This window comes from Holophaga foetida DSM 6591, assembly GCF_000242615.2.
In the GTDB taxonomy this organism is placed as follows: domain Bacteria; phylum Acidobacteriota; class Holophagae; order Holophagales; family Holophagaceae; genus Holophaga; species Holophaga foetida.
Genome location: NZ_KI912268.1, coordinates 2,962,808 through 3,072,870, shown reverse-complemented (window position 1 = coordinate 3,072,870; position 110,063 = coordinate 2,962,808). Strand labels below are relative to the sequence as shown.

Annotated in this window: 108 protein-coding genes, 2 tRNA genes and 1 pseudogene (1 of these 111 cut by a window edge); 46 read left to right on the top strand and 65 right to left on the bottom strand. The window is 63.6% G+C overall.

The window, feature by feature from the left end:
- From dxs to pilB, 6 genes are all read right to left on the bottom strand, one after another.
- On the bottom strand, positions 1 to 1,112 hold the 5' portion of the coding sequence (gene dxs / locus HOLFODRAFT_RS0213830; RefSeq protein ID WP_043486886.1) for a 1-deoxy-D-xylulose-5-phosphate synthase. It extends 781 nt beyond the left edge of the window; only the first 1,112 of its 1,893 coding nucleotides appear in the window; its start codon is at positions 1,110 to 1,112; its stop codon lies off the left edge, out of view.
- A gap of 11 nt (positions 1,113 to 1,123) precedes the next feature.
- A complete protein-coding gene (locus HOLFODRAFT_RS0213825; RefSeq protein ID WP_005036318.1) occupies positions 1,124 to 2,029 on the bottom strand; it encodes a polyprenyl synthetase family protein in 906 nt (301 codons plus the stop codon).
- Positions 2,026 to 2,265: an exodeoxyribonuclease VII small subunit gene (xseB, locus tag HOLFODRAFT_RS0213820; protein WP_005036315.1), complete on the bottom strand. Its 240-nt coding sequence runs from the start codon at positions 2,263 to 2,265 to the stop codon at positions 2,026 to 2,028. The genes HOLFODRAFT_RS0213825 and xseB overlap by 4 nt, the downstream gene beginning before the upstream one ends.
- 82 nt (positions 2,266 to 2,347) lie before the next feature.
- On the bottom strand, positions 2,348 to 3,547 hold the full coding sequence (locus HOLFODRAFT_RS0213815; protein WP_005036312.1) for a type II secretion system F family protein: 1,200 nt from the start codon (positions 3,545 to 3,547) through the stop codon (positions 2,348 to 2,350).
- Between the two features lie 66 nt (positions 3,548 to 3,613).
- Positions 3,614 to 4,792, bottom strand: coding sequence for a type IV pilus twitching motility protein PilT (locus HOLFODRAFT_RS0213810; RefSeq protein WP_005036310.1), 1,179 nt, complete (start codon positions 4,790 to 4,792; stop codon positions 3,614 to 3,616).
- Between the two features lie 15 nt (positions 4,793 to 4,807).
- A complete protein-coding gene (pilB, locus tag HOLFODRAFT_RS0213805) occupies positions 4,808 to 6,637 on the bottom strand; it encodes a type IV-A pilus assembly ATPase PilB (protein ID WP_005036308.1) in 1,830 nt (609 codons plus the stop codon).
- Between the two features lie 138 nt (positions 6,638 to 6,775).
- On the opposite strand from pilB, the gene HOLFODRAFT_RS0213800 reads away from it, so the two are divergent.
- Positions 6,776 to 8,740, top strand: coding sequence for a hypothetical protein (locus HOLFODRAFT_RS0213800; RefSeq protein ID WP_211237968.1), 1,965 nt, complete (start codon positions 6,776 to 6,778; stop codon positions 8,738 to 8,740).
- Between the two features lie 9 nt (positions 8,741 to 8,749).
- The gene (locus HOLFODRAFT_RS23370) at positions 8,750 to 9,892 is read left to right on the top strand and encodes a GGDEF domain-containing protein (protein WP_005036304.1); all 1,143 of its coding nucleotides are present in this window, start codon (positions 8,750 to 8,752) and stop codon (positions 9,890 to 9,892) included.
- A gap of 33 nt (positions 9,893 to 9,925) precedes the next feature.
- On the opposite strand, the gene HOLFODRAFT_RS23365 is transcribed toward HOLFODRAFT_RS23370, so the two are convergent.
- Complete coding sequence (locus HOLFODRAFT_RS23365) at positions 9,926 to 10,915, bottom strand: hypothetical protein (RefSeq protein WP_005036302.1); 990 nt, start codon at positions 10,913 to 10,915, stop codon at positions 9,926 to 9,928.
- The gene (gene tmk / locus HOLFODRAFT_RS0213785) at positions 10,915 to 11,571 is read right to left on the bottom strand and encodes a dTMP kinase (RefSeq protein WP_043485826.1); all 657 of its coding nucleotides are present in this window, start codon (positions 11,569 to 11,571) and stop codon (positions 10,915 to 10,917) included. The genes HOLFODRAFT_RS23365 and tmk overlap by 1 nt, the downstream gene beginning before the upstream one ends.
- A 126-nt stretch (positions 11,572 to 11,697) precedes the next feature.
- Here tmk and HOLFODRAFT_RS0213780 point away from each other — a divergent pair, with 126 nt between their 5' ends.
- Positions 11,698 to 12,738, top strand: coding sequence for a zinc ribbon domain-containing protein (locus tag HOLFODRAFT_RS0213780; protein WP_005036298.1), 1,041 nt, complete (start codon positions 11,698 to 11,700; stop codon positions 12,736 to 12,738).
- A 3-nt stretch (positions 12,739 to 12,741) separates the two neighbouring features.
- Positions 12,742 to 13,200, top strand: coding sequence for a hypothetical protein (locus tag HOLFODRAFT_RS0213775; protein WP_005036296.1), 459 nt, complete (start codon positions 12,742 to 12,744; stop codon positions 13,198 to 13,200).
- A gap of 55 nt (positions 13,201 to 13,255) precedes the next feature.
- On the opposite strand, the gene rfaE1 is transcribed toward HOLFODRAFT_RS0213775, so the two are convergent.
- Positions 13,256 to 14,260 carry a D-glycero-beta-D-manno-heptose-7-phosphate kinase gene (gene rfaE1, locus HOLFODRAFT_RS0213770; protein ID WP_005036294.1) on the bottom strand — a complete coding sequence of 335 codons (1,005 nt, stop codon included), beginning with the start codon at positions 14,258 to 14,260 and terminating at the stop codon, positions 13,256 to 13,258.
- Positions 14,260 to 14,445, bottom strand: coding sequence for a Trm112 family protein (locus tag HOLFODRAFT_RS0213765; protein WP_005036292.1), 186 nt, complete (start codon positions 14,443 to 14,445; stop codon positions 14,260 to 14,262). Before HOLFODRAFT_RS0213765 ends, rfaE1 begins: the two co-directional genes overlap by 1 nt.
- 58 nt (positions 14,446 to 14,503) lie before the next feature.
- Here HOLFODRAFT_RS0213765 and HOLFODRAFT_RS0213760 point away from each other — a divergent pair, with 58 nt between their 5' ends.
- The 4 genes from HOLFODRAFT_RS0213760 (at position 14,504) to topA (ending at position 18,676) form a co-directional block, all read left to right on the top strand.
- A complete protein-coding gene (locus HOLFODRAFT_RS0213760; protein ID WP_005036291.1) occupies positions 14,504 to 14,860 on the top strand; it encodes a 6-carboxytetrahydropterin synthase in 357 nt (118 codons plus the stop codon).
- The gene (lepB, locus tag HOLFODRAFT_RS0213755; RefSeq protein ID WP_005036285.1) at positions 14,857 to 15,294 is read left to right on the top strand and encodes a signal peptidase I; all 438 of its coding nucleotides are present in this window, start codon (positions 14,857 to 14,859) and stop codon (positions 15,292 to 15,294) included. Before HOLFODRAFT_RS0213760 ends, lepB begins: the two co-directional genes overlap by 4 nt.
- A 75-nt stretch (positions 15,295 to 15,369) precedes the next feature.
- Complete coding sequence (locus tag HOLFODRAFT_RS21385; protein ID WP_005036283.1) at positions 15,370 to 16,203, top strand: DNA-processing protein DprA; 834 nt, start codon at positions 15,370 to 15,372, stop codon at positions 16,201 to 16,203.
- A 46-nt stretch (positions 16,204 to 16,249) separates the two neighbouring features.
- On the top strand, positions 16,250 to 18,676 hold the full coding sequence (gene topA / locus HOLFODRAFT_RS21380) for a type I DNA topoisomerase (protein ID WP_005036280.1): 2,427 nt from the start codon (positions 16,250 to 16,252) through the stop codon (positions 18,674 to 18,676).
- Positions 18,677 to 18,734: 58 nt separating this feature from the next.
- Here the strand turns inward: topA and HOLFODRAFT_RS21375 are convergent, their stop codons facing one another.
- Genes HOLFODRAFT_RS21375 through HOLFODRAFT_RS0213730 form a run of 3 tightly spaced genes read right to left on the bottom strand, consistent with a single transcriptional unit; the run spans position 18,735 to position 20,643 of the window.
- Positions 18,735 to 19,136, bottom strand: a complete 402-nt coding sequence (locus tag HOLFODRAFT_RS21375) for a hypothetical protein (RefSeq protein ID WP_005036279.1) — start codon at positions 19,134 to 19,136, stop codon at positions 18,735 to 18,737.
- Between the two features lie 47 nt (positions 19,137 to 19,183).
- Positions 19,184 to 19,879 (bottom strand): hypothetical protein, encoded by a 696-nt coding sequence (locus HOLFODRAFT_RS0213735; RefSeq protein ID WP_005036277.1) that lies wholly within the window; start codon positions 19,877 to 19,879, stop codon positions 19,184 to 19,186.
- A complete protein-coding gene (locus HOLFODRAFT_RS0213730; protein WP_211237967.1) occupies positions 19,855 to 20,643 on the bottom strand; it encodes a TatD family hydrolase in 789 nt (262 codons plus the stop codon). Before HOLFODRAFT_RS0213730 ends, HOLFODRAFT_RS0213735 begins: the two co-directional genes overlap by 25 nt.
- A 43-nt stretch (positions 20,644 to 20,686) precedes the next feature.
- On the opposite strand from HOLFODRAFT_RS0213730, the gene HOLFODRAFT_RS0213725 reads away from it, so the two are divergent.
- The 4 genes from HOLFODRAFT_RS0213725 to HOLFODRAFT_RS0213710 all read left to right on the top strand — a co-directional run bounded on the left by HOLFODRAFT_RS0213725 (position 20,687) and on the right by HOLFODRAFT_RS0213710 (position 23,146).
- Positions 20,687 to 22,066 carry a sigma-54-dependent transcriptional regulator gene (locus HOLFODRAFT_RS0213725; protein ID WP_005036272.1) on the top strand — a complete coding sequence of 460 codons (1,380 nt, stop codon included), beginning with the start codon at positions 20,687 to 20,689 and terminating at the stop codon, positions 22,064 to 22,066.
- The gene (locus tag HOLFODRAFT_RS23360; RefSeq protein WP_005036270.1) at positions 22,066 to 22,533 is read left to right on the top strand and encodes a MerR family transcriptional regulator; all 468 of its coding nucleotides are present in this window, start codon (positions 22,066 to 22,068) and stop codon (positions 22,531 to 22,533) included. The genes HOLFODRAFT_RS0213725 and HOLFODRAFT_RS23360 overlap by 1 nt, the downstream gene beginning before the upstream one ends.
- A gap of 13 nt (positions 22,534 to 22,546) precedes the next feature.
- Positions 22,547 to 22,623 (top strand) — tRNA-Pro (locus HOLFODRAFT_RS0213715).
- A 115-nt stretch (positions 22,624 to 22,738) separates the two neighbouring features.
- Positions 22,739 to 23,146, top strand: coding sequence for a bacteriohemerythrin (locus HOLFODRAFT_RS0213710; protein ID WP_005036268.1), 408 nt, complete (start codon positions 22,739 to 22,741; stop codon positions 23,144 to 23,146).
- On the opposite strand, the gene HOLFODRAFT_RS21365 is transcribed toward HOLFODRAFT_RS0213710, so the two are convergent.
- The 3 genes from HOLFODRAFT_RS21365 to HOLFODRAFT_RS23355 all read right to left on the bottom strand — a co-directional run bounded on the left by HOLFODRAFT_RS21365 (position 23,137) and on the right by HOLFODRAFT_RS23355 (position 26,131).
- Entirely contained in the window at positions 23,137 to 25,122 is a 1,986-nt protein-coding gene (locus tag HOLFODRAFT_RS21365; RefSeq protein WP_005036265.1) for a CHASE2 domain-containing protein, read from the bottom strand. The genes HOLFODRAFT_RS0213710 and HOLFODRAFT_RS21365 overlap by 10 nt on opposite strands.
- Before the next feature lie 5 nt (positions 25,123 to 25,127).
- Positions 25,128 to 25,646, bottom strand: coding sequence for an OmpA family protein (locus HOLFODRAFT_RS0213700; protein ID WP_148300457.1), 519 nt, complete (start codon positions 25,644 to 25,646; stop codon positions 25,128 to 25,130).
- A 113-nt stretch (positions 25,647 to 25,759) separates the two neighbouring features.
- A complete protein-coding gene (locus HOLFODRAFT_RS23355; RefSeq protein ID WP_211237966.1) occupies positions 25,760 to 26,131 on the bottom strand; it encodes a FecR domain-containing protein in 372 nt (123 codons plus the stop codon).
- Between the two features lie 395 nt (positions 26,132 to 26,526).
- Here HOLFODRAFT_RS23355 and HOLFODRAFT_RS0213690 point away from each other — a divergent pair, with 395 nt between their 5' ends.
- On the top strand, positions 26,527 to 27,300 hold the full coding sequence (locus tag HOLFODRAFT_RS0213690) for a serine hydrolase (protein ID WP_052572565.1): 774 nt from the start codon (positions 26,527 to 26,529) through the stop codon (positions 27,298 to 27,300).
- A gap of 1 nt (position 27,301) precedes the next feature.
- Here the strand turns inward: HOLFODRAFT_RS0213690 and HOLFODRAFT_RS21355 are convergent, their stop codons facing one another.
- From HOLFODRAFT_RS21355 to HOLFODRAFT_RS0213675, 3 genes are all read right to left on the bottom strand, one after another.
- Positions 27,302 to 27,910 (bottom strand): hypothetical protein, encoded by a 609-nt coding sequence (locus tag HOLFODRAFT_RS21355; protein ID WP_005036255.1) that lies wholly within the window; start codon positions 27,908 to 27,910, stop codon positions 27,302 to 27,304.
- A 48-nt stretch (positions 27,911 to 27,958) separates the two neighbouring features.
- Complete coding sequence (surE, locus tag HOLFODRAFT_RS21350) at positions 27,959 to 28,732, bottom strand: 5'/3'-nucleotidase SurE (protein WP_005036253.1); 774 nt, start codon at positions 28,730 to 28,732, stop codon at positions 27,959 to 27,961.
- A gap of 189 nt (positions 28,733 to 28,921) precedes the next feature.
- On the bottom strand, positions 28,922 to 30,286 hold the full coding sequence (locus HOLFODRAFT_RS0213675; protein ID WP_005036251.1) for an LVIVD repeat-containing protein: 1,365 nt from the start codon (positions 30,284 to 30,286) through the stop codon (positions 28,922 to 28,924).
- Positions 30,287 to 30,679: 393 nt separating this feature from the next.
- Here HOLFODRAFT_RS0213675 and murA point away from each other — a divergent pair, with 393 nt between their 5' ends.
- The 3 genes from murA to HOLFODRAFT_RS0213660 all read left to right on the top strand — a co-directional run bounded on the left by murA (position 30,680) and on the right by HOLFODRAFT_RS0213660 (position 33,910).
- Positions 30,680 to 31,990, top strand: coding sequence for a UDP-N-acetylglucosamine 1-carboxyvinyltransferase (murA, locus tag HOLFODRAFT_RS0213670; protein ID WP_005036249.1), 1,311 nt, complete (start codon positions 30,680 to 30,682; stop codon positions 31,988 to 31,990).
- A gap of 67 nt (positions 31,991 to 32,057) precedes the next feature.
- Positions 32,058 to 33,008, top strand: coding sequence for a ribose-phosphate diphosphokinase (locus tag HOLFODRAFT_RS0213665; RefSeq protein ID WP_005036247.1), 951 nt, complete (start codon positions 32,058 to 32,060; stop codon positions 33,006 to 33,008).
- Positions 33,009 to 33,151: 143 nt separating this feature from the next.
- Entirely contained in the window at positions 33,152 to 33,910 is a 759-nt protein-coding gene (locus tag HOLFODRAFT_RS0213660) for a putative nucleotide-diphospho-sugar transferase (RefSeq protein WP_005036244.1), read from the top strand.
- 7 nt (positions 33,911 to 33,917) lie between these two features.
- On the opposite strand, the gene HOLFODRAFT_RS0213655 is transcribed toward HOLFODRAFT_RS0213660, so the two are convergent.
- The 5 genes from HOLFODRAFT_RS0213655 to HOLFODRAFT_RS0213635 form a co-directional block, all read right to left on the bottom strand.
- On the bottom strand, positions 33,918 to 34,334 hold the full coding sequence (locus HOLFODRAFT_RS0213655) for a hypothetical protein (protein ID WP_005036241.1): 417 nt from the start codon (positions 34,332 to 34,334) through the stop codon (positions 33,918 to 33,920).
- Positions 34,335 to 34,466: 132 nt separating this feature from the next.
- Positions 34,467 to 38,516 (bottom strand): translocation/assembly module TamB domain-containing protein, encoded by a 4,050-nt coding sequence (locus tag HOLFODRAFT_RS0213650; RefSeq protein WP_244432675.1) that lies wholly within the window; start codon positions 38,514 to 38,516, stop codon positions 34,467 to 34,469.
- Between the two features lie 18 nt (positions 38,517 to 38,534).
- On the bottom strand, positions 38,535 to 39,503 hold the full coding sequence (locus HOLFODRAFT_RS0213645; RefSeq protein WP_005036237.1) for a serine/threonine protein kinase: 969 nt from the start codon (positions 39,501 to 39,503) through the stop codon (positions 38,535 to 38,537).
- 66 nt (positions 39,504 to 39,569) lie between these two features.
- Positions 39,570 to 40,136: a thiamine phosphate synthase gene (locus HOLFODRAFT_RS0213640; protein WP_005036234.1), complete on the bottom strand. Its 567-nt coding sequence runs from the start codon at positions 40,134 to 40,136 to the stop codon at positions 39,570 to 39,572.
- Positions 40,136 to 41,692: a bifunctional metallophosphatase/5'-nucleotidase gene (locus tag HOLFODRAFT_RS0213635; RefSeq protein WP_005036232.1), complete on the bottom strand. Its 1,557-nt coding sequence runs from the start codon at positions 41,690 to 41,692 to the stop codon at positions 40,136 to 40,138. The genes HOLFODRAFT_RS0213640 and HOLFODRAFT_RS0213635 overlap by 1 nt, the downstream gene beginning before the upstream one ends.
- 102 nt (positions 41,693 to 41,794) lie before the next feature.
- Here HOLFODRAFT_RS0213635 and HOLFODRAFT_RS0213630 point away from each other — a divergent pair, with 102 nt between their 5' ends.
- The 6 genes from HOLFODRAFT_RS0213630 to HOLFODRAFT_RS0213605 all read left to right on the top strand — a co-directional run bounded on the left by HOLFODRAFT_RS0213630 (position 41,795) and on the right by HOLFODRAFT_RS0213605 (position 48,213).
- Complete coding sequence (locus HOLFODRAFT_RS0213630; RefSeq protein WP_005036230.1) at positions 41,795 to 42,253, top strand: DUF6941 family protein; 459 nt, start codon at positions 41,795 to 41,797, stop codon at positions 42,251 to 42,253.
- A gap of 64 nt (positions 42,254 to 42,317) precedes the next feature.
- A complete protein-coding gene (locus tag HOLFODRAFT_RS25565; protein WP_005036228.1) occupies positions 42,318 to 43,319 on the top strand; it encodes a ThiF family adenylyltransferase in 1,002 nt (333 codons plus the stop codon).
- A gap of 1 nt (position 43,320) precedes the next feature.
- On the top strand, positions 43,321 to 43,917 hold the full coding sequence (locus tag HOLFODRAFT_RS0213620) for a non-canonical purine NTP pyrophosphatase (RefSeq protein WP_005036226.1): 597 nt from the start codon (positions 43,321 to 43,323) through the stop codon (positions 43,915 to 43,917).
- Between the two features lie 322 nt (positions 43,918 to 44,239).
- Positions 44,240 to 45,190: a hypothetical protein gene (locus HOLFODRAFT_RS0213615; RefSeq protein WP_005036224.1), complete on the top strand. Its 951-nt coding sequence runs from the start codon at positions 44,240 to 44,242 to the stop codon at positions 45,188 to 45,190.
- Positions 45,191 to 45,243: 53 nt separating this feature from the next.
- Complete coding sequence (locus HOLFODRAFT_RS0213610; RefSeq protein WP_005036221.1) at positions 45,244 to 46,821, top strand: hypothetical protein; 1,578 nt, start codon at positions 45,244 to 45,246, stop codon at positions 46,819 to 46,821.
- A gap of 9 nt (positions 46,822 to 46,830) precedes the next feature.
- Entirely contained in the window at positions 46,831 to 48,213 is a 1,383-nt protein-coding gene (locus HOLFODRAFT_RS0213605) for a hypothetical protein (protein WP_005036219.1), read from the top strand.
- Between the two features lie 28 nt (positions 48,214 to 48,241).
- Here the strand turns inward: HOLFODRAFT_RS0213605 and HOLFODRAFT_RS23350 are convergent, their stop codons facing one another.
- The 5 genes from HOLFODRAFT_RS23350 to HOLFODRAFT_RS23345 all read right to left on the bottom strand — a co-directional run bounded on the left by HOLFODRAFT_RS23350 (position 48,242) and on the right by HOLFODRAFT_RS23345 (position 53,014).
- Complete coding sequence (locus HOLFODRAFT_RS23350) at positions 48,242 to 49,672, bottom strand: serine/threonine-protein kinase (RefSeq protein ID WP_005036217.1); 1,431 nt, start codon at positions 49,670 to 49,672, stop codon at positions 48,242 to 48,244.
- Positions 49,669 to 50,625, bottom strand: coding sequence for a GGDEF domain-containing protein (locus tag HOLFODRAFT_RS21340; protein ID WP_005036215.1), 957 nt, complete (start codon positions 50,623 to 50,625; stop codon positions 49,669 to 49,671). Before HOLFODRAFT_RS21340 ends, HOLFODRAFT_RS23350 begins: the two co-directional genes overlap by 4 nt.
- A 67-nt stretch (positions 50,626 to 50,692) precedes the next feature.
- Positions 50,693 to 51,676 (bottom strand): GGDEF domain-containing protein, encoded by a 984-nt coding sequence (locus tag HOLFODRAFT_RS21335; protein WP_005036213.1) that lies wholly within the window; start codon positions 51,674 to 51,676, stop codon positions 50,693 to 50,695.
- Entirely contained in the window at positions 51,676 to 52,464 is a 789-nt protein-coding gene (locus tag HOLFODRAFT_RS0213585) for a hypothetical protein (protein WP_026939319.1), read from the bottom strand. Before HOLFODRAFT_RS0213585 ends, HOLFODRAFT_RS21335 begins: the two co-directional genes overlap by 1 nt.
- Before the next feature lie 4 nt (positions 52,465 to 52,468).
- A complete protein-coding gene (locus HOLFODRAFT_RS23345; RefSeq protein ID WP_005036209.1) occupies positions 52,469 to 53,014 on the bottom strand; it encodes a hypothetical protein in 546 nt (181 codons plus the stop codon).
- A gap of 93 nt (positions 53,015 to 53,107) precedes the next feature.
- Between HOLFODRAFT_RS23345 and HOLFODRAFT_RS0213575 the strand changes: the two genes are divergently transcribed.
- The 3 genes from HOLFODRAFT_RS0213575 to yihA all read left to right on the top strand — a co-directional run bounded on the left by HOLFODRAFT_RS0213575 (position 53,108) and on the right by yihA (position 55,014).
- A tRNA-Gln gene (locus HOLFODRAFT_RS0213575) sits at positions 53,108 to 53,182 on the top strand.
- A gap of 104 nt (positions 53,183 to 53,286) precedes the next feature.
- Positions 53,287 to 54,414, top strand: coding sequence for an alanine racemase (alr, locus tag HOLFODRAFT_RS0213570; protein ID WP_005036207.1), 1,128 nt, complete (start codon positions 53,287 to 53,289; stop codon positions 54,412 to 54,414).
- A gap of 9 nt (positions 54,415 to 54,423) precedes the next feature.
- Positions 54,424 to 55,014 (top strand): ribosome biogenesis GTP-binding protein YihA/YsxC, encoded by a 591-nt coding sequence (gene yihA / locus HOLFODRAFT_RS21325; RefSeq protein ID WP_005036205.1) that lies wholly within the window; start codon positions 54,424 to 54,426, stop codon positions 55,012 to 55,014.
- Here yihA and HOLFODRAFT_RS0213560 read toward each other — a convergent pair.
- Together HOLFODRAFT_RS0213560 and HOLFODRAFT_RS0213555 are read right to left on the bottom strand one after the other, a co-directional pair.
- Positions 55,011 to 55,934, bottom strand: coding sequence for a DMT family transporter (locus tag HOLFODRAFT_RS0213560; RefSeq protein ID WP_005036204.1), 924 nt, complete (start codon positions 55,932 to 55,934; stop codon positions 55,011 to 55,013). The genes yihA and HOLFODRAFT_RS0213560 overlap by 4 nt on opposite strands.
- Positions 55,935 to 55,954: 20 nt before the next feature.
- The gene (locus HOLFODRAFT_RS0213555; RefSeq protein WP_005036202.1) at positions 55,955 to 56,929 is read right to left on the bottom strand and encodes a DUF1573 domain-containing protein; all 975 of its coding nucleotides are present in this window, start codon (positions 56,927 to 56,929) and stop codon (positions 55,955 to 55,957) included.
- A 65-nt stretch (positions 56,930 to 56,994) separates the two neighbouring features.
- On the opposite strand from HOLFODRAFT_RS0213555, the gene HOLFODRAFT_RS21320 reads away from it, so the two are divergent.
- The 7 genes from HOLFODRAFT_RS21320 (at position 56,995) to HOLFODRAFT_RS0213520 (ending at position 62,938) form a co-directional block, all read left to right on the top strand.
- Positions 56,995 to 58,455, top strand: a complete 1,461-nt coding sequence (locus HOLFODRAFT_RS21320) for a sigma-54-dependent transcriptional regulator (RefSeq protein ID WP_005036200.1) — start codon at positions 56,995 to 56,997, stop codon at positions 58,453 to 58,455.
- Between the two features lie 68 nt (positions 58,456 to 58,523).
- Entirely contained in the window at positions 58,524 to 59,006 is a 483-nt protein-coding gene (locus tag HOLFODRAFT_RS21315) for a type IV pilin protein (RefSeq protein WP_005036197.1), read from the top strand.
- Positions 59,003 to 59,524 carry a YceD family protein gene (locus tag HOLFODRAFT_RS23340; protein WP_005036194.1) on the top strand — a complete coding sequence of 174 codons (522 nt, stop codon included), beginning with the start codon at positions 59,003 to 59,005 and terminating at the stop codon, positions 59,522 to 59,524. The genes HOLFODRAFT_RS21315 and HOLFODRAFT_RS23340 overlap by 4 nt, the downstream gene beginning before the upstream one ends.
- A 27-nt stretch (positions 59,525 to 59,551) precedes the next feature.
- On the top strand, positions 59,552 to 59,737 hold the full coding sequence (rpmF, locus tag HOLFODRAFT_RS0213535; RefSeq protein WP_005036192.1) for a 50S ribosomal protein L32: 186 nt from the start codon (positions 59,552 to 59,554) through the stop codon (positions 59,735 to 59,737).
- Between the two features lie 25 nt (positions 59,738 to 59,762).
- Positions 59,763 to 60,797 (top strand): phosphate acyltransferase PlsX, encoded by a 1,035-nt coding sequence (plsX, locus tag HOLFODRAFT_RS0213530; protein WP_005036190.1) that lies wholly within the window; start codon positions 59,763 to 59,765, stop codon positions 60,795 to 60,797.
- 96 nt (positions 60,798 to 60,893) lie between these two features.
- Positions 60,894 to 61,598, top strand: coding sequence for a UMP kinase (pyrH, locus tag HOLFODRAFT_RS0213525; protein ID WP_005036188.1), 705 nt, complete (start codon positions 60,894 to 60,896; stop codon positions 61,596 to 61,598).
- Between the two features lie 2 nt (positions 61,599 to 61,600).
- Complete coding sequence (locus HOLFODRAFT_RS0213520) at positions 61,601 to 62,938, top strand: FAD-binding oxidoreductase (RefSeq protein WP_005036186.1); 1,338 nt, start codon at positions 61,601 to 61,603, stop codon at positions 62,936 to 62,938.
- A 66-nt stretch (positions 62,939 to 63,004) separates the two neighbouring features.
- Here the strand turns inward: HOLFODRAFT_RS0213520 and HOLFODRAFT_RS0213515 are convergent, their stop codons facing one another.
- A complete protein-coding gene (locus HOLFODRAFT_RS0213515) occupies positions 63,005 to 64,114 on the bottom strand; it encodes a PALP domain-containing protein (RefSeq protein ID WP_005036184.1) in 1,110 nt (369 codons plus the stop codon).
- Positions 64,115 to 64,167: 53 nt separating this feature from the next.
- On the bottom strand, positions 64,168 to 65,811 hold the full coding sequence (locus tag HOLFODRAFT_RS0213510; RefSeq protein WP_005036181.1) for a choice-of-anchor I family protein: 1,644 nt from the start codon (positions 65,809 to 65,811) through the stop codon (positions 64,168 to 64,170).
- A gap of 349 nt (positions 65,812 to 66,160) precedes the next feature.
- Between HOLFODRAFT_RS0213510 and HOLFODRAFT_RS23335 the strand changes: the two genes are divergently transcribed.
- From HOLFODRAFT_RS23335 to HOLFODRAFT_RS0213485, 5 genes are all read left to right on the top strand, one after another.
- Positions 66,161 to 66,808: a glycerophosphodiester phosphodiesterase gene (locus HOLFODRAFT_RS23335; protein ID WP_005036179.1), complete on the top strand. Its 648-nt coding sequence runs from the start codon at positions 66,161 to 66,163 to the stop codon at positions 66,806 to 66,808.
- Positions 66,809 to 66,947: 139 nt separating this feature from the next.
- Positions 66,948 to 68,012 (top strand): M20/M25/M40 family metallo-hydrolase, encoded by a 1,065-nt coding sequence (locus HOLFODRAFT_RS0213500; RefSeq protein ID WP_005036170.1) that lies wholly within the window; start codon positions 66,948 to 66,950, stop codon positions 68,010 to 68,012.
- A 126-nt stretch (positions 68,013 to 68,138) separates the two neighbouring features.
- Positions 68,139 to 69,599, top strand: a complete 1,461-nt coding sequence (locus tag HOLFODRAFT_RS0213495) for a homospermidine synthase (protein WP_005036168.1) — start codon at positions 68,139 to 68,141, stop codon at positions 69,597 to 69,599.
- A 130-nt stretch (positions 69,600 to 69,729) separates the two neighbouring features.
- The gene (locus HOLFODRAFT_RS0213490; RefSeq protein WP_005036165.1) at positions 69,730 to 70,875 is read left to right on the top strand and encodes a type III PLP-dependent enzyme; all 1,146 of its coding nucleotides are present in this window, start codon (positions 69,730 to 69,732) and stop codon (positions 70,873 to 70,875) included.
- A 248-nt stretch (positions 70,876 to 71,123) separates the two neighbouring features.
- Positions 71,124 to 73,037, top strand: a complete 1,914-nt coding sequence (locus HOLFODRAFT_RS0213485; protein ID WP_005036163.1) for an ankyrin repeat domain-containing protein — start codon at positions 71,124 to 71,126, stop codon at positions 73,035 to 73,037.
- Positions 73,038 to 73,417: 380 nt separating this feature from the next.
- Here HOLFODRAFT_RS0213485 and HOLFODRAFT_RS0213480 read toward each other — a convergent pair whose 3' ends face one another.
- Positions 73,418 to 74,032 carry an OmpW/AlkL family protein gene (locus tag HOLFODRAFT_RS0213480; protein ID WP_005036160.1) on the bottom strand — a complete coding sequence of 205 codons (615 nt, stop codon included), beginning with the start codon at positions 74,030 to 74,032 and terminating at the stop codon, positions 73,418 to 73,420.
- A gap of 170 nt (positions 74,033 to 74,202) precedes the next feature.
- Here HOLFODRAFT_RS0213480 and HOLFODRAFT_RS25825 point away from each other — a divergent pair.
- The 3 genes and pseudogenes from HOLFODRAFT_RS25825 to HOLFODRAFT_RS21300 all read left to right on the top strand — a co-directional run.
- Positions 74,203 to 74,334: pseudogene (locus HOLFODRAFT_RS25825) on the top strand (ornithine carbamoyltransferase); the annotation flags it as partial.
- Between the two features lie 83 nt (positions 74,335 to 74,417).
- Positions 74,418 to 75,689 (top strand): serine--tRNA ligase, encoded by a 1,272-nt coding sequence (serS, locus tag HOLFODRAFT_RS0213470; RefSeq protein WP_005036157.1) that lies wholly within the window; start codon positions 74,418 to 74,420, stop codon positions 75,687 to 75,689.
- Positions 75,664 to 76,356, top strand: a complete 693-nt coding sequence (locus HOLFODRAFT_RS21300; RefSeq protein WP_005036156.1) for an ATP-binding cassette domain-containing protein — start codon at positions 75,664 to 75,666, stop codon at positions 76,354 to 76,356. Before serS ends, HOLFODRAFT_RS21300 begins: the two co-directional genes overlap by 26 nt.
- Here the strand turns inward: HOLFODRAFT_RS21300 and HOLFODRAFT_RS0213460 are convergent.
- The 18 genes from HOLFODRAFT_RS0213460 to HOLFODRAFT_RS0213375 form a co-directional block, all read right to left on the bottom strand.
- Entirely contained in the window at positions 76,325 to 77,482 is a 1,158-nt protein-coding gene (locus tag HOLFODRAFT_RS0213460) for a PP2C family protein-serine/threonine phosphatase (RefSeq protein WP_005036155.1), read from the bottom strand. The two genes, HOLFODRAFT_RS21300 and HOLFODRAFT_RS0213460, sit on opposite strands and share 32 nt — an antisense overlap.
- A gap of 1 nt (position 77,483) precedes the next feature.
- The gene (locus tag HOLFODRAFT_RS0213455) at positions 77,484 to 77,822 is read right to left on the bottom strand and encodes an anti-sigma factor antagonist (RefSeq protein WP_005036154.1); all 339 of its coding nucleotides are present in this window, start codon (positions 77,820 to 77,822) and stop codon (positions 77,484 to 77,486) included.
- Complete coding sequence (locus tag HOLFODRAFT_RS0213450) at positions 77,816 to 78,991, bottom strand: TIGR04552 family protein (RefSeq protein WP_005036153.1); 1,176 nt, start codon at positions 78,989 to 78,991, stop codon at positions 77,816 to 77,818. Before HOLFODRAFT_RS0213450 ends, HOLFODRAFT_RS0213455 begins: the two co-directional genes overlap by 7 nt.
- 89 nt (positions 78,992 to 79,080) lie before the next feature.
- Positions 79,081 to 79,380 (bottom strand): ATP synthase F0 subunit C, encoded by a 300-nt coding sequence (locus HOLFODRAFT_RS0213445; protein ID WP_005036151.1) that lies wholly within the window; start codon positions 79,378 to 79,380, stop codon positions 79,081 to 79,083.
- Positions 79,381 to 79,446: 66 nt separating this feature from the next.
- A complete protein-coding gene (gene atpB / locus HOLFODRAFT_RS0213440) occupies positions 79,447 to 80,172 on the bottom strand; it encodes a F0F1 ATP synthase subunit A (RefSeq protein WP_005036149.1) in 726 nt (241 codons plus the stop codon).
- Positions 80,173 to 80,198: 26 nt separating this feature from the next.
- The gene (locus HOLFODRAFT_RS0213435) at positions 80,199 to 80,609 is read right to left on the bottom strand and encodes an ATP synthase subunit I (RefSeq protein ID WP_005036147.1); all 411 of its coding nucleotides are present in this window, start codon (positions 80,607 to 80,609) and stop codon (positions 80,199 to 80,201) included.
- Positions 80,575 to 80,862: an AtpZ/AtpI family protein gene (locus HOLFODRAFT_RS0213430; RefSeq protein ID WP_005036146.1), complete on the bottom strand. Its 288-nt coding sequence runs from the start codon at positions 80,860 to 80,862 to the stop codon at positions 80,575 to 80,577. The genes HOLFODRAFT_RS0213435 and HOLFODRAFT_RS0213430 overlap by 35 nt, the downstream gene beginning before the upstream one ends.
- 30 nt (positions 80,863 to 80,892) lie before the next feature.
- Positions 80,893 to 82,359: an NADH-quinone oxidoreductase subunit N gene (locus HOLFODRAFT_RS0213425; RefSeq protein WP_005036145.1), complete on the bottom strand. Its 1,467-nt coding sequence runs from the start codon at positions 82,357 to 82,359 to the stop codon at positions 80,893 to 80,895.
- On the bottom strand, positions 82,359 to 84,014 hold the full coding sequence (locus HOLFODRAFT_RS0213420) for a complex I subunit 4 family protein (RefSeq protein WP_005036143.1): 1,656 nt from the start codon (positions 84,012 to 84,014) through the stop codon (positions 82,359 to 82,361). Before HOLFODRAFT_RS0213420 ends, HOLFODRAFT_RS0213425 begins: the two co-directional genes overlap by 1 nt.
- 43 nt (positions 84,015 to 84,057) lie before the next feature.
- Positions 84,058 to 86,307 carry an NADH-quinone oxidoreductase subunit L gene (gene nuoL / locus HOLFODRAFT_RS0213415; RefSeq protein WP_005036141.1) on the bottom strand — a complete coding sequence of 750 codons (2,250 nt, stop codon included), beginning with the start codon at positions 86,305 to 86,307 and terminating at the stop codon, positions 84,058 to 84,060.
- Between the two features lie 9 nt (positions 86,308 to 86,316).
- Complete coding sequence (gene nuoK, locus HOLFODRAFT_RS0213410; protein ID WP_005036138.1) at positions 86,317 to 86,619, bottom strand: NADH-quinone oxidoreductase subunit NuoK; 303 nt, start codon at positions 86,617 to 86,619, stop codon at positions 86,317 to 86,319.
- Between the two features lie 2 nt (positions 86,620 to 86,621).
- Positions 86,622 to 87,188 (bottom strand): NADH-quinone oxidoreductase subunit J family protein, encoded by a 567-nt coding sequence (locus tag HOLFODRAFT_RS0213405; protein ID WP_005036136.1) that lies wholly within the window; start codon positions 87,186 to 87,188, stop codon positions 86,622 to 86,624.
- A 33-nt stretch (positions 87,189 to 87,221) separates the two neighbouring features.
- The gene (locus HOLFODRAFT_RS23330; RefSeq protein ID WP_005036134.1) at positions 87,222 to 87,725 is read right to left on the bottom strand and encodes a NuoI/complex I 23 kDa subunit family protein; all 504 of its coding nucleotides are present in this window, start codon (positions 87,723 to 87,725) and stop codon (positions 87,222 to 87,224) included.
- 8 nt (positions 87,726 to 87,733) lie between these two features.
- Positions 87,734 to 88,909: a complex I subunit 1/NuoH family protein gene (locus tag HOLFODRAFT_RS0213395; protein WP_005036132.1), complete on the bottom strand. Its 1,176-nt coding sequence runs from the start codon at positions 88,907 to 88,909 to the stop codon at positions 87,734 to 87,736.
- A gap of 13 nt (positions 88,910 to 88,922) precedes the next feature.
- Positions 88,923 to 90,005, bottom strand: a complete 1,083-nt coding sequence (locus HOLFODRAFT_RS0213390) for an NADH-quinone oxidoreductase subunit D (protein WP_043486843.1) — start codon at positions 90,003 to 90,005, stop codon at positions 88,923 to 88,925.
- A gap of 27 nt (positions 90,006 to 90,032) precedes the next feature.
- Positions 90,033 to 90,944 carry an NADH-quinone oxidoreductase subunit C gene (locus HOLFODRAFT_RS25115; protein ID WP_005036129.1) on the bottom strand — a complete coding sequence of 304 codons (912 nt, stop codon included), beginning with the start codon at positions 90,942 to 90,944 and terminating at the stop codon, positions 90,033 to 90,035.
- Positions 90,945 to 90,947: 3 nt separating this feature from the next.
- The gene (locus HOLFODRAFT_RS0213380) at positions 90,948 to 91,457 is read right to left on the bottom strand and encodes an NADH-quinone oxidoreductase subunit B (RefSeq protein ID WP_005036127.1); all 510 of its coding nucleotides are present in this window, start codon (positions 91,455 to 91,457) and stop codon (positions 90,948 to 90,950) included.
- Positions 91,448 to 91,744 carry an NADH-quinone oxidoreductase subunit A gene (locus tag HOLFODRAFT_RS0213375; RefSeq protein WP_244432673.1) on the bottom strand — a complete coding sequence of 99 codons (297 nt, stop codon included), beginning with the start codon at positions 91,742 to 91,744 and terminating at the stop codon, positions 91,448 to 91,450. Before HOLFODRAFT_RS0213375 ends, HOLFODRAFT_RS0213380 begins: the two co-directional genes overlap by 10 nt.
- A gap of 224 nt (positions 91,745 to 91,968) precedes the next feature.
- Here HOLFODRAFT_RS0213375 and HOLFODRAFT_RS0213370 point away from each other — a divergent pair, with 224 nt between their 5' ends.
- Positions 91,969 to 93,525: a GspE/PulE family protein gene (locus HOLFODRAFT_RS0213370; protein ID WP_005036124.1), complete on the top strand. Its 1,557-nt coding sequence runs from the start codon at positions 91,969 to 91,971 to the stop codon at positions 93,523 to 93,525.
- A 7-nt stretch (positions 93,526 to 93,532) separates the two neighbouring features.
- On the opposite strand, the gene HOLFODRAFT_RS0213365 is transcribed toward HOLFODRAFT_RS0213370, so the two are convergent.
- From HOLFODRAFT_RS0213365 to HOLFODRAFT_RS0213315, 11 genes are all read right to left on the bottom strand, one after another.
- The gene (locus tag HOLFODRAFT_RS0213365; RefSeq protein ID WP_026939315.1) at positions 93,533 to 94,729 is read right to left on the bottom strand and encodes a hypothetical protein; all 1,197 of its coding nucleotides are present in this window, start codon (positions 94,727 to 94,729) and stop codon (positions 93,533 to 93,535) included.
- A complete protein-coding gene (locus tag HOLFODRAFT_RS0213360; protein WP_005036119.1) occupies positions 94,726 to 95,556 on the bottom strand; it encodes a hypothetical protein in 831 nt (276 codons plus the stop codon). Before HOLFODRAFT_RS0213360 ends, HOLFODRAFT_RS0213365 begins: the two co-directional genes overlap by 4 nt.
- A gap of 78 nt (positions 95,557 to 95,634) precedes the next feature.
- Complete coding sequence (locus HOLFODRAFT_RS0213355; RefSeq protein ID WP_005036116.1) at positions 95,635 to 96,864, bottom strand: NAD(P)-dependent oxidoreductase; 1,230 nt, start codon at positions 96,862 to 96,864, stop codon at positions 95,635 to 95,637.
- 147 nt (positions 96,865 to 97,011) lie between these two features.
- Positions 97,012 to 97,773 (bottom strand): transporter, encoded by a 762-nt coding sequence (locus HOLFODRAFT_RS0213350; protein ID WP_005036113.1) that lies wholly within the window; start codon positions 97,771 to 97,773, stop codon positions 97,012 to 97,014.
- Between the two features lie 57 nt (positions 97,774 to 97,830).
- The gene (locus HOLFODRAFT_RS0213345; protein ID WP_005036111.1) at positions 97,831 to 98,646 is read right to left on the bottom strand and encodes a metal ABC transporter ATP-binding protein; all 816 of its coding nucleotides are present in this window, start codon (positions 98,644 to 98,646) and stop codon (positions 97,831 to 97,833) included.
- Positions 98,643 to 99,488, bottom strand: coding sequence for a metal ABC transporter permease (locus tag HOLFODRAFT_RS0213340; protein ID WP_005036110.1), 846 nt, complete (start codon positions 99,486 to 99,488; stop codon positions 98,643 to 98,645). The genes HOLFODRAFT_RS0213345 and HOLFODRAFT_RS0213340 overlap by 4 nt, the downstream gene beginning before the upstream one ends.
- A complete protein-coding gene (locus tag HOLFODRAFT_RS21285) occupies positions 99,485 to 100,399 on the bottom strand; it encodes a metal ABC transporter substrate-binding protein (RefSeq protein WP_005036105.1) in 915 nt (304 codons plus the stop codon). The genes HOLFODRAFT_RS0213340 and HOLFODRAFT_RS21285 overlap by 4 nt, the downstream gene beginning before the upstream one ends.
- A gap of 636 nt (positions 100,400 to 101,035) precedes the next feature.
- Positions 101,036 to 102,241, bottom strand: coding sequence for an NADH dehydrogenase (quinone) subunit D (gene nuoD, locus HOLFODRAFT_RS0213330; RefSeq protein ID WP_005036102.1), 1,206 nt, complete (start codon positions 102,239 to 102,241; stop codon positions 101,036 to 101,038).
- 7 nt (positions 102,242 to 102,248) lie between these two features.
- Positions 102,249 to 102,746, bottom strand: a complete 498-nt coding sequence (locus HOLFODRAFT_RS21280) for an NADH-quinone oxidoreductase subunit C (protein WP_005036101.1) — start codon at positions 102,744 to 102,746, stop codon at positions 102,249 to 102,251.
- Between the two features lie 8 nt (positions 102,747 to 102,754).
- Positions 102,755 to 103,360, bottom strand: a complete 606-nt coding sequence (locus HOLFODRAFT_RS21275; RefSeq protein ID WP_005036100.1) for an NADH-quinone oxidoreductase subunit B — start codon at positions 103,358 to 103,360, stop codon at positions 102,755 to 102,757.
- Position 103,361: 1 nt separating this feature from the next.
- Entirely contained in the window at positions 103,362 to 103,745 is a 384-nt protein-coding gene (locus HOLFODRAFT_RS0213315) for an NADH-quinone oxidoreductase subunit A (protein ID WP_005036097.1), read from the bottom strand.
- Positions 103,746 to 103,809: 64 nt separating this feature from the next.
- On the opposite strand from HOLFODRAFT_RS0213315, the gene HOLFODRAFT_RS0213310 reads away from it, so the two are divergent.
- The 5 genes from HOLFODRAFT_RS0213310 (at position 103,810) to katG (ending at position 109,284) form a co-directional block, all read left to right on the top strand.
- Positions 103,810 to 104,355, top strand: coding sequence for an SPOR domain-containing protein (locus tag HOLFODRAFT_RS0213310; protein ID WP_005036093.1), 546 nt, complete (start codon positions 103,810 to 103,812; stop codon positions 104,353 to 104,355).
- A gap of 104 nt (positions 104,356 to 104,459) precedes the next feature.
- A complete protein-coding gene (gene panD / locus HOLFODRAFT_RS0213305) occupies positions 104,460 to 104,855 on the top strand; it encodes an aspartate 1-decarboxylase (protein WP_005036091.1) in 396 nt (131 codons plus the stop codon).
- Positions 104,856 to 104,974: 119 nt separating this feature from the next.
- Positions 104,975 to 106,498, top strand: coding sequence for an Rne/Rng family ribonuclease (locus HOLFODRAFT_RS0213300; protein WP_005036090.1), 1,524 nt, complete (start codon positions 104,975 to 104,977; stop codon positions 106,496 to 106,498).
- A 33-nt stretch (positions 106,499 to 106,531) separates the two neighbouring features.
- A complete protein-coding gene (locus HOLFODRAFT_RS0213295) occupies positions 106,532 to 106,942 on the top strand; it encodes a transcriptional repressor (RefSeq protein ID WP_084053655.1) in 411 nt (136 codons plus the stop codon).
- A gap of 200 nt (positions 106,943 to 107,142) precedes the next feature.
- Positions 107,143 to 109,284 carry a catalase/peroxidase HPI gene (gene katG / locus HOLFODRAFT_RS0213290; protein ID WP_005036086.1) on the top strand — a complete coding sequence of 714 codons (2,142 nt, stop codon included), beginning with the start codon at positions 107,143 to 107,145 and terminating at the stop codon, positions 109,282 to 109,284.
- Positions 109,285 to 109,352: 68 nt separating this feature from the next.
- Here the strand turns inward: katG and HOLFODRAFT_RS24995 are convergent, their stop codons facing one another.
- Together HOLFODRAFT_RS24995 and HOLFODRAFT_RS0213280 are read right to left on the bottom strand one after the other, a co-directional pair.
- The gene (locus HOLFODRAFT_RS24995; protein WP_005036084.1) at positions 109,353 to 109,523 is read right to left on the bottom strand and encodes a hypothetical protein; all 171 of its coding nucleotides are present in this window, start codon (positions 109,521 to 109,523) and stop codon (positions 109,353 to 109,355) included.
- Between the two features lie 2 nt (positions 109,524 to 109,525).
- Positions 109,526 to 110,044 (bottom strand): ferritin-like domain-containing protein, encoded by a 519-nt coding sequence (locus HOLFODRAFT_RS0213280; protein ID WP_005036082.1) that lies wholly within the window; start codon positions 110,042 to 110,044, stop codon positions 109,526 to 109,528.
- Positions 110,045 to 110,063 lie beyond the last annotated feature (19 nt).

Below are 110,063 nucleotides of genomic sequence, written 5' to 3'. Positions count from 1 at the left end.
GCAATGCCAACATCAAAGCACCGGTCTGGGAGGGCATCCTGGAAGAGATTGAGTCCGGTGCCATCGAGCATGGCAGCGGTGATGGCCACGATCTTTTCATCCCGCTGGGCCAAGTCCACCAGCGTGGTTCCAAAAACCTTCGTGTAGGAGGGCGGGACCGCCTGTCCCGAAGAGGCCAGCATCTCGCCCGCCTCGGCATCGAAAGCCGTTACCCCGTGCCACTTGCCGGGGTCCCTTTGGGCGGGGTCGTAACCACAGCCCTTCTTGGTCTGGACGTGAAGCAGGACAGGGCCCTCTTCCATCCAGACCTTGGCCTCTTCAAATCCCTTGAGGAGAGCCCCCATATCGTGGCCGTTCACGGGTCCCACATAGCGGAAGCCCAGATCCTCGAAGAGAAGCCCCGGGATCGCGATGCGCTTGAAGGCCTCCTCGCTCCACTTGGCAGCCTGGGCCAGCCGTCGGCTAACCCCCTTGATGGGAATGACCTTGATGGCCCCTTCGATGCGATCCCGCCAGCGGCGGTAGTACTGACCCGAGATCATCTGGTTCAGGTAGCCCTGGAGGGAGCCCACGTTGGGATTGATGCTCATGTCGTTGTCGTTGAGGATGACCATGAACTTCCGGGTCTCCAGGTATCCCGCCTGGTTGAGGCCTTCGAAGGCCTGACCGGCGGTCATGGAACCGTCTCCGATCACGGCAATGCTCGTATAGTCCTGCTTCTGGAGATCCCGGGCCTTGGCCATGCCCAGGGCTGCCGAGATGCTAGTGCTGGAATGACCTGCCCCGAAGTGGTCGTACGGGCTTTCGTCGCGCTTCAGGAATCCCGAGAGACCACCATGCTTGCGGAGGCTGGGAAACAGCTTCATCCGTCCGGACAGGATCTTGTGGGGATAGGCCTGATGCCCCACATCCCATACCACCCGGTCATGGAGGAAGTCGAACTCGTGGAAGAGAGCCACAGTCAACTCCACGACCCCGAGGTTGGAACTGAAGTGGCCACCGGTTTCACTGACGGAATCGATGAGGAAGGCCCTCACCTCCTTCGCAAGGCGCTCCAGCTGGGATGGTGTGAACTGGCGGATCTGCTGGGGAGCCGCAAGTGATTCGAGCATGGGATAGTAGTTCAAGAGGTTCGCTCCGCCATGAAATGCGCCCAGGCGATGAGGGCCTCGGGGTGGGGCAAAGGCTTCAGGAGCGTAATGGCCTGTTCCGTGGCCTCGGTCAGGGCCAGACGCGCCCCGTCCATCCCCAGCAGCATCGGGTAGGTGATCTTTCCACGGCCCTGGTCCTTGTTCACCCGCTTGCCCATCTGTTCGTCCGTGGAGGTCTCGTCCAACAGATCGTCCTGGATCTGGAAGGCCAGCCCCATAGCAGCACCAGCAGCCCTGAGGGCTTTGCGGCTCCCGGGATCTGCTCCGGCGGCCACTGCGCCCATCTCCAGAGAGGCCCGCAACAGGGCCCCGGTCTTGAGGCGATGGATGAGCTGAAGATGGTCAAGGCCGTAGGACTCTCCGGAACGAGTCAGGATCTCTCCAGCCAGATCCAGGGACTGCCCCCCCACCATGCCGCGCCATCCGGCAGCCTCGGCCAGAATTGAGACCAGCTCCACACGGCAATCCGCGCTCAGGGAGGACGCGGAGGCCAGCACCTGGAAAGCCTCCGTCAGCAGACCATCCCCGGCCAGGATCGCCTGGCCCTCGCCGTAGACCTTGTGATTGGTTGGCTGGCCCCGGCGCAGGTCATCGTCATCCATGGCGGGCAGATCATCATGGACCAGGGAGTAGGTGTGGATGTATTCCAATGCCAGCCCGCAGACGAGAGCATCCTCAGCACTCCCACCAACGCATTCCGCAGCCAGCATGCACAACACGGGGCGCACACGCTTGCCACCAGCCCGGAGGCTGTAACACATCGCCTCAGCCAGCCCCGGGGCCTCTCCGGACTCAAAAGGCTTCAGGTAGGCCGCGTCAAAAAGGGGCAGCAGACGCTCCAGATCCGATCGGACCTGGTCAGAAGAATTCAGTTTCACGAAGGGTCTCCATCCAAGGGCTCTGCCCGGTACTCTCCCCCGAGGCTCTGCTTGAGCACAAGGACCTTGCGCTGGGCCTCCGCCAGCTGGGTCTGGAGCGTCCGACTGAGCAGGACGCCCTCCTCGTATCGGAGCAGGGCATCTTCCAGGCTCAATTGTCCTCCCTCCAGCTGGTGGACCAGCCCCTCAAGGCGGTCCAGCCCATCGTCAAAGGAGAGGGGGGCGTTCGTCGTCATGGATCAATTCTAGTGTGCTGCGAAGGCCATCCGAAAAAAAACTCCGGGCCAGAGCCCGGAGTCCAGCAAGGCTAGGACAGCCTCAGTCCTTGCCCATGACATTGGCCAGATTGAAGATGGGCATATACATGGCGATCACGATGAAGCCAATGATGCCGCCCAGGATCGCGATGATCAGGGGCTCCATCATGGAGGTGAGGGACGCCACCGCGTTGTCCACCTCGTCCTCGTAGAAGTCGGCCACCTTGGAAAGCATGGCGTCCAGGGCACCCGTGGCCTCGCCTACCCCCACCATCTGGACCACCATGGGGGGAAAGACCTTGGTCTCCGCCAGGGGTGTGGAGATGTTCCGCCCCTGCTCCACCGCCTCCTTGCACTTCAGGATGGCGTTCTGGATCACCAGATTGCCCGAGGTACGGGCCGTGATATCCATACCCTCCAGGATGGGCACACCCGAACTGGTGAGGGTGCCCAGGGTGCGACAGAAGCGGGCCACGGCCACCTTCCGGAGAAGATCGCCGATGATGGGGATCTTGAGCAGCAGCACGTCAATCTGGAGATGCCCCGCCTGGGTCTTGTAGTACTGACGGGTGCCCACGACCACCACGATGATGAAGATCAGGACAATGGGGAAGTAGTTGATCAGGACGTTGGAGATGGCAATACAGACAATGGTCGGGACCGGCAGGGAGCTGCCCATGCCTTCATACATCTGGGAAAAGACCGGAATGACCTTCAGCATGATGACGGCCACCACGGCGATGGCGATGAGGATCACCGTGACGGGGTAGGTCATGGCACCCTTCACCTTCCCGGTCAGCTTCACCGCCTTCTCGATGTAGCCACTGAGTCGCTGGAGGATGACATCCAGGATGCCGCCAGCCTCGCCAGCCCCCACCATGTTCACATAGAGGTCATTGAAGGCCTTGGGGTGCTTGGCCATGGCGGCCTGGAGGGTGGCGCCCTGCTCCACATCCTGGCGAATGGATTCGATGATGCGTTTGAAGCCCTGGTTCTGCTGCTGGGAGCCCAGGATCTCCAGGCACTGGACCAGGGGCAGGCCCGCATCGATCATCACGCTGAACTGTCGGGTGAAGATGGCGAGGTCCTTGGACTTCACCTTCCCGAGGCTCTTGGTCTTCGCGGCCTGGGGCTTGATGGACAGGACCTGGACACCATTGCGCTTGAGGGTGGCGGTGGCGGAATCCCGACCATCAGCCACAATGACCCCTTCCTGCAGCTCTCCGAGCCGGTTCTTTCCTTTCCACACAAACGCTGGCATGGGCACCTCTTCCAAATTGATGAGACTAGGCTAAGGATAGGAGCCTATTTACCACTTGTGAAGCGATCAGGTGTATTTAATGTTGGGATTGCGTCCGCCCAGCACGCTGGAGGAGGGCGCCTTGGGACCGGAAGCGGCCTGCCCGGAAGTCGTTCCGACTCCACGATTGATCAGTTCCCGCAGTTCATCCGGGTTGCTGGAGTAGGTCATGGCCACATCCTGGGTGATATCTCCCCTGAGCACCAGATCGGAAAGACTCTGATTGTAGGTCTGCATCCCGTACTTCAACTGACCGGTCTGCATGGTGCTGTAGATCTGATGGATCTTGTCCTCGCGGATCAGATTCCGGATGGCGGGATTGGGGATCATCACCTCGATGGCCAAGGCTCTGCCCTTGCCGCTGGACTTGGGAATGAGGGACTGGCAGACGACCCCCTCCAGCACCAGGGACAGCTGGGCCCGGACCTGGGGCTGCTGGTGAGCTGGGAATACATCGATGATGCGGTTGATGGTCTGCACGCAGGAACTGGTGTGAAGGGTGCCGAAGGTCAAGTGGCCGGTCTCAGCAATGGTAAGCGCGGATTCAATGGTTTCCAGATCTCGGAGTTCTCCCACCAGCACCACATCGGGGTCCTGGCGCAGGGCCGAGCGAAGCGCCTTCTTGAAGCTGTGGGTATCCGCGTGGATTTCCCGCTGGTTCACCAAGCAGCGTTTGTGATTGTGGACGTATTCGACCGGGTCTTCGATGGTGAGGATGTGGAGGGGCTCTGTCTCATTGATGCGGTCCACCATGGCCGCCAGGGTAGTGGACTTGCCGGAGCCTGTGACCCCCGTGACCAGCACCAGCCCCCGGGGTTTATCGCAGAGGCTCTGGACGACGGCGGGAAGCCCCAATTGGTCAAAGGAACGGATGTTCTCGGGAATCGAGCGGAAGCACCCGGCGGTGGCCCCGCGCTGGTTGAAGACATTGGCCCGGAAGCGGGAGATGCCCTGGAGACCGAAAGAGAAGTCCACCTCCAGGTCCTCCTCCAGGCGATGCTTCTGCTGATCGGTCATTACGCCGTAGCAAAGCCACCGGGTCTGGGCAGCATCCAGGGGCGGCAGCTTGAGGGGCACCATCCGGCCATCGATCCGAATCTGGGGTGCCGAATCGGTCGTGATGTGAAGATCTGTGCCCCCGTACTCCACCATCGTACGCAGCAACTGCTGAAGCGGAACAACATAACTGGCACCATTGTCTGACATGGGGACCCCCTCCCTCTATAGAACGGTTTCTCGGACGATTTCCTCGATATTTGTCACACCATCGATCACTTTTCGACAACCCGAACGTCGCAGGGTGATCATGCCCTCCTTGACGGCCTGTTCCCGCAACTCCATGGCAGAGGCACCGGTCAGGACCATGTCCCTCAGCGTCTCGGACATTTCCAGAACCTCGTAGAGGCCCACGCGGCCCTTGAGTCCCTTCTTGTTGCATACCTCGCAGCCCATGCCCTTGTACAGGGTGACCCCCTTGGCCACCTCTTCTTCGGTGAAGCCGATCTTCAGGAGGGCTTCCGGGGGGGGTTGGTGGGGATCGGGAGCCTTGCAGTTGGAACAGAGACGCCGCACCAAGCGCTGGGCACAGATGATGTTGACCGAGGTGGCCACCAGGAAGGGTTCCACGCCCATGTTCATGAGGCGGCTGATGGTGCTCGGCGCATCGTTCGTGTGAAGCGTGGAGAGCACCAAGTGCCCCGTCAGGGATGCCTTGATGGCGATCTCAGCGGTCTCGAAGTCCCGGATCTCACCCACCAGGATGATATTGGGATCCTGCCGAAGGAAGGAGCGCAGGGCGGCAGCGAAGTTTAGCCCGATCTGCTCCTTCATCTGCACCTGATTGATGCCGGCAAAGTTGAATTCCACCGGGTCCTCGGCGGTCATGATGTTCACGTCCACCTGATTCAGCTTGGCGATGGAGGAGTAGAGGGTATTGGTCTTGCCGGACCCCGTGGGCCCCGTAACCAGAACCATGCCGTAGGGTTTGGAGATCTGGCGGTCCCATTGCACCAGACTCTCCGGCTCGAAACCCAGCTTGGTGAGATCCAGCATCAGCTTGTCGCTGTCAAGGAGGCGGAGAACGATCTTCTCCCCAAAGAGGCAGGGGAGGATGGACACACGGTAGTCGATGACCTTGTTCTGCCCAGAGAGGTTCACCCTCAGCTTGATGCGCCCATCCTGGGGCAGGCGCTTCTCGGCGATATTGAGCTTGGCCAGGATCTTGATGCGGGAGGTGACGGGATCCTTGAGCTTGAGATTGGGCCGCATGACCTCCTGGAGGAGACCATCGATGCGATACCGGATCCGATAGCTCTTTTCGTAAGGCTCCAGGTGGATATCCGAGGCTCCCTTCCGGATGGCGTCGATGAGCACCATGTTCACGAGGCGCACCACCGGGGCGTCCTCGCTGCCCTTCATGAGGGCAGATGCATTGATGTTTTCCTCCTCATCATCAAGGGTCGCGTATTCCGTGTCGACGTCGGAGAGCTCATCCTCCATGGCCTTGAGATCCAGGGCGGCATCCATGGCCCCATCGTCGATATGCGGTCCCTTCGAAGCCTGGCGCCCGTCCCTGGGGGCCGCAGCCCGCGCCGCCCCCTCCTCCCGCAACTTCAGGGCGCTGGACCCGCCATAATACTGCTCGATGGCCCTGACGAGTCCCATCTCCGAAGAGACTACCGGATCGATGTTGTAGCCCGTGTGGAAGCGCACATCGTCCATGGCGAAGATGTCCGTTGGATCGGACATGGCCAGGGTCAGCACATTCCCGCTTCGCTGAAGGGGGAGCACCTTGTGCTTGAAGGCCAAGTCCGCCGGAACCAGGGCGATCACCGAGGCCTCGATGGGAGGCCACTGTTCCAGGTCCGCCGCCGGGACGCCGTACTGCATTCCCAGGAAACTGACGATGTCCTGATCGGAACAGTACCCTTGGCGGACTACGATGCTGCCGAGCTTTCCGCCCTCCCGGCGCTGAATCCGGATCGCCTCCTCCAGCTGGGAGTCGGTGATGAGTTGTGCTTTCACAAGCATTTCGCCGAGCTTGCTGGCCAATGACGCCTCCGGAACCTGGGAATGTCGGCATTCTATCACCCAGAAACAGGTTATCGCCGCATTTGGTGTGGCGGTCCTGAAAGTGGATCACCGGGCGGACAGGCTAGCACAAATCCATGGACCAGCTATCCTTTGGGCATGTCCCCGTCAAGGCCCCCCCATCAGCGTATGGATCAGGTCCGGGAGCTCATTCGCGAGAAGGGGCTCTCGCGCCTCGATCTCGAACTTCTGGACGAGATGATCCGCCTTGGCGGCGGGGACCTGATGCCGCTTCTGGACCCCGCCCAGGCGGAAGGGGCGACCCCGCTGGACTCCCAGCCCCTCATGCAGCTGCGGCGGGCCTTCGGCCTCTTTCTGTCCTTCCTGAATCAGTTCTCCGACAAGCGCCTTGGCGAGGCAAGGCCCGCCATGGGCTTGGTCCTCCAGCACAGCCTCGGACACCTGGGCCAACTGGCCCAGACCGCCCACCACGCCCTGCTGAGCCACCACCAGGAGCCGGAATGGGTGGTCCAACTGCTGGACCTCATCGCCAGCCTGCGCACCATGTCCTCTTCCATCGGCTCCAGCGGGGAAGCCTGCAGCTCCGAACTATGGGTTGCCTTCCTCCACGAAAGCCGTGACCTCTTCCGGAACATCTTCCAGGTCCTGGAAGCGGACACCGGTGGCTCAACCCTGGCGACTCGCATCAACCAGCAGGTCAAGAGCCTGAACCGTGCCCTGACGACCAGATCCGGCCGCCCCCTGGAATCCCTCCGGAAGCTGGAGGCACTCCTGGAGAGCGCCCTGCCCGAGAACACCCGACGATTGGCAGAGCCCCTCCTCCTGGTCCAGTACGTCATCACCAGCCTGCGGATCACCCTGTTCCGCCCCCTGGATCGCGGCATCCATTGGCCAGCGGTGGAGCAGGTCCGGGGAAGCCTCCAGTGGCTCTGGAACCACCTGGGATGGTCCCTGCCCCGGATTGAGGAGGCCATTCTGGCCCAGAAGCTCCCGGAGGAAGTCCGCTCCCTGCTGAAACAACTGCGCCAGGACCACCCCCCCGCCTTCAAGATCGTAGCCCGCGCCCTGGCCAGTCATCTGGCCCTGCTGGCCCTGGTAGAGCAGATGGAGCCTGCCGCCAATGCTTCCACCCAGGACCGCTACGCGCTGGTGCCAACCTTCTACATCATCGAGACCGAACTGGGCCGCCTGGCGGATCGGGTCTACCACCCCCGAGTCGCAGAGCACCTTCCCAAAGGGAGCGAAGAGGCCCTGCTCCTGGGGGCCTTCCTGCGCCAGGCTGTCCTCTCCCTGCTCCAGGATCAGGCCACGATCCGTGGGATGCTCCAGCCTCCCCTGGTCAACAACGATGCGGACCAGTTGGCCAGCACCCTGGACAACCTCAAGGCTCTTCTCCTGAGCCACCAGCGCGTCCTGATGGCGGATCTGGTGGGCCTCTTCTCCCCGGAGTTGCGCAAGCGGCTATTTCCAGCTTCCCCTTCCCTGGCGGAAGAGGGCGACAGGCTCCGCCAGAGGCTCTTCCGCCTCTGGGAGCACCTGGATCCCACCTACCAGCAGATCCAGGTCCACCTGGAGCTGCGGGATATGCCCCGGCTCGCCCTTTCCCTGGCCCAGGCACAGAACCGGGTCATGGCCTTCCGTCGCAGCCCCGAATTCCTCCTGATCCGCAGCCAGGACCGGCAGGAGTTCGAAGGACTCGCCTCCCAGCTCATGCGCTCCCTGGATGCTCCAGATGAGATCACCCAGGCCCTGGGGGACGCTGTGGAGTTGGTGGGGGAAATCCTGAGGTTCCTGGATGTCTTCCTGCTCCGGATAAATGGACGAATCCCCTTGATCCGCCTGGATCTGACCCACGCCCAGGAGGCCCTCAGGGTCTGCAACCAACTCCTGGAAGGGGTGAGTCCTGGCCCGGATCGCTTCCGAGCCACCCACCAACTCATCCAGATAGGCAAGTCCATGGGGGTCAGGGACCCCCAGACCGTTCAGCTGCTCAAGCGCTGGGTGCGCGCCGAACGTGGGGGACGGGACGTGATGCCTTCCCTGGAAGCCTTCTCCTCCCACCTGAAGCACCTGTCCACACGCCTTGAAGCCGCCATGAACTGAGGTTTCGACATGGCCACCATCCACCTCCAGGAGATACAGACGAGCCCCCGCACGGCGGCCCTGCGAGCCGCCCTGGCCTCATGGGGGATGAAGGTCATCGAGGGCCCGGGAGAAGGCACCCTCATACTGGTAGGGGATCGCCCGGATCCAAAACAGATACCCATCCAAGGAACCGATATCCTGTGGTGGGTCCTCGAAGGGACCCCGGAAGAGGTCAGCGACGTGCTGTCCCGGCGCCCTGGATGGGTCATCCGCCAGGAAAGTCCGATGGAATCCGTCAAGGAGGCCCTGGAGCACCTAAGGAATCGGGATCTGGGCAGCGAGGGGTGGCTTCGCCAGATGATCCACATGGCCACCCTGGAGGAACTGCTTCGTCCCATCCTCGCGCGGGCCATCAAGCTCTCCAGCGCAAAGGCCGGGGCCATCTGGGTCAGGAGTGAAGACGCCTTCTACCAGCGGGTGGGCGAAGGTTATCCCGAAGCCCCCATCTCCATGGAGGAAGGGGCGGCCCTTGTCCAGGAAAGCCGGGCCTGGCTCCTCTGCCCTGGGGAACAAGTCGCCCTCATCCGCCTGCGGGAACCCCACGGAGATCCCCTGCATTTCCTGGGATTCATCAAGGACGTCGAGGAACTCCTGATTACGGCTTGGCAGCTTGAGAACAGCCGCTCCCTCTCCTTCCGCGACGATCTGACCGTGGCCCACAACCGGCGTTGCCTGGAGGCGGAACTCCCCCAGGCGATCCGCAACGCCGCCTCTCACAGGGAGCCCATTTCTCTGCTCTTCCTGGATGTGGACAACCTCAAGGCCCTCAACAGCCGATTCGGCCACCCCGCAGGCAGCCGGGTCCTCACCACGGTCGCCAAGGAGGCCCAGCGGATGATCCGCGCCCAGGACCGCCTCTACCGTTACGGTGGTGACGAGTTCTGCATCCTCATGCCTGGGACCCAGGCCCTCGGCGCTGCCAAATTGGGGGAACGCCTCATCCAGAAGCTCACGGAGCCTTCCGCCGATGGCATTCCCATCAGCGTGAGCATCGGCATCGCCTCCTACCCCGCCCACGCAGATGGTGCCGACCACTTGCTGGAACGGGCTGACCGGGCGCTCTTCAAGGCCAAGGATGAAGGCAAGGGCCGAGTCGTCATAGCCAGCTGATGCGATTCCGGGGGACCGCCCGGTCGCCTGTGGTTACTTGAAGGTCGCTGCCACGGACCTCAGCAGTGGCTCAGGGGCAGGATTCCGGATCAGATTCCGCATAGCATCGAACACCGATGCCTGGGGAGCCCGAAGCTCCAATGCCCCCTGAGCGAGGGACTCGATCGAGGCACGCCATGGATCCAGCCGCAGAGGCTTGCCTTCCCGTCGCCGTTCCACATCCAGCAGCACCAGGAGTAGGAGTTCCAGCCCCTGCCCAAGCTGCTCCCCCTGAGCCAGGGAAGCGTCCTTGTCCGGCAACAATGAGGCCGCAACCTCGGCGAAGGGCCTCCCGGCAAGAAGGGCCATCCAGGCTTCCACCTGAACCCGAGCCCGCTGGAAAGCCGCCGGTTCCAGGTACCGCAAAGTCCCGCCCGAGAGGGCCAGCCAGGGGGCCAACTCCGAGGCAGCCCACCCGGCCTTCAGAGCGACCTCCCCCAGATCCGAAGCAGCCAAGGGATGGAAGGGAATGCGCTCGCAGCGGGAGCGGATGGTCTGGAGCACAGCCTCTGGACGATGAGTCACCAGGAGGAAGCGGGTCCCCGCAGGAGGCTCCTCCAGGGTCTTGAGCAGAATATTGGCGCTGAAGCTGTTCAGGCGGTGGGCATCCTCGATGAGGATCCAGCGATGGCATCCGGGCGCAGGGGCCTGATGGGCCCAGCGGATGACACCCCCCTCCACAAGATCATCGTCCCGGATAGCTCCGATACGGATGAGGCCAGCCTTGCCCTCAGGGGCGATTCGCAGGAGGTTGGGCAGTTCCACCGGCAGGGGATCCGTTTCGAAGAGCCGACACCCTTCACAAACCCCGCAGGCACATCGGCGGAGACAGAGCTCCCGCTGGGGGAGCTCCAGGGCAACCCTGCGCTTCCCAATCCCGTCGGGGCCGGCAAAGAGCAGAGAACTGGAGAGGCGCCCTGTTTCAAGACGCTCCAGAAGCCGCTGGCGGACGGGCAGGTGCCCCTTCAGCCCTGGATGAAACATCACTCCACCGGGTGCCCCGAACTCCGGAGCAGGGGGCTCAGGTGGGCCCAAATGGCCTCATGCACCTCCTCCGGCGTACGGTCGGCGGGAACCAGGGTGACCCGCTGGGGGTCGCGCTGGGCGATGGCCAGGAAACGCTTCCTGACCCGGGTATGGAAGTCCAGCGTTTCGTTGTCGAAACGAGTCTCCTTGAATGCATTGCCCGCGGCCGCATTCCTGGCCCGAACCCGCTCCAGCGAGAGGGCCGGGTCCATGTCCAGGATAAGCGTCAGATGGGGACGGAGACGACCAAGCACCACCTCGCCCAGCTTGTCCATGGTGGCCTCGGATATCCCCTGGGCCCCCTGGTAGGCGCGGGTGGAGTCATCGAAGCGGTCCACCAGGATGAGGCGCCCGGACTCCAGAGCTGGACGGATGACGCTGGCGATATGCTGGGCCCGATCGGCATAGAAGAGGAGGAGCTCAGACTCTGGACACCATTTCTCTCCGGAAAGGTGGGGCGCCAGCAGCAGAGAGCGCAGCTCCTGCCCTAGAGGGGTTCCTCCGGGCTCCTTTGAGACGAGGGCAGGAACCCCCAGGCGAACCAGACGCTGCAGGAGCATTTGGATCTGAGTGGACTTCCCGGCGCCCTCCACGCCCTCAATGGTAACGAACAATCCTGCCAAACGGCCTCCAGCGCCAATGGGTCCTTATGAGCATACCCTGAGGCAGCCTCCGCGGGCATCCTGCTGCATATTCCTGCAAATGGGCCTATGCTTTGAGAAATTACTCCGGAGTGAGCCGTGCTCGAGTCCCTTCGATGCCCCAGCTGTTCTACCCACTACGGCCTCGGGCCCCAGCGGGTCAGGATCGGAATCCGCCGCGCCAAGTGCTTCCGTTGCGGCCATTTCTTCGACATCCAGGCGACCGTGGAGCGCCTCCTGCCCCCGCCCGAGGCACCGGCCCCAGAGTCCCTGTTCGACGAATTGCCGGGCTTTGCCGCAGGCGACCTGGCTGGCATCGAATTCCAGGAGGACATCTTCCAGGAGGAGCCTGCACCCAAGGTCGAGGACGTGGAGGCCCCCGCCTCCCTGACCCTGGGAGACCTGGATGTGACCGAAGGATCCATGGACACCACCCTGGTGGATTTCACGCCCCCGGCCCCCACGGATTCACGTTACGCCTCTGCCAAGGACGCCATCAGCCGCCTCCTCGGGGATGCCCCCCCCCCGAGCTCCGCTTCCCACCCCTTCCCCACCAGCCGCAGCTCCAACCCCATGGACGTGGAGGCCACGCTGGAAGCCCTTGAGAACACCCTGGGAGGAGTTCAGCCATCCGAGCTTGAGAGGAAGGCGCCTGAGGCAGACCTGGGCAGCACTGTGCGGATGAATCTCCAGGATCTCAAGGCCGCCCTCTCGGAGGAAGTCGACCCCGCTGCCCAGACCCTCTCCATGCCTCTCCCCCAGTTCCCAGCCCCCCTCAAGGCCACGCCAGCATCCGCACCCGTTCTCCCCCCCCCCCAACCGGCCCCTCTCACCGTACCCACCGCCCAGGATCCGAATCTGCTCAAGTTGAAGATCGGAGAGGACCTTTACGAGAATCTGTCCGTGGATCAGATCTCCACCTGGATCGAGCAGGGGCGTGTCCTGGAAAGCCACCAGGTCGCCCGGCAATTCAGCGAAAACTGGATCGAAGCCATCAAGGTCCCCACTCTCCGCCCCGTTTTCGACCGCATCAAGCGCCTGCGAAGCGTCCTGCCCGATGAAACGCCCGGTGCCGCCCCTGCCCCCGCGCCCGAACCAGCCAAGAAGAGCCTCTTCGGCGGCCTTTTTGGACGGAACTAGCCCATGTCCGCGCTTCTGCTCTCCGCCCTGCTGCTCCTGGCGCCATCCCAGGCCGATCCCGCACCCAAGGCGGTCGAGGCCGCTCCCAAGGCCCTGAGCTTCGCAAGTCAACGCCTCGACTTCAAGTGGGACCAGCTCATCCCCATGAACCTGGAGGTGGACGGCCTCAAGCTCAACTCCATCTTCTTCAATCGCAAGGATTTCCGACTTTTCAAGACCGTCGAACTGAGCGCCAGAGCCCAGATCGACGTGACGAACACCGCCTCCAAGGGACGCCGCCCGGGCTTCGCCGTGGCGGTCTTTGACAAGGAGGATCGTCTTCTGGGGGTGGCCAGCGGTGGCCCCCTGTTCGGGCGCTTGGCCGCCGGTGACACCAACACCTACGACCTGGACTTCTCCCGCGTCCTGGAGCGGCTCCCCAACGGGGCGTACTTCGTGTTGAGCGTGGAACTCTCGGACTGAGGCGGAACACAGTGAAAAAGCACTCACGCGGCAGCGCGTGGGTGCTTTTTCATGCCTATACCGCTTCCTGCTCCCGGTAACGCTCCAGGATCTCGCCGGGGCTTGCGGTGGCAGTACCGACCTTGCCAACCACCACTCCGGCGGCGGCGTTGGCCAGCATGGCGGCATCCTTCCAGTCCGCATCGGCAGCCACGGCGGCACTGAAGGTGGCGATGACCGTATCGCCCGCCCCGCTCACATCGTAGACCTCCCTGGCCTCGGTGGAAATGATCCATGGCTCCCGGTGCCCTGTCTCCGGGGCAATGAGAGCCATGCCCTTCTCGGAGCGGGTAATGAGCAGCCCCTTGAGCCCCAGATCCTCCGCCAGGAGCCGACCGGCCTTGTACAGATCCGCCTCATTGCGGATCGGGATGCCGCTCAGCTCCAGGAGTTCCCTGGTGTTGGGGGTCATGAGGGTAGCCCCGTGATAGAAATCGCGATGGCTGGGCTTGGGGTCCACAATCCACGGGATGTTCCGTTTGAGGCAGCCCTCCCGGACCCGCTCCATGACGACCTCGCCCACCACCCCCTTGGCATAGTCGGAGACGATCAGGGCCTCGGCCTCGTCCATGGCCCGGTCCAGGGCGGCGCAAAGTCCCTCAACAGCTGCATCCTCCAGCTCCCCTGGCTCCTCCCGGTCGATACGCAGCATCTGCTGCTGGAGGCCGATGACCCGGGTCTTGATGATGGTGGGTCGGTTGGGTTCGAAGACCAGTCCATCGGCCCCCACATCCAGCTTGGCCAGCAGTCCCAGGAGGCGGTTGCCAGCGGCGTCGTTCTGGAGCGTGCCCATGAGGAGGGGTTCGGCCCCCAGGGCCTTGAGGTTGGCGGCCACATTGGCAGCACCCCCGAGAACCGCTCGCTCACGCTGGACCCGGACAATGGGAACCGGGGCCTCCGGCGAGATGCGGGTGACCTCCCCGAAGAGGTACTCGTCCAGCATCAGATCCCCGATGACCGCAACCTTGCGGCCCTGGATCCGGCTTAGGAGGGTTTCCGCCTGGCTTCGATCGAGTCTCATCAGTCTTCCTTGCGCTTGGCGTGGTCCGGCAGCATGACCGGAATGCCGTCTTCGATGGGGTAGGTCAGCCCACACTTCCGGCAGAGGAGGCCCGAAGCGGTCTCTTCCAGGGTTCCGTGGCAGGCCTGCCCAGCCTCTTCGGCAGGGCAGCAGAGCAGTTCCAGCAGGCGCGGATCCAGGACCACAAAGTCTCCAGAGCAAGAAGCAAGGGATAGTTTAGCGGAGCAGTGGCATCATCGGGGCATGGCTAACTCTGCCCCCTCTTCCCGGACCTTCCAGGCGGCCGTTGAGCGGCCGCTTTCCGTCGTGTTTCCATCGACGGATGGGCGCTGGGAGGGCCACGATTACCGGGTGGAGGTCATCGCCGAAGCGCAAGGCCTCGATGGCTTCGATGTCGTAGTGGACTTCCGGGACCTCGAAGCCGCCCTGGATGCTCTCCTGGCCCCCCTGGATGGCCGCTGCCTGACGGGTCTCCCCTCCCCGAGGGCCCTGGCGGAGCATCTGCTGGCGGAACTCTCTCCCAAGGTGCCTTCCCCGGCCCACCTCGCAGAGGTGGCCCTGACCGATGGCCGTGGCCGGAGGCTCGCCCTCCGCCCATGAAGCAGCTTCCCCTATTCCTCGCCGCCATGGCCCTGGCCCTGGCTCCCCTGGCTTTCGTCCATCCCGTGCGGATCCAGGGCGTGAGCATGCAACCCACCCTGCGGGATGGCGAAATACGCTTCGCCCTACGCTCCTGGTGCGCACCCGGCCCCAGGATCGGTGAGATCTGGGTCGTCCGATCCCCTGAGGGCGGTGCCGTGAAGCGGATCCTGGCCCTGCCGGGGCAGCGTCTTGCCCTCCGCGATGGGAAGTTTTGCAGAGACGGGCTCTCTATCGAGGAATCCTACGTCCTGCACCCGGAATCGGGAAGCGCTGGCCCGTGGGAAGCCGGAAGTGGCTACCTGGTGCTGGGGGACAACCGCCCGGCGAGCCGCGATGGTCGCGCCTGGGGCGCCCTCCCAAGGACGGATCTGGAAAGTGTTATAATTTATTAACCAATAGTACCCACACTTCCAATCTTGTAAACCCCACCGGGTCGGAGCATGGTGAGACATTCCTCATCTCCGACCATGAACAACGCTTTATGGGCCCTTGCCTTCTCGCTGCTCGCCTGGCCGGAACGCCGGAAGGCAGAGCTGTGGGAGGAGCTCCAGTACGGCACCCACCCCGTCCTCGCCCCCAGGGAAGCCCTGGACCTGGAGCGCCTGGAGCGGGAGCTCCCCAGGCACCGGGAGGAGGCCCACACGCGTGGCGCCCGCCTCTGCCTACCGGGGGACGAGGACTTGGCGCGATTCCTGGACCCACTGCCCTACCCCGTGGCCCTCTGGGTGCGGGGCACCCTGCCGCCTCCGGGTCCGGCCCTGGCCCTGGTGGGAAGCCGCCAAGCCAGCCATGAGGGCAGAGCGCGGGCCTGGCGATGGGGGCGGGAACTGACTCGCCGGGGAGTCCGGGTCCTCTCGGGCCTCGCACGCGGCATCGATGGCGCCGCCCACGGGGGCGCCCTGGAGGCGGGTCCCACCTGGGGCATCCTGGGCTCGGGCCTGGACCATCCCTACCCCCCGGAGCACGGAGGCCTCATGGAGCGTATGGTGCGCGCCGGTGGAGGCGTCATCACCCCTTTCCCGCCCTCGGCTCCACCCCGGAAGTGGCACTTTCCCAGGCGCAACCTCATCCTGGCGGCCTGGGTCCATGGCGTGGTGGTGGTCGAGGCCGGTCTACGCTCCGGCTCCCTCCTCACGGGTCGCCTGGCACTGGACCTGGGCAAGGAATTGTGGGTCTGCCCAGGAGCCCCTGAAAATTCCTTGATGGAGGGACCCAATCACCTCCTGAGAGAAGGCGCAGCGCGGGTCTGCCGCTCGGTCCAGGACCTTCTGGAGGACCTGAATCTGCCTTTGGGGACTTGACAAGCCTCCCATCCATGACCCCATCATCCCAATCCTGGAGTCTCCCTTGACCAAGCTCGTCATTGTCGAAAGCCCGTCCAAAGCAAAAACCATCACCAAGTACCTCGGCAAGGGGTACAAAGTGATGGCTTCCGTAGGCCATATCCGAGACCTGCCGAAGAAGCTGGGTGTGGATGTCGACAATGGATTCCAGGAGGAATACGAGCTCTCCCCCGCCAAGCTCAAGGTGGTGACCGAGCTCAAGGCCGCCGCCAAGACCGCTGACGAACTGATCCTCGCCACTGACCCTGACCGCGAGGGAGAGGCCATCTCCTGGCACCTCCACGAGGCCATCAAGCCCCCCAAGGGGATGCTCGTCAAGCGCGTCCTCTTCCACGAGATCACCCCGGCGGGCATCCAGAAGGCCATGGAGAACCCCACGGTCATCAACAAGGATCTGGTGGACGCCCAGCGGGCCCGCCGGGTGCTGGACCGCCTCGTGGGCTACAAGGTGAGCCAGGTCCTCTGGGACAAGGTGAAGCGCGGACTCAGCGCTGGCCGGGTCCAGAGCGTGGCCGTGCGCCTCATCGTGGACCGGGAGCGGGAGATCCTGGCCTTCAACCCCATCGAGTATTGGGCCATCAAGGGCAAGTTCGGCGCCAAGCTCCCGCCCCAGTTCTGGATGCGCCTCACCCGGATCAACGGCCAGGCCCTCCAGCTCGGCAACAAGGAGACCAGGCGCCGCATCGAGAACGAGCAGCAGGCCCACACCCTGCGGGACCACATCCTCAAGGCCTCCTGGAAGGTCACGGGGCTGGAGACCAAGGAGAAGAAGCGGAACCCCGGCGCCCCCTACACCACCGCCAAGCTCCAGCAGGACGCTGCCCAGAAGCTGCGCATGAGCGTCACCCGCACCATGCAGACGGCCCAGCGCCTTTACGAGGGCATCGATTTCGGCGAAGGCCCCATCGGCCTCATCACCTACATGAGAACCGACTCCCCCCGCCTGGCCCCCGAAGCCGTGGAAGCGGTGCGGGAATTCATCGGGAAGCAGTACGGCCAGGACTACCTGCCCGCCAAGCCCAGGGTCTACAAGGGCAAGAGCAGCGCCCAGGAGGCCCACGAGGCCATCCGCCCCACCGACATCAGCCGCACCCCCGAGAGCCTGAAGGGAAGGCTGGACGGCGATCAGTTGCGCCTCTACTCCCTCATCTGGCGCCGCACCGTTGCCTGCCAGATGGAAGTCGCCCGCTTTGACGAAACGGTGGTGGAAGCGGCCTCGGCCCTCGGCACCGGCGAGGAAGCCGCCTTCGAGGCCAAGGGTGAGATCGAGCGCTTCCCCGGCTGGCTGGTGGTCTACCGCAGCAGCCAAGAAGAGCAGAAGGCCGAGGCCATGGACGCCCCGGACGGCGAGGAGGAGGAAGTGGTCGGACTCCCCGCCCTGAAGCTCGGCGAAAGCCTGAAGCTGGAGAAGCTGGAGACGGACCAGCAGTTCACCAAGCCCCCGGCGCGTTTCTCGGAAGCCACCCTGGTGAAGGAACTGGAGGAGGACGGTATCGGCCGCCCCTCCACTTACGCCAGCATCATCGCCACCATCGTGGACCGGGACTACGTCCGCAAGGTCGAAGGCCGCTTCAAGCCCACGGAACTGGGCCTGGTGGTCACCGATCTGCTGGTGCAGGGCTTCCACGAGCTCATGGACCCCAGCTACACCTCAGGGCTGGAGAACCAGCTTGACCGGGTCGAGGCTGGCGAGCTGAGCTTCCTCAAGGCCATGAAGGCCTTCTACGGCCCCTTCGAGAATCTCCTGAAGAACGCTGGCTCTGAGATGGCCAACCTCAAGGCCGGCATCCCCACGGACCGCACCTGCAAGAAGTGCAGCGCCCCGATGCTCAAGCGCATCGGCAAGAACGGCCTTTTCCTGGGCTGCTCCAAGTATCCCGAGTGCGACCACACCGAGGAAGTCGAGCAGATGGAGGAGCCAGCCGACGCGCCGGAATGCCCCCTCTGCGGCGCCACGCCCATGACCCTGCGCAAGGGCCAGTGGGGCCCCTTCTGGGCCTGCCCCAACTATCCCGGCTGCAAGGGCATCGTCAAGGCCGACCCCAAGGGGCTCCCGGTTCCGGCGGATGTGCCCACGGGCGAGAAATGCCCCACCTGCGGCAAGGAATACGTCAAGCGTCACGGCCGCTACGGCGAGTTCGTCTGCTGCGTGGACTACCCCAAGTGCAAGACCGTCAAGAAGGACATCCTGGCGGTACCCTGCCCCAAGTGCGGTGGGGACCTCAGCCCCCGCAAATCACGCTTCGGCAAGGTCTTCTACGGCTGCACCAAGTATCCCAAGTGCGACTTCACCGCCTGGGACAAGCCCGTGCCCATCTCCTGCCCCAACTGCAAGAACAGCTACATGACGGAAAAGACCAAGAAGCCCCGGGGCAAAGATCCCATCACCTTCCTGCTCTGCCCCGAGTGCAAGCACGAAGAACCGATGTAAGACACCAGCGCCGGTCCCAAAGACCGGCGCTGGTTGCATCATCAGGTCGTGAGGAGGGCTACTGCTTGACCAGCCATGCCATGGCCGCCTCGGGATCCGTGAAGGCCTGCACCGTCACCCCGGCCTGGGCGAACTCTGCCTGGAAGCGCTTCATGTTCATCTGAGCCACGGCCTTTTCAGGGACGACCAGCGCCCAGAACTTCCATCCGGCTTTGATCGCCCTCGGCGTCCAACTATCGTGGGCCCAGGCCAAGTCCTCCGGAGGCAGAGGACCATTGTTCCGGTCATCCGAGAGCCACTTGCAGGCACCGTGCTTCTGAAGCAGCTCGATCCCCTTTTCATTGGCCTCCCGCAAGGGAGCTCCTGAGGTGTACTTGTGAATCTGGTGGTGCACTACCTTGGTGTCAGGGTAGTACCAGAGCGAGATGTTGGCGTTTTCCAACGCAGTGATTCTGGTCATGGGAACCTCGAGGATGTGCCTGAATATTCCCCCCTCTCAGCCAACTGTCAACGCTGAACTGCCTCCGTCGGGAAAGGTTTCAGAGCGGTCCCGGGGGGGCCAGCGGGCCGCGGGGAGGCCAGACTCAGCAACTGGGGGAGCAGAGCTACCCAGGGAAGGGTCCAGACCACCCGCTCCTGACGGCCCATGATGGTATCGCCCCCTGTCCATGCCTCAAGATGGTCGGGGTGGAAGTGAAGATCCAGGTTGCCTCCAGCCGGAAGGGGCACGTAGGCCACCTGGGCCCGAGCTGGGTTCAGTATGGTGAGGATCCGCTCCCCGTCGTCCAGGACCCAGAGCAGCCCGGGGAGCAGCGGGCGGAAGTCCTCTCCAGGCGCCAGGGGCATGGTTCCGATCCCGCCATCCAGCTTGGAGTGCAGCGGAAAGCGGAATACTCCCTGTGAAAGATCCAGTGGGGTGCCGGCATCCCGCCAAGCCCTGGCAGGGCGTCCCGGTAGCCCGGTCCGGAGGGTCACGAGCCCCCGGGCATCCAGGATCCGAATGGAACCATCCCCACGGAGTTCCACCCGAAGGGGCAGATCCCCGGTCGGCAGGCTTGCGGAGGACAAGCGAGGCAGCTCAGGGGAGACCACGCCCAACTGCCATGGAGGTTCCTGAAGATGCTCCCAGGGAAGGGTCTTCTGGACCTCTGGCATCTGGGCAACAAGGATGGTGGGAATCAGGAGGAAGGAGCCCAGCCGCACAAGGCCTCCAGGTTCTGGGTGGTCTGTTCCACCAGGGATTCAAAGGAGAGGCCCCGCAGGGAGGCCAGATGCCTCGCCACATGGACGACATAGGCGGGCTCGTTGGTCCTGCCCCGATGGGGAACCGGCGCAAGATAGGGGGAGTCCGTCTCCACCAGTATGCGGTCCAGGGGAGCCCAGGCTGCGATCTCAGCGATATCCGCCGCCTTCTTGAAGGTGATGATGCCGGAAAAGCTCAGATAGAAGCCCATGTCCAGGGCAGCCTGGGCGAAGGTCCGATCCTCGCTGAAGCAGTGGATCACACCCGGCACCACAGGTGTGCCTTCCTCCCGAAGGATCCGCAGGGTCTCCAGGCCCGCCGCCCGGGTGTGGATCATGAGGGGTTTCCCCAGGCGTCTGGCCAGGCCTATCTGAGCTCGGAAAACGCGCTCCTGCACGTCCCGGGGGCTGAGATCGTAATGCCAATCCAGGCCTGTCTCGCCCACGAAACGGACCTCTGGAGCCATCAGAAGCCCCTCCAGACGGGCTTCTCCTTCAAGGTTCCAAGTGGAGGCCTCGTGGGGGTGGACCCCAAGACTGGCCACCACATCGGCATGCCTGCGCGCCACCGTCAGGACCGGTTCCGCATCGGCCAACTCGGCCGCCACAGCCACGAAGCCGCCGACACCGGCCTTCCTGGCCCGCGCAAGGGTCGCTTCGATCTCCTCTTCCCCGCCACGGAGATGGCAGTGGGCATCCACCAGCATGTTTCCTCCTTCTTCCATGGTGACATGCTCCTTGAATGCCATGGAATGCTAGGCTTTATCCATGCGCCCCACCTCCACTCTCCTCATCGTCGACGACGAACCGGGCATCCGCCGCTCCCTGGGGGAGGCTCTGGCCGAGGAGGGTTACACCATCCTCAAGGCGGAGCGGGGCGAACAGGCCCTGGAACTGCTGCACAACCCGGACAGCGAGGGCATTGGCCTCATGCTCCTGGATGTATGGCTACCTGGCATGGACGGACTGGAAACGCTCAAGCAGACCAGGGCCCTGCGCCCGGACCTCCCGGTGGTGATGATCTCCGGCCACGCCAGTATCGACACGGCCCTCCAGGCCACCCGCCTGGGGGCCTTCGACTTTCTGGAGAAGCCCATCGACCTGGATCGCCTGCTCCTGGTGGTGGGCAACGCCCTGAACCAGAAGCGACTGGAGGCAGAGAACCAGCGTCTCCGGCAGGAAATGGACCAGACCCGCTTCTTCATGGCTGAAAGCCCCGCCATGAAGCGCCTCCTGGCGGACGTGGCCCTGGTGGCCCCCACCGAGGGGCGGGTGCTCCTCAGCGGCGAGAACGGCAGCGGCAAAGAGGAGATCGCCAGACGGATCCACGACCTGAGCCCCAGGGCCAAGGGTCCCTTCGTGGAGGTGAACTGTGCTGCCATCCCCGAGGAACTCATTGAGTCCGAACTATTCGGACACATGAAAGGCGCTTTCACCGGAGCCATCCGGGACCAGAAGGGCAAGTTCCGGGAGGCCCACGGCGGCACCCTTTTCCTGGATGAAGTGGGCGACATGTCCCTCAAGACCCAGGCCAAGGTGCTCCGGGCCCTCCAGGAGGGCCGGGTGGAGCCCATCGGAGGCGGGGGAGCGGTGGGGGTGGACGTCCGGGTCATCGCCGCCACCAACAAGGACCTGACTGAAGAGATCAAAGCCGGACGCTTCCGGGAGGACCTCTACTTCCGGCTGGCGGTGGTGCCCCTCCGGGTCCCCCCCCTGCGGGAACGGGCCGAGGAACTCATCCAGTTGGCGGAGGCCTTCATTGCCAGGATCGGTGCCATACAAGGCAAGTCCCCCAAACGCCTGGGGCCTGAGGCCCGGGACACGCTCCTGCACCACGACTGGCCCGGCAACGTCCGGGAGCTGAAGAACCTCATGGAACGGGCCATGATCCTGGCTAGAGGTTCCGAGATCGCCCCCCGGGACCTGGGTCCCTTGGCGGTACGCCACCTGACGGAACCCGATCCATTCTCCTTCCCGGAGTTCACCAGCCTCAAGGAGGCCCGGGAGTGGTTCGAGGGGGTCTACATCCAGCGGGAGATGAAGCTCCAGAACGGAAACATGACCCGGGTGGCCGAACGCCTGGGGCTGGACCGCTCCAACCTCTACAAGCGCCTCAAGGCCCTTGGCATCGAGGCCCGGGAGTCCTGATGGAGCGCCTCTGGTTCAAGATCGGGGAAACGGCGGCCCGCATCGGGGTCAAGCCCAAGGATCTCCGTTACTGGGAACAGGTGATCCCAGAGATCCGCCCCCGCCGGAGCCACGGCAACCTGCGCTACTACCACCGGGATGACCTCCCGCGCCTGGAGCGGATCCGGAGCTGGCTGACAGAGGGGCTCACCGTGGGAGACTGCCGACAGCTCCTCCTGACAGGCCAGTTGACCCGGGGCTTTGATTTCGGCATTGAACCTGAGACCGATCCGGAACCCCAGCCCCCGATACCCACCCATCCGAAGCGCCTCCAGTCCAAACAGGAGCCGCCCCCCCCTTCCCTCCACCGCCCGGATCTTTCCTCCATCCTGGAATCCTTGAGGACACTGCAGAATCGGCTCACCCAACCCCCAGAGACGGCCCCTCGACCGAAACCAGAGCTTGACGCCCCCCCCAAAGGCAGGTAGAGTCAGAACTTCACGGCGCGTGGCGCAGCCTGGTAGCGCACTACCTTGGGGTGGTAGGGGTCGGAAGTTCGAATCTTCTCGCGCCGACCAAATGGACCTGGAGAAATCCGGGTCCTTTTTGTATTTGCATGAACCGCTCCCTGGCACCCTACAGTGAGAGGGTTTCACACTGTGCTGTGTCCTCAAACCGCCGGAGGGGTGCTGAATGACCGAAACACCACTGATCCCTTGGACCCGCGACCTCGAGACAGGGCACCCGGTGATCGACAACCAGCACAAGACCCTGATCGAAGCCCTGAACCGCCTGCACACGGCGATCCTGGAAGGCACCGGTGATGATGAGATTGGCTGGTGCCTCTCCTTTCTCAAGGCATACACGCGGGTCCACTTCAAGGCCGAGGAGGGACTGCTCCGCAAGGCCGGCGTGGACATTGCCGCACACTCGCTGGCCCACAGGGAGTTCCTGGCCCAGGTGGACGATCTCTTCGGCAGGTACGTCCGGCAGGAACTCGGCCTCATCTCCGAAACGGAGACCATGCTCAGGAACTGGCTGATCGAACACATCAAATCGGACGACCAGATCGCTGGACATCTGCCTATGAATCAGCGATAGCGTTCCACCACGCGGAGAAATTCCCCCTGAGCCCTGGAGAAGGCATCCACGACATCCGGGTCGAAGAGGGTGCCGGAACCGGAACGGATGCTGGCAGCCACCACTTCCGGACTCATGGAATCCTTGTAGACCCGCTGGCTGACCATGGCGTCGTATACGTCCGCCAAGGCCATGAGCCGCGCCGCAAGAGGGATCGCATCGCCCTTCAGTCCCTGGGGGTAGCCGCTGCCATCCCAGCGCTCGTGGTGGCAGCGGCACACCTCCTCCGCCACCATCAGGAAGGAGTTGGGCCCCAATTCCTTCCTCGCCTCCTCGAAGATGCGCCCTGCCACCAGCGTGTGGGATTTCATCTGCTCGTATTCCTCCGCGGTGAGTCCCTCAGGCTTGAGCAGGATGCGATCCGGGATGCCGATCTTCCCGATGTCGTGGAGCGGCGCCATCTTGGTGAGCGCCTCCAGGTATTCCTCCGTGATGCAGGGCCGGAACTTGGGGTTCTCCCGGAGGCTCAGGGCAAGGGCCCTCATATAGCGCTGGGTGCGGCGAAGATGACCCGCCGTCTCAGGGTCCCGGGCCTCCCCCAGCACCGCCATGCTGTGGATCGTCAGGTCCTGGGTCTGGATCAATTCCTGGTTGCGCTGATCCAGGGCCCTCTCCTCCAGGCGGGATTTCCACCAGGTGAGCAGGGCAAAACAGGCGATGACCAGCAGCACCGGCAGGAGGGGCTGGAGAAAGATCCCCCGGGAGCGCATGAGCCCCAGGCAGCCGCCAAAGATCCCCAGGACCAGGATCCCAGCCAGCAGGCCACTCAGGCGGGCCCCGAAGCGGGCGAGGACGAGGCTCGACAACACACCAGCCCCAAGGATGGCCATGGCTTCCCAGGCCCAGGCGCCCGCCGGGCGCCCCAGGAAATCGCCCCGGAGAAGGTTGTCCAGGACAGTGGCGTGGACCTCCACCCCATTGAAGGCCCCGTCGAAAGGGGTAGCCCGAAGCTCCCGCAATCCAGCGGCGGAGGTGCCCAGCAGCACGAAGCGTCCTCGCACCTTTTCCGGCGCCACTTCCCCACGCAGGATCGCGGCGGCGGAAAGGTATTCGAAGCGCCCCCCCTTGCCCCGGAAATGGATGAGCAGATTGCCCCTGGGGTCCAGGGGCAGCTCCCGTGTCCCGATCCGGAGGCTGGAAGGGCCGCTCGCATCCATGCTGAGAACCGCCTGTGGATTGCCCTCCGCCTTGGCCAGCATGGCCAGGGCGAGACAGGGATAGAGATCCTCTCCAAACCGCATCAGCATCGGCATGCGACGAAGCACACCGTCAGGATCGGGCACGATGTTGAAGAACCCGGAAGCACCCGCTGCCCTGGAAAGGATCGGCAGATTGCAGGCGGCGCCGTGGGCCTGGAAAAGCCCCTGGACCCCATCAGGAGCCCCAGACAGACGCCTCAGCACCACCGGAATGGAATGAAGCAGGCAGGTGCGCCCCTGGTCCTCCAGGCCGGTATGGAACTTGTGACCGAGCACGAAGGGGCCCTTTCCCAACGTACAGGCCAGAATCGCATCGAAATCTTCCATATCCAGGGGCACACCCCTCACCTGGAGGGAGAGCCCCCGTTCACGCTCCAGAGCCCCCTTCCAGTTGGCCAGGGAGCCAGAATCGGGTTCGGCAAAGACCACATCCAGACCCACGACTCGCGGCCCCATGGCCGAGATGCGGTCCAGCAACTCTGCAACACGGTAGCGAGGCCAGGGCCACTGGCCGAAATCCCTCAGACTCCCCTCATCGAGGTCCACGATGAGAGGCACTCCGGAGGATTGCTCCCGGTGGGTCAAGCGGAGCATCACGTCGTAGACCATGAGCTCCTGGTTGCGCAGAAAGGCCGGCCGAATCGTATGGAGCAGCAGTGCCAACAGCGTGATGCCCAGCCCCGCCACCACCAGGCGCAGGGGCCTCCAGACCTGCGAATGGAAGCGAGGCGATAGCATCGGGGTTATCTGACAGTCACTTCAACGCGGCGATTGCGGGGCTCCGGGACCTGATCCCCGGTGGGCACGAGAAGAACGGCCTTTCCATGGGACTTGATCTCGAGAACAGCCGGATCCGCCCCGGCATCGACCAGCAACTGGGCAACCGTCTCGGCCCGCTGCCTGGCCAGCAGGTTGTTGCGCTCATCGGACCCCGAGGTGTCCGTATGCCCCACTACGCCAACATCCAGCGGAGAGCGCTCCTGGATAGCTTCCAGGATCTTCCCGATGAGCGGCCGGGAGGCAGCCGTCAGGGTAGTGGACCCCGTCTCGAACTGAAGGATGAAGTGGAGAGGCGCCTTGGGCTGGGCTGCGATGGCGGCTCCGAAATCAGCTTGGATCCGGGCGTCGGAGAGGATCTCAGGTTTGCCCGGAGCCTGATCCGCCCCAACCACCTGAACGCTTTGACGGGGCCGATCCAGGGCCTGACGGCCCTGGGCATTCCGGACCTCCACAACCCCCACCCCCCCGTCAGCATCCGGCATCAGGACAACCTGGGTGCGCGGCTTGGCGCAGCCCAGAAACAGGAAAGCGGATGCGCAAACAAAAGGAATCCAAGTCTTTCCAGCTCTTCCGCTGTGAAGGGTCTTTTGCAGGTTCACTTCTCCTCCGCCTTGACCAGGAAGCTCGTCCCACGAACCCCCACTGTGGCCACGGGGGTCTCCACCTTGACGGAGTCCGGAGACAATTTGGCAACAAGCCCGGAGACGAAGGCCATGGTTCCCCGGAAACAGCGCACCACGAGCCCCAGTCGGCCCTGGGCGGGAGCGAACTGGAAGTGTTCAAGGGCCAGTCGGCTTCCAGGGCCCATGGAGATGGAGGTGTTGTCCTTCAGGAGCAAGCCAAGACTTCCCCCCTCTCCCGTTCGCAGCACATCCCCCTCGAGCAGACGCTCGGGTCGGGTGACATCACGCTCGGCCCCCTCCCGCAGCAGAAATACCGGGCCTTGCAGCGTCCGAATACTTCCCACCACCTCCCTCGCGACAGCTGGAAGAGGAAACCCCGCCATGAGAATGACGAGAAACCCAGTCACAAACCGGTGGATCGTCATACAACCCCCTCCTGGACAAAGGGCCACCTTCAATAAATCGGCATCCCAGAACCCAGCCTTGAATTGCGAGTGAAATACCCGGTTCCAGACGGGCGTCCATTAAATTAATAATACATTAAAATGACGGGTTCGGGTATACTCAACCTGAGAATAGGGGAGTTGGGATGGGATTCAGGGAATTGGCGGGTCGGTTCGTGGTTATTGCTTTGGGAGCAATCCTCTCCCTTTGCCCAGCCCAAGCGAAGCCAAGAAAGGCTCACAAGAAGGCCAAACCCGCCCATCATGCAGCGCCCAGGCGACAGCAGGCGAAAAGGGTGAAGCGCAAGCTGCCCCAGCCTGCCCCCCAGCGCCTAGTCCTGAGCAGTGCATCAGCCCTGGTGCAAGACCAGCAGACAGGCCGGGACCTTGTGGAAAAGGCACCGGACACCGTCCTGCCCATCGCCTCCATCACCAAGCTCATGACCGTCATGGTCATCCTGGACGCTCGCCAGAGCCCTGATGAGGAGCTCCTGATCGACCGACAGGATCTGGATGTCCTTCGCCACAGCCGCTCACGCCTGCCCCTGGGCACCCGCCTGCCCCGGAAGGAAGCCCTGAAGCTGGCCCTCATGGCCAGTGAGAACCGCGCAGCCAACGCCCTGGGCCACGCCTACCCCGGCGGCCTGGGAGCATGCGTGGCCGCCATGAACGCCAAGGCCAGGGCCCTGGGCCTGAGCCACACCCACTATGTGGACCCCGCAGGTCTGGGGGAGGGAAACGTCTCCAGCGCCCGGGATCTGGTCCAGCTCGTGCGCATCGCCTACAACCACTACCCCGAGATCCGAAGGGACAGCACCTACACGGAAAGCGAACTGCAGAGCGGTTCCCGCTACCTGCACTTCATCAACACCAGCCGCCTGGTGCGCGGCGGGAACTGGGAGATCGGGTTGTCCAAGACCGGCTTCATCGACGAAGCGGGCCATTGCCTGGTCATGCAGGCAAAGCTCGCTTCGCGACAGGTCTTCATCGTGCTCCTGAAGGCTCCCGGAAAGCTCACCCACTTCGGCGATGCCAACCGGATCCGGCAGTGGATCGAGAGCAGGTCCTAGGCTATTGCCGGACCCTGAGGGCGGAGGGCTTCACCTTGTACCCCGACAGGGCAAGGTAGCCCTTGTAGAGGTTGGAGTCATCGTTGATGGTCCCCACAAACCAGCTGTAGTGCAGGTTATCCTCCCGGGTGCCCGGTCCCTGGTAGATGTCACCTTCGCAGTTTCCATCCAAGGCATAGGCGACCGCACCCAGCTTCAGGTCGGCAGAAGTGGCGGGTCGAGTCAGGGCATAGTGCTTGGTCCAGACTTTCTCGCCCTTCTTGCTGGCATTGATGATAAAGAACTCCGCCTCCTGCTTGGTGGCAGCGCTGGCGGGGGTCACCAGCTTGGCGATGTACACGGTCTGCCACCCGCTCCCGGCCTTGTAAGGCTCCAGCGTGATCAGATACTCGTCGGCCTGGAGGAAGTGGACATCCAGGTTGGGCCCTTGAGGCGTGGCTTCGGAGTCCCTCTGGGCTGGACGGGGCGCAGCGCGGCGACCCGAATCCATACTCGATTCCCCGCGGCTGACGGGATAGGTTTCGTCCTGCCCAGAGCTCCAGGAATGGGAATCCTGGGCAGCCATGGGCATAACTGCGCAGACGGCGAGAGCCAGCAGCGTTTTTTTCATTTTTTCCTCCGAAGGGTGGAGGAAGGATATGCCAGCCCAGGAAGGGGGTCAACCCGGGATATTCGAGGCCCCGTCCTGGTTGAGCAGCACTTCCGTCTCCCCAGCCCTGGCCATGAGCTCCGGGCAGGCCAGGTCCAGGCGGAGGGGGGTCAGGGAGATCCAGCCCTGCTGGATGGCCTCGGCGTCACTCCCGGGCATCCGGGAGTAGACCGGCCCCATCTCGCCCCCGACCCAGTAGTAAGGAAGACCCCGGGGGTCCAGGCGACGCTCCACGGAGTCGTGGTATTTCCGATTGTCCTGCCCCGCCATCCGAAAACCCAGGGGTTCCCCCTTGGGAATATTCAGGTTCCAGATGCGATTCGGAGGGAGTTCCAGGTTCTCCCAACGGCTCAGGAAACGCTCGATCCAGCGCCCAGCCACCGCGTGGTCCGCCTCAAGATCCATGGAGAAGGCGGCGGCCCGGCCTCCCTGGAGGCAGCCCTCGAAGGCGGCGCCGACCGTGCCCGAATAGAAGACATCCTCCCCCAGATTGAAGCCATTGTTGATGCCGGACAGGACCCAATCGGGGGATCGCCCGAAGAGGGAGCGGATCCCCACCAGGACACAGTCCACAGGGGTGCCATCGCAGGCATAGCGATCGGTCCCCAGTTCGTGGACCCGCAGGATGTTGTGCAGACTCATGGCGCTGGAGATAGCGCTTCGATTGCGGTCCGGGGCCACCACCACCACGCGTCCGAAGCGCGAGGCCGCCTCGGCCAGGGTTTCGAGTCCGGGGGACCAGAGGCCATCATCGTTGGTGACGAGAATCAGTCGATCATGCATAGGCCTATCCTATCCGTTCAGCGCCCACCGTGGGATGCCGCCCAAAAAAAGCGGGAGCGGCCCGATGGGCCGCTCCCGGAGTCTGCCATGAAAGGGGGGACCGCCTGCTCGCTGCGCTCGCGATGTCCCCCCTTTGACCCCCACGTGGTGACCGGGCAAAGCCCGACCATCACGTCTGTGTAGGAGAGGCTAGACGCCTTCCTTCACACGCAGAATGTACATTCCGTCATGGAAGGTGTCCATGTAGATGTATCCGCGGTCGTCCACCACGCAGTCCTCGGCGGTGCCCAGCATGGGGCCGGGGATCTCGACGTCGAAGAGGGTCTTCTCGGGATTGGGGGGGATGAAGTAAGCAATCTCCTTGATGTAGAAGGGATCGGTCACGTCATACACCCGCATGCCTGCGTGGAAGTAGCAGCAGTAGACCCGGTTCGGGTTGTCCTCCAGCCAGGGCTTGCCCATGGGTTCGTGGAGGTTGTGAGGGCCGAAGGGGCCCTGGCAGCCCAGGCCGGCGGTGTTGAAGTTCTTGTAGGGGAAGTCCGCAGGAACTTCGGGATAGGGGAACTCGGCCACCAGCACCTGATCGGCAGGATTGGAGACGTCGATCATGTGGAGGTTGTTCATGGGCTGGATGCCGGGGTGGGCGCTCTTCTCGATCTTCTCCTTGCTGAAGACCGGGAAGCGCTCGCCCTCGTTGCTCAGGACAGCATAGTTGCGGCCCCGGAGGGGCAGGTAGGTGTGACAGCGGGCACCGGCCAGCTTGCCGCCGAAGGGGGGCTTGACCATGATCTGGCCCAGCTTCTTGGGGCGGGTCACGTTGGAGACGTCCACGATCACGCCGCCGCCAGCCCAATAGCCGCAGTAGGCCTTGCCATCCTGCACATAGGGAGGCCCGTGGAGCTGGGGCCAATCCTTCTCGGCGGCGTGGCCCACGGGGTAGGTGCCGTCCTCCATGCCGTCGGCGAACTGCTCGGGCATCCACCAGCGGCCCACTTCCACGGGGTTGGTGGGATCGATGATGTCCAGGATGCGCATGATCTGGCCAATGTAGCCCTGGCAATCCGAAGAGAGGTAGACGTAACGGCCGCCGTTGTAGTGGAAGCGGTGCACACCCATGCCGTTGGCGACGCCGGAGTCCCAGTGGGCCAGCAGCTTGGGGTTCTCGGGGTCCTGCTTGAGGTCGTAGATCCGAAGACCGCCGATGCTCTTATCCTCGTGCTTGCAGCCGTGGAGGAAGGGGATGCCGCCGCCCAGGGCCGCGATCATCAGGCCGTCCGCCACCTGGATCTTGGGGGTGGACTGCTTCCTGTATTCGTTGGGATCGCAGGCCTCGAAGAACTTGACGTGGCGGGGCTTGGAGGGATCGGTCACATCGATGATCGTCCAGCCCGCGCCCTTGAAGGAGCCGCAGTACATGTAGTACTTGCCCTCGGGGGTCTTGTAGAGGGCCATCTGGAAGGCCATGACCCCGCCGAGGTCGCTGAAGCCGACCACGTCCATGTTCTTGATGTAGCCCTTGTTGTCAGGGCTCTTGGCATAAAAGGGTACCGTCATGAGCAGGACCTCCTTGGGTTTGTTTGGTAAGGATTGCGACGGGGAACAGCACGCCCTGATGACAAGGCATCCGGTCGAAGCGGGCAAAGGACTCGGAACAGAATAGACCCCCCCGTGTCGCACCGTAATGACCCTGGAGGCGTCCCCAGGCCCAGGCGCTTTCAGGATGCCGGGCATAAGGGTCGACTGCCCCGCAGATACTAGCAATCACGCCCGCCGTGACCGACATCACAAACAGAACAGAGGGCGGCGGCTCCGCCGGACAGGCAGGCAAAGGCTACCCCACGCTCAGGGGTCGGCGTCCTTTTTCGGCCCACACCCCAACATGGACGGATAAAGGCGTGATCTTCAAGCCTCCGGGCTTTAGACTGGAGGTTTGTGGTCGGAGCCGGAATGGATCGGTTGGTGATTGAAGGTGGTACCCCCCTGAAGGGAAGGGTGCCGGTATCGGGGGCCAAGAACGCTGCCCTGCCCTGCATTGCCGCCACCCTGTTGACGGCGGAACCCGTGAGGCTTCGCCACCTGCCCGCCGTCTCGGATATCCGCACCATGATCAAGGTGCTCCAGTCCATGGGGAGCCAGGCAGAGATCGAGCCTGATGATGAAGGCTTCGAGTTCTCCGCCGTCCTCAAGGCCGAGGGCCTGGAGACGGCTGAACTGAAGGCCTCCTACGAACTCCTGAAGACCATGCGAGCCGGATTCTTCGTGCTGGGTCCCCTGCTGGGCCGCTTCGGTCGGGCCTCGGTGAGCCTGCCCGGAGGGTGCGCCATCGGAGCCCGCCCCGTGAACCTGCACCTGGAGGCCCTGGAGCGCATGGGGGCCGAGATCCGGATTGATCATGGCTATGTGGAAGCCCAGGTGCCGGGCGGGCGCCTCAAGGGCATCGACCACACCTTCGAGAAGGTGAGTGTTGGGGCCACGGAGAATGTCCTCATGGCCGCTTCCATGGCCTCAGGAACGACCATCCTGCGAAACGCGGCCCAGGAGCCCGAGATCGGGGACCTGGCCCGGCTCCTCGTGGCCATGGGGGCCAGCATCGAGGGCATCGATTCCCCCGTCCTCACGATCCACGGCGTGGAAGTGCTCCACGGATGCGAACACGACATCATCCCCGACCGCATCGAAGCGGGGACCTTCCTCTGCGCCGTGGCCGCCGCCTGCGGGGATGTGGTCCTGGAGCGGGTGGTGCCTGATCACATCCGCAGCCTCATCGACCTCCTGGAGCGCTCCGGCTGCGCCTTCACGGAGCGGGAGGGCCCCAACGGCACCCAGCTCCGGATCCAGCGCGACTGCGGCCAGAAGCTCTACGCCAAGGACATCATCACCGGACCCTACCCCGCCTTCCCCACGGACCTCCAGGCCCAGGCCATGGCGGTCATGACGCAGGCCGCGGGTATCAGCGTGATCCGGGAGACCATCTTCGAGAACCGGTTCCAGCACGCCATGGAACTGGAGCGATTGGGAGCCAACCTGCGCATCGACGGGAGCACCGCCATCGTGGCAGGACCGGCACCCCTCACGGGATGCACCGTCATGGCCACGGACCTTCGCGCCAGTGCCGCCCTGGTGATCGCCGGAATGGTGGGCCAAGGGCGCACCGAGGTCGATCGGATCTACCATCTGGACCGGGGCTACGCCGGCATCGAGCGCAAGCTGCGCAATCTCGGAGCCCGGATCGAGCGGGTTGGAGGCGGCAAAGTCTAGGCTGCTGTCATTGCCCATCCCACCCAGGGATACGAATCGCTTAAACTTTTCAACAGACGGGGGAACCATGTTCGGAGAAATGAAGGTCTTTTCAGGCACCAGCCATCCTGAGCTGGCGGCATCCATTGCAGCCAGGATCGGAATGCCCCTCGGCAAGACCCGCATCACCCGTTTCTCCAACGAAAACATCAAGGTCAAGATCGAAGAGAGCGTCCGCGAGGCGGATGTCTTCGTGGTCCAGACCAGCACCCCCCCCGTCAGCGACCACCTGATGGAAATGCTGATCATGATCGACGCCCTCAAGTTCGCTTCCGCGGCCCGCATCACGGCAGTACTGCCCTACTTCCCCTATGCCCGCAGCGATAAGAAGGACGAGGCGCGCATTAGCATCACCTCCCGCTTGATGGCGGATCTGCTCCAGACCGCCGGTGCAGATCGGGTGCTGACCATGACCCTCCATGCCCCCCAGACCCTGGGCTTTTTCCGGGTGCCCGCGGATCAGCTATCGGCCAACCCCATTCTGGTCCAACACTTCCGCAATTCCGATGTCTCCAACAGCGTGGTAGTGGCCACGGATGCCGGGGCGGCCAAGCTGGCGGGCTCCTTCGCCAAGCGTCTCTCCCTGCCCATGGCCATCATCGACAAGCGCCGCTTCGACGACTCCGAGCAGGCACAGAGCGTGGCCCTGATCGGCGATGTGAAGGGCAAGGACGCCATCGTCTTCGATGACGAGATCGCCACCGGCGGCTCCATCAAGGAGGCCGCCAAGATCCTCCGGCAGTTCGGCGCCAAGACCGTCCGGGTGGGCGTCACCCACGCCGTCTTCTCCGGCGGCGCCTACGAGACCCTGGGCAGCGCCGAGCTGGACGAGCTGGTGGTCTCCGACACGATCCCCATCCCCCACGAGAAGCGCGCCCTGATCCCCAGCCTCCGGGTGCTCAGCACCGGGGCCCTCTTCGGGGACGCCATCCTGCGCATCCACGGGGGTCGCAGCATCAGCGAGATCCTGGAGCCGTAGGTTTCACGCGGAGACGCGAAGGGCGCGGAGAAGAGCAGAAGACCTGCCTTTCTCCGCGCTCTTTGCGTCTCCGTGCAAGCCGCCCATGCAACGCAACGCTTTGACAACATCAAGAGACAGCTTTCATACTTCACGGAATGAACATGCAGTCAAATGCCTCACTGGCAATCTATTCCGTCTGTTCCGAAGGCTATCGGGACGTCTACTCCGTTTTCAGGAAATCCCTGGAGGACATCGGCTATCCAGCGGAACAGATCATCACGAAGTTCTATGATGACTCGGACTTCGACGCCAAAGGCTTCCAGACGCCGTCGTGGTACTTCGCCATCCAGGAGAAGTTGCGCTTCGTTCTGAGCCAAGTCCGGACCCATCCCGGAAAGTTCATCATCTCCAGCGACGTCGACATTCAGTTCTTTCCGCCCTTCCTCGAAGCGGATCTCGGTCAACTGATGAATGCGCGCAACCTGGATCTGCTTTTTATGAGAGAATTATCAAATGAGGTGCCGCCCGTCAATGCCGGTTTCATCGTAATCCGCTGCACGGAGGAGGTGGCCAGGCTGCTTGAATCCATTTCAGGCCGGATCGCCGAGGAGCAGTTGCCTTTTGCTGACCAGACGGCCTTCTCCGAGGCCCTGCGAAGTGGTGCCCACGAGGTCAGGTTCGACACCATCGACACGGACAAGGTCATCTGGGGATTGGCAGCGCCGCCAGTCATCTCCGATGCCTGGTTTCACCACGCGGTCTGCTGCAGGACGAACGCCGAGAAACTGAACCAGTTCGAGGCCATCAGGACAATCCGGGCAGCCCACCAAAGAAAGATCTCCTCGGTTCTTCGCAGCTTGGCCCGAAGGATCTTCACCAGGAACCGGGAGGCAGACTTCCGCGGAAGGGCTGTGCAGTAGAAGGCGCCTACTCAGGCAGCCCCTTTTCCCGCAGAGCCGCCGCCGCCTGATAGGCGGCCAGGACCGCCGAGCGGACCCGCTGGTAGCTGTTCTCCGTGACCTTGGTGTTGAAGGTCATCGTGGCCACCACGTACCAGGCCTCGCCATTGGGCAGGAGCTGGGGCGGGGCATAGTTGACCTGGGGAGGGAGTACGGCACTGGAACTGGCCTCCCGCAGGTTCACGCTCAATCGGTCGCACCAGGTCTGGAGCTGGGGGAGGATGGCCTGCCCCTCAACCTCGTCCCTCACCGTCACCCGGGCATAGAGGGTGAAGAGAAGCCGCAACTGGGGGGCATCAAAGGCGCTGTTCAGGAAGCCCGCCATGGTGGCGATCTGCTGGAAGTCCTTGGCGATCTGTTGAAGTTTGGGGCTGGGTTGGGCCATAGGGTCTCGCTTGTCTGGATCGGCGCATCGGTCAGTTGAGGCATCACAGGAACCCGATACCCGGGTTTTCTTTCCTCTGTGCCCTCTCTTTTTATCCTCTGTGCCCTCTGTGTTGGATCTTTCCCTTCAACCTCACCTCGGACTCCAGGTGTGCCGGATCTCGCCGGACGGACTGAGGCCATTGGTGCTGCTTGAGCTGGCACCGAGCTGAAGCACTAGGTTGCCCAGGCGCCACTCCATTTGGCCACTGGTGGTTACATCATTGCCGGATTTGCGGTAGTTGAGGAGGATGGGAGCACCTCCCAGGGCCTCGAGGCTCTTCCCCAGGGTCACACTGGTCTCAGCAGTGCCGGTGGAGCTGGGCCGCAGGGAGACGTTGACCCGATCCAGGCTGAAGATCTTGCGCACCCGTTCCTGGAAGCTGGCGATGGTGAGGGAGCTCAGAAGCCCAGAGGTGGTGCTGGCCAGGCCATAGCTCATGACACTCTGGGACGAAGGCCCGGTGGCGGTGCCGATGGTGGAGGCGGTGGAGGGGTCGATGAGAATGGCCACGATCTCATCCTGCCGCAGGGAGGGCGTGGAGGTAGGGTTCATGCTGAGCTGGTTGAGGCTGCCGTTGATGGACAGGTTCACCACATAGGGCGACACATCCACCCGCCCCTGGAGGTTCAACACCGGGTTGAAGACCCTCGGGTCCGTGAAGTCGATGGAACCCCTTTCCAGCACGATATCCCCAGCCGGGAGCAAGTTGGTGAGGCGGCCTCCCGGCAGGAAGTCCATCTTCCCCCGGAGGCCAGGGCGGGCAGCGGTGCCCAGAACCTTGAAGCTCCCCACGGGACGCCCCTGGAGCTTCAGGAGGTTGGTCTCGAACTGCCAGGGCTCCTCCAGGATCAGGTCCAGGTCCAGGTCGATGCGAGCCAGGGGATCGTCTGGATCCAGACCCAGCCCCGTACTGGTGCTCCCCAGAGCGCCCGAGAGGATCAGATCCGTGAGATCCAGGTCAGCGCGGTAGAGCATGTGTTTGGCCCAGAGTCTCCCCTTCAGGCGACCGCCCTCCCTATCATTGCCCTTCAGGGCGGCCTCCAGGCTCCCCTGGAGTTCGAAGCCCTCGGGGATGTCCCGGAACTGGAAGCCCTCCAATCGGGCATCCAGAGCGTAGTCCGAAAGCCCTCCCATCTGCCAAGTGGCCTTGCCCCAGGCCTTGAGATCACCCTGGGCCAGGGTCCCCCGGAGGGGCTCTTCGGCTGACATCCAAATCTCCCGGCCCTTGAAACGCACGGTGAAATCCACGTTCTCGATGCTCTGGGGATAAGTCCGGACGTGGAGGCGCCCCCCCTTGAGCCCCAGGTGGCCATCCAGCATGGGGTCCGTGTAGGTGCCGTTGAGGGTCAGGGCAAACTGGGCATTCCCAGAAGGTTTCAGGTCTGCCAGCAGGCTGTACGGACTTGGCTGAAAGATGCGATCCAGCAGCACCTTGAGGTCCGTGAGATCCGCACTGCCCCCCAGGCTGAGCTTGAGGGGATTCTCCTTCAGGAAGGGAGCCCAGCCGGAGAGTTGAACTTCTGCTCCGCCGGTAGCCAGGGGGCGCCCCTGTGGATCCACGGGGAAGCCCTTGAGGGCGAGATCCAAGCCCAGGCCCTCCCCGTCACCCGCAAGGCGGGAGGGCTGGGTCTGCACCAGATCCAGCCCTTCGAAATGCCCCTCGAAACGGTCCAGGCGCCCCTTCCAATGGAGACCGTCCCGGTCCCAGGCCCCCTCTGCCTTAAGGTCCACCCGAGCATCCTTCAGGGCATCCCGGGTCAAGCGCGCAGCAAGGTGGGGGGTATCCGCGGTCTCGGCGTTGACCTGGAGATCAACGGCGCCGATCAGGTTCTCCCCGGAACCGAAGGCGTGCACCCGCGCGAAGGGCCCGGCCTTCCCCTCCATGCCGAACCAGCCGAGGAGTGCTCCCTCGGCGAGCTCCACGCCCCCTTCCAGTCCTTCCAGACTCTGGGTTCCCAGGAAGGCCCGCCCTCGGGTCAGGGAAACCGTGAGGCTCGGGACCGCGACGGGTCCCATGGGGCTCACCATGGGTCCCTCCAGCTTGGCATCCATTTGACCCAGGAAGCGAGCACCGCTCAGGCCCAACACTTTGGAGTCCACAGGTCCCTTCAGGGCTCCATGCCAGCGGAGACGCTCCAGATCCATGTCCAGCCACCCCTGGAGAGCCAGAAGTCCCCTGGGGGGCGCCTCGTCCTGCCCGAGGGCATCGAGGCCTTCCGCCACCCGAAGATCCCGGATCTCAAAGCGGCCGCTAGCAATGTCCATACGGAATTGGGCCGAAACCGCAGGGATCGACAGGCCGTAGACCTCGGCCTTCACGGCCTGGGCCTGCCCTTCCATAAGGATGCTGCGGAAAGGGCCGTGGAGCCTCGCCCATCCGGATCCGGTACCATCCACCCGCACGGAATCCACATCTCCGGCCAGGAGCCCCTCCCTCACCGGAAGGCGGTCGGCCCAGTAGCACATATCGATCTGGGAACTGCCCTCGGGCAGGTCGGCCCAGGTGAGCCAGAGCTCACCCCCGCCCCGGCCCTCCCCCTTGGCCAAGGAGATCCCATCGAGCCGCAGTTCACTCCCACGGATGGACACCTCGGTGGAGAGACGATCCACCCTGGCACCGTGCCAGCGCGGGCTCTCTACATCGACGTGACCGGCGAGATCCAGACCGGTGCCGGGGCTCCAGGAGACCTCAGCCCTTGCCTTGACGGCCCCAGCCATGTCCAGGTCCACCAGCTTCCAGGCAGAGAGGTTCCGGGCCACCTGGGCCGCGTCGGTCTGAACCTCCCCGGCGGCGCTGAGGCCCATGAGCCCCTTGGGCCCGAGTCTTGCCGTGGCACTCCCGGCAAGGCGAATATCCTCCAGGTCCAACGCCAGATCATCCAGGCGCAGGTTGCCCTGATCCAGGGCCAGATCCACCTTCCCGACAGGCCGCCCCTGGCGTGTGACAGAACCCTGGAAGGTTGCGCGCACCTGGTCCAGGCGGGGCAGGGACCAGGGAGATCCGGGGAGATGGAGCTCCCCCTGAAGGCTCGCCTGGGCCTGCCGCAGACTCTCGAACCTGGTCAGGGGCACCAGGGGCGCCAGCCCCACCCCCTCGGCCTTCACCCGCAGATCGGTCCCACTCTCACGTCGCCATTCACCCTCGGCTTCGGCCTTCCCCTCAGGAGCCTCCACCTCAAGCCGCTCCAGTTTGGCCTGGGAGGCCGTCCCCTGGGCTTCCAGGCGTAACGTGGAGGGTCCCAGGCCCGTAACGGGCAGGGACAAGTCCTTCCCACTGAGGGCCAGGGTCCAGGTGGGCCGCTCGCGAGTTCCGGCGAATCTGGCCTTCAGGTCCGCCCCCCCCTCGATCCGGCTCCACTCACCCTTGGGAGCCAGGGCGGCGGCCTGCCCAAGGTCGAGATGCCCGTCCAGGGAGGCCAGGAGGCGCTGGGGCTTGATTTCGTATCGCCCCTCCAGCTGGAGTCTGGACTGCCCCAATTGAAGTCCGCCCTTCCGGATTTCCACGGCCTGTTCCGAGAGGTTCGCCTGCAGCCCCAGGGAGCCCTGCTGGGCGATGGCCCCCGCACCCACCTCAAGCCGGGAGGCCTGGAAACGGGTCTCCACCCGATTCGCCCCCTGGCCGTACCCGCTGGCCCGGAAGAAGGCCTCCACCCGGGGAACCCCCCAGGAAGGCTCGCGAACCGTCAAACGGGCGTCCTCGATCCGGAACTCCCCCAGATAGACCTGGGGGGTGGTGGCCGACTTGGGGCGGGGTTTGAGTCGGATCTGGCCCAGAGTTTCCCGATCCAGCTCGATCCTGGGCCCCTCCAGGTGTACATAGCGGATCCTGGGCCATCGGCTCAGGAGGGTGAGAAGGTGGACCTGAACGTCCAGCCTCCGGGCCTGGAGGAGCCTGCCCCCAATTGAGAAATTATTAATTATTAATCGGCTTTCCAGCAGATGGAATTCCAGATCTTCCGCCTGGAAGGATAGTCCCGTCTCCTCTTGGAGGAGTCGCCCCACCCGGGCCGAAACCCAGTGGGAGAAGAAAGGCCGCTGCAGGGTCCAGGAAGCCCCCTCAAGGACCACGGCTCCCGCGGCCAGGACGTAGACCATCCGGCGGAACCCGCGCCGACCCCAGATTTTCCGGACGGCCGCCATCCCCACGTCCAGCCTCCCTCAGTTCTTCTCGCCACAGCCCGGGCAGACCTGGGCCAGACGGGGGAGGGGCTTGTAGCAGTTCCAGCAGAAGCGTGGCTGGGTCTTGACCATGACGGCGGGTCGCGGCGCCACGGGCGTTCGGGAGGGTGAGGGCAGCCCCCCCAGGGGGCGGGTCTCCCGGCCCATCTGCTCCCGGACCCCCAAGAGCGCCTTGAGGAACTCCTGGGCGGAAAGGTAGCGATCCCCAAGGTTCACCGACAGGGCCCTCATGACAACCTCGGAGAGGGTCCGGGGAACCGCGGGATTCTTGCAGTGGGGGGGGACGATGGGGGTGTTCTGGAGGGCCTGGGCAATCTTCACCGGATCGGCGTCGTAGAAGGGCACCGTCCCGGTGAGCATCTCGTAGATGGAGATGCCCACGCTCCACAGATCGCTCTGGAAGACGGCCCGGCCCCGGAAGTGTTCGGGAGCCATGTAGGGAGGACTGCCGATGCGGGTCCGGGCAAAGCCATCCCGCTGCATCTCAAGGATCCGGCTCGTGCCGAAGTCCGTAACCTTGGCCACCCCCTCCTTGGTGATGAGGATATTGGCGGGTCGAAGATCCCGGTGGAGCACCTGCTGGGAATGGGCGAACTGGATGGCGGAGCAGACATCGATGGCGATATCCAGGGCCCGTCCCGGCGGCAGGGTGCGCTCGCGCCTCACGAGGCGGTCCAGGCTCTCCCCATCGATGTATTCCATGACCATGAAGAAGGTCTCACCCTGCCGCTCCACCGTGATCAGTTCGACGATGTTGGGGTGCTTCAGGGCGGCCATGATGCGGGGTTCCTGGAGCAGCCCCTGCTCGTCCCCCTGGTGGTGGGGCACCTTGAGGGCCACGCGCCGGTTCAGGAGCGTGTCCTTGGCCAGGTAGACCGTCCCGAAACCGCCGGCACCGAGACGGTCCAGGATCTGGTATTTGCCCAGCATCTGGTCTTTGGAAAGCACGAGGGATGGCTCCAGTGTTTGAGTAAGAATGCCGTGAAACCGGGGAGAGCAGGAAAAAAAGGTGGATCAGATTTCCCAGGCCTCCCGCATCCGGAGAACCTCCACCGCCGGGTCCGGAGCTTCCCACACTACCCGGATGGCGGCGAGCCCCGAAAGGCCGGGGTGCCGTAGGCCCGGAATGCGAGATGCCCGGATGCCCCCCAGGGCGAGAACCCGCCCGCCGTAGGTGGAAAGGCCATCCAGGACCGCATGGAGCCCGCCCACCCCCAGCTCGGGGCCCTTCCCAGGCACCGAGAAGACCGGGGAGACCAGGATCTGCCGGGCCTCCATGCGCTCCGGCAACTGGGAAAGGCTGTGAAGCGGACGGGAGATGGGCAGAAGTCCCGGCGGAACCGGCGGATAGCACTCGGGTGTGTGCAGCCCGCACCCAGCTGCCAGGGCCACATCCAGGCGACCATTCACCCACAGCTCCAGCTCCGGGCGCTGGGCGCGCACCCACCGGGCCAGGATCAGCAGGGCCCTGGGAGTCATTGCCTTCTCCCGGATCATCAGGCCGTCGATGCCACTGTGGATCACCCGCTCCCACCTGGGGGGATCGAAACCCTCTCCCGGACTGATGGCCAACAGGAACATCAGCGTTCCTGGGCCATGACCCGCTCCCGATCCAGGGCGGGGACGATCCGCCACTGGCGGGTGGGCACGGGATTCAGGGCCGGACGCCCCAACACATGGGCGAGGAGCAGATTCCGCCAGGAAGCCTCGCTCACCCATTCCGCCTGCCCCCTGAAGGCGATGGCCTCCATATAGCCACCCTTCCCGTTCAGGCGGCGCTCCGAGACAGCCAGTGTGAACTCCTGACTGTCTTTCACCGGCTGCCCCTGGTAGTTCAGGGTCACCACCCTGTTCCCCAGCGGGCGGGAGATGTCCAGGGCATAGTTCACCCCATCCAGCACATCGAAGTCCGAGGGAAGCACCGCCTTGTTGATGAGTTCGGGCAGGTGGGAGAAATTGTAGTAGCGGGCAGCGTGCTCCAGGTAGGCCCGGAGCTGGGCCCCCGTGATCCGGATCCGGGCAACCCGCTGCTCTGTCGGCAGGATCGCGTAGAACTGGCGGACGGAGGTGGCCCCCCTGGGAATGAAGAGGGAGGGCGAGGGGGAGGGCACCGCTGTGATCTGGGCCCGAGTGGCGCTACGCATGGTGGTGTGCAGCAGTTGGAGCAGCGGGCCATCCTCCATGCGGGCCCAGCGGCCGTCCAGGTCCACCTCCAGCTGGGTGGCGAAGGTGTTCAGGTAAGCATCCGTAGCCACCCGCAGGGGAGCCGTCAGCTCCATCACCTGGGGGTCGTCCTGGGTCTCAGCCCCCACCGGAACCAGCCTCGTCGTCAGGGACCGGACCTTCCAGCGGCCCCAGTCCTTGTGGAGGATGCAATCCGCAACGCCCACCTCCCGGCCGTAGGAACGGGGATGGATCACCGGGATCCCTCCCACCTGGGACTGGTTCCCGTGGGCCATGAGGATGAGATCGACACCCGGGATCGCTTCCTTCAGGGGAAGGGCACCATGCAGAGCCAGGATCACCAGATCAACCTTCTCGTTCTGGCGAAGACGGGGCACCAGAGCGCGGGCGGTAGCCAGGGGATCGGCCACCCGGACATCCCCCAGGGACGGAAAATCCCCGAGCTGACTCGGAAGGGTGGTGGCCAAGCCAAGGACAGCCACGGAGACTCCGCCGAACTCGACCTTGGCGTAGGGCGTGAAGGCAGGCTTGCCGTCAGGAAGCACCAGATTGGCCGCCAGGAAGGGGAACTGGGCCTGCTCCTCCATCGAGCGCAGGTACGGGAAGCCGAACATGAAATCCTGATTCCCCACGGCCATGGCGTGATAGCCCAGGGAATTCATGATGGCCACATTGGGCTCAGCCAGATCGGGACGGGTCGCCTGGCGCACGTAGTCCATGGGATCACCCGTGAGGGCGTCCCCGCAATCCACCAGGAGCGTGTTGGGATTGGAGGCCTTGAGGCCCCGGATGAGCGTGGCCACCTTGGCCCAGCCCTGGGGAACGGGGTGGAGCGTGAAGCAGTCCGTTGAAGCCACCCAGCCATGCAGATCGGCGGTACACAGCACCTGGATGCGCAGCTCCTCGGCCCCCAGGCCGAGAGTCAGGAAGAGGATGAAAAGCCAACGGAACACCAAGCCTCCAGTAGCGACGACAACAAAACCTTAACTTGGATGGTACCCGGGCTGGGAGTAAACTGGGTCTTCACCCAGAACGCATCTTCAACCGGAGTATTCATGCAAGAAGTCCAGATCAAGGCCCCCAAGCACGAGTTCACCCTCCTTTGCGACGACATCCGCCAGGAAGTCGGCGGCAAGACCTCCCTCATGGGCCTTTATGATCACCACATCGTGGTGCCCCAGGTGGGCTATGTCCTCCCCAAGGTGTGCTTCTATACCCGCTTCTCCCGCATGGACGGCCAGTTCAAGTTCGGCTTCTCCATCGTGGCCCCCAACGGCGACCGCAAGGACATCATCCGGGATTCCGATGTCCAGATCCCCGATGGCGCCAAGGAAGGCACCTTCAATGTCATCGCCTCCCCCTTCGAGGTGAGCGCCGAGGGCATCTACGAAGTCATCATGAGCCTCACCAAGGGTGCCGATCGCTTCGAATACGTCTACAAGTTCGCCATCTCCGACGCCCAGCGCCTCCAGGCCGAGTGGGAGAAGTCCCAGGGAGTCGGCGCCGCCAACTAAGGCGCCCAAGCTACACTGGAAGGGCGGGCTCCGGCCCGCCCTTTTCACATTGGAATCCGCATCCATGATCGACCGTTACGCCAAGCAGCGCATTTTCCTGGGCCGTGAGCCCGAGGCCAGACTCCGGGACCGCCGGGTGGCGGTGGTGGGCCTGGGAGCCACGGGTTCGGTGCTGGCTTCCTGGCTGGCCCGGGCCGGCGTGGGCCACCTGACCCTGATCGATCGGGATCTGGTGGAGCTGAGCAACCTCCAGCGCCAACTCCTCTACGGCGAGGGCGACCTGGGACGCCCCAAGGCCGAGGCCGCACGGGAACGCCTGGCCGAAGCCAACTCCTCCATCGAGCTGGTGGCCCAGGTGGCAGACCTGACCTCCGGCAACGCCCGGGAGCTGCTGGCGGGCTTCGACCTGATCATGGACGGCACCGACAACTTCGAGGCCCGCTTCCTCATCAATGACGTGGCCATCCTCACGGGCACCCCCTGGATTTACACCGGTGCCATCGGCGGCGAGGGCATGGTGTGGCCCCTGAACCCGCCCCGGACCCCCTGCCTGCGCTGCCTCATCGAGGAGCCCCCCGCCAGCGGGGACGTGGACACCTGCGACAGCGCCGGGGTCCTGGGCCCCGCCGTGGGCATCGCCGCCAGCTGGGGTGCGCTGGAGGCCATCAAGATCCTGACGGGGCGGGAACCCCACCCCGAACTGGCCCGCTTCGACTTCTGGCACAACGAGCGCCAGTTCATCCAGCCTCCGGCCACCCGGTGCCGCTTCTGCACCGACAAGGTGACCGAATTCCTGGATGCCCGGTGGACCCTCAAGGCCTCCTCCCTCTGCGGCCTGGAAGGGGTCCAGATCCGCGTGAACCCGCCCCGCCAACTCGACCTCGCCGCCCTCAAGCCGCGCCTGGAGGCCCGCACGGGCCGGGACTGGAAGGACTCGGGCCTGGCCCTCACGGGCACCGAGGGGGAACTCCGTTTCACCCTCTTCAAGGACGGCCGCGCCCTGGTCCACGGCCCCGTGACCCCCGAGCGGGCCAAGGGCTGGTACACCGAAGTCGTCGGAGCCTGACGTGAGACTGCTGCTCGCCACCCGCAATGCCCACAAGGTGGAGGAGTTCCACGAACTTCTTCCAAGCATCGATTTCATCCCCTGGCCTTCGGACGCCCCGGAGATCCCCGAAAGCGGCGCATTCTTCCAGGACAATGCCCTCCAAAAGGCCACTTATGCCCGGGACTGGTGGAAGGCCCAGGGGCTGCCCCCCGTGGATGGATTCCTGGCGGACGACTCCGGCATCTGTGTGGACGCCCTCTGGGGCGGGCCCGGCGTGCTGTCAGCCCGCTTTGCCAATCACCTGTCCCAGGACGCCAAGAACCGCCTGCTCCTCTCCATGCTGCCCGAAGGCTCCGCCCGCAGCGCCCGCTTCGTCTGCGTCCTCGCCCTGGCCCCCACCGCTGGAGCGCCCTTCACCGTGGGAGGTGCCGTGGAAGGCACCCTGGCCTTCGAACCCCGGGGCACCGACGGCTTCGGCTACGACCCCATCTTCATCCCCGAAGGCCATGACCAGACCTTCGGAGAGCTGGGCAGCAACATCAAGCACGCCCTCAGCCATCGGGGGAGAGCTGCGGGGGACTTAAAGAAGCGGCTCGGGCAGAATCCGACGCAGTAGACATGTGAGTACAACCCCGCGGGCGAAGGATGGCTCGAATGGGCAGAGATAAGGGGTTTCACCGTGCCCCTCTCCCGAGGGTCCCCTGCGGATCCAGAGCCGAGGCGTTCAACCCAGGCCCCCCAAAGATGAGCAAGAGATCCGGAAAGCCCCTAAACGCCTGTTGCCAACGCTGGAACCCACCTGCCTGCACACAAATGGTTAGAATGTACAAAAAACAAGATACGATTAGTAAAATACAAACAATTACGATTTAATATAATTTTTTTGTTGCAACAGGATCACCCCGTGGTAATGATGTGCCATCCATAAGGAGGACATCATGGGCGGGACTGACAATTACTTCCAAGACCTGGGCGCATTGGACGTCGCATTGGCCGATGCCCGCTCTGGGGACATGCGGCAGGTTTCCGACCCCGTGGAAGCGGCGCAGATCGTGGAAGAATTCCGCGCTGATGAGGGTTCTGGAGCCTGGACAGGCCTGGAACGCAGCGCCGTGGCCGATCGCCTCATGGAACTTATTGAAGTCGATGCCACCACTGGGGAAGTCCGGGGGAACCGGAAAATCACACAAGCTGGGCTCAATCTCTGCGGCCCCGCAGCGCTGGTATTCATGTGGTCTGGTCGAGATCCTGTGGCATTCGCCCACTTCGCCACGGAGCTCTACGAGAGTGGGTCCAGTTCCATCGGAAGTCTGGCCATTTCCCCCAGCCAGGATCTACTGGCCCAGGACTACACACAGATCGCTGACAGAGCCGGAACAGCAGGGGCTGACTGGATGATCCTCAGCGCCATTCGCAACACTGGCCAACCCTTCTGGCAGCCAAGCTGGGTTGGGGACCCCAGTCAGGCCGCAGCCGGGATCACGCGCCCAGAGGAACTTGCGGATTGGCTGTGTGCCACTGGCATATATGGCAAGGTTCGCAACGAGGCCAATTGGTTTAGCCCCGCAGGCATCCCCCAAGCAGAAGGACTTGAGCATGTCGAGGGGCGGGACATCGCTCTGCTGGTATACGAGGACCTGCTCCACGCCGCCCTGAAGGAGCCACTGGTGGATCAGTTCGTCCTCAACCAGTTCCCGAACCACTACATCGTCAGCCTCAGCGGTATCACCGTCGCAACAGCAGATGACAGCAGTCCTCAGGCTCGGTTCAAGGCGGGGGACATACTCCTGTCGGCGTGGTCCAACGGTCAGAGCCAACTCAGTCTGGCCGTCCCGCAGGACGTCTTCGTCAATTACTACTACGGCGCTGTCATCGCAGATCTCGCTTGATCCCCGAGCACCTCCCGGCGTTCAACCACGCCCCCCTTCCAAGGAGACCCACCATGTCGCTCGTCGCTCCCGAAATGATGCTCAACCAGATCATGGGCAAGGTATACAACGTCCTCACCAATGGGGACGATACGGTGCCCAAGTCCGAGGACAACTTCTTCAGCTGGTGCACCCCCGGGATCCCCATCCAACCCGAAGATGCCCGTTTCATGCAGCAGGGCCTGACGGGTGTGGTCCGCAGGAACGCATTGGACCAGATGCGCACGCGGGACGCCGCCGGCAACGTCATCCAGCCCGAGCTTACACCGGCTCAGCTGGAAGCCATCAAGGGCAGCGATGCGGCCCGGATGCTGCTCCAAGCCGAAGAGTTCGCCCGCCTCGTGGATTTCGTCCCCGATCTGGCCGCTGCCACCAATAGCCAGTTCTCCGTATTGAGCGTGATGAACAACGAGGGAAGTCTGTCCGACCGCTACAACTACATCCTCCGAATGAGCCAGGTGATGGCCTCCGAACTGCCTGCGGAAACGAAGCAGAAGATCGAGAAGTTCCGGGGTCTGTTGCAGACTGTCAAGACCAAGAAGAACCTGATCGACGATTCCGAAGTCCAGGTCACAGAGCCGAGCCCGCTGGTCCAGGCCTACCACACCAAGATGGCCGATTACATGAGCGCGGCCCTGGACTACAACAATGCGCGCATCGATGCTCTTGCCGCTGCGGACCAACGAGCTGTCCAAGCCTGGGCCATCAACGCCAGCGTCCTCCGAAACAAGGTCAAGGCTGCGATGAACGATTGGGTAACCACCGGATACAAGGACGACTACGAGCAGATCGCGGCCTACATCGACCAGGTCATGCAACGGGACATGTCGCTTCTCAAGCAGGAATACAGGGATGACCTGGAGAAGGCTCGGCTCACCGGGGCAGCCTCTGGAAGCGACTTCTACTACACCTCCGCGGTGCCAGGGAACTTCATGGAAAGGGCCGGCTGGACCGAATTCGGCTTCAGCTCCTCGGACTTCAACAATTCCTCATATTCCAGCTATAGCCAGAGTTTCTCCCGTGCCAGTGGTGGAGGTGGATTCCTTGGCATCTTTGGCGGAGGGGCCAGCACCCGGAGCGCCAGCGGCGACCAATACAACAAGGTCTCCTTCGATTCCGAGCTCTTCACCATGCGCTTCAAGATCGCTCAGATCCCCATCGTGCGCCCCTGGTTCAAGACGGCTTTCCTGATGAGCAAGTGCTGGCGCATGGACCAGAACAACCCTGAGGCCAAAGGCCAATTTGCAAGCGATGGCGGCACCCCGACTCAAGGACTCCTGCCCGCTTACCCAACGTCCATGATCCTGGTCCGGGACTTGAACATCTACTTTGGCAAGTCCCAGGGCTTCAGCGAGGCGCACAGTGCTTGGCGAAGCTCTTCCTCCAGCGAAATGGGAGTCTTCTCCCTGGGCCCCATCCACCTGGGAGGCAGCGCCGGGCGCAGTTCCGCATGCGGAGTGAGCTCCTTCGAGGGGCATTACGATAGCGAGACCCAGACCATGAAGGTCCCAGGCACCCAGATCATCGGCTTCAAGTGTCACGTCTTCCCTAAATCGCCAGACCCTCTGTCCAGCATCACGAGTTGGGTTTGAGGTCCAGCAATGGAGGCAGCGGCACAGCTCGCCATCATGGCCAAGGCCACCCAGGTTTTCGGGAGTGAGGGGACTTTCCTGAGTTTTCCCATCACTCCCCTGGCCTTCCCCCCCCAGGCGCTGGACCTGGCAGGCGACCCGAGCTTTGGGAGGCTCATTGAGTTCTCGGCCTTGGTGAATCGCATTCCCGATGGAAATACTTGGTCCTCCTCTGGAGAGATGCTCTGGGATATCTACAGAAAAATAACGAAAGAGGGGGAGTTCGCCGAATCCAGCCGCACGGACGGGGAGGAGTCCGACTACCAAGCAGCCTGCGCGCTGCTCTTCACCCAAAGCGAGGACGGCCTGCGCTCACCTTCGCAAGCGGCCCTCAGCTATGGCGAGTACCGGGACCAATACAAGATTCTCGAGCAGGACTACCTGGTCAGGAAGGCCACCGCCATGGCCGGGAATGATGCCGCAAAGGCCGAGTGGACCGAAGCCACCGAGCCTCCGCTGCTGGAAGACCTGAACCAAGCTCTCTCGGACTGGGCAACCCTGGGATTCCGGTTCGATATCGAGCAGGCCCAGGAGCAGGTCCGACTCCTGGGGGCCAAGTCGCCCCTCCTGACCCGCGGCGAGTGGATGAAGCGCTTTGATTCAGACCTGGACACCCTGACCCGACCCAGCGATCAGATGCGGGTCTTCAGCACCAGCTTCATGCCAGCCAATGCCGTTGCCGAGGGGGCATGGAAGTCTTTCGAGCTGAGCGGGGCCGAAGTCGATGCGTTCCTGACTGAAGCCTCCTCGGGCCAAGCAGGGGCTCCTTCTGAATTCCCCCATGACATCAAGTCCATCCGCTTCGAGTTCAGTTCGGCCGCACTGCTCCGCCCTTGGTTCGCCCCCGAGGCCTTGACGGCTCGGTTTTGGCGCTTCGCAGACCCGTCACTCATCCTCAGTGACGGGGCCGCACCACCTCGGGGACTGTGCCCCGCCTATCCCGTCGCCCTTGTCTTCGCCCGCAAGGTGCAGGTCGAAAAGCTTTCGGGGGCCCCCGGCCCCCTGCCTGTCCAGCCCTTGGTCTTCGACCCTGCAACAATCGCCGTACTGCATCAGTTCAAGCCTCGCATCCTCCCCAGGCCACGGGTTGAATTCCGTGGGAAAGCACCGCTTGCGGTCTTCCGCCCACTGGGCCCCGGGAACCTGCAGAGCAAAGAAAGACTAAAGCCCTTGAACCTGCTTGCCGGGAGGCGCCTTCCCGTCTTCCAGCGACGCATCCAACCTCCGATACCCCACAAGCTTCCGGAGACGCCCCAGAGCGGGAATACAGACGAGACGATTCAGATCCTGGCCTTCCTCTGCAAAAGGCTTCCCAAGAGCCCGGACCCAGATTTCACCACCTACCGCTGGTGAAATTCCATTTTGTGAAACCGCTTGCCCCCTACAGCCCCTCCCAGACCTGCCGCTGGTGCGAACTCCGCCCAGCCAGGTCCCGGGTGAGGGCCTTCACGCGGCCCCGCAGGGGTTCGGGCAGGAGACGGGAAGCCTCCAGGGCCTGGAGCTTGAGGGGGGGTGCCAGGGCCTCCCATCCGGATTCCAGAGCCTCGACCCAGGCCTCGTCACCCAGGCGGGCCCGGGGAACCCATCGCCAGGGATTGCCAAGCCCCCCTTCCTGGAGACGCCCCAGAATCTCAGGCCCCTGACCGGTGCGGAGCGCGATCAGGCTGAGGGCCTCGGCGGCCTCCGCGCGGGCGAAGGGATCTTCCAGCAGGGAAAGGAGGGGCACCAGGCTGGGACTCCCTCCGATCTGCCCCAGGGCAAGAACCAGCGCAAAGCGGGCCCCCTCGGAGGCGCGCCCCATGGCCTCCAGCAGGAAGGTTTCGTCGCTGGGCATCACCACGGTCCGCAGGCCCTCGGCCGCAGCCCGCCGGGCTCCCACCCCTCCGGTCTGCAGCGCATCCAGGTAGGGGGCCAGGCGTTCCTCCGGACTTTGGGGCCGATTCACCGCCTTGACCCTGCTCACGGTCTCTTCGTCCCGATCCTCATCCCGCCAGCCCGGCAGGGGCTCCTCACCCCACCCGGCGGCCTCCGCGCTCTCCAGCCAACCCGCCAACTCCTGCTGGAAGACGCCCATGGAAGGAGTGCGGCGGGCGGGATCGGCGCTGAGGGAGCGCATGAGCAGTCCCGCGAGGCGCAAGGGGAAGCCTGGGCGGACGGCGGCGGGGGGGAGCTGGATCTGGCTGTACGACTGCCCTGTGCAGAACTCGTAGAGGATTGCCCCCAGGGCATAGACATCGCAGCGGCCATCCACGCGACGGGGATCGCCGTGCTGCTCCGGGGCCATGTAGCCCAAAGTGCCCACCACCATCTGGGAGCGGGTCACCCGGGTACCTTCGCTCCCCTCCCAGAGGCAGACCCCGAAGTCCGTGACCTTCAGACGCCCATCCTCCGCGAACAGGAGGTTCGAGGGTTTGAGATCGCGGTGGATGACCCCGGATTCATGGGTGTACCGAAGGGCGTCCGCCACCGGAAGGAGGCGTCGCAGGATCCGGGCGGGAGCCTCACCACGGCAAGCCTTGACGCTGCCCCCGGGAAGGAGCTCCATGAGAATGTAGGGGGTCCGACCGGCGCGCCCGAAGTCGTAGACCTCCACGAGATGAGGATGGGAGAGGCGCTTGAGGACCTCCCCCTCCCGAAGGAAACGCTGGGCCAGTTCCGAGTCGGCGCTGGTCTCAGCCCGCAGGAACTTCACCGCCAGGGCGCGTTCGGGGTTGAAGAGGTCCTCCGCCCGATGGACGAAGGCCATGCCTCCCTCCCCCAGGCGTTCCAGGATCTTCACCCCCCCGATCTGTCTGGGCAGCAGCACGTTCATACGGGATCGTCGCACTCCACGCGGTTCCTGCCCAGGGCCTTGGCGCGGTATAGCGCCACATCCGCCCGGCCGAAGAGGGAGCCCGCGTTCAAATCCTGCTCCAGGAGTTGGGCGACCCCGAAGGACGCCTGGACATGGAAGGGGGTGCTACCGTCGGGCGGGGAGATGGGCTCGCTGCCGAAGGCCGTGCGGAGCTCTTCTGCCACAGCGAGGGCCTCCTGGAGCTGGGTTTCGGGGAGCACGATGAGGAACTCCTCACCCCCGATGCGCCCGGCATGGTCGCAGGTCCTCAGGCGCCGCAGGAGGACCATGCCGAAGAGCTTGAGGGCCAAGTCCCCCGTGGCATGTCCGTAGGTGTCATTGACCCGCTTGAAGTGATCCAGATCACAAAGGATCACAGCAAGGGGCCTCCGGTAGCGCCGGGTCAGGTCGGTGTGCTTCTCCAGGTAGCCCAGCACCGTGGCCCGGTTGCTCACCCCCGTCAGGTGGTCCCGGGTGGTCTGGGCCTGCACCACCTGATGGTAGTGGCGCTCCAGGGGGTCCAGGAGCTTGAGCTTGAAGGCGTGACCGCCAACCCTCAGCACATCCCCGTCGAAGAGATGGAGGGGCTCATCATTGCCTGGCACCCGCTTGCCATTCACGAAGGTGCCGTTGGTGGAACCGAGATCCCGCAGCATCACAAGGCTGCCTTCATCGCCGTGCACCAGGAGGTCGAGCTTGGCGTGGCGCCGACTCACCTCGGCATCAGGCAGACAGAGATCATTATCCAGCCCGCGACCCAGACTGATGCCATCCCCTCGCACGGGCACAACCTCCCCAATGGGATGCCCTGCGTACCGAATGAGAGCCCATTCGTCATCCGCCCCGACCGCGCCTGTTCCGGAGACGAAGGCGTAGGAGGTGGGGCTATCGGGATCCTCGGCTTGGGGATCAAAGGGGATGGGTTGGCGCATCAGACTGTCACGGTTTCACCGCAACAGCTTAGCAGCGGGAAGCACCCTTCCGGGGGCTTGTCACGAATTAATTCATCCCTGCCGCCACCACACGATTCCGCCCCCGATGCTTGGCTCCGTAAAGGGCCCCATCGGCTCGAGCCAGGAGAGCCCCCCCATCCCGATCTTCCGGCGAACGCTCCGCCACCCCGAGGCTGCAGGTGACCGAGATATGGATGCCTCCCACCACCATGGGCTCGCCTCCGATGGCCGTGCGCAGGCGCTCCCCCAACTGCATGGCTCCATCCAGGTCCGTCTCTGGAAGGATGATGAGGAACTCTTCTCCGCCGATGCGCCCGGCGATATCCGTGCCCCGCAGCTTCTTGCTGATGCGCTCCCCGAAGGCCCTGAGGACCTGGTCACCCCCAGCGTGGCCGTGGGTATCGTTTATCCTCTTGAAGCTGTCCAGATCGCACATGATGATCGCCATGGGTCGGCTGTGGCGGTGGCTCAGCTCAAAGCAGGTCTGCAACTCACCCAGGGTCGTCCCCCGGTTGGAAAGCCCGGTGAGAGAATCTCGCGTGCTCTGATCAATCATCGTCTCGTGAAATTGGCGTTCCAAAGAATCCATGGCGACCAGTTTCAGGACATGAGTGCCCACAGCGATGCGATCCCCAGTCTCCAGACGCACGCACCCCGTCAGGGGGATCCCGTTGACGAAAGTGCCATTGGTCGATCCCAGATCCTCCAGGGTGATCTCAACCTGATCGTCCCGGAGCTCCAGCCCCAGACGGGCATGCTGACGACTCACCTCTTCATCCAGAAGCGACAGGTTGGCCTGAGGCGAGCGTCCGATGACCTGGATCCCGGAAACGAGGGGATAGACCCGCCCCAAGTGGGCTCCGGCGTATACCACCAGAGCCCACTCGCTGGGAAGCGGGGGATGGTCCGAAGGGGAACGCCTCCGCAGGGCGGTCTCGAAGTCGGCCCACGCTTCCGCTGGCAGCGTGGGGAAAGCGGCCTCGGGGTCATCCGGGCTATGTCGCACAGGCTTTCGGTGTGAAGACGCCATCAGCCCCCCTCCAGGTAGCAGCTTACAATCGTCCGGTCATCCTTGCGTCGGGCAAGCATGAACGGCGTACGCCGCGCACCGGCGGCAGCAGGCCCCAACTGGATCACCAGCCGTCCGCTGCGGGCATCGTGGCGCAGACCGGTCACCCCTTTGGACGGAATCCGGTAGATCCCCAGCACGTCCAGGTTCCGGATATTCTCCCCGGTGGCCTTCACAATCTGGAGGGTGTAGCGCATCCAGATGGGCCTGGGCAGCTTCTGAAGATCCTCCCCCGGAACCGCCATGGGGAGCCCCAGAGCCAATTCCAGATCCCGGTGCACCCTCGGGTCTGCAAGGGTGGGGTCGGCCCGGAAGCCTCGCGGTGCCGAGATGGACGCCATTCCACCCCGGGAGCGGCCCCTGAAGCCCTCGGGAGGCGAGGACCGGACCTGGGCCCGCCTGGGGAGAGGCGGGATTTCCGAACGCACCCCGGAGGCCGCTCCGAACACCTCCATTTCGCAGATCCTGGCGCCCGCCGCCCACTGGACAAAGGCTTCGTCGACCTGCACCCGGGCCTGGAAGGCAGTGGGCTCGGAACCGAGTCCAGCCGAAAGCCCCAGATCTGCCGAGGCGAGAACCGCGTGGCAGAGGGCTTCCGGAGCCAGGGACCGCCCCTCGAAGGGCTCCAGGGAACCGATTCCGAAAGCATCCAGGGCTGTATCCAGGTGATGGCAGGGTGGGTCGGAGAAGACCCTCCGCAGGGTCTCCGCCACATCGGATACAGCCCCCTTGAGGCGACCCATCACCATGGGCTCACGTCGGCTGCACGAGGGTCTGGAGGGCAGCGGTCACCCGCTCCAGGGGCTCCACCAGATCCATATGGTAGCCCGCCTCGATCAACTGGGCCGCCGCCTGATCCTGGGCAGCCAGATCCACACTTGAAGCGAAGATGGCCCGCACCGGAGATGCTCCTTCGACCACCTGGAGCAGCAGCTCCCGGGGTGTGGCGCGGAAGACCTCTCCCAGCCGCGCCAGAGGAGCCTCCTGGCTCTTCTGGAGGGCAAGCGCGGGACATCGCACCTCCGCATTCCACCCCCCCGCCAGGTCCGAGGCAGGAAGGATGAAGAGATCAGGACTGCCCTTCAGTTCCTTGAGGAGGGCCTTCTGGATGACCTCCTCCCGGAGGTGGGACTCCAGGGCCTTCCCGTAGAGGACCGACTGGAGCTTAGTGGGAGTGATGGGTTCGGTGTATCGGAAATCCAGGGGAATCCCCGATTCATCTGTCAGGAGCAGGCCCCCCAGAAAACTGGCCCCCTCCCTGACGACCATGAAATAGGCCAGCTTGAGTCCATCTGCCATGCGCGCCTCATTGAGAACTTTCCCAGCATAGCGCCAGACGGGAAATCCCGGCTTGAAACCATGCAGAAAGCGCGCTAGAATCAGGGTTCCTACTGGGGAGTGGTCTAATGGTAGGACAACAGATTCTGATTCTGTCAGGTGAGGGTTCGATTCCTTCCTCCCCAACCATCCAAGGCCTCCGATAGGAGGCCTTTTTTCAGTTCCGCGCAGGTCCCGAGGGGTGGGTGGCCGTTGCGACGATGTTCTCTCCTACATACGGAACGGAACCCTGCATGCTCTATCAAACCCATGTCCGCATCCACCTGGGGAACATCCGGGCCAACCTCCAAGGCATCCGCCAGCGGATCGGAGAGGGACGGAAGCTTCTCATCTCCATCAAGGCCAACGCCTACGGACACGGCGCCCTGGAGATCGCCCGGATGGCCCAGACCGAGGGACTCGCGGACTGGCTCGGGGTGGCCACCCTGCCCGAAGCCCTGGCCCTCCGGGAAGCGGGCATCCGTCTGCCCATCCTGAAGCTGACCCCCACCTTCCCCGAGGAGATGGACGAGGCGGTGAAGGGCGAGGTCACGCTTTCCATCTGCGATGACGAGAATATCGCCGCACTGGAAAGGGTCGCCTCCAGTCTGGGGATGGCCGCCAGGGTGCACCTCAAGGTGGATACGGGCATGGGCCGCATCGGCGTGCCCGAGGCCGGGGCCCCCACCATGGCCCGGACCATCGAGACCGCGCCCCATCTTCATCTCGAAGGGATCTTCACCCACCTGCCCGTGAGCGACGAGCCCCAGCAGGATGCCGACACCCTGGCCCAGGTGGAGCGATTCAAGGACACCGTGAAACGGGTCGAAGCCGCCATCGGCCACCCCCTGGAACTGGTCCACTGCTCGAACTCCGGCGGCGTACTGGGGCACGACTACGCGTGGCTCAACATGGTCCGCCCCGGCGTCATCGTCTACGGCTACTATCCCGACACCACCACCCCCAAGACCATTCCCCTGCACCCCGGACTCTCCTTCCTGAGCCGGGTCTCCTTCCTCAAGAAGGTGGCTCCGGGCACCGCCATCGGCTACGGCCACACCTGGACCGCACCCCGGGAAACCTGGATCGCCACCATCCCCGTGGGCTATGCCGATGGCTTCAACCGCCTCTTCTCCAACAGAGGCCGGGTCCTCATCGGGGGCCAGTCCTTCCCGGTGGCGGGCCGGGTCTGCATGGACCAGATCATGGTCGACCTGGGCTCCGAAACCACCGTCAAGGTGGGCGATGAAGCGGTCCTCATCGGCCGTAGCGGCGCCCAGGAGATAACGGCTGACGAGTGGGCCAAGAAGCTGGGTACCATCACCTACGAGATCACCTGCCAGATCGCCAGCCGGGTCACCCGGATCTACGATCCCTCCTGAGAGAACCCCATGGCCCAACCCCTTCGCGATGCCCACTTCCTGACCTCCGCCGCCGACGCCAAGAACCTGGGGGTCTGCTTCGCCGAAGTGGCCTTCGTGGGCCGCTCCAACGTCGGCAAGAGCAGCCTTCTGAACGCCCTGGCCCAGCACACCCAGCTCGCCCGGGTCTCCAAGACCCCGGGCCGCACGCGCCTCATCAATGTCTTCGTCACGGGTCCTGACCGCTGGATCGTGGACCTGCCGGGCTATGGCTTCGCCACGGGCCCCGTGGCAGAAAAGGCCAAGTGGCAAGAGATGATCGAGGGCTACCTGACGGGCCGGAAGACGCTTCGCATGGTCTATGTCCTCGTGGATGCCGAGGTGGGTGCCACCAAGCTCGACCACCAGATGATCGACTGGCTGCGCCACACCGAGATCCCCTGCCGCATCGTCGCCACCAAGTGCGACAAGGTGAAGCCCTCCCGCCAGCTGGCCCAGCGGCGCGATGTCGCCGCCAGCCTCATGCTCCAGCCCACGGACATCGCCTGGGTCTCCAGCAGCAAGGGCACCGGCATGACGGACCTGAGGATGGAAGTGGCTGGGCTGCTGAGCCTAGTCTAACCGATAGCATCTTCACCCTGCTCCATCCGCCACTTCAGGAACCTCGGCCCCAGCTCCGCGAGAAGCATGGAACCCAGGATCACGGCACCCCCCAGCAATTGGAGGGGACGGAGGGAATCCTTGATGCCTGGGACCCAGCCGCTCATGGCCAGAAGGGCTGAAACAATGGGCTCTATGGAGTAGATGATGGCCGCCTCGGTGGCCCCCAGGTGGGCCTGGAGAAGCATCATCAGGAAGAAGGCCAGGGCCGTCGCCAACAGGGCCTGATAGCCGATGGCGATCCAGACACCGGGCTTGGCCAGAGGCGCCAGGGCGAAGCCATGGGGCTCCGGCAGACAGGCGGTGATGGCCAGGGAGATGACCGCCGCCACCGCAACCTGTATGAAGGCCAGGCTCCAGGGGTTGCCGCGGCGAGAGCAGCGGGCCGTAAGCACAATCTGCCCTCCGCAGACCATGGCACAGATGAGGGTTTCGAAATCCCCGCGGTTCCAGCCCCCCATGGGCTGCCCCGGCTCATGGACGAGCAGGTAGAGTCCCGCCACCGCGAGAACTGCCCCCAGGCCGTGGGAGAGGCGGAGGCGCTGGCCGATGGCCAGGCTCAGCATAGGCGTGAAGATGACGTAGAGCCCGGTGATGAAGCCGGACTTGCTCACCGTTGTGAAGCGCAATCCATCGGCCTGGAACCAGATGATCGCCGCGAGGCAGAGGCCCAGCCATATTCCGTCCAGGAGCTCCTGGCGACGGAAACGCAACCCCTGGCCCCATGCCAGCAGGCCAAGGCACAGAGCCCCCAGCGAGAAGCGCAGGCTCAACATGGTCCCCACACTGAGACCCGATTGAAGAGCGAATTTCATGGCCGCGAAGCTCGCGCCCCAGACCAGAGTCATCAGGAGGGTGCCGGCCACGGCCCGACCGTGCATCGGGCTGTGGCACCCCCCGCTCAACGCAGGACGGCGGAAACGCGCACCTTCAGTTCGGGCTGATCGGGTTCATCCGTCTGGAGGGTGATCCACTCATTGAGGACCCCGCCACGATTCTTGGAGCCCAGGACAACCCTGAGCTCCTGCTTCGCCGCAGATGCGCCGCCCATGCCCTCCACCTTCAGGAGGGGAGAGGTGCACTGGGCATTCAGCACCCGGAAGGGCTTCCCATCGGCATGGCTCAGGACGAGATTCGCCCGCAACTCCTTGCCAGCGCTCTCCACCCAGGCCACCCGTTCAGGGGTGGCCTGGATGCGGGCCTTCAGATCCCACTGGATGCTGGTGCGCACATAGGGCATCCGGGAATTCGTGGTCTGGACCGTCATGGTTTCCACGCCATTGGTCCGGCCAAGGGGCACAGCCTTGCCGTCGAAGGCCACATCGATCACAGCATCCAGGCCGTTCTGACGGATGCTGGTCGCCAGGAAGGGAGCCCCTGGAACATCCACACGGGTCACCTTCACCGCCTGGCCATTGCCGGAGGCGAGGGTCAGGGTGGCCTTTCGGGATCCCGTGCGGGGCACCTCATTGAAGAAGAGGGTGCTGGTGCTGGGAACAATCTCTCGAACCACCTCGGCCTGGAAGGTGAGGGAATGGCTGAAGCTCACCACCGGCGAGGAAAGCACCTCCCCCCGGACCTGGACGGACTTGTGGACGGTTCCCCGGAAGCCCTTGGGATCGAAGGCGATCTCCAGATTCGTGCTCTCTCCTGGCTTGATGTACCACTGCCCGGAGACTGTGGAGGTGCAGCCGCAGGAGGGGATCACCTGCTTGATCTGGACAGGCACCTGACCCCGGTTGTAGACCTTGAACTGATGGGTGACCCTGCGATCTGCGGAGATCTTTCCGAAGTCGTGGTGGGTCTTGTCGAAGGTGATCGTATCCTGCCCGTGAAGGGACAGAATGGCGGGAACCAAGAGGACCAGAGCGCGCATAAAGACCTCGTAGCCTTTAGTCTACCTCAGCCCTCCTCAACCCGGTCATACTGACGCGATACGTCATGCCAATCCAAGCCCCCGAATCCCCAGGCAAGCGCATCCTCCTTGTGGAGGACGAGGAGAGCTTCCGCGAAGTCCTCCAACTGGGCCTGGAGCCCGAGGGCTTCCGGGCCGTGACGGTGTCTGGCGTCCACGAAGCCAAGGCACTCCTGCAGGGATCCACCTTCGACGCAGTGGTCTCCGACCTGCGCCTCAAGGATGGATCAGGCATCGATCTTCTGGTCTGGATCAAGGGCCAGGGCCTGGAGACGCCCGTCATCATCATGACGGCCTTCGCCACCACGGAAACCACGGTCCAGGCCCTAAACCTAGGCGCAGTGGACTTCCTCACCAAGACCAAGAACGACCTCCAGGAACTCACGAAGGTCCTCAAAGGGCTCTACGCCGTCCCCCAGTCCTCGCCCCCCGGCCCCGTGTCCGATATCGGCGATCTCGTGGGCGTGGGCGACAAGATGCGGCGGATCCAGGCCCTGGTGGGCAAGGTGGCCATCGCCGACACCACCGTGCTCATCACCGGAGAGAGCGGGACGGGAAAGGAGATTGTGGCCCGCCTCATCCACCGCTACTCCGAGCGGGCCAAGGGGCCATTCGTGCCCATCAATTGCGGAGCCCTTCCCGAAAGCCTCCTGGAATCGGAGCTGTTCGGCTATGAGCGCGGCGCATTCACCGGAGCCTCGGCCGCCAAGCGAGGGCTCTTCGAAGAGGCCCAGGGGGGCATCATCTTCCTCGACGAAATCGGCGAAATGCCCCTGCCCCTCCAGGTGAAGCTCCTGCGGGCGCTCCAGGAGCGGAAGATCCGGCGAGTGGGGGCCAACGAGGAGCGGGCCATTGATGTCCGGATCATCGGGGCCACCAACCAGAACCTGCGCGCACGAGCTGAACAGGGGGCTTTCCGCCAGGATCTCTTCTTCCGCCTAAACATCCTCCACATCGAACTCCCCCCCCTGCGGGAGCGCCCGGAAGACCTCCCGGTGCTGGCGGATCACTTCCTGGCCCGCTTCGGCCAGAAACTCAACAAGCCGACCATGAGCCTGACGGACGAGGCCATGGCCGCCCTGCGCCGCTACACCTTTCGGGGCAACGTCCGGGAGCTGGAAAACCTCATGGAGCGTTGCGTAGCCCTCAACTCCGGGGGCCCCATCGGGGTAGAACTCTTCCCGGACAACATCCTTGCCGAGACCAACGGGCCTCAATCGGTCGCTCCACCCCAGCCATGCCCCCTTCCGGAAGAGGGCTTCGACCTTGAGGCCTACCTCAACGCGTACAAGGGGCACCTTCTCCGCCAGGGGGCCGAGAAGTGCGGGGGCAATCGCACCAAAGCCGCCCGCTATCTGGGCATGAGTTTCCGGGCCTACCGGTACTGGCTCCAGGAACTGGGGGGGCTGGAGACGCTTCCGCCCGCTTGCCCCAGGCCCGAGGACTTTCCACCGAAAGCACCACCCGAGGGGGAGGGGGACGCATGATTCCTTGTAAATTGGAGGAAGTGTGGCACACTGGGATGCTTGGGTCCCATGACCCGGGAGCTCATTTCATGCCCCAGCAGCCCCAGAAACCTTCATCGAGCACGTCCCGGCAGCGGGGCTTTTCGCTCATGGAGCTGATGATCGCCCTGATGATCATCGGGGTGATCGCGACCCTTGGATTCAAGGCCTACGGCAAGTACTCGGCCAAGGCCCGCTACACCAAGGCCCAGGACACCATGAAGACGGTGGCCGAGGGACTGGACCAGTACTATCTCAAATACGGCAAGTACCCGGATCTCGGAAGCTTCGAAGCCATGGTGGATGCGAATTCTCCCCTGGTAAAGCAGAGCATGGTCCCGGTGAACACCCCCGGCAAGGACATGTGGGATCAGCCCTTTGAGGGCAAGTCCACCAAGGCCACCTACGAGTTGAAGTGCCTGGGGGATCCCACCGACCAGGAGGACCGTCCCCCCTTCACCCGGGAGCCCGGCAAGATCGGCGGGGGCGCCACTACCGCACCGAGCGGCGAGGCCGCCGGGGGGACCAAGTGATTGATCTGACGAAACTGACACCCGAGGGCCTCCGCCTGGAAGGCTCTACCGAGCGCCTCGAGCTGGACGGCGGCAGCGCCCTGCGGGATCTCCGCTGGCAGATCTTCGCCATGCCTTCGGACAAGGATGTCTTCCTGGATATCAAGGGCGAGGCGGTCATGGAGTGCACCTGCTCCCGCTGCCTGGACCCCTTCGACCTGCCCCTGAAGCTGGAGAGCCAGTTCCTGGGCAGCAAGGATGCCGATCTGGTGGCCCGGGGCTCCCATGTTCTCGGCAGCCAGGATCTCGACGTGGTCTACCTTCCGGAGTCGGAACTGGACGAGGAGGATCTGGTCAAGGACCAGTTCCAGCTCCAGGTTCCCATGAACCCCCTCTGCAAGGAGGACTGCCAGGGGCTGTGCCCCCTGTGCGGCAAAAATTGGAACAAGGGCCCTTGCGGTTGTCGTCCCGAACTCAATCGGGAACCCAGCGCCCTCGCCCAAGCACTTTCCAGGTTGAAACTGGACCTGGAGCCCTGAAAACTGTCTCTTAATTAGGAGTTCGCCATGCCGAATCCGAAGCGCCGCCATTCCAAGGCCCGTCGCGACCGCCGCCGGACCCACGACTCTCTCGATGTCATGAGTTCCAGCACCTGCCCCAACTGCGGCACCGCCAAGATGCCCCACCGCGTCTGCCCCTCCTGCGGCTTCTATCGCGGCAAACAGTCCGTTCGCGTCCAGCAGACCGTCTGAGGGCGTGGGGGTGGAAACGCCATCCATGTACCGCATAGCGCTGGATATGATGGGCGGGGATCTCGCGCCCCAGGCCACGCTTGAAGGCGCCTATGCGGCCCTTAACAGACATCCGGACCTCCGCCTTCTCCTGGTGGGGGACGAGGCCATTATCCGGCCCATGCTCGCTTCCTACGGGATCAAGGGTGCCCTCGCAGATCGCTGTGAGCTGGTCCATGCCCCCGATGTGGTGACCATGGCCGACAAGGCCACGTCCATCCTCAAGGAGAAGAAGGGCAGCTCCATCCGCATCGCCGCTCAGCTCGTCCGTGAAGGCCGAGCCGACGGTGTCGTGAGCATGGGCCATACCGGAGCCGCCATGGTGGCCTCCAAGATGGTGGTGGGCACCTTGCCCGGCGTGGACCGTCCCTGCCTCGCCACCGTGCTGCCCAACACCAAGGGTCTCCCCACTGTCCTTCTGGACGTGGGCGCCAATGTGGACAGCAAGGCCGAGCACATCGCCCAGTTCGCCCTCATGGGGGCCGTCTATGCCGAGGAAGTCCTGGGGATCAAATCGCCCCGGGTCGGTCTCCTCAGCGTCGGCGAGGAGGACGGCAAGGGTACCGAGGTCACTCGCGGAGCCTCCAGCCTTCTCAAGGAACTGGATCTCAACTTCCTTGGCAACGCCGAAGGCCGGGACATCTGGAACGGCAAGTTCGACGTCATCGCCTGTGATGGTTTCGTCGGCAACTCCATCCTCAAGTCCAGCGAGGCCTTGGCGGAAGGCATTGTCCAAGGCATCAAGGAGAGCATCATGGAGGGGCTGCTGACCCAGGTGGGGGGCGCCCTCATCAAGCCAGCCATGAAGCGATTCATGAAGAAGCTGGACTACGCCGAATACGGCGGCGCCCCCCTCCTCGGTGTGAAAGGAGTCTCCATCATCGGCCACGGCCGCAGCGATGGCCGCACCGTGGGGAACGCCATCCGGGCCGCCCTGGTGGCCTGCGAGCACCGGATCAACGATCGCATCCACGATTCACTGGAACGTCTCCTGCCCCAGGCGACGGCCAGCGAATCCTGAGGCTGCGCGGCATGCATTTCATCCGCCCCGAGTCATCGGGGCGTTTTTTTGCGTAAAAATGATGGGCCGGTCCCATCCTACGAACCTGGAGGTTCCATGAAATACCGTCGAATCCTGCTCAAGCTCTCCGGAGAGGCCCTCATGGGCAACCAGGGCAATGGAATCGATCCGGAAGTGGTCAACCTCATTGCCAACCAGGTCAAGGAGATCCGGGAGCTGGGGGTGGAAGTCTCCCTGGTGATCGGCGGAGGCAACATCTTCAGGGGGGTGGCCGGAGCCACCAAGGGCATGGATCGCGTCACCGGTGACCACATGGGCATGCTGGCCACCATGATCAACGCCCTGGCCCTCCAGGACGCCCTGGAACAGAAAGGGCTCCACGCCCGGGTCCTCAGCGGCATCGAGATGCCCAAGGTCGCCGAGAGCTATATCCGCCGCCGAGCCATGCGCCACCTGGAGAAGGGCCGCGTCGTGATCTTCGGCGCCGGAACCGGCAACCCCTACTTCTCCACCGACACCGCCGCCGCCCTCCGGGCCAACGAGATCAACGCCGAGGTGGTCATGAAGGCCACCAACGTTGATGGCATCTACGACTCGGACCCCCGCAAGAACCCGGAGGCTGTTAGGTATGAAACGGTCTCTTTCCAGGAGGTTCTCGAGAAGGACCTCAAGGTCATGGATGCCGCCGCCATTGCCCTCTGCCGGGAGAACAAACTCCCTATCCTGGTCTTCAACATGGTGGAACCCGGCAACCTCCTGGCCGCCGTCCAGGGCAAAGCCGTGGGCACCCTGGTGAACTAGGCATGAACGCCCTCGCCCGCCTCCCGGACGCCATCGTGATCCTGGATCCGGAGGCCATGGAGGCCTATCGGCGCGACGAATCCCACGTAGTGGGCTGCCCCCCCCTGGCGGTCGTGAAGCCCCAGGGGCCTGCCGCCCTGAAGGAACTGGTGCGCCTCGCCAAGGGCGAGGGCCACACCCTGGTGCCCCGAGGCGCAGGCACGGGGAAGGCAGGGGGCTGCACCCCCACACCGGGTTCCATCGTGGTGGATTTCTCCGCTTGGCCCGGCCAGATCGAACTCTCCCGGGCCGACCTCTGCCTGAAGGCCCCCGCCAGCACCATGCTCCGGGACCTGAAGAGCGCGGCCCTGGAGGCCGGGCTCTTCTACGCCCCGGACCCCAACTCCTGGGACCAATGCTCCTTCGGCGGAAGTCTGGCCACCAGCGCCGGAGGCGTGAGCGCCTGCAAGTACGGCATGACCCGCCACTGGGTCCTGAGCGTCGAGGCCCTCATGGAGGATGGCGAGATCCACCGCTTCGGCATCCCTACAGTGAAGAACAACTCCGGCCCCAATCTCGCCCAACTCCTGGTCGGGAGCGAGGGCATCTTCGGCATGATCACGGCGGCAACCGTGAAGCTCATCCCGGTGCCTCGCCAACACCTGACCCTGCTCCTGCCCGTGCGGGACTGGCACGAGCTGCTGGACCTTCCCAGCGCCCTCACCGAGGCAGGCTTCCTGCCCAACGCCTTCGAGTTCTGGGACCCGGCGGTGCTGGAGGATCTCCGCCGCCATGGTCCAGAGACCGCCCGCAGGATGCCGGGAGAGGCTCTGGCCCTGCTTGAGTTCGATGACCCTGACTGCATGACGGAGGCCTTCCTGGAGCGCCTCATGGAAGTCCTTGGCCCCGTGGCGGAAGCGATCCAGATCGCCACCGACGAACGCCAGCGCGAGGCCCTGTGGTCCGTGCGCCGCACCACCTCCAGCCACCTCAAGGAGCGCTTCCCCCGGAAGGTCAGCGAGGATGTGGTGGTGCCCCGAAGCCAGGTTCGGGAATTCTTCAAGGCCACCGAGGCCCTCAAGCTCCCCATGGTCACCTACGGCCACCTGGGGGACGGCAACCTTCACGTCAACCTCCTCGCAGCGGGCGAAACCGCCCCAGAGGAGCTGGAGGCCCAGGTCACCAGCCTCTTCCGCACCTGCCTGGACCTGGGAGGTGGCCTCACCGGCGAACACGGCATCGGCCTCGCCAAGCGGGAGGCATTCCTGAAGCTGAGCGACCCCTACCACATCCAGACCCTGCGGAGCATCAAGCAGGCACTGGACCCATTGGGGGTGTTCAACCGGGGGAAGGTGATCTGACACCGATTTGCCGTCAAACGAAGCGTAATCGCACACTGCGAAGCGGCGGCAAATCATGAATTCAGCCTAGAGGACCTTCCGAAGGGCCTCAGCACTTGCCTCCAGGGGCCTCATCTCCATCCTTCCCCCATCCCAGCCTGGCGGCTGGGGCACGGTCAGGTTGAGGGCCTGCTGCAGCTCGACCCGGGCAAAGCCAGGATGACGGGGGGCCAGGATCAGGCCCATCTCGGCAAGGCCCATGCGCCCCTGGAGCAGACCGAAGGCCTCGGCAGTCATGGGTTCAGGGGGATAGCCGCAGGCATTGAGCTCCCACTGGGCCCGGCGCAGTTCACCTGGCTCCAGGCGACCTGGACGCAGGAGATTCCGGGGAATCCCCTCCTCCGAATCCGTGGCGATGGCGCGAACCGGCAGACCCATGGACTGGGCCAGGAGGGCGGCCTTCAGGAATCCCTGGGGTTCAGAAGCGATCCCCAGGACCGGAGCATCTCCCCAATGGACCAGCAGTTGCGCCATCCCCTCGAACCAGAGAAGCACGTTGGCCAGGAGAAGCGCCGGGTTGAGGGAGCCCAGGCAGGTCAGCCCATGGGCTTCGCATAGCCCGGCGTCTTCGAGGCAGCCTCGCACCAGCGTCTCCGCCTCTTTCCGGGTGCCCGCCATGGAGAATGCCTGGAAATTCTCTCCGATCCCGAAAGCGGGCACGGCCCCTTCGCACTGGGGCACCAGGGCCACCACGCGAAGACCCTTGGTCGAACGGAAGGCCTGGCCAGCCGCCAGGGCGTTCTCCAGCCCCACCGCCAACAGGGTCCGGAGCCTGGGCTGACAGTGCCCCATCAGCCCTGCCAGAAGCCGCGCCCCGGCTTCCTGGGCACAGGCAGAAGGCCCATGGAAGAGCTCCAGAACGAAGATCCGCTCCCGGAGGGCGTTCAGGCGGATCGGGAAGTCCAGGGACTTCTCCACCAGCCCCTCAAGACTGTTCCTGTCCACCTCATCCCCGAGGCAGCGGTGAAGGATCTCCACGCAGCGCGGGAGGAAACCCAGCCTCAGGAGCGTGCGCACATCCCGGAAACAGGCAATGGGATCGGGATGATAGCTCCCGCCGTCCGGAGCCAGGGGCCGGAGGATGGCCTCCAGCAGGGAGGCGCGGTGTTGGGGATTGCCAGAGCTGACAAGGCGCATGGGATTTCTCCCGCTCAGGTTAGCAGGGGACCATGCTCGGTAGCGATGGCCTGTCAGTAGCTGAGGTTGATCTGGTAGATCGCCGTGGTTCCGCTGGTTTCATTGCCGACCACCAGGAGCGGCTTGCCGCTGGGGGATTTGTCGGCCTTGATCAACGCCACGCCCTCGGGGCCGCAATCTCCGGCAGCACCGTTGCGGGTGTTCAGATAGGTCACGTAGACCGGAGCGGAGGGCGTCGTGATGTCGTAAACCATCACGCCTCCCACACGCTCCAGGCCGATGAAGGCGTAGGTCTTGGTTCCGAATTTGCCGAGCACCACCCCTTCAGGTTCCGGCCCCTTGGCGGCGCTTCGGGAATCAAGGGTATTGTTGTCATTGCTAGCATTGAAGTTGACCATGGAAAGGGCCGAAGTGAGCTGCTCAAAGGCTTCCCCGGAGTCGTAGACCCGAGTGCCGTCAGTCTTCCAGATGGAGAACGAGCGTCCACCGAAAGCCGTGATCTGAGTCCCCAGGCCGGTCAGGGCATCCTTGCCCGTGAAGTCGCCGTTCGGAGTGCTGGTGATCTTCAGGCGGCCCAGATTGGAATCATAGAGAGCGTTCGCGGCACTGGAGCCGAAGACCGTGGTGTCGAGGCCCGCCGTGAAGAAGGACCTCACCCGGACTTCTTCGCTGAAGCCCGTGTATTCCCTGGCATCCCCTTCATTCGCCGTCACGAGATAGGTCACCCCGTCCACGGCGTATGAGGCGATGGCATCCGGCTGATACATCCCCTTCACCGGCTGGGTTCCGATCTTGACGAGGGGGGTTCCGCTATTGGTATTGGTGCCACCATCCTCGTCGCTGGCGTCCAGGCCGTAACCCGCAATGCTGAAATCCTTGAGCCCGAAGGGGATCAGGCTCGTCACCGTGGCGCTGGGAATGTCCACCACCGCCATGGCATTGTTCTCCTGAAGGGTCACATAGGCCGTATCCCCAGTTGCGTTGAGCGTGATGTATTCGGGCTCCAGGTCCTGGGCCACGGATGCATTGGGCCCGTATATGCGAACCCCCTGCCCCCGCAGGGTGGCTTCCTGCCCGTTGAACGCGCTGAAGCCCGCAGTCGCCACAGTGGAGGTGCCGGTACGGCTCACCGTGATGATGCTGACTGAACCCTCCGGGTCCACAGAATCAACCTGATTGTAACTGTTGGGCTCTCCTTCGTTGGCCACCAGGACCTTCTTGCCATCGGCGGTGAAGGTCAGCATGTCCGGCAGGGCCCCCACCGTGACCGAATGGAGGAAGCCCAGATCGGAAGCATTGTAGAAAGCCACAGCACCGGGATTGGTCTTGACCGTGGCCTGGACGGCCAGGGCGACCAGACCATCGTGCACAGCCACGCTATTGACGCTCGCCCCGATGGAAGAAACATCGATGGTGCCCACCAGAACGGGTGAAGCGGGGTTGGCCAGAGAGAGCACATCCACGGTCCCATTGGCACCGTTGACCACAAAGAGGCGTTTGCTCCCGGCATCAAAGGCCGTGATCTCGGCAGCTCCCAGCGCACCGCCCGCGTAATCTCCGATCTTCTCCAAGGCCAGACTGGTGGGGGTGGGCTCTGCGCTCTGGTTCACACTCCCGCCACAGCCAGCGAAAAACGCCAGTGAGGACGATAGGGCTGCCCAACGGATGGCAGACACGCAAGGGAGGTACTTGTTCATAACAGCTCCTGGATAACCTGAATCCTAGGGTTCAGCCGGAACAACCATTTGCTGGGCGTGTAAATACGACGCTCCACGGCACATCCGTGCGCCAGCCCCCCATCTTGTCGAATCAGGCATCAACACAGACGTGATGGTCGGGCTTTGCCCGGCCACCACGTGGGGGTCAAAGGGGGGACATCGCGAGCGCAGCGAGCAGGCGGTCCCCCCTTTCGTGGCAGAATCCCCCGCAGAAGCGGCGCACTGAAAGCCTGTGGCACATTCACGACGTTTACAAAACGCGCCACGAGAGCGCCTAACGCTTGGTTCTGGCCCCGACTCGGGGGACAATCCCCGGTTGGGAGGCATTATGTCCATCATCCTGGGTCACCGCGGCTATTCCGCCCGCCACCTTGAAAACTCCATGGAGGCCTTCCAGGCCGCACTGACCGCGGGCATGGACGGTTTCGAGCTGGATGTGCAGCCCACCATGGACGGAGTCTGCATGGTGCTCCACGACGATGACCTGGGACGTACCGCCCAGGGCGGAGGCGTGCTCCGGAAGCTGAAATCCAACCAGCTCCCCCTCCTCAAGAACGGCGAACCCCTGCCCCGGCTTACAGATGCCCTCGATCTCCCAGCCAAGCTTATCAATGTGGAGCTCAAGGGGGAGCCCGGCTGGAAACAGGCCCTGGCCACGGTGGAAGCGGGTGAAGCCCTGAAGCGGGTGATCTTCTCCAGCTTCGAGCCCAGCGAGGTGCTCCAGCTCTGGGCCGCCTGCCCGGAGGCCCAGTGCGGCTTCCTGTGGGAGACCGATGAGGCCATGGAGCTCACGGAAGAAGAACTGGCTGACCTCCCCAGCGCCCTGCGTTTCCACGTCCCTCTCCGGGCCGTGGCGGCCCGCCCCGAATTCTGGCGTCCCCACGCCAAGCGCATGGCGGTGTGGGGCATGAAGAGCCCCGCCGAAGCCAAGGGCCTGGGATTTGAGCCCGCGATCCTCATCGTCGATGGTTTGTGATGCTGTCTGGGCAGAATCCCGGATAATGGAGGGTTGGCCTTTCGCGGTCCATGGAGTGCAACCCTGATTTTCGGGAGTCGTTTATGAGAGCCCATCTGTCACCTTCATCCACAGCCCTCGCCCGCGGGACGCACTCATAATGGATCCGGCAGCCCTGCTCGAATCCCTGGTCTCCATCCCCAGCATCTCCGGGGAGGAGGGCCCCATCGCGGACTACCTCTTCAAGCTCCTCTCGGTGGAGGGCTTCAAGGTCCAGCGCCATGGCCACAGCCTCTGGTTCCAGGTGGGGGAAGGGAGCCCCCGGCTCCTCTTCGTGAGCCACCTGGATACGGTCCCCCCCTGTGAGGGCTGGACCACCAATCCCTGGACCCCCCGATGGGAGAGCGGCAGGCTCCACGCCCTGGGGGCCAACGACGCCAAGGGCTGTGTGGCCACCCTCATCCTCACCGCCAAAAGCCTCAAGGACATCCCCCTTCAGGGTTCAGCGATCTTCGCCTTCACGGCCGAAGAGGAGACCGACGGCCGGGGCATCCGGGAACTCATGCCCCTCCTCCAGCCCCTCGACGCGGCGGTGGTCTGCGAGCCCACGGGGCTCCAGGTCTGCATCGCCCAGCGAGGCGAACTGGTGCTCCGCTGCAGGGCCCGGGGGATCTCAGCTCACGTCGGCCACGCCCATGAGGGCGTGAACGCCGTCTCCATGGCCGCCCGGGACATGGTGAAACTGGAAGCCATGGCCTTCGATCCCCACGACCTCCTGGGTAGCACCCATCCTGTCGTCACCGAGATCACCGGAGGCCGGGCCCACAACCAGGTGCCCGATCGCTGCGAATTCTACGTCGCCCTGCGCACCACCCCGAACCTGAAGCTTTCCGAAGTCGTGGCCCGGATTGCCTCGGAGCTGGAGAGCGAAGTCTCCATCCACTACGACAACTACCTGCCCCAGGCCACGGCCCCCGGAGAGGCCATCGTCCAGGCCGCCCTGGAAGCGGCGGACCTTCCCGAAGGCATCGGCTCCAATACGGCCTCCGACTGGGCCTTCCTGGAAGGCATTCCCGCCGTCAAGGCCGGCCCCGGCGACACCCACCGAAGTCACCGCCCCGACGAGTGGCTAACACTCGAAGAATGCCTTAAAGGTGTGGCATTCTATAGGAGTCTGGCAGGTGCGTACTTCCGCCGAATGGGCGGTGAGATGCACGGGGCCTAGCGCCCCACAACGCGAAATGATCGAAGCGCACAATTGGCGTCCCCTGGGCGCCATGGGCAGATAGAGCTCAGCACGCATGATCTTTGGCGATTGAATCAACAATCAACACACCCATAGGAGGATCACATGGTTGCATTCGACAAAAAAGTGCTCTGGATCGGTTACGGTTCCGTGGGGCAGTGCACCCTGCCCCTCTTCCTCGACCTGCTGAACGTGAAACCCCAGCAGATCACGCTCGTGGACTTCGAACCCAAGCATGCTGACCTCGCCGAGTGGACTGCCAAGGGCCTGACCTTCGTCCAGGAGAAGATCACCCGGGAAGATATGGCCCACCAGCTGGCCAAGTATCTCGGCGAAGGCGACCTCCTCATCGATCTGGCCTGGAACATCGACTGCTGCGAGCTGCTCCAGTGGTGCCACGACCATGGAGTGCTCTACATCAACACCTCAGTGGAAGTCTGGGATCCCTACGAGGGCGCGGAAACAGCCCATCCCACCTCCAAGACCCTCTATCACCGCCATATGGCCATCCGCCGCATGGTGGCGGGCTGGTCCAAGCCCGGCCCCTCGGCGGTGATCGAGCATGGCGCCAACCCCGGCCTCATCTCCCATTGGACCAAGCGGGGCCTGCTGGACATCGCCGCCAAGCTTCTGGCCGATGGCCTGGTGCAGGGCGAGGAAGCCGCCGAGATCAAGGCCCTGACCGAGAGCCGCACCTTCAACAAGCTGGCCCAGAAGCTGGGGGTCAAGGTCATCCATTGCAGCGAGCGCGACACCCAGATCGGCAACAAGCCCAAGGAAGTGGGCGAATTTGTGAACACCTGGAGCATCGAGGGCTTCCGCGAGGAGGGCACCACCACCGCCGAGATGGGCTGGGGCACCCACGAGAAGACCCTCCCCGCCCTGGCCTACCAGCACACCGAAGGCCCCCAGAACCAGATCTGCCTGGCCAAGATGGGCATGAACGTCTTCGTGCGCTCCTGGGTGCCCGACTACAACATCCACGGCATGATCGTGCGCCACGGTGAAGCCTTCACCATCTCCGACAGGCTCACGGTCTGGGAGAACGGCCAGGCCGTCTACCGCCCCACGGTCCACTACGCCTACTGCCCCTGCGACGCCGCCATCGCCTCCCTCCAGGAACTGCGCGGCAACGACTACGAGCTCCAGTCCAACCTGCGCATCATGGGCGACGAGATCACCAGCGGCAGCGATGTCCTGGGCGCTCTTCTCATGGGTCACGCCTACCAGTCCTGGTGGACCGGCAGCGATCTGAGCATTGAGGAGTCCCGTCGCCTGGTACCCGGCCAGAACGCCACCACCGTCCAGGTGGCCATCTCCGTGGTGGCCGCCATCTCCTGGATGCTCGAGAACCCTGCCAAGGGGGTCCTGGTGCCCGACGACCTGCCCCACGACTACATCCTCGAGATCGCCGACCCCTACCTGGGGAACTGCATCTCCACGGCTGCCGACTGGACCCCCCTGAAGCACCAGAACAACCTCTTCCAGGGCTGGAGCAAGACGGACCTGGATACGGAAGATCCCTGGCAGTTCAAGAACTTCCTCGTGACGAACGACGGGAACTGAAAAAAGCACTTCCACCACGAAGTCACCAAGGCACGAAGAAAAGCAAAAGAAAGAACAGCCTCTTTCATTTCTTCGTGTCTCCTTCGTGTCTTAGTGCCTTTGTGGTGGAATTCATCTTTTGGAGTACGGAATGGTCGACAAGGCGCTGCTTTCGCGGCTGGCTCAGGAGCACGGAACCCCCCTGGTCATCATCGACCATGAGCGGCTGCGGCAGAACCTGGCGGAGTTCCGGGAGTGGATGCCACGGGTGCAGCCCTACTACGCCGTGAAGGCCAATCCCCACCCGGCCATCATCCGCACCTTCTATCAGGCGGGGGCCAGCTTCGATGTGGCCTCCTTCCCCGAGTTCCAGCTGGTCCATGAGAACATCAAGGACCTGCCGGACCAGGAGCGCCAGGACTTCATCTGGGACAAGATCATCTACGCCAACCCGGTGAAGGCCATTCCCACTCTCAAGGAGCTGGACCAGTACAAGCCCCTGGTGACCTACGACAACTTCGAGGAGGTCCGGAAGATCCAGAAGCACGCCCCCAGCGTAGGCATGGTGCTACGCCTCAAGGTGCCCAACCTGGGCGCCATGGTGGAACTCTCCTCCAAGTTCGGAGCCGATCCCAGCGAGGCCATGGATCTCATCGAGGCATCCGAAGAGGCTGGCCTCACCGTGGAGGGCCTGAGCTTCCACGTGGGGAGCCAGACCACGAACTTCCAGAACTACGCCGTAGCCCTCAATCTGGCGGCGGACATCTTCAAGGAGTCCCGTCGCCGGGGCTACACCAAGATGAACCTCCTGGATATCGGCGGTGGCTTCCCGGCCCCCTACGACGAGAACGTCCAGCCCTTGCGGGAGTGCGCCAAGGTCGTCAACGCTGAGATCGAGCGCCTCTTCCCCGAGGATGTCCAGATCCTGGCGGAACCCGGCCGCTTCATGGTGGCCTCCGCAGTGACCCTGGTGGCCGAGGTCATCAGCAAGGCTGACCGGGACGGACGGCGCTGCTACTACATCAACGATGGGGTCTATCACACCTACTCCGGCGTGATCTTCGACCACTGCCACTACCCCGTGAAGGCCATCAAGGAAGGCCCCACCCAGATCTGCGCCGTTTTCGGCCCCACCTGTGACGCCCTGGACACCATCTCCCTGACGGAAGAACTGCCGGAGTTGGAACTGGGCGATCTCGTCTATAGCGAGAACATGGGCGCCTACAGCCACGCCTCCAGCACCTTCTTCAACGGCTTCCCGCCCGCAAAGGTAGTGCACCTGAACGTGGGCAATTAGGGACGAGAGGATAACTAGGACATTACGACGAAAGGGGTGGGCAAGGCCTTTATGGGCATTGCTGGGGAGCATCCGTCTATCCGGGTAGCCGGATTATCGTATGGCTGCTTTGCTTGGATTCCCTCACAATGGACAGATGACTTCGATCTAATAACCTCATTATGCGGTGGCCTTGGGGTTAATTAATAATTATTATTGCAAAATATTTTTACAGTCATTATATACATCAAACATGTTAGGAGAGCAGAGTGAGAAGAAACAAATGCTTTCAAAGATTGGTATTGCTATTTTTGATGTGTTGCACTTCTCTGGCACTGGATGCGAAAGGCGATGGGCCGAAGCCCGAGCTGTATCAGGCCATCTCGCGGGACGACACCGCACGCGCCAAGGCAGCGATTGCCAGTGGCGCGGATGTCAATGCCATTTACGACAGAGACACGATGTTACTCTGGGCATTGCGCAACAAGCGGGAAGGCATTGCAAAGCTGCTGCTTCAGTCGCCGAGGCTGGATGTGAACAAGCGGGGTGTGTTGTACGACGATTTTAGTGACTGGGAGCGTACGCCTCTGATTCAGAGTGCGCATATGGGACAGGCGGAAATCGTGGGTCTGTTGCTGCAACGGGGTGCCAAGGTGAATGCGCGCGACAGGGTCGACAACGCGCCGGAGTTGCAGGGGAACACCGCTCTCATCAAGGCAGCACAGCGGAATCACGACAAGGCTATCGAGGTATTGCTGACGCAGGGCAAGGGCATTGAGGTTGACGCACAGACTAAGGATGGCCTGACACCACTCTGGTTTATTGCGGAATGGGGAAATCTGGCGTCGCTGAATCTGCTGTACAAGCACGGCGCCAAGATCAACATTACGAACAATTTCGGACAGTCCGTGCTGATAACAACTGCGCTTCACAAGGAATATAACGTGCTGGATTACCTTGTCGCCAATGGGGCGAACATCAATCAGGTGGATCAGGGCGGGCACACACCACTCATGACGCTCATCCCGCAAATGGGGCCGAACGGCAAGCATCGAGAAGCCGGTGTGAGATTCATGGAAAAATTCATTACGTTCAAGCCCCAGCTGGATCTCCAGAAGCTCATGCCGAAAGGAGGCGGCTATTCAGCGTTGCACCTGGCCGCGCGCTTCGGCGCTGTCGATGCAATCCGGCTGCTGCTCGACAATGGCGCAACGATTGACCTCAAGAGCGTGGCGATGGGCGACACGCCGCTGCACGCTACGGCCATCGCCCACCAGATCGACGCGGCCAAGTTGCTGATTCAGCGCAAAGCCAAGGTGGACATTTTCGACAAGAGCGGCGCGACACCGCTCATAGTCGCCGTGTATCAGGCGGACGAAGAAATGGTGAAGGTTCTGATCGATGGCGGCGCTGCCATCAACACGAAATCGCCAGTCAATGTGCTTGTGACGCCGCTGGTGTACGCCGCGTCGAACCCCGATCCATTCAAACACAGGAAAAATCTCGCCATCATGGAGACGCTCTTGTCCAGGAATGGCAACGTTAACTTTCAGAGTGCAAACGGACGCACGGCGCTGATGGCAGCGGCGCAGCAGTCGGACACATCACAAGGCTACGAACGCGCAGCTTTGTTGATCAGTAAAGGTGCCAAGCTCGATATGGTGAACGACAGGGGAGAGACGGCCCTGATGCTGGCGGCTGGCGCGGGCAATGCGAAGCTGGTGGCACTGCTCACAAAAAAGGGTGCCGACATCAAGAAGAAAAACGGTGCGGGCGAAACCGTCATGAGTTATGCGAATCGTTCCAACAACAAGTCGAGCCTCTCGACCTTGTCAGAGCGCGGCGCCGTACCGGATGGCCCCATCGTCAGGAAGCAGGTCACGGTGGGCACGTTGCTGGGCACGTGGCAGGGCTATCAGGAGGGCATGCCGCAGGTGGTGTGGAAATACGTCTTCAAGAAGGACAACACTTTCGAATTCGTTTCGCAATTGACGCCGGCAGTGTTGAAGACGATGCCTGCCGGATCCGTGAAACCAGTCATTGCAGCATTCAAAGGCAAATACACGGTCAACAATGATTTAATCATTTTCGACCCCTCAGACAGACCGCCCGTTTCCCAAAAATGGCGAATGGAAAAAGAAAGCTTGGTCATCGACGAAAAGATACATTTGAAAAAGAAATAGGATGAAATTGATTTAAATACGGGTGATAGCCACTCACATCACTCGATTAATCAGTTCTAGTCATTCGGGGCGAAAGTTACTGGGTTTCGGACCTGGACGGAGGCAAGGTCTACCGGAGCGATTCCTCCGGAACCAAGGATCCGACCACGGGGAATCGGGGAGTGCGGTGGAGGGCATCCTTCCGGGGACGTTTGGCACTTCAGCTTCCACGCAGCACTGAGCCAAGCAGGGCCAGAATGGCGGGGATGGCGCGCATGACGCCAATCCAAGGAAAACAGTGTCAGGCTCATGGTACCGCCACACCTCCGCTCCCGTTTCACGACTTCCCACACAGGCTGCCGCAGGAAGTCGTGTAAACGCAGGCTGGCGACTTTGCCGATTTAAAAGCGGTATCCGACGCCGACCCCTATCAGCAGGGGATCGATCTTGATCTGGCTGAACTTGGCGCCACCGATATATCCATCGCTGCGGATCTGCACTTTTTTAATGTCGAAGTTGAGCGACCAGTTCTTGTCGATCTTGTAGTCGACGCCAGCCTGCAGCGCACCGCCCCAGCTGTCGTTTTCCAGATCGGCCGAGCCGCCCAGCAATTTCACGCTCGAGATGCGGGTGTAATTGACGCCGACGCCGAGGTAGGGATCGAGGGTCGCTTTGGGCGCGAAATGGTATTGCAGCATCAGGGTCAGCGGCAGGTGCTTGAAGCTGCCGATCTTGGTGCCGTCCAGTTTCACATCATGCTTTTGCGAATAGGTGAGGCTCAACTCCGCCGCGAGATGGGGCGTAAAAAAGTAAGAGACGTCCACTCCCGGAATGGTCCGGCTTTCCACATGCAGACGGTCGGAGGCGCCGACGCCAGCGATCGACTCGGATTTGTCGGCCGGATCGAGGTAGACGGCATGCGCGCGCACCAGCCACGGACTTTGCTGCTGCGCCAGCGCTTCGTTGCCCATCAAACCCAAGGTTGCCACAGCCAATACCATTGCAGTCTTTTTCATGATGCCTCTTTCTTCACTTGCCGTTGATAACTGGAAACAAGTCTAGCGAGCAGGCCCACACAAAAAAAAGATTCAGATCAAAAATGTCCAACCGGTCATGCTTCCTCCGAAATGGTACGGCCCACCCCTGTGAGCCACTGGTTCAGAAGCATCCTTCGCGCCGCTCGCCCCTGGAGGAGCACTGCGATAAACCCCTGAATCACCTCAAGCTGGTCTTCTGTGGAGATACCCGGAACAACGTGAGCTATGCCCTCATGAACGCCGCCGCCAAGACCGGCATGCACTTCGTGGGCCTGGGCCCCAGGGAAGTGCCGACGCTGTGAAAGGCCCGCCGGGGTCCAGCCCGGGGCGGAGGATGCTAATCTGAATTTTTCCTGAGGCCGCCATGCTCGATCCCGTCCTACTCCGCCAAGACCTGGAAGCCGTTGTCGCTGGCCTCTCCAAGCGGGGGTATGAATTCGACCGGGGGACCTACCAGCGCCTGGACGAAGAGCGCCGCAAGGTGATCCAGGAGGCCGAGGCCCTCAAGGCCGAGCGTAACCGCGTGTCGGAAGAGGTGGCCCAGCTCAAGCGGGCCAAGCAGAGCGCCGACCATCTCATCGCCCAGCAGCAGGAAGTGGGCGGAAAGCTCAAGGCCCTGGAGGCCGCCGAGCGGGAGGCCGAGGCCGCCTTCAGGAACTTCCTGGCCACGATCCCCAACGTGCCCCACGAGAGCGTCCCGGTGGGCAAGGACGAGCACAGCAACGCGGAAATCAAGCGCTGGGGCACCCCTGCCATCATCGAGAACCCCAAGGACCATGTGGACCTGGGCACGGCCCTGGGCATCCTGGATCTGGACCGGGCCGCCAAGCTCAGCGGCGCCCGATTCTCGGTCCTCAAGGGCCTGGGCGCCAAGCTTGAGCGGGCCCTCATTTCCTTCATGCTGGACCGCCAGACCGCCGCGGGCTGGGGTGAGGTCCTGACCCCCTACATGGTGCTGCCCCAGAGCATGTACGGCACCGGCCAGCTCCCCAAGTTCGAGCAGGACCTCTTCAAGACCACCCGGGGCGAGGACACCCTCTACCTGATCCCCACCGCCGAGGTGCCCGTCACCAATCTCTACCGGGACGAGGTCCTGGCCACCGCCACCCTGCCCCTGCGCCACTGCGCCTTCACCCCCTGCTTCCGCAGCGAAGCGGGAAGCTACGGTCGGGATACCAAGGGCATCATCCGCCAGCACCAGTTCCACAAGGTGGAGCTGGTGGCCTTCGCGGCCCCCGACCAGGCCGAGGCCGAGCTGGAGCACCTGACGGGCTGCGCCGAGGCCATCCTGGAGGAGCTGGAGCTCCCCTACCGCCGCATGCTCCTGTGCTCCGGCGACATGGGCTTCTCCAGCCAGAAGACCTACGATCTGGAGGTCTGGCTCCCCAGCCAGAACACCTACCGGGAGATCAGCTCCTGTTCCTGGTTCGGCGACTTCCAGGGCAGGCGCGCCAATATCCGCTGCAAGGGCACGGAGCCCAAGGCCAAGCCCCAGTTCCTCCACACCCTCAACGGCTCCGGGCTGGCGGTGGGGCGCACCTGGGTCGCCATCCTGGAGAACGGCCAGCAGCCCGACGGCAGCATCCGCATCCCCAAGGCCCTGGTGCCCTATGTGGGAACCGACACCCTCCGGTAGTGCGCTCCAGGTAGAGGGTCTCGGGGTCCAGCGCGGAGAACGCTGGATCCTGAGGGATCTTTCCTTTGAGGTGGCTCCGGGCGAGGCCCTCGGCATCGTCGGCACAAGCGGAGCGGGCAAGACCACCCTGGCATGGGCCATCCTGGGCCTCCTGCCCCTCAGCGCGGGCAGCATCCATCTGATGGGACTTCCCTGGTCAAGCATGGATGAGGCCCAGCGCCGACCTCATCGCCCCCTCATGCAGGCGGTCTTCCAGGATCCAACAGCCTCTCTCCCTCCCCACCGGACAGGCTGGCAGATTCTGGAGGAACCCCTGGCCATCCACCACAGAGGCGACGAGCGCCAGAGACGGGATGCAGCCATCCTCATGGCCGAGCGTGTCAAGTTCCCGTTGGCAGCCCTGGAACAGAAACCCCACCAGTGGTCAAACGGACTCGCCCAGCGCCTCTGCCTCGGCCGGGCCCTCATGCTGACCCCCCGCCTGCTGGTGCTGGACGAACCCCTTTCGGCCCTGGACCCCACCCTGGGGAGCCACCTCCTGAAGCTGCTCCTGGACCTCAGGGACGGAGGCACCACCCTCCTCTTCATCAGCCATCAGATCTCGTCGGTACGCCGTCTCTGCGATCGCCAGATCCTCATCGCACCCGATCAAGCAGCACAAGGGTGACGTCATCCACGAAGGGGTTGGGACTGTGGAAGGCGCGAGCCTGCTCCAGGAGGTGTCCCACAGCGGCCTCGCCATCCTGAGGCAGGTCAGCACAGTAACCCAGAAGGCCATCGTTGCCCAGGAACTGCCGATCCTCCCGCTCCACCTCCACCAGACCATCCGTGTAGAGGATGATGCGATCCCCTGGCTCGAAGGGAGCGCTCAGTTCATCGAAGGGGAGAGATTCGTCGATCCCCAGCATGAAACCCTTCCCGTGCAGGGCCTCGGGGGACTTCGGGGTCCCGGCGGGAATGCGGAAGGCGGGTTCGTGCCCAGCCACCACGTAGCGGAGCTGATGGCTGGCCGGATCCAGGTAGGCCAGGAAGGCCGTGGCGAACTGTTCCTCTAGGGTGCTGCGCACCAGATCCCGATTCATGCGCTCCGCCCAGATGCGGGGACTGTCGGAAAGGTGGATCTGGTTGCCGAAGCTGGTCTTGACCATGGCCGAGATCAAGGCGGCGGTCACGCCATGCCCGCTCACATCAGCGATCATGATGGCCACCCCTCCACCGGGCATGGGGAGGATGGAGTAGATGTCGCCACCGATCCCTTCAGCTGGCAGGTAGCGGTGATGGTAGTGGACGCAGGATACCTCACCGGGTGCCTCTGGCAGGAGGCCCATCTGGAGCTTGGCCGCCAGGTTCAACTCAGCGGTCATTCGTTCCTGGAAGCGGACCAGAACCTGATTCTGGCGCTTGATCTCCTTCTGCATCTCGATGATGCGGAAGGCGGAAGCCACCTTGGCCATCACCTCCTGGGCATGGAATGGCTTGGCGATCATATCGTCCGCGCCCAGGTTCAGCCCCCCGATTCGGGAGGCGGATCCATCCATGGCGGAGACGAGCACGAAGTAGATATCCCGGGTGGCGGGGTTGCCCTTCACAATCTGGCAGAACTCGTCCCCGGCCAGTTCCGGCATGCGAAGGTCGGAAATGATCAGGTCCGGTTGAAGCTTGGCCATCTCCTCCAGAGCCTGGCGTCCATTCTCCGCCAACAGGACCTGATAGCCGGCCCGTTTCAGATAGAAGCTGAGGATATCCCGGATGGGGGCCTCATCATCTACAACCAGCACCAGGCCCTTTTGCACCTCAGGCTCCCCGGAGGGCGTCCTGCTCAGTGGCGAAGATGGAGAAGTAGTTCGTCAGGTTTGTCTGATCGAAGGTCTTCTTCACCTGAGGGGGCAGGCCACAGAGGTGCAGCTTGCCGCTGTTCTTGTCGACACTGTTGCGGGCGGCGACCAGGAGGCCGAGCCCGGAGGAATCAATGAAGCTGACCCCTTCGAGGTTGATCACCAACAGCTTTGGCAGCAGGGTGGTCACGGTGTCCCGGATCACGTCCCGCAATTGGGCCGTAACCTCGAAGTTGACCTTGCCCTGGATAGTGACCACCGAGGCGTTCCCTTCCTGGCGGGTCTGGATGTTCAGCATGAGCCCTCCTGCGTCATGATGCCTTGCAAAACTCGGGTCCTGGCCGCTTCACGCTGGCGCTGCTTATATTCTGCGTGGGAGGCCGGCCCAGAAGCTATTCCCTCGAACCCTGTGCGTTCCATGATTTGAACTTCGTGTGCGAAGAAAAAAGTATACTCCTCCTGCTCCTGGATCAACTCCGGAATGCGAAGAAGATCACCTATTTCCGGTTTCCCCATAGCAAGAAGTCGGGCCTGCACCCGCTCAAGGGCGGTTACGGCGGGGCCAGGGAGGCGGATCAGGGTGGTGGTCGTGAACTGAAGGGCAGAGTAACTACTGGCTGAAAAAGGGTTAGTTGCTGGACGTCCCTTCTTGAGCGTGAGGGATTCGGAGATCCTGGCCCGCTCCTCCAGAGAGAGGATTCCGATATCGAAGTCGCTTGGCATCTTGGAGATCCAGCGGTCCAGAGCCGTCAGGTCCACCATGAGGTTCCGGGTACGCCCCACCTTGAGGTGGTGGGGCATGATCACGTGGTGGTCCAGCAGGAAGCGGATCACCATCAGCCCCCCGAGAAGGTCCTCGGCCACGAAGCGGAGCCCGATGAGGTCATAGACCGTCTCCGCCACATTCTCCGGCTTATGCAGGAGCTTGAGGAGCATGGAAACCCGATCCTTGTTCTCCTTGCGGCGGAAGGCCAGGAGGGGCACCTCATACTGGCCCTTGAGCTTCCATTTCCCGCTCTCCCCAGGCACCAGGTAGTGCTCGTAGCGATCGAAGACCTGCTGCTGGATCTCCGGGAGGAAACGCAGGTAGAGGTTGTTGTCCACATGCACCAGGGTATGCATCACCCGCAGGATGGCGCATGCCCAGCGGGCCCGCAGATCCCGGGGCCTGCGGGAGGCCCAGACCAGGAGCTCCGCCGGGTCCTGGAGCTCGAAGAACTCCTTGGGGATCCCGATATCCACCCCCTCCAGGATCACCTCCTCCGTAAAGGACAGGGCATCCTCGAAGACCTTCACCACATGCTCCCGCTGGTGGGGGATGGCCAGATCATAGCCGTAGTGCAGGGCGAAGTCGTGGGCCTGCTCCATGTCCGCGATATGCAGCGCTTCCTGATCGATGAAGGAGCGGCCCCCCAGGAAGGCCCGGGCGATACTGAGAGGAAGAGGGGCGTAGGGGACGCGAAGCATGATCAAACCTTATATCGGCCAGATCTTACCGGAACCAAAATATTAAAGGGGCGCCGCTTGGCGCCCCTTCTCACAGACGGGAGTGCAGCCTACTTGATGGCGAAGGCGGCCACAAGAACGTAGATCACGAGGGCCTCGATGAGGGCCAGACCGATGATCATGGTGGTGCGGATGTTGCCGGCGGCCTGGGGGTTGCGGGCGATGCCTTCGCAGGCGGTGGCCACAGCCTTGCCCTGGCCCAGACCGCAACCGGCGGCGGCGATGGCGAGGGCCACGTGGGCCAGGAACTGGCCTTCGAAGAGGCTCTTGGGAGCGGCGGCGGGAGCGCCCTGCGCGAAGGCGAAGGCGGCCACGGTGAACAGGAAGGCGGTGACGAGGAACTTCTTCATGGGATACCCCTGGGAGACGGTGGTGGCGGGGTTCGGAATCCCGCCGCCGGGTTGACTAGAACTGGATCAATGCTCGTGGGCCACGGCGCCGCTGAGGTAGATCGTGGCGAGCATGATGAAGACGAAGGTCTGGATGAGGCCGAAGAAGAGACCCATGGCCATGATGGGCAGAGGCAGGAAGACCGGAAGCAGCATGAAGAAGATGCCCGCCACCACGTGCTCGCCTGCGATGTTGCCGAAGAGACGGAGGGAGTGGCTGAGGATCCGGGAGAGGAGGCCCAGGATCTCCAGGGGGAACATCAGGGGGGCCAGCCACCAGATGGGACCGGCGAAGTGGGCCCAGTATTTGCCAACGCCATGCTCCCTCATGCCATGCCAGTTGTAGTAGCCGAAGACCACCAGGGCGCAGGCCAGGGTGACGTTCCAGTTGCCGGTGCCCGAGGGGAGGCCCGGCGCCAGACCAAAGAGGTTGTTCAGGAACACGAAGAAGCCCAGGGTGCCGATCAGGGGCACGTATTTCTCGGGGTGATGGGCGATGTTGTCGGACACCAGTCCGCGCAGGAAGTTCACGACGAATTCCATGCACTGCTGGAAGGGCCCAGGGATACGCTGCCGTTTGGTGAGGGTCACCAGGAGCATGGTCACCAGGAGGGCCAACACCGCCGCGAAGAGATGGTCATAGCGCTCCAGGAGCGAAAGCGGCGCACCGTGGGCGAAGCTGCCCCAGGCATGCCGCGGCAGGTGGAGGAGCTCCGTCAGGATCCAGGAGAGATACGAGGCGTGGTGTTCCATGGTTCAACCCTTTTTCCAACCCGGCTTCATCCGTTCACCCCAGAGGTAGGGTTGAAGACAAGCCTTACTGCTTCAAGAAGAATGCCCAAGACAAACAAGAGAACGCCGGTGACCAGGGGAAGGGTCTCCCCCGGAAAATGCTCTATCATCCCGTAAAGAACCAGTGCGATCAACGCCAGCTTCAGGAGGCTCAGCACCGCGTAGAACCAGCGGAGCCTCAACGAGGGGGTCAGCATCCGAGCTACAACCCAGCGGTGGGTGTACCAGAAGCCGATACTGGCCAAGCCCCCCACCAGAAAGACCAGGGAGGCCCGCCAGGACTTGAGGAGCCACAAGAGCCCCCCCAGCGGCAGCAGGGCCAACTGGAAGCGGCCGATCCAGACCATATGGATGGACCCGGGATCAGGGCTCATGGGGATCGCGAGGCTCGTGGTCATCGGAATCCTTGCCCTTGTCCAGACGCTCCATGCGCTTGGTGACCTTGTAGAGCTCCCAGAAGCCCGTGGCCGCGCCCCAGACCAGCCCGATGAGCACACCGGCCCTCGGGTAGCCCAGCTTCCCTCCGGCCCAGCGTCCGACGAGATAGCCCAGGACAATGGCGATGGGAAAGACCATGCCCAGGGACATGAGATCCCCCCAGAGGGCCCGCTCCTTGGGGTCCGCATCCTTGGGCTTGGGGCGGAAGAGCATAGGGCTCCCTGGGTGGTGAGATCAGCACGACTAGACCAGAACGATCCGGGCGGTCCAGTCCATGAGCCAGGGGCCCAGGCAGGTGCCCACCAGGACCAGGAGGCAGGTGGCGAAGACCACGATGCTGAGGCCAGAACCCATGGGCTGGGCCTCGCCCTCGGGGGCCTCCTTGAAATACATCGTGGCCACCACGTTCAGGTAGTAGTAGGCGGAGATGGCACTGGTAAGGAAGGCCAGCACGGTGAGGGTCACGAAACCCTGTTCAATGGCCAGCTTGAAGAGATAGAACTTGGCGAAGAAGCCCAGCATGGGGGGAATGCCCCCTAGGCTCAGCATGAAGACCAGCATGGCGAAGGCCAGCATCGGACGCCGCTTGGAGAGCCCGCGGAAGTCCTCGATGCGCTCCCCTTCCCCCTTGCCCTGGAGGTAGATGATCACGGCGAAGACGCCGCCCTGCATCAGGAGGTAGGTCAGCATGTAAAGCCAGATGGCCTGGGCCCCGGCCTGGGCGTCGTGGGAGAGCACCGCCAGGAGCATGTAGCCCACGTGAGCGATGCTGGAATAGGCCAGAAGCCGCTTCATGCTCTGCTGGCGCAGGGCCGCGATGTTGCCGAGGATCATGCTCGCGGCGGCCATGAAGGACAGAGGCGCTGCCCAGTCTCCATGGACCCCGTTGAAGGCCGTGCCGAAGAGTCGGACGAAGGCGCCCAGCGCCGCAGCCTTGGGCGCGGTGGAGAGGAAGGCCGTGATGGGCGTGGGCGCGCCATCATAGACATCGGGGCTCCACATGTGGAAGGGCACCGCTGCCACCTTGAAGCCGAAGCCCGCCAGCACCAGGATCACCCCGGTGAAGATCATCAGCTCGGCGTTGCGGGGCGCCAGGGCCAGGGCCTGATTCAGCGCCGCCAGATTGGTGGTCTTGCCGCCTGCGGCGGCGAAGATCAGGGACATGCCATAGACCAGAAGGCCGCTGGAAAAGGCCCCGAGGAGGAAGTATTTGATGCCGGCCTCGATGCCCCGATCCTGCTCCCGCAGGTAGCCCACCAGGATGTAGATGCAGAGAGCCATCAGTTCGAGGGCCATGTAGAGGCTGACCAGGTCGGTGGCGCCCACCAGGAGCATCATGCCTGAGGTAGAGAAGAGGATCAGGGCGTAGTACTCGACGGACTGTTCCTTGAGGGCATTGAGCTGGGGCTGGCTGAGGATGACGGTGATGGCGGCCGCCACGATCGCAAGGATCTGGAAGCCCGTGGTCAGGCCATCCACCTGGAACATGCCCGAGAAGCCCTGCCCCGCAGGTGTCCGGAAGACCAGGACAAGGGTGACGAGCAGTACCACGAAGGTGATGCCGGACCACTGGCGCTTGGGCATGGATTTGAGGAGCCAGGAGCCCAGAGGCCAGAGCATGAGGGTGCCCACGATCCAGAGGAAGAGCACCGGGACAAGGAGGGGGAGATCCTGGACCAGGTTCCCCCAGAGACTCTCAGCGAAGGGCATCAGTGGCCTCCGTGGACTTCGGCGGCGGGAGTGGCCGACTCATGGGCCTCCGCAGCCTCGTGATGGGCTGGGGCAGCCATGGCGGCCATGCCGACCTTGGCGGCTTCGGCCTGGACCTTGGCCAGCTCTTCATGCTTGTAGAAGTCGGGATTCACCTGGATCACCAGCTTCTCCACGGGCTTAGCCAGGATCTCCATGATGGGAGTGGGGTTGAGGCCGATCCAGAAGGCCACGACCACCAAAGGCGCAAAGTAGGCGATCTCCCGGGCATTGAGATCCTTCATCTGGGCGTTGGTCTCGTTGAGGGGCCCGAACATGACACGCTGGTAGAGCCAGAGCATGTAGGCGGCACCCAGGATGATGCCGGTGGTGGCCACCACAGCCCACCAGGGGTGGACCTGGAAAGCGCCCATGAAGATGGTGGCCTCGCCGATGAACCCGTTGAGGCCGGGAAGCCCGATGGAGCTCATGGTCATGATCATGAAGATGGTGGCGTAGACCGGCATGGTCTTGGAGAGGCCACCGAAGTCCGCGATCATGCGGGTGTGCCGGCGCTCGTAGACGATGCCCACGATGAGGAAGAGCCCGCTGGTGCTGATGCCGTGGTTGAGCATCTGGAAGATGGCGCCTTGCAGCCCGTTGGGATTCATGGAGAAGACGCCCAGCATGCAGAGGCCCAGGTGGCTGACGGAGGAATACGCCACCAGCTTCTTCATGTCCTTCTGGATCATGGCCACCAGCGCGCCGTAGATCAGGCCGATGAGGGTCAGGGCCAGGAACCAGGGCAGGAGCACCTTGGTGGCATCCGGCGCGATGGGCAGCAGGAAGCGCACGAAACCGTAGGTGCCCATCTTCAGCAGGATGCCGGCCAGGATCACCGAACCCGCCGTGGGAGCCTGGACGTGGGCGTCCGGCAACCAGGTGTGGAAGGGGAACATGGGGACCTTGATGGCGAAGCCCACGAAGAGGGCCAGGGCCAGCAGGATCTGGAAGTTCCGGCTCTGGGTGGCGATGATCGGCGCCATGGCGTGGAAGGACTCGAAGGAGAAGTCGTAGCGGCCCGTGGTCTTGGCCTGGAGGAAGTAGATGGCCAGGATCGCCACCAGCATCAGCACCGAGCCCGCCAGGGTGTAGAGGAAGAGCTTGATGGCGGCGTAGAGCTTCTGGGGGCCGCCCCAGATGGCGATGAGGAAATACATCGGCACCAGCATCAGCTCCCAGAACAGGTAGAAGAGGAACATGTCCTGGCAGATGAAGACGCCCATCATGCTGAATTGCATAACCATTAACCATACATAATATTCCTTATGCCGCTCTCCGATGGCACTGAAGGAACACCACACGGCGATGAAGCCGATGAAGGTGGTCAGCAGGAAGAGCACCAGACTGATGCCGTCCATGCCGATGCTGAACTTCACCCCCAGGGAGGGGATCCAGTCGAGCTTCGTCACCCACTGCACGGCGGCAGTGCTGCGGTCGTACTGGAACCACAGGGGCACGCTCAGCAGGAAGTCGAAGATGGTGATGGCCAGGGCACCCAGTTCAAAGACACGGCGCTTCTCCTTGGGCACAAGGAGCAGGACCAGGGCCCCGATCAGCGGGACGGCGGTAACCCAGAGGGGCAGGTTCTGGAACCAGGGGAGCGAGGGATTCATGGCAACTCCGGCGATCATCAAGGCAAAGGGGAATGGGCGAGGCTCAGACCAGGAACTTCCATAGGGCGAATACGAGGAAGCCCAGGAACATCACAAAGGCGTAGTGCTGGACACGGCCGCTCTGCAGCGTACGGAAGAGGCCGCTGAAGGCCTGCAGGATCCAGGCGACCAGGTTCACCAGGCCGTCCACGATCTTGGAATCAAACCAGAAGCTGATGTGGCTGATGACGAGGGTGAGACGGGCGGCCCCGTTCACGCAGCCATCCACGGCCCAGGCGTCGAAAGCCCAGAGCTGGGCCCCCAGTTGCTTGCAGGGTCCGATGATGGCCGCCTCGTAGAACTCGTCCACGTAGTACTTGTTGTGAACCCAGCGGAAGAGGTTGGGGAAGGCGCCCACGAAGGCCTTGGCCCGGGACCAGGTGGGATCCATCTTGTAGATCCACCAGGCCAGGAGCATGGCGCCCGGAGCCCAGATGATCGTGGCCCATCCCATGAGGATGTATTCGATGGCGGGGGCACCACCCTGGTGCGCGTGCACGGCAGCCTTCTGGTAGAGGAGGGGCCCGATCCACTCGCTGAAGTGGGCGCCGCCGATCCAGTGCAAGCTGTGGGGGATGTTCAGGAAGCCGCCCACCAGGGCCAGCAGGCCCAGGATGGCCACCGGCAACCACATGTTCCACGGCACCTCGTGGGGCTCGTGACCGTGGACCTCGTCGTGGTCGGCAGGGTCGTCATGCCCATGGGCCGCATGGGCGTCGTGGTGGTGGACCTCCACCGGCTTGCAGAGGTGGTGGGGGTCATGCCCCGCCCCCCGGTATTCCCCGAAGAAGGTCATGACCATCAGGCGGGTCATGTAGAAGGCCGTCATGAAGGCGCCGATCATGCCCATGATCCAGGCGATGAGGTTCAGAGTGTGCCCTTCGGCGTACCAGCCCTCGAAGACCTTCCACAGGATCTCGTCCTTGGAGAAGAAGCCCGAGAAGGGGAAGATGCCAGCGATGGCAAGAGTGGCGATGCCCATGGAGGCATAGGTCCAGGGCATCTTCTTCCGGAGCCCGCCCATGTTGCGCATGTCCTGCTCGTGGTGGCAGGCCATGATCACCGAGCCGGAGCCGAGGAAGAGGGCGGCCTTGAAGAAGGCGTGGGTGAAGACATGGAACATGCCCGCCGAGAAGGCCCCGGCCCCCATGCCCATGAACATGAAGCCCAGCTGGGACACGGTGGAGTAGGCCAGCACCTTCTTGATGTCGTACTGGGCCAGGCCCATGCTGGCGGCCACCAGGGCCGTCAGGGCGCCCACGAAGAGCACTACTGAAAGGGCGAGGGGGGCGTTGACGTAGATGAAGTTGAGGCGGGTGATCATGTAGAGGCCGCTGGTCACCATGGTGGCGGCGTGGATCAGGGCCGACACGGGCGTGGGACCCGCCATGGCGTCCGGAAGCCAGACGTAGAGGGGGATCTGGGCGCTCTTGCCGCAGGCGCCCACGAAGAGGCAGCAGCCGATGAGGTTGAACCACCAGGTGGGAGCGTGGGTGATGCCGAAGAGGGTGATGCTCGGCTGGTTCACAAGGGCCCGGGTCATGCCCATGAAGGTGTCGAAGTCCAGGGTCCCGTAGAGCATGAAGAGCAGGAAGAAGCCGATCATGAAGCCGAAGTCGCCAATGCGGTTGGTGACGAAGGCCTTCTTGCCCGCCACGGCGGCGGAATTGAGATCGAAGTAGAAGCCGATCAGCAGGTAGGAGCAGAGTCCCACGCCCTCCCAGCCCAGGAACATCATCATGATGTTGGCACCCAGGACCAGGTTGAGCATGCTGAAGACGAAGAGGTTCAGGTAGCACATGAAGCGGTAGTACTGCCCGTCGTGGCGCTCCTCGGCCATGTAGCCCGTGCTGAAGAGGTGGATGAGGAAGCCCACCCCCGTCACCAGCAGGGTCATGCAGGCGCTGAGGGCATCGAACTTGTAGCCCCAGACGATGCGGGTCTGGGTCAGTCCCCCCAGGACATTGGCGCCCCCCAGGTCGAACCAGGTCCAGAGGTTCTGGCTGAGCGAGCGGGCGTTGGGGGCCAGGGTGAAGAGCTTGGCGAAGGCCACCACCGTCAGGATGAAGGCGATGCCCATGCTCCCCAGGGCGATGACATCCACCGACTTGGGAGTGGGGGCTGGGCGCCCCTGGGCCTTGCAGACCAGCCCACGCACCCCGTTGATGAGGGCGCCGAAGGCGGGGAGAAAGGGGATGAGCCAGAGCCAGGAGATCTGGGTCGTGGCGCTGGCGGCCGCGGTTTCCAAAATCATGTGTTTCTCCTAGCCTTTGAGCAGATTGATGCCGTCCACCTGGACGGTGTCCTTCTTGCGATAGAGGGCCACCACCAGGGCGAGCCCGATGGCGACTTCCGCCGCAGCCAGACCCATGACCAGGAGGGCGAAGGCCTGGCCGGCCACGGTGCCGCTGTGGCGGGCGAAGGCGATGAGGTTCAGATTGGCGGCGTTGAGCATCAGCTCCACGCACATCAGGATGATCAGCGCGTTGCGCCGGATCAGGACCCCTGCCACCCCGATGGAGAAGAGGAGGAAGGAGACCAGCAGGACTTGATTCATCGGCACCATGTTCAGCCCCTTTCCGACTTGGCCAGGACCACGGCGCCCACCAAGGCCACCAGGAGAATCACCGAAAGGATCTCGAAGGGCAGCAGGTAGTCTGCGAAGAGTCCCCGGCTCACAGCCTGGACGTTATGGGTCGCGGCATTGAGTCCGTCCCCGGTCAGCTCAGGATTGAGGGTGAGGGCCACCTCAGCGCTCTTCCCGAAGATCGTCTTCAGGAAGACCCCCAGGAAGGTCACGGCGGAGATGAGGACCACCACCAGGGCCACGGGCGTCTGGGTCTGGAAGATCTTGCGTTCCTTGTATTTGGTCATCTCCACGAGCATGACCACAAAGAGGAAGAGCACCACAATGCCCCCGGCATAGACCAGGATCTGGGCCATGGCCAGGAACTCGGCCCGGAGGCAGAGGTAGGCACCGGCAATGGAGAGCATGGCCAGAAGGAAGCCGATGACACTGTGCACGGCGTTCCTACTGAAGATCATGGCTCCCGCACCGATGACGGACAGGACCCCGAAGATCAGGAAGACATGCCGGGTGAGGACGGTGGAGAAGAGTTGTTCGAGCTGTTCCATGGGGGACCTTCGAATCAGGCGCGGGGGTTGGAATCAGGCTTCATCGGAATAGGAGAACTTGCCGACGGGGCTGGGTTCGAGGACGTTGTGGGCGCCCGTAAGACCCAGGGAGAAGTCCTCCCGGTCGTAGGCCGCCAGCTCGAACTGGCTGTTGAGCTTGATGGCGTCGAAGCTGCAGGCCTCCACGCAGAAACCACAGAAGACGCAGCGCTCCATCTCATAGTCCCAGCGGGTGGGGATGCGGGTCTTGCGCCCCTCCTTCTTCCCGCCCTCGATGGTGATGACCCCGGTAGGGCAGGCCTTGGCGCAGGCATTGCAGCAGACACACTTGGGATCGCCAGCCTCGTCCAGGATGAGCTGGACCCGGCCCCGGAAGCGGGGCTCCAGGGGAGCCGGCACCTCGGGGTACTCGGAAACCACGTGCTGCTTCACCTTGGCGCGGTTGGCCGTCAGGAAGACCTTGGCGAAGTATGTCCCCGTGATGGACAGGCCCTTGGCGATATCGAAAGGGATGAGTGTTTTCAGAAACTTCTTCATGGTGCCCCTCACATCGCCAGCCGAACGGCCGCCGCCAGGACCAGATTGACCAGCGTCAGCGGGATCAGATACTTCCAGGCCACGGCCATGATCTGGTCATAGCGGTAGCGGGGAATGGTGCCGCGCACCCAGATGAAGACGAAGAGCAGGAAGACGATCTTGATGGCGAAGAAGGCCGCATGGGGCTCGCACAGGAGCGTCACGAGCCAGGAGGGCAGCGAGGCCAAGTAGGGATTGACCACGCCCTGGAGCCCGAAGGGCAGGAGCCAGGAGCCCCCCAGGAAGAAGCCCGCCGCCATGGCCGAAACCACCGTCATGTTCACGTATTCGGCCAGGTAGAAGAACCCGAACTTCATCCCGGAGTATTCCGTGTGGAAGCCAGCTACCAGTTCGTTTTCCGCCTCGGGCATGTCGAAGGGCACGCGGTTGGTCTCGGCGAAGCCGCAGGTGAGGTAGATCAGGAAGCCGATGACCTGGGGGATGATGGCCCAGAGGGGCACACCGACCGCCATGGCCTGGCTCATTTCGCTGAACTTGAGGCTTCCGGAGATGAGCACCGGAGCCAGGAGGCTCAGGGTGAGAGGCACCTCGTAGCTCACCATCTGGGCTGCGCTGCGCAGGCCGCCCAGGAGGGGGTACTTGGAGTTGGAAGCCCAGCCCGCCAGCACGATGCCATAGACGCCCACCGTGGCCATGCCCAGGATCCAGAGCAGCCCCACGTTGACATCAGCGATGCCACCGCTCACCGGAAGGCCGCCCAGGAAGGGAACCCACGTGGGGAAGGTAAAGAAGGTTCCTGGGACGAAGCAGATGGTGGCGAAGACCACCACGGAGGCGACGAAGCTCAGGGCCGGGGCGATCCAGAAGACGAACTTGTCGGCCTTGGTGGGGAGGATGTCCTCCTTGAGGAGCATCTTCATGACGTCGCCCACCAAGCCGGGCAGGCCGCGCCAGTAGGAGAGCACGGGCACCTTGCCGAGCTTCCACATGCCACGGTTCAGGAGGCCGGTGAGGCCGCCGAGATGGCCGGCGATGCGGGTGGAGCCCAGGCGTTGCTGGAGGTAACCCAGGACCTTGCGTTCGGCGAAGACCGTGAGGGGCACCACCACGAAGATGAAGACCACCACCAGCACGCACTGGATGAGGGAGATGACGAGGGACTGGGTCAGGGAGATCGTTGGCATGGCTCAGGTTCCCTTAGCGATCAATCTCGCCCAGCACCACGTCAAGGGTGCCGATGGAGGCGATGACGTCGGCGATGAGGCTGCCTTCCACCATCTTGGGAAGGCTCTGGAGGTTCATGAAACCGGGGGCACGCACATGGAAGCGGTAGGGAGCCGCCCCGCCCTTCTCGCCCACAAGGTAGTAGCCGATCTCGCCCTTGGGGGCCTCGGTGGCGTGGTAGACCTCGTTCACCTCGCTCTTCAGGAGCTTGGGGATCTTGGCCATGATGGGGCCTTCGGGCAGACCGTCCATGCACTGCTGGATGATGCGGACGCTCTGCCGCATCTCCTCCATGCGCACCAGGTACCGGGCGTAGGTGTCGGCCTCGGGCTTGGTGGGGATGTCGAACTGCATCTCGGAGTAGGCCGCGTAGGGGAAGGCCTTGCGAATGTCGTAGGCCACGCCTGCACCGCGGAGCACGGGGCCCGTCACGCCCAGGGCGATGGCGTCCTCTGCGCTCAGCAGGCCCACCCCGATGGTGCGCTTCTTCCAGATGCGGTTCTCGTTGAGCAGGCCCTCGTATTCCTCGATGCAGCTCGGGAACTTGGCCAGGAAGGTGCGGACCTTCTGCTCGAAGCCCTCGGGAAGTTCCTGGGGGATGCCGCCGATGCGGAAGGCCGTGGTCGTGAGGCGGGAACCGCAGTACGCCTCATTAATGTCCAGGATGTCCTCGCGCTCGCGGAAGGCGTAGAGGAAGACCGTCATGGCCCCGATGTCCAGGGCGTGGGTGGCCAGCCAGATGAGGTGGCTCGCCAGGCGGTTGAACTCCGCCAGCAGAGTGCGGACGTACTGGGCCTTGCGGGGCACGGTGATGCCCATGAGCTTTTCGCAGGCCTCCGCCCAGCCCAGGTTGTTGGCCACGGCGGAGCAGTAGTCCAGACGATCGGACCAGATCTGGCCCTGGGCAAAGCTCTTGTTCTCGCAGATCTTCTCCACGCCGCGGTGGAGGTAGCCGATCATGGGACGGCACTCCGTCACCACCTCGCCATCGAGCTTGAGCTTGAGCCGCATCACCCCGTGGGTGGAGGGGTGCTGCGGCCCCATGTTGATTTCCATCTCCTGGTGCTTGAACACGGGGCTCTCCTACTCGGCCTTGGGACGCTTGAGGTTGATGCCCAGCTGGCCCGCCTTCTCCAGGGCGATCCGATTGAGCATGCCGGAGCGGTCCTCGCGGAAGTCGATGTCCCGCTGCCCCCAGCCCACCACGGGGTATTCCTTGCGCAGGGGATGGGCCTCCCAGTCATCGGGACAGAGGATGCGCACCAAGTCCGGGTGGTTCTGGAAGCGGATTCCGAACATGTCGAAGATCTCCCGCTCCAGCCAGTTGGCCCCGGGGTAGACCTGGACGGCGCTCTGGGGCTCGAAGCCCTCTGGAACCAGGATCCGCAGGCGAAGGCGCTTGCGGCGGCTGATGCTGGTGAGGTGATAGACCACGCTGAAGGCGAAGTCCCCAGCAGCTGGATAGTGGGTGGCCGTCTCGTCCGCCAGCATTTCATACTTGAGGGCAGCGTCCTCGCGGCAGAGCTTCAGGGCCTCCAGGATGCGCGCCCGGGCGACCTGGCAGGTCAGCTCACCGGACTGCTCGAAAGCCTCCTCGACACCATCACCGAGAAGCGCCATGAGGCGAAGCAGATCGGGGTCCTTGGCCTCGGAGGGCACGGGCACCGTGAGATCCGGGTCCTTCTTGGGCAGTACCTTCACGGGAGCCTTGGGCTCGGGTGCCCCTTCAGCCTCCGCCTTGGCCTTGGCGGCCGCGTAGTCAGCCTGGGCCTTCTGCCACTTGGCCTCCTCCGCCGCCTCCAAGGCGGCCTTCTCGACGAGGTAGGCCCTCAGGCCCGGCAGGGGCACGGTCTTGGGCATCACCACCTGACGGCTGGGGGCCGCCTTGTAGTCGTAGACATAGGGAGCCTTGGGCGCCGAGGCCCCCAGGGCCTTCTCGAGGGCCAGATCGATATCGGCGTCATCTGGCTGGATGGGCTTTTCCTGATTCGACATACCCTACTCCGCCGGCTCGAAGACTTCGCGGTAGCGATCCGCAAGGCTGCTGTTCATGATCTTGTCCTGGAGCTTCATGAATCCGTAGATCAGGGCCTCGGGCCGGGGGGGGCAGCCGGGAACGTAGACATCCACGGGGATGATCTTGTCCACGCCCTGGACCGCGTGATAGCTGTCGAAGGGGCCGCCACAGGTGGCGCAGCTGCCGAGGGCCATCACCCACTTGGGCTCGGGCATCTGGTCGTAGAGCTGCTTGATGACGGGGGCCATCTTGTAGCTGACGGTGCCAGCCACGATCATCAGGTCCGCTTGGCGGGGTGAAGCCCGGAAGATGCCGGAACCGAAGCGGTCGAAGTCGAAGCGGGCCGCGCCGGCGGCCATCATCTCGATGGCACAGCAGGCCAGGCCGAAGCTGAGGGGCCAGACGCTGGTGGCACGGGACCAGTTGAGCACCTTCTCCACCTTGGTGGTGATCAGGATGTTCTCAACAATCGAGGGTTCTCTCATTCCCATGTCAGGGCCCCCTTGGACCAGATGTAGCCGTAGCCGAAGAGCAGAAGGAAGAGGAAGATCCCGATCTCCACCAGCCCGAAGACCGCCAGTTCCTTCATCTGGATGGCCCAGGGCATGAGGAAGACGGTTTCCACGTCAAACACCAGGAACATCACCGCCACAAGGTAGTATCGGACCGTGAACTTCTCCCGGGCTTCCGACACTGTGACAATGCCACACTCGTATGTGGATGCCTTGGCAGCGCTGGGCCAGCTCGGCCTCAGAAGGCGAGAAGTGTTCCAAATCACAACCGGCAAAGCGATTGCAACCAGTATGAGTAGCAAGATGGGGGCGTACGATGGCAAGGCGACCCTCCAGTGTGGACAGATGCTTATTCTGTCCCTTGGAACAGGGAAGGGTCAACGCTTGATTTTCCCGAGAAGGCATGAACGCAAATCGATGTTTGAACAGTATGTTATAATGTTTTCAATACATTTCAATCGATAAAAACCCTCGAAACTAGTGTGCTGATATGACCAATCAACTTTATCCAACCCTCGACCTGACCCGTGAACCCGTCGATTACGGTCTCTTCCATGCCGTCTCCCTGGACCTGATGCTCAAGCACCGCTTCGTGCCCATCCACGAACAGGGGGGCACCCTGGTGGTGGCCATGGCGGACCCCCTGGACGTGGTCACCCAGGACCTGCTGAGAATCCATTTCAAGCGGGCCCTGCGCTTCGTGGGCGCACCGGCGGCCCAGATCCAGGAGGTCCTCAAGAAGTCCGAATCCGGCCAGAAGGTCCTGGATGAGGCCGGGGAGGCCCTCAAGGTCCAGGTCCTCCGGGAGGAGGATGTCGATGAGGACGTGCTGGACCTGGAGCACCTCACGGACAAGGATGAGGCTCCCATCGTCCGCCTGGTGGACACCACCATCTTCAATGCCCTCCAGCGCCGCGCCTCCGATATCCACATGGAGAGCACCGCCGTCGGCTTTCAGATCAAGTACCGCATCGACGGCAGCCTCTACCCGGCGGCCGAGCCCATCGACAAGCGTTTTGCCAGCCTCATCATCAGCCGCATCAAGGTCATGTCCGAACTGGATATCGCCGAGAAGCGCAAGCCCCAGGACGGCCGCTTCAAGCTCAAGGTCCGGGGCCGGGCTATCGACTTCCGCGTCAGCATCATGCCCACCATCCACGGCGAGGACGCCGTGATCCGCATCCTGGACAAGGAGAACCTCAGCGAGGAGTTCAAGAGCCTGAACCTGGACATCCTTGGCTTCTCGGCCAGTGAACTGTCCCGCATCCGGCGCTTCGCCAAGGAGCCCTACGGCATGTTCCTGGTGACGGGCCCCACGGGATCCGGCAAGACCACCACCCTCTACGCCGTCCTCAGCGAGATCCGCAGCCCCGAGGACAAGCTCATCACCATCGAGGACCCCGTCGAATACCAGCTCGAAGGGGTGGCCCAGATCCCGGTGAACGAAAAGAAGGGCCTGACCTTTGCCGTGGGCCTGCGCTCCATCCTGCGCCATGACCCCGACAAGATCCTGGTGGGTGAGATCCGCGACAACGAGACCGCCCAGATCGCCATCCAGTCCGCCCTCACGGGCCACCTAGTCTTCACCACCGTCCACGCCAACAACACCCTGGACGTGATCTACCGCTTCCAGCACATGGGCGTGGAGGTCTACAACTTCGTCTCGGCCCTCAACTGCATCCTGGCCCAGCGCCTGGTGCGGGTGCTCTGCCCCAAGTGCAAGCGCCCCCACCAAACCTCGACCGAGGAACTGGCCGAGAATGGCCTGGAGGCGAGCTGGGCCCAGCGGGCCACCCTTTTCGAGAAGGTGGGCTGCGTGGACTGCAACGGCACCGGCTACCGGGGACGGCAGGCCATCGTCGAGTTCATGGCCATGAACGACGACATCCGCGACCTCATCACCAACCGGGCTCCCCTCAAGGAGATCAAGTCCACCGCCCGCCGTCACGGCATGCAGACCCTTCGCGAAAGCGCCCTGGAGAAAGTGCGCATTGGCGTCACCACCTTCGCCGAGATCAACAAGGTGACCTTCCGGGAAGGGGCGTAGCCAAACCTCACGCCTCCAGTCTCTCCTTCAGCTTCAGCGAGGCGGCCTCCACCGCCCCGCGGTCTTCCCCTAGAACAAAACCGGTGACAATGTGCTTCCCTTCCACCGCCGGACACTTTTCGGCGTTGAAGCATCGGGTGGGGACGAACCAAGCCTCGTCGATGGGAGCCAGGAGGCGCTCTGCCACCTGGCTGAAAGGCAGGGTGGGATTGACCTGGAAGGAGCGGCTGACCCGTAGCCCCGCCCGGGCGGCGGCGGAGTCGTGCAGGAGCACCTGGGTCGTGGAGGAGTTGAAGCGGAAGTTGGGATCGAAGACGATAAGGCGACCGTCCCGGGCCAACCCGATATCCAGTCCGGCGACGCCTCGGAAGCCCCGCTGGCGGGCCACCTCCCCGACCCTCTCGGCCAGGCGCCGCCCTTCCGCCGGAAGAGGATGGTCCGGATCGACCATGCTTCCGGCCTGATGGCCCGGAGAGGAGAAGATCTGCTCGGCGCCACCGAAACAGGTGGCACCCTGGTCCACAATGCCCAGGCCGGCGCACCAGCATCGCTCGACCTCCACCGCCTCCTCCACGACGACCGCAGGAACGCTCTCGCGGTTCTGGGCCATCCATTCCCGGGCAGCCAGGAAGGACTCCCGGTCGGGGCAATGACGCACAGCGAAGCCCCATCCCGTGGCGGCCTCCCCAGCCGATTTCAGAAAGACCGGAGAATCCGGCTCGAAGTCCGCGAGGGCCTCATGACTCAAGACCCTCCGACGGGCCAGATGCTCCGACGGCACGATCTCGGCCAGGCTCCCCTTCGAGTTGAGAGCCAGCCAAGTCCCAGTGGTCACCAGGTGGGCGTGCTCGGGGAAACGGCCCGCAGGCAGGGGATAGGGCCAGAAGAAGCGCTTCCCTTTTTCGATGAGGCCATCGGCGAGGGCCCATGCCTCCTCGGCCGTTCGGTAGACCAGGGTCTCCTCCTCCACCACCAGTCCGGCCCGCCGGTAGATGGCCTGGATCTCGGGTCCCACTCCCCCTTCATGCCGGACAGCCGTCCGGCCGTTGATGACCCCCATGAGGAGAACGGTGACCGCCTCCAGGAGTCCCGGGGTATACCCGAGCATCCGGGTCTGGAAGAGGTCCGTACGGGCCATAAAGGCCGCTTCCGGGGGCAGCAGCCGATCGGTGGAAAGGCTTGAGACAAGGGCGTCCAGCATCATACCTGCTCCAGGAAGCTCCGAAGCCCCTCCGCCAGATCCTTGACCCGTGGGGTATCGGGCGCGGCGGAAAGGATCGGGGTCTTGTTGACATCCAGGATCACCGGTCTGCCATCCACCAGGACGTAGTCGAACTTGCCGAAATCGAAGCCGTGGGCGGCCCGGAAGGCTTCCAGTTCGGGAGGAGGCTCTCCCAGGATCTCAGACTTCACCATGGATTTGATCTTCACCACGCCAGCGTGGGAGAACAGGCGGTAGGTGTAGCCCCGGTCTCCGAAGAAGATCCAACCCCGGAGGCAGTAGAACTCCCCCTCCCGCTCAGGCAGGAAACGTTCCACGATCAGCTCGGGATCTTCCCAGACCCACTCGGGAACCTCGGAAAGCTTCGAAAGGATGGGGTAGTCACCGGGGGGCAGACACTGCGCCAACCTCCAGTGCCGACGGGCCAGTTTGCGGCGCATCCGCGCGAACAGCCCACGAGGGGCGCCACGCCATTCCGGGCCGCCAAAGCAGTTCAGGACGCTCTTGATAATGACGGGTCCATCCCAGGAATCCCCGGGAAGAACGCGAAGCGTGGAATACAGATTCTTGGAGATATCCAGGACGCTGCCGTTGAGGAGCGGAACCCCTTTCGGATTCCCGGGAAGGTCCTTCGCGAACACCCGGGTCCGGTCCACGTGGAGGATGCCGAGATCCGCACCAGCTAGCGAGGCCGCACCATAGCTTATCCGGTGCCCAGCCCGCTCCCAGTGCCAGGCGAGCCTGGAAATCAGATAGTTCTCCCGGAGTGGGCCTGGCTCAATGGTTGAAACATGAAGGCAAACAGTCATGGGAATCCGCTGAATGATTCAGCATGATCCCACAGAACGAACCTGCCCCGCGCGTCCGGAACAGGCCAGCTCGGCCGATCAAAGCCCCAGCACGTATTCCTCGATGGCCTTCGCCACCTGCTTGGACACCTTCACGGCCTGGACCACGGTCCGCGCACCGTGGACCACGTCCCCCGAAGCGAAGACGCCCTGGCGGGTCGTGCGCCCGCACTCGTCGGTGGAAACAAGCCCTTGGGGATTCCGTTCGATGCCCTGGGTGGTGGAAACGATGGCATCCCTTGGGCCCTGACTGATGGCGATGATGACGGTATCGGCCTCCAGGATCTCCTCGGTGCCTTCGAGGATCATCCACTTGGGACCCCCTGGTCCACCGCGCTGGGTGCGCCGCACCTTGATCCCCTCGTCCAGGATCTCGACGGTCGAGCGGTTGTAGATGAACTTCACGCCGTCCATCTTGGCCATTTCCAGCTCTTCAGGCAGGGCGGACATGGTGCCCGGGTCGCCGATGTGCACCACGGTGACGCGGCACAGGCTCTTCCGGAGCGCCGTGCGGGCCACGTCCATGGCCGTGTTCCCGGCCCCGATGACGATGACCCTTCTCCCCAGGGTGTAGACCTCGGGGTTCTTGAGGTAGTCGATGGCGTAGTGGACGTGCCCCAGGGACTCTCCCTTGACGTCCAGCTTCCGGGGCTTCCACACACCGGTGCCGATGAAGACGGCCTTGAAGCCGTCCCTGAAGAGGTCATCAAGCGTCAGGGTAGGTCCGATCAGCGTGTTGGGGCGGATCTTCACCCCCATGTCCACCAGCTTGTCCTTCAGCTTCTCCAGAAGATCCTTGGGAAGACGGAAACCCGGGATGCCGTAGCGCATCACGCCGCCGATCAGATCGTGGGCCTCATAGATCGTGATCTCGAAACCCCGCTGGGCCAGGAGGAAGGCCACGGTGATCCCGGCGGGGCCGGACCCGATGATGGCGACCTTGTGGCCATTTCCCGCCAGGCGACGCCCCTCGATGTGGCTCAGGTAGTAGCTCGAGATGTAGTGTTCGATGTCGCTGATGTGGACCGGACCCGCCTTCTTCCCGAGCACACAGTGGCCCTCGCACTGAAACTCCTGGGGGCAGACCAGGGAACAGACCACCGAGAGGGGGTTGTTCTCGAAGAGCATGGCCCCGGCGGAAAGGATGTCCTCCTCCAGGAAGGCCCTGATGAACTCGTTGACAGGCGTCTGGACCGGGCAACCTTCCCTGCACTTGGGAACCTTGCACTGAAGGCACCGCTTGGCTTCCTCGACGATGTGTGAACTCATGCAATCCGCTCCCTGGCCGCGATCATCGAAAGTTGCCTGTCGCGGCAATCAAAAGCGTAGCGGCGAGTCCCCCGGTCGAGGGTCACACCTCGTCCGGGATGGCATCCCCCGTGCGGCCCGCAGATGGGCCGCACGGGAGGCAGACCATCACCAGAGTTTACCGATGCGATAGATCAGCCCGGCATTGAAGGCGAAACGGGGGGAGGCTTCGGCCCAGCCGCGCTCCACACTCATGTCCACCGTCAACCTGTCGCTCACCGCATAGCTGGCGGCCAGGATGTTGCCGAACTCCCTGTCCCCCAGATCGGACTTGGCCACCCCGTAGGTGTCCAAGGTCAAGTTCCAGCCCTGGGAGGGGGCGTAGGTGATGGCGAAGGAGCCGAGCTTCTGGGTCTCCTTGCGGGAACCGTCCTCCACTCGCGTGCGGACCACACCCGCGTTGGCATCCACGGACCAGCGCCCCATGGAGCGGGTGGCAGTGAGGAGCAGCGTGTCCTCATGGTGGCCCGAACTGAGGCCCTTGCGAACACTGGCCCGCGGGATGAGGTGGGAGTATGCGAGGCCGAGATCGATCCCCGCCTTGTCCTGGTCCACGAAAAGAACCTGGGCACCGATGTAAGGGTCACTCCCCCCCTCTTCTCCATTGCCCTCGGACCGCCACCAGGCATGTCCAGTCCAGCCGCAGCGGAGATCTAACCAGGAGGTGAGGCCAAGGTTGAACTGGGCCGTGACCCCCCCCTCCCGGGAATCGTCCTTGGCGTAGACCTGACTTCCCCCCAGTTCCACCTCAAGAACACCCACATCCGTGAGCCCTGCCGGGGCTGTGACGATGGAGCGGACAGCTCCGGCCACGGGTTCTTCAGCCTGAAGGGCCAGGGTCGCCACCAGGGCGAGGGTGATGCGCTTCATGAGTTCCTCCATGGAGATTGAACAGGGCTTCCCGGACCGTCCAGGTCGGGTCCTCGATCAGTGTTGACACGGCCCCTCATGGGCCCCGCCGCAGGCCTGGTGGCCATGCTCCCTTTCGACGACAAGGAGGCGGCCCTCCTTGAACTGCCCCACGATGCCGAAGGTGGCCATCAGGGTCTGGGGGGTCAGGATCTCCGCACAGGGCCCGAAGGCCACCACCCTCCTTGCCAGGAGCATGGTCCAGTCGTATTCCGCCGCCTCGTCGATATCGTGGGTGGCGACGACCACGGCCTTACCGGCCTTGGCGCATGTGCGCACGAATCGCCGGTAGACCGCCTGGGCCGGGGCATCCAGGTTCGCCGCAGGCTCGTCGAGCAGGATCAGATCCGCCTCCTTGGCAAAGGTCTGTGCCAGAAAAACCTTCTGCCGCTGCCCCCCGGAGAGGGCGTTCAGGGGCTTGCGCGCGAGGTGCTCCACCCCCATGACGGCCATGGCCTCGTGGACCGCCCGCTCATCCGAAGGGGTCAGGCGTCCCAGTAGCCCGTGGGAGGCGAAGCGGGCCATACGCACGATGTCGACGGTCCGTAGCGGCAGCATGAAGCTCGAGGGGTGGAACTGCCCCATGTAGGCGACCCGTGCGGGGCTGGCCAAGGGACGCCCCCCGAGCACTTCAATGGTCCCGGCGAGAGGAGGCAGAAGCCCTGCCAGGGTCTTGAGGAGGGTCGTCTTGCCGGAGCCATTCGAGCCCACCAGGGCAAGGGTCTTCCCGGGCTCCAGACGGAAGTCCAGGTTCGCCACCACGGTCTCCCGGCCATGCCCGATGGAAAGCCCCCGGGCGAGCACCGCAGCGGGCTGGAGATGCATCTCGCTCATGCCTTCTCCCTTCCGGGGGCCAGGGTCTGGAACAGATGCTTCCCGGCGAGCATGACGAAGAAGATCAGCGTCGCGGTGAGCGTGATGGATGCCCCGGCGGCGATATCGCCGTGGTAGCTGACGAGGAGGCCGATGTAGACCGAGATGGAGCCGATCAGCGAGGCGGAAACGATCATCGTGCCGATCTTGCGGGAGAAGAGGGAGGCCGAGGCTGCTGGGGCGAGCAGGATGCCGAAGACCAGCAGGGTCCCCACCGTCCGGAAGGAGACCACCACCGTGGTTCCGATCAGGATGAGCATGATGGTGTGGTAGAGGCGGGGCGAGAAGCCAGAGACCTGGGCCTGCTCGGGGCTGAAGCAGAGCAGGAGGAAGGGCCGGTAGCAGACTGCCGCGGCAATGGCGATCACCACCGTGGCCACCAACTGGGTGACGATTTCCCGGACATGGATGCCCAGGATCTCGCCGAAGAGGATCCGCATGAGATCCCCGGAAAAGGCGTGGGAACGCGACACGATGACCACACCCAGGGCGAGCATCCCCACGAAGAGCAGCCCCGTGGCGGTGTCCGACGAGAGGCTGGAGCGGCGGGTGATGAAGCCGATGCCAAGGATCATCGCCAGGGCTCCCGCTGCGGCGCCCAGCATGCCCGGCAGGCCCAGGAGCAGGGCGATAGCGACCCCCGGCAGGACCCCATGCCCCAGGGCATCCCCCATGAAGGCAAGGCCCCGGAGCACCGTGAAGGTGCCCACGATGCCGCACGCGATGGAGACCAGCACCCCAGCGATCAGGGCATTCGCCATGAAGGCATTGGCCGTGAAGGGCTGGATGAGGCTATCGATCATTGGAGCTCCTTGAGGATCGTAGCGGCGAGTTCACGCTCGAAGCTCCGGTAGGAACCATCCCCAGGCAGGGTGTGCGTCGCGAGGGGCACGGCCCGGACCTGGGTTTCCCTCGCCAGGGCCTCCACGGTGCGAGGGGAAGTCCCCACTTCGGTGAAGATGACCTTGACATCCTTTTCCCGGATGAGCTTCTTGAGGTGCGCCATCGTGGCCGCGGAACCCGCCCCCTCGGTGCTCAGACCGGGGATGACGGCCCCCACGAGCGTGAAGCCGTAGCGCTGGGCGAAATAGCCCAGGGACTCATGGCCGGTCACCAGTTTCCGACGCCCCACCGGAAGCCGTTCCACCTTCTGCCGGATTTCGGCATCCAGGGCATCCAGGCCCTTCCCCAGCTCCTCGTTCCGCGCGCTGAGATCCTTCCCGAAATGCTTTCTGATATCCCCAGCCAGGGCCCCGGCCACGGCCTTCATGGCCAGGGGGTCCGTCCAGAGATGGGGATCCCGGGCACCGGGAGCCTGATCTGGATCCCCCGTGGGAATCCCTTCGCCGACCCCGACCACCCGGACCGTGACGTGATCGCTGGCAGTGAAGAACCTGACCCCGGCCTTCCTCGCCTGATCCAGAGCCTTCCCCAGGCCCCCTTCCAGCTCAAGTCCATTCTCGACAATCAGATCCGCCCTGGTCAGGGCCTCGATGTCCCTGGCCGAGGGCTCCCATTCGTGGATATCCATGCCATTGGGGATGAGTGTCCTGACCTCAAATTCGTCCCCGGCAAGCTCCTTGGCAACCGAACCAAGCACCGAATAGGTCGCCACGATGGTCTTGCGGCCACTCCCAGCTGCCGGGCGACGCTGATCGCATGCGGCAAGGACCGCGAGCAGGAAGAGCGCGCAGATCTGCATAGCCTTTCTCATGACCCCTCCCAGAGGATTTTTAACAGCTCCTAGTGCAACCATTGGATCAAAAGGAACTCATTTCTATTTACGCCCCCGGGTAAATGAAAGCAAGTTCTATTTAGCAAACAGCGTGACACATAATTCAACATCGTGCTATCGTCGGCGCGGTGGATTCGGCTCTGGCCGGAGACGAATCCACCAGCACCGGGCAACCCACGGCCCCACGGAGCCCGAAAGGGCTCTCCCTCAGATTGGTCTCCGGGGGACGGTTCAGGGCAGTGTCGTTGCCTGGTGCAGTTGTCCTGGCTCCCCTGCGCCTGCGGCGCAGCGGAGCCAGAAGGCGAAGCGGGAGCAGGCTCCGGGGGAGCCTGCGATAGCCGGGAGGCTGATCGCCGCCCGGGCGACGACCTCAGCGGTCGAGTTCACCCGCAATGACGCTGACGCGGCTCTACGCGAGCCGCGCCCTCCGGGCGGATGGCCCTGCGGACCATCCGTCGTCCCCCTCCACGGCAAAGCCGTGTCGGGTGACCATGGAACCCAGGATCGCGATGACGTCGGCGATCTCCCGGCTCCGCCGAGCCGCAGGCGAAGCGGGAGCAGGCTCCGGGGGAGCCTGCGATAGCCGGGAGGCTGATCGCCGCCCGGGCGACGACCTCAGCGGTCGAGTTCACCTGCAATGACGTTCATGGAACCCAGGATCGCGATGACGTCGGCGATCAGCCGTCCCTTCACCTGCTCGTTGAGGCTGCTGAAGATGGGGAAGCAGGGGGGGCGGACGTGGATCCGGTAGGGGCTCTTGGCGCCATCGGAGACGAGGTAGAAGCCCAGTTCGCCGTTAGCCGCCTCGGTGGCGCTGTAGACCTCGCCCACGGGCATGTCGATGCCGTGCATCACCAGCTTGAAGTGGTGGATGAGGCTCTCCATGCGGGTGTAGACCTTCTCCTTGGGGGGGAGGGCCACCTTGTAGTCGTCCACGATGATGGGGCCGCTGACCTCCCGGAGACGCCGGGCACACTGCTCGACGATCCGAAGGCTCTGGCGCATTTCCTCGGTGCGCACCAGGTAGCGATCGTAGACGTCGCCGCAGGTGCCGATGGGGATGTCGAAGTCGAAGGTCTCGTAGCCCAGGTAAGGCTGGGCCTTGCGAAGGTCCTGGGCCACCCCGGCGGACCGCAGACAGGGGCCGGTATAGCCCCAGCCGATGGCCTGCTCGGCGCTGATCCTCCCGACCCCCTTGGTGCGATCCACCCAGATGGGGTTGCGGGTCAGGAGCCGCTCCATCTCGTCGATGCTCCGGGGCATGCTCTCCAGGAACTGGTCCAGGAGGGGCAGGAAGGGCTCCGGCAGGTCCCGGAAGAGCCCCCCGATGCGGGTGAAGCTGGTGTGCATCCGCTGACCCGCCGCCATCTCGAAGAGATCGTAGAGGGTCTCCCGCTCCTTGAAGAGGTAGAGGAAGGCGGTATAGGCGCCGATATCCACGGCGTTGATGCCCACGCAGACGATGTGGTCCCCGATGCGGGCCAGTTCGGACACCAGGACCCGGATCAGCTCGGCCCGCGGGGGGATCTTCAGATCCAGCAGCTTCTCCACGGCCTGGGCATAGCCCACGTTGTTCATCAGGGAAGAACAGTAGTTCAGGCGATCCGTCAGGGGCACAAACTGGGCATAGCTGAGGCTCTCCCCCAGCTTCTCCACCCCCCGGTGCAGGTAGCCGATCTCGGGAGTGGCGCTGAGGACGTACTCGCCCTCCAGCTCCAGGACGATGCGCAGGGTGCCGTGGGTACTGGGGTGGGAGGGCCCCAGGTTGACGATCATCCTGTGATCATCGAGGCGTTCGAGGGTGGGGGCGGTGCGTTCCATGGGCGCCTCAGAGGTTCAGCGTGCAGGCCCGGCCCGCATAGGAGGTGCCGGTATCCCCGGTGCAGAAGGCATCGCCGCCATCCATGGGGAAGTCCTTGCGCAGGGGGTGGCCAGGGAAGTCCTTCCACATGAGAAGCCGCTCCAGGTTGGGGTGCCCGGTGAACGGAATGCCGAACATATCGAAGACCTCCCGTTCGGACCACTCGGCGGAGCGGAAGCGGACACTGAGGCTGGGCAAGGCCTCGCCCTCCCGCACCTGAGCCTTGAGACGGATACGCTCCTGGGTCACCAGGTTCAGGAAGTGATAGACCACATCAAAGCGGGGCTCCCGTTCGTACCAGTCCACGGCGGTCACATCCATGAGCTGCTGGAAGCCCTCCTCGAAGAGAAGGGCCGCAACCTCGGGCAGCCGCCCCGCAAGCACCACGACGGTGCGATCCCCCCGGAAGGCGTGGTGGTCCAGCACCGCACCGGGCATTGCCGATTCCATTCGCTCGATGATCATGCCGCCCCCTACCAGATCCGCTGCTCGCCGGCTTCCCCGGCCTCCAGAAGCATGTCCCGCACCGCCTGGAACTCCGTACACCCCTGGGCCTGCCTTTCCTGTTGGCGATCCCAGGACTGGTAGAAGGCCTCGAGGTGCTCCTTGCGATCCCGGAAGGACTCCTTCTCGATCTTCTCCTGGAGCTTCATGGCCCCCAGGATGATGGTCTCGGGCCGGGGCGGGCAGCCCGGCACGTAGACATCCACCGGGATGATCCGATCAATGCCCTGGAGGGTGGCATAGGTGCGGTAGACGCCCCCGGAGCTGGCACAGGCCCCCACGGAGATGACCCATTTGGGCTCGGCCATCTGGGCGTAGATCTGCCTCAGCACAGGCGCCTGCTTGTTGGTGATGGTCCCCAGGACCAGGAGGAGGTCCGACTGGCGGGGACTGAAGCGCAGCGCCTCGGCCCCGAAGCGGCTGAAGTCGTACTTGGAGGCCATCATGCTCATGAACTCGATGGCGCAGCAGGCGGTGCCGAAGGGCAGCGGCCAGAGGCTGTTCTTGCGTCCCCAGTTGAGCACCGCATCCAACCGGGTGGTCATCACCGCATCGTTGAGGAGGGTCTCGGCCATCTCAGCACTCCCATTCCAGGGCGCCTCGGCCCCAGACATAGATGTAGCCCACCAGCAGGGTGCCGAAGAAGCTCAGCATGGGCCAGAAGGTCCCGAGGTGGCCCTTGTACTGGACTGCCCAGGGCAGGAGGAAGGCCGCTTCCACGTCGAACAGGATGAAGAGCATGGCCACGAGGTAGAACTGGATGCCGTAGCGATGGCGGGCCCCCTCCTGGAGGGGGGGAACGCCGCACTCATAGGGCGTCAGCTTCTCAGGCCGCGGGTGATTGGGCTTGAGGAAGGCCGGCAGGATCTTCCCGGAAATCACGAGAATGGCCGCCCCCACAACCAGGGCGGCGAGAAACAGCACCAGCACAGGCAGGAATGGATGTACGGATTGGCTCATGGGGCTCCACCTGGATGGATCATACCGCCTCCTGATTCTCTGTAAGTGAGGCTATCATCGCCTAATGCTCGAGCGAGACTCCCAGACCCTCACGATCAGCCGCCAGGGACTGCTGCTGGTGACGGCCATGGGCGTCGGCCTCCTTACCCTGGTCTACGTGCTGGGCGTGCAGGTGGGCAAGCAGAGCGCCTCCCTGCGCCGCACGAATGCCCGGGCCTCCGGGGAAGACCTCGCAGAGCTCCCCGCCCCTCTGTCGGAACAGCTCAAGCCCTTCGAGGCCAATGTCCCGGCCGAGAAGCCCGTCCCCAAGCCTGAAGCCCCAGCCACCGTCCCAACTCCTGCCGTCGCGACTCCTCCGAAACCGGAACCCAAGCCAGAGGTCGAGCCCCCGAGCAAGTGGACCCTCCAGCTGGTTTCCACCACCGATGCCGCCGAGGCCGCCCGAGTGGCAGCCAAGGCCAAGGCCGCCGGGTACGCCACCGTCATCGTGAAGGACAAGAAGCAGCTCAAGGTGCGCCTCGCCAAGACCACGTCCAAGGAGGCGGCGGACGCCACGGCAAAAGCAGTCAAAGCCAAAGGGTTCAAGCCCTTCCCAGTCAAGGCCGACTGACCCCCCTGGACTTGCAAGCCTCAAGGCGTCATCATGTCTCCTACGGCCGGGACTTGACCCGCAGGGACGTCGGGTCGCCACAAAAGCCTGGACCAGGAGCACCCATGCTACGCCACTTCCTGCTTGGTAAGATTCACCGCGCCACAGTCACAAGAGCAAGCCTGGATTACGTTGGATCCATCACCCTGGATCCTTTGCTGATCGAAGCTGCCGGTTTCCTCGAGAACGAGAAGATCGACATCTACGACGTGACCAATGGTTCGCGCCTTTCGACCTACGTCATCCCCGGCATCCCGGGCTCCGGCGAGGTGGGCATCAACGGTGCCGCTGCCCATTTGGTGGACGCCGGGGACCTGGTCATCCTGGCGGCCTACGGCTGGATGTCCGAAGAAGAGGCCCAGGGCCGCCTGCCCAAGGTCGTCTTCGTTGATGCCCAGAACCGCATCACCTCCAAGGAATCCCAAGAGCGGACTCCCGCAGTGGCCAACGCCTTTGCCTGACCCTCTTCCCCTTTTCCGGGGAACTTGGTAGAAAAGAGAGCCATCCGGTCTGGTATGCCCGGTTTGGCAGTGGGGGTATCCCGAGCCGGGACCCGCCGGATTCTAAAGAGGTTATAGCCATGGATGTCCGCAGGTCCCTGGTGGTCAATTCGACCCCGTTGGAGACTCGCATTGCACTGCTTGAGAACGGGCAGCTCTGCGAACTATTTATTGAACGTTCATCCCAGATCAGCCAAGTGGGGGATATCTACAAGGGCCGGGTGGCCAAGCTCCTCCAGGGGATGCAGAGCGCCTTCGTGGCCCTGGGGGGGCCCAAGGATGGCTTCCTCTATCTGGATGAACCGGAGATCCACCGCCTCGGCGCTGAGGAGAGCCCCGAGGAGGAGGAGGAAGAGGAGCCGGAGACGGCCCTGGAGCTTTCGACTCTGCCCATCAACCTCCCCCCCCTCAAGGAGGGAGAGGACACCCTGGTGCAGATCGTGAAGGATCCCATCGGCAGCAAGGGGCCCCGCCTCTCCCGGCACCTCAGCTTCCCAGGGCGGTACCTGGTGCTCATGCCTGGGATCGAGCACGTGGGCATCTCCCGGAAGATCACGGTCCCCGAGGAACGGGATCGCCTGCGCCAACTCATCAAGAGCCACGCCCAGCCGGGTGAGGGATTCATCGTCCGCACCGCCGCCATCGGGGAGAAGGATGAGGATCTGATCGGGGATATCACCTACCTTCGGGAACTCTGGGCGGAGGTGCAGCGCCGTTCCCAGGGTGCCCCGGCCCCCAGCCTGGTATGGCGGGACATGGGCCTGCTCCAGAAGGTGCTCCGGGACCTCTTCCGGGAGGAGGTCTCCAGCTTCTGGGTGGACCGGGAAGACACCTACCTGGAGGTGGTCGAGTTCGTGAAGAAGCTCCACCCCGAGTGGGCGGAACGGATCAAGTTCTTCACCTCGGATCTGCCCATCTTCGATGCCTTCGCCATCGAGAAGGAGATCGAGGCCGCCCGGCACCCCAAGGTCTTCCTCAAGCACGGCGGCAGTCTGGTCATCAACCAGACCGAGGCCCTGGTGAGCGTGGATGTGAACACCGGCAAGTTCATGGGCAAGAAGGATCTGGAGGAGACGGTCTACCTCGCCAACCTGGAGGCCGTGCCCGAGGTGATCCGCCAGCTCCGGTTGCGCAACCTGGGGGGCATCATCGTCATCGACTTCATCGACATGATGGATCCCGCCCACCGGGCCGCCGTCATGAAGCGGCTCCAGGAGGAGCTGGCCCGGGACCGGAACCACGCCCGCGCCGTGGAGATCAGCGACTTCGGCCTCGTGGAGATGACCCGCAAGCGAACCGGCCCCAGCTTGGAACGGATGCTCACCACCGCCTGCCCCCACTGCGAGGGCTCGGGGCGTCGCCTCAGCCCCGAGACCGCCATCCTGTCGGTCTACCGCGAGATCGCCCGCATGGGGGAACGCCTGCAGGGAGCCACCCTCCGCATCCGGCTCCACCCCGAAATGCGGGAGGCCCTCCAGCACGAAGTCCGCGAGGGGCTCCTCCATCTCGTGAAGACCCTGGGCGCCAAGCTCCAGTGGGACGAACGCTCGGATCTCCCCATCGAGCAGGTCGGCTTCGAGGTTGTTCACGGGAAGGGGAAATGATGATTTCAGCCCTTGACAGCATCTATTTTTAGAATGAATCTAACAGCCATGAAGGACCTGATGGAGCGCCTTCGCCAATGCGGGATTCAACCAACCCCGCAGAGGCTCACAGTGGCTGAATTCGTCCTGGGCACGAATTCCCATCCCACTGCGGACGAAGTCTTCTCTCAGGTGCTGCCCAGCTGCCCCACCCTTTCCAGGGCCACGGTCTACAACACCCTGAACCTCATGGTAGAGAGAGGAATTCTGAAAGCCCAACGGATCCAGGACGAGCTTGTCCGCTTCGATGCCATGACTCAAGCTCACCATCACTTTGTCGATGAATCGACCGGGCAGATCTATGACATCCCTTGGGATGTTCTGCAGCTCCAGGGTCATGAGGAACTGAAGGACTTCGAGGTCACGGAGTACCAGGTGGTCCTGCGGGGCCGCCTGAAACCATAGCCAATCCCCCAGATCAGATCAGGAGTCCAGCCCGCACGAGGGCTGCCTTCAACTATTTCTCAACCACTACCGCCTTAGTGAAGCAGTAGTGCCCCCAGTCTGTCCCCATCCCCCTCCATGGGGGTTCGCATGACCAGAAAGTTCACCCCCCCGGGCGGGCGCCCCGGTTCCAGATATCCATCATTCTTGAGGAGAAACTGATGTCCAACGAATCGAAATGCCCCTTCCACCAGACCGTCGCCGGCGGAGGCACCACCAACCGCGACTGGTGGCCCGAGCAGCTGCGCGTGGACCTGCTGAACCAGCACTCCAACCGTTCCAACCCGCTGGGAGAATCGTTCGATTACCGTGCCGAGTTCAAGAAGCTGGACTACGCCGCGCTCAAGACCGACCTCAAGGCCCTGCTGACCAACTCCCAGGACTGGTGGCCAGCCGATTGGGGCACTTACACCGGTTTCTTCATCCGCATGGCCTGGCACAGCGCCGGCACCTACCGCCTGACCGATGGCCGTGGCGGCGGCGGTCGGGGCCAGCAGCGCTTCGCCCCGCTCAACAGCTGGCCCGATAACGTCAGCCTGGACAAGGCCCGCCGCCTGCTCTGGCCGCTCAAGCAGAAGTACGGCCAGAAGATCTCCTGGGGTGACCTGATCATCCTGGCTGGCAACGTGGCCCTGGAGAACAGCGGCTTCCGCACCTTCGGCTTCGGCGCCGGGCGCGAGGATGTGTGGGAACCCGATCTCGACGTGAACTGGGGCGAAGAGAAGACCTGGCTGGCCCACCGCGATCCGGAAGTCCTGGCCAAGAACCCCCTGGCCGCCACGGAGATGGGCCTGATCTACGTGAACCCGGAGGGCCCCAACGCAAGCGGGGACCCGCTTTCGGCCGCTCCCGGCATCCGCGCCACCTTCGGCAACATGGCCATGGACGACGAGGAGATCGTCGCCCTGATCGCCGGCGGCCACACCCTGGGCAAGACCCACGGCGCCGGTCCGGCCACGCACGTGGGGCCCGATCCGGAGGCCGCGCCCATCGAGCAGCAGGGCCTGGGCTGGGCCAGCAGCTACGGCAGCGGCGCGGGCCCGGATGCCATCAGCTCCGGCCTGGAGGTGGTGTGGACCCAGACGCCTACCCAGTGGAGCAACTACTTCTTCGAGAACCTGTTCAAGTACGAATGGGTGCAGACCCGCAGCCCGGCCGGCGCCATCCAGTTCGAAGCCAAGGACGCCCCGGAGATCATCCCCGACCCCTTCGATCCGGCCAAGAAGCGCAAGCCCACGATGCTGGTCACGGACCTGACCCTGCGCTTCGACCCGGGCTTCGAGAAGATCTCCCGCCGCTTCCTGAACGACCCCCAGGCCTTCAACGAAGCCTTCGCCCGGGCCTGGTTCAAGCTGACCCACCGCGACATGGGGCCCAAGGCCCGCTACCTGGGACCGGAAGTGCCGAAGGAGGACCTGATCTGGCAGGACCCCCTGCCCGCGCCGGTGCACGCCCCCACGGCGGCCGACATCGCCGACCTGAAGGCCAGGATCGCCGCCTCGGGCCTGTCGGTGGGTGACCTGGTCTCAGCGGCCTGGGCCTCGGCCTCCTCCTTCCGGGGGGGGGACAAGCGCGGTGGCGCCAACGGCGCACGCCTGGCCCTGGCCCCGCAGAAGGACTGGGCGGTCAACCAGCGGGCGGCTAAGGTGCTGCCGACCCTGGCCGAGATCCAGAAGGCCTCAGGCAAGGCGTCCCTGGCCGATGTGATCGTGCTGGCCGGTGTCGTGGGGGTGGAACAGGCCGCAAAGGCCGCCGGGGTGCCCGTCGAGGTGCCCTTCACCCCGGGCCGGGTCGATGCCCGCGCCGATCAGACCGACATGGCCTCCTTCGCGGTGATGGAGCCGGCAGCCGATGGCTTCCGCAACCATGGCCGTGGCGATGGCAAGATCTCCACCGAGACCCTGCTGATCGACAAGGCCCAGCAGCTCACCCTCACGGCGCCGGAACTGACCGCACTGGTGGGCGGCCTGCGGGTGCTGGGCGCCAACGCCGATGGCGGCTCCCATGGGGTGTTCACGGACCGAGTCGGCGTGCTCAGCAACGACTTCTTCGTGAACCTCCTGGATATGGCCACCGCATGGAAGGCCGCTGACTCCAGCTCCGAGCTCTTCGAAGGCCGTGACCGCAAGACGGGGGTGCTGAAATACACCGCCACCCGCCACGACCTGGTGTTCGGCTCAAACTCGGTGCTGCGCGCCCTGGCCGAGGTCTATGCCAGCAGCGACGCCAAGACCAAGTTCGTGCAGGATTTCGTGGGAGCCTGGACCAAGGTGATGAACCTGGACCGCTTCGACCTGGCCTGATGCTCGCCACCGGGGTAATGCCGCTCAGTCAACGCTGAGCGGCATTTTTCTGCCCGGTTATCGGCTTTTCAGGGTTCCAGTTTCTCAGGCTTGCAAAGCGAGTTCTTATCGTTGCTGGCCCGTCCACACTTCAGACAGAGGTAGGTCGGATTCCGGACAAGGTCCTTGTACGCCTCCAGGTCATCCTTGAGCACATCGTCCTTGACGAGCTTGCAGAAGGACTTCCCCCTCAGCTTCATGCTCAGGCCGGGGCACCGCCCCCTGCGGGGGGCATGGCCGAACCTGCCCCGCCGCTGCCGAGGAAGGCCTGGAGGGCCATATAGTTGGGACCAAGCTTCTCAACCTTCTCCTTTTCCAGTTCGTACTGGTCGAAGTGGCGCTCCTCATCCACGACCAGCGACTCAAAGAGCTGCTTGGAAGCGGAGTCCCGGTTCTCGGCGCAGGCTTTGGCTGAATCGTTATAGCTCTCCTGGCTGCCGTCTTCCATGGCCATGGCCTTCTTGAGCATATCGATGGGCTCGTGGATCTTCTCGACCGGACCCGCAGCCACCAGTTCCACATCCCCCTTGAGGAAGAGGATCCGCTCCGCAAGGCGTTCGATGTGGATCATCTCCTCGATGGCCGTACGCTTGAAGAGCATGGCCAGGGGCTTGAGATCCATATCGTCCAGAACAAAGTGGAAATACATGTACTGGTGCACCGCCTGCAGTTCATCTGCTACAGCCGTGTTGAGTAGGGCAATGCTCTTGGCGCGATCCATGGGACCTCCGGAAAGTGTT

Excerpts from the sequence above, each read along its gene's own strand:
- HOLFODRAFT_RS0213430 (WP_005036146.1), bottom strand. The coding sequence starts at position 80,862 with ATGCTCTTCCGCCCCAAGCCCAAGGATGCGGACCCCAAGGAGCGGGCC.
- HOLFODRAFT_RS0213655 (WP_005036241.1), bottom strand. The coding sequence starts at position 34,334 with ATGGCCCAACCCAGCCCCAAACTTCAACAGATCGCCAAGGACTTCCAG.
- HOLFODRAFT_RS0213495 (WP_005036168.1), top strand. The coding sequence starts at position 68,139 with ATGGTTGCATTCGACAAAAAAGTGCTCTGGATCGGTTACGGTTCCGTG.
- HOLFODRAFT_RS0213395 (WP_005036132.1), bottom strand. The coding sequence starts at position 88,909 with ATGCCAACGATCTCCCTGACCCAGTCCCTCGTCATCTCCCTCATCCAG.
- panD (WP_005036091.1), top strand. The coding sequence starts at position 104,460 with ATGCTACGCCACTTCCTGCTTGGTAAGATTCACCGCGCCACAGTCACA.
- xseB (WP_005036315.1), bottom strand. The coding sequence starts at position 2,265 with ATGACGACGAACGCCCCCCTCTCCTTTGACGATGGGCTGGACCGCCTT.
- pyrH (WP_005036188.1), top strand. The coding sequence starts at position 60,894 with ATGAAATACCGTCGAATCCTGCTCAAGCTCTCCGGAGAGGCCCTCATG.
- HOLFODRAFT_RS0213520 (WP_005036186.1), top strand. The coding sequence starts at position 61,601 with ATGAACGCCCTCGCCCGCCTCCCGGACGCCATCGTGATCCTGGATCCG.
- HOLFODRAFT_RS0213455 (WP_005036154.1), bottom strand. The coding sequence starts at position 77,822 with ATGCTGAACATCCAGACCCGCCAGGAAGGGAACGCCTCGGTGGTCACT.
- HOLFODRAFT_RS21365 (WP_005036265.1), bottom strand. The coding sequence starts at position 25,122 with ATGCTATCGCCTCGCTTCCATTCGCAGGTCTGGAGGCCCCTGCGCCTG.
- HOLFODRAFT_RS0213700 (WP_148300457.1), bottom strand. The coding sequence starts at position 25,646 with ATGCCGGATGCTGACGGGGGGGTGGGGGTTGTGGAGGTCCGGAATGCC.
- HOLFODRAFT_RS0213310 (WP_005036093.1), top strand. The coding sequence starts at position 103,810 with ATGCTCGAGCGAGACTCCCAGACCCTCACGATCAGCCGCCAGGGACTG.
- lepB (WP_005036285.1), top strand. The coding sequence starts at position 14,857 with ATGAAGCAGCTTCCCCTATTCCTCGCCGCCATGGCCCTGGCCCTGGCT.
- HOLFODRAFT_RS0213445 (WP_005036151.1), bottom strand. The coding sequence starts at position 79,380 with ATGAAGAAGTTCCTCGTCACCGCCTTCCTGTTCACCGTGGCCGCCTTC.
- HOLFODRAFT_RS0213675 (WP_005036251.1), bottom strand. The coding sequence starts at position 30,286 with ATGACGGTACCCTTTTATGCCAAGAGCCCTGACAACAAGGGCTACATC.
- HOLFODRAFT_RS0213425 (WP_005036145.1), bottom strand. The coding sequence starts at position 82,359 with ATGCCCTTCGCTGAGAGTCTCTGGGGGAACCTGGTCCAGGATCTCCCC.
- HOLFODRAFT_RS0213515 (WP_005036184.1), bottom strand. The coding sequence starts at position 64,114 with ATGCGCCTTGTCAGCTCTGGCAATCCCCAACACCGCGCCTCCCTGCTG.
- HOLFODRAFT_RS0213760 (WP_005036291.1), top strand. The coding sequence starts at position 14,504 with ATGGCTAACTCTGCCCCCTCTTCCCGGACCTTCCAGGCGGCCGTTGAG.
- HOLFODRAFT_RS23345 (WP_005036209.1), bottom strand. The coding sequence starts at position 53,014 with ATGGCAGATGGACTCAAGCTGGCCTATTTCATGGTCGTCAGGGAGGGG.
- murA (WP_005036249.1), top strand. The coding sequence starts at position 30,680 with ATGGATCGGTTGGTGATTGAAGGTGGTACCCCCCTGAAGGGAAGGGTG.
- rfaE1 (WP_005036294.1), bottom strand. The coding sequence starts at position 14,260 with ATGAGACTCGATCGAAGCCAGGCGGAAACCCTCCTAAGCCGGATCCAG.
- HOLFODRAFT_RS0213420 (WP_005036143.1), bottom strand. The coding sequence starts at position 84,014 with ATGAATCCCTCGCTCCCCTGGTTCCAGAACCTGCCCCTCTGGGTTACC.
- HOLFODRAFT_RS23360 (WP_005036270.1), top strand. The coding sequence starts at position 22,066 with ATGGAGCGCCTCTGGTTCAAGATCGGGGAAACGGCGGCCCGCATCGGG.
- HOLFODRAFT_RS0213730 (WP_211237967.1), bottom strand. The coding sequence starts at position 20,643 with ATGGAAGAAGGAGGAAACATGCTGGTGGATGCCCACTGCCATCTCCGT.
- HOLFODRAFT_RS21375 (WP_005036279.1), bottom strand. The coding sequence starts at position 19,136 with ATGACCAGAATCACTGCGTTGGAAAACGCCAACATCTCGCTCTGGTAC.
- HOLFODRAFT_RS0213370 (WP_005036124.1), top strand. The coding sequence starts at position 91,969 with ATGACCAATCAACTTTATCCAACCCTCGACCTGACCCGTGAACCCGTC.
- nuoL (WP_005036141.1), bottom strand. The coding sequence starts at position 86,307 with ATGATTTTGGAAACCGCGGCCGCCAGCGCCACGACCCAGATCTCCTGG.
- HOLFODRAFT_RS0213435 (WP_005036147.1), bottom strand. The coding sequence starts at position 80,609 with ATGACCACGAGCCTCGCGATCCCCATGAGCCCTGATCCCGGGTCCATC.
- HOLFODRAFT_RS0213500 (WP_005036170.1), top strand. The coding sequence starts at position 66,948 with ATGGATCCGGCAGCCCTGCTCGAATCCCTGGTCTCCATCCCCAGCATC.
- HOLFODRAFT_RS0213650 (WP_244432675.1), bottom strand. The coding sequence starts at position 38,516 with ATGGCGGCCGTCCGGAAAATCTGGGGTCGGCGCGGGTTCCGCCGGATG.
- katG (WP_005036086.1), top strand. The coding sequence starts at position 107,143 with ATGTCCAACGAATCGAAATGCCCCTTCCACCAGACCGTCGCCGGCGGA.
- HOLFODRAFT_RS0213360 (WP_005036119.1), bottom strand. The coding sequence starts at position 95,556 with ATGACTGTTTGCCTTCATGTTTCAACCATTGAGCCAGGCCCACTCCGG.
- HOLFODRAFT_RS21275 (WP_005036100.1), bottom strand. The coding sequence starts at position 103,360 with ATGGCCGAGACCCTCCTCAACGATGCGGTGATGACCACCCGGTTGGAT.
- HOLFODRAFT_RS0213775 (WP_005036296.1), top strand. The coding sequence starts at position 12,742 with ATGTCCGCGCTTCTGCTCTCCGCCCTGCTGCTCCTGGCGCCATCCCAG.
- HOLFODRAFT_RS0213815 (WP_005036312.1), bottom strand. The coding sequence starts at position 3,547 with ATGCCAGCGTTTGTGTGGAAAGGAAAGAACCGGCTCGGAGAGCTGCAG.
- HOLFODRAFT_RS0213640 (WP_005036234.1), bottom strand. The coding sequence starts at position 40,136 with ATGTTCCTGTTGGCCATCAGTCCGGGAGAGGGTTTCGATCCCCCCAGG.
- HOLFODRAFT_RS0213490 (WP_005036165.1), top strand. The coding sequence starts at position 69,730 with ATGGTCGACAAGGCGCTGCTTTCGCGGCTGGCTCAGGAGCACGGAACC.
- HOLFODRAFT_RS21285 (WP_005036105.1), bottom strand. The coding sequence starts at position 100,399 with ATGAGAAAGGCTATGCAGATCTGCGCGCTCTTCCTGCTCGCGGTCCTT.
- HOLFODRAFT_RS21280 (WP_005036101.1), bottom strand. The coding sequence starts at position 102,746 with ATGATCATCGAGCGAATGGAATCGGCAATGCCCGGTGCGGTGCTGGAC.
- HOLFODRAFT_RS21355 (WP_005036255.1), bottom strand. The coding sequence starts at position 27,910 with ATGAAAAAAACGCTGCTGGCTCTCGCCGTCTGCGCAGTTATGCCCATG.
- HOLFODRAFT_RS23365 (WP_005036302.1), bottom strand. The coding sequence starts at position 10,915 with ATGTTTCATCCAGGGCTGAAGGGGCACCTGCCCGTCCGCCAGCGGCTT.
- HOLFODRAFT_RS21320 (WP_005036200.1), top strand. The coding sequence starts at position 56,995 with ATGCCAATCCAAGCCCCCGAATCCCCAGGCAAGCGCATCCTCCTTGTG.
- HOLFODRAFT_RS0213390 (WP_043486843.1), bottom strand. The coding sequence starts at position 90,005 with ATGGAAATCAACATGGGGCCGCAGCACCCCTCCACCCACGGGGTGATG.
- HOLFODRAFT_RS0213300 (WP_005036090.1), top strand. The coding sequence starts at position 104,975 with ATGGATGTCCGCAGGTCCCTGGTGGTCAATTCGACCCCGTTGGAGACT.
- HOLFODRAFT_RS0213610 (WP_005036221.1), top strand. The coding sequence starts at position 45,244 with ATGTCGCTCGTCGCTCCCGAAATGATGCTCAACCAGATCATGGGCAAG.
- HOLFODRAFT_RS0213810 (WP_005036310.1), bottom strand. The coding sequence starts at position 4,792 with ATGTCAGACAATGGTGCCAGTTATGTTGTTCCGCTTCAGCAGTTGCTG.
- HOLFODRAFT_RS0213365 (WP_026939315.1), bottom strand. The coding sequence starts at position 94,729 with ATGATGCTGGACGCCCTTGTCTCAAGCCTTTCCACCGATCGGCTGCTG.
- HOLFODRAFT_RS23350 (WP_005036217.1), bottom strand. The coding sequence starts at position 49,672 with ATGAACGTGCTGCTGCCCAGACAGATCGGGGGGGTGAAGATCCTGGAA.
- HOLFODRAFT_RS0213560 (WP_005036204.1), bottom strand. The coding sequence starts at position 55,934 with ATGCACGGTCGGGCCGTGGCCGGCACCCTCCTGATGACTCTGGTCTGG.
- surE (WP_005036253.1), bottom strand. The coding sequence starts at position 28,732 with ATGCATGATCGACTGATTCTCGTCACCAACGATGATGGCCTCTGGTCC.
- HOLFODRAFT_RS23330 (WP_005036134.1), bottom strand. The coding sequence starts at position 87,725 with ATGAAGAAGTTTCTGAAAACACTCATCCCTTTCGATATCGCCAAGGGC.
- HOLFODRAFT_RS0213480 (WP_005036160.1), bottom strand. The coding sequence starts at position 74,032 with ATGAAAAAGACTGCAATGGTATTGGCTGTGGCAACCTTGGGTTTGATG.
- HOLFODRAFT_RS0213615 (WP_005036224.1), top strand. The coding sequence starts at position 44,240 with ATGGGCGGGACTGACAATTACTTCCAAGACCTGGGCGCATTGGACGTC.
- HOLFODRAFT_RS21335 (WP_005036213.1), bottom strand. The coding sequence starts at position 51,676 with ATGGCGTCTTCACACCGAAAGCCTGTGCGACATAGCCCGGATGACCCC.
- nuoD (WP_005036102.1), bottom strand. The coding sequence starts at position 102,241 with ATGGAACGCACCGCCCCCACCCTCGAACGCCTCGATGATCACAGGATG.
- HOLFODRAFT_RS0213380 (WP_005036127.1), bottom strand. The coding sequence starts at position 91,457 with ATGGGAATGAGAGAACCCTCGATTGTTGAGAACATCCTGATCACCACC.
- HOLFODRAFT_RS0213295 (WP_084053655.1), top strand. The coding sequence starts at position 106,532 with ATGAATCTAACAGCCATGAAGGACCTGATGGAGCGCCTTCGCCAATGC.
- HOLFODRAFT_RS23370 (WP_005036304.1), top strand. The coding sequence starts at position 8,750 with ATGGCCACCATCCACCTCCAGGAGATACAGACGAGCCCCCGCACGGCG.
- HOLFODRAFT_RS0213510 (WP_005036181.1), bottom strand. The coding sequence starts at position 65,811 with ATGAACAAGTACCTCCCTTGCGTGTCTGCCATCCGTTGGGCAGCCCTA.
- HOLFODRAFT_RS21340 (WP_005036215.1), bottom strand. The coding sequence starts at position 50,625 with ATGCGCCAACCCATCCCCTTTGATCCCCAAGCCGAGGATCCCGATAGC.
- HOLFODRAFT_RS0213585 (WP_026939319.1), bottom strand. The coding sequence starts at position 52,464 with ATGGTGATGGGTCGCCTCAAGGGGGCTGTATCCGATGTGGCGGAGACC.
- HOLFODRAFT_RS0213660 (WP_005036244.1), top strand. The coding sequence starts at position 33,152 with ATGCAGTCAAATGCCTCACTGGCAATCTATTCCGTCTGTTCCGAAGGC.
- HOLFODRAFT_RS0213665 (WP_005036247.1), top strand. The coding sequence starts at position 32,058 with ATGTTCGGAGAAATGAAGGTCTTTTCAGGCACCAGCCATCCTGAGCTG.
- HOLFODRAFT_RS25115 (WP_005036129.1), bottom strand. The coding sequence starts at position 90,944 with ATGTCGAATCAGGAAAAGCCCATCCAGCCAGATGACGCCGATATCGAT.
- HOLFODRAFT_RS0213315 (WP_005036097.1), bottom strand. The coding sequence starts at position 103,745 with ATGAGCCAATCCGTACATCCATTCCTGCCTGTGCTGGTGCTGTTTCTC.
- rpmF (WP_005036192.1), top strand. The coding sequence starts at position 59,552 with ATGCCGAATCCGAAGCGCCGCCATTCCAAGGCCCGTCGCGACCGCCGC.
- HOLFODRAFT_RS0213280 (WP_005036082.1), bottom strand. The coding sequence starts at position 110,044 with ATGGATCGCGCCAAGAGCATTGCCCTACTCAACACGGCTGTAGCAGAT.
- HOLFODRAFT_RS21300 (WP_005036156.1), top strand. The coding sequence starts at position 75,664 with ATGTGGGAACCGACACCCTCCGGTAGTGCGCTCCAGGTAGAGGGTCTC.
- HOLFODRAFT_RS0213800 (WP_211237968.1), top strand. The coding sequence starts at position 6,776 with ATGTCCCCGTCAAGGCCCCCCCATCAGCGTATGGATCAGGTCCGGGAG.
- HOLFODRAFT_RS0213405 (WP_005036136.1), bottom strand. The coding sequence starts at position 87,188 with ATGGAACAGCTCGAACAACTCTTCTCCACCGTCCTCACCCGGCATGTC.
- HOLFODRAFT_RS0213630 (WP_005036230.1), top strand. The coding sequence starts at position 41,795 with ATGCAAGAAGTCCAGATCAAGGCCCCCAAGCACGAGTTCACCCTCCTT.
- HOLFODRAFT_RS25565 (WP_005036228.1), top strand. The coding sequence starts at position 42,318 with ATGATCGACCGTTACGCCAAGCAGCGCATTTTCCTGGGCCGTGAGCCC.
- HOLFODRAFT_RS23335 (WP_005036179.1), top strand. The coding sequence starts at position 66,161 with ATGTCCATCATCCTGGGTCACCGCGGCTATTCCGCCCGCCACCTTGAA.
- HOLFODRAFT_RS0213450 (WP_005036153.1), bottom strand. The coding sequence starts at position 78,991 with ATGCTTCGCGTCCCCTACGCCCCTCTTCCTCTCAGTATCGCCCGGGCC.
- HOLFODRAFT_RS24995 (WP_005036084.1), bottom strand. The coding sequence starts at position 109,523 with ATGAAGCTGAGGGGGAAGTCCTTCTGCAAGCTCGTCAAGGACGATGTG.
- HOLFODRAFT_RS0213710 (WP_005036268.1), top strand. The coding sequence starts at position 22,739 with ATGACCGAAACACCACTGATCCCTTGGACCCGCGACCTCGAGACAGGG.
- serS (WP_005036157.1), top strand. The coding sequence starts at position 74,418 with ATGCTCGATCCCGTCCTACTCCGCCAAGACCTGGAAGCCGTTGTCGCT.
- HOLFODRAFT_RS0213350 (WP_005036113.1), bottom strand. The coding sequence starts at position 97,773 with ATGAAGCGCATCACCCTCGCCCTGGTGGCGACCCTGGCCCTTCAGGCT.
- HOLFODRAFT_RS0213725 (WP_005036272.1), top strand. The coding sequence starts at position 20,687 with ATGCGCCCCACCTCCACTCTCCTCATCGTCGACGACGAACCGGGCATC.
- nuoK (WP_005036138.1), bottom strand. The coding sequence starts at position 86,619 with ATGGTGCCGATGAATCAAGTCCTGCTGGTCTCCTTCCTCCTCTTCTCC.
- plsX (WP_005036190.1), top strand. The coding sequence starts at position 59,763 with ATGTACCGCATAGCGCTGGATATGATGGGCGGGGATCTCGCGCCCCAG.
- HOLFODRAFT_RS0213555 (WP_005036202.1), bottom strand. The coding sequence starts at position 56,929 with ATGCGCGCTCTGGTCCTCTTGGTTCCCGCCATTCTGTCCCTTCACGGG.
- HOLFODRAFT_RS21315 (WP_005036197.1), top strand. The coding sequence starts at position 58,524 with ATGCCCCAGCAGCCCCAGAAACCTTCATCGAGCACGTCCCGGCAGCGG.
- HOLFODRAFT_RS0213340 (WP_005036110.1), bottom strand. The coding sequence starts at position 99,488 with ATGATCGATAGCCTCATCCAGCCCTTCACGGCCAATGCCTTCATGGCG.
- HOLFODRAFT_RS0213345 (WP_005036111.1), bottom strand. The coding sequence starts at position 98,646 with ATGAGCGAGATGCATCTCCAGCCCGCTGCGGTGCTCGCCCGGGGGCTT.
- HOLFODRAFT_RS21385 (WP_005036283.1), top strand. The coding sequence starts at position 15,370 with ATGAACAACGCTTTATGGGCCCTTGCCTTCTCGCTGCTCGCCTGGCCG.
- atpB (WP_005036149.1), bottom strand. The coding sequence starts at position 80,172 with ATGGAACACCACGCCTCGTATCTCTCCTGGATCCTGACGGAGCTCCTC.
- yihA (WP_005036205.1), top strand. The coding sequence starts at position 54,424 with ATGGCCCAACCCCTTCGCGATGCCCACTTCCTGACCTCCGCCGCCGAC.
- alr (WP_005036207.1), top strand. The coding sequence starts at position 53,287 with ATGCTCTATCAAACCCATGTCCGCATCCACCTGGGGAACATCCGGGCC.
- HOLFODRAFT_RS0213355 (WP_005036116.1), bottom strand. The coding sequence starts at position 96,864 with ATGAGTTCACACATCGTCGAGGAAGCCAAGCGGTGCCTTCAGTGCAAG.
- HOLFODRAFT_RS0213605 (WP_005036219.1), top strand. The coding sequence starts at position 46,831 with ATGGAGGCAGCGGCACAGCTCGCCATCATGGCCAAGGCCACCCAGGTT.